The 114,173-nt window shown below is 61.8% G+C and carries 101 protein-coding genes and 2 pseudogenes (2 of these 103 running past the window's edge); 61 read left to right on the forward strand and 42 right to left on the reverse strand.

Going from position 1 to position 114,173, the window contains the following annotated elements:
- A protein-coding gene (locus CUJ84_RS02510; RefSeq protein ID WP_105005058.1) for an outer membrane protein crosses the window boundary here: on the reverse strand, positions 1–468 show its 5' portion. Its footprint begins 207 nt before the window's first position; only the first 468 of its 675 coding nucleotides appear in the window; the start codon lies at positions 466–468; its stop codon lies off the left edge, out of view.
- 120 nt (positions 469–588) lie between these two features.
- The gene (locus tag CUJ84_RS02515; RefSeq protein ID WP_105005059.1) at positions 589–1,281 is read right to left on the reverse strand and encodes a L,D-transpeptidase; all 693 of its coding nucleotides are present in this window, start codon (positions 1,279–1,281) and stop codon (positions 589–591) included.
- Positions 1,282–1,737: 456 nt separating this feature from the next.
- On the opposite strand from CUJ84_RS02515, the pseudogene CUJ84_RS02520 reads away from it, so the two are divergent.
- Positions 1,738–2,679, forward strand: a pseudogene (locus CUJ84_RS02520) (IS110 family transposase).
- A gap of 168 nt (positions 2,680–2,847) precedes the next feature.
- On the opposite strand, the gene CUJ84_RS02525 reads toward CUJ84_RS02520, so the two are convergent.
- The 4 genes and pseudogenes from CUJ84_RS02525 to CUJ84_RS02540 all read right to left on the reverse strand — a co-directional run bounded on the left by CUJ84_RS02525 (position 2,848) and on the right by CUJ84_RS02540 (position 7,643).
- Positions 2,848–5,646 carry a metal-binding protein gene (locus CUJ84_RS02525; protein WP_105005061.1) on the reverse strand — a complete coding sequence of 933 codons (2,799 nt, stop codon included), beginning with the start codon at positions 5,644–5,646 and terminating at the stop codon, positions 2,848–2,850.
- Positions 5,647–6,014: 368 nt separating this feature from the next.
- Positions 6,015–6,398 (reverse strand): annotated as a pseudogene (locus CUJ84_RS02530) (GNAT family N-acetyltransferase); the annotation flags it as partial.
- A gap of 65 nt (positions 6,399–6,463) precedes the next feature.
- Complete coding sequence (locus tag CUJ84_RS02535) at positions 6,464–6,733, reverse strand: hypothetical protein (protein ID WP_245457512.1); 270 nt, start codon at positions 6,731–6,733, stop codon at positions 6,464–6,466.
- A 160-nt stretch (positions 6,734–6,893) separates the two neighbouring features.
- Positions 6,894–7,643 carry a L,D-transpeptidase gene (locus CUJ84_RS02540; RefSeq protein ID WP_105005062.1) on the reverse strand — a complete coding sequence of 250 codons (750 nt, stop codon included), beginning with the start codon at positions 7,641–7,643 and terminating at the stop codon, positions 6,894–6,896.
- A 248-nt stretch (positions 7,644–7,891) separates the two neighbouring features.
- On the opposite strand from CUJ84_RS02540, the gene CUJ84_RS02545 reads away from it, so the two are divergent.
- The gene (locus CUJ84_RS02545; protein ID WP_105005063.1) at positions 7,892–8,521 is read left to right on the forward strand and encodes a DNA-3-methyladenine glycosylase I; all 630 of its coding nucleotides are present in this window, start codon (positions 7,892–7,894) and stop codon (positions 8,519–8,521) included.
- The gene (locus CUJ84_RS02550) at positions 8,518–9,021 is read left to right on the forward strand and encodes a hypothetical protein (protein ID WP_105005064.1); all 504 of its coding nucleotides are present in this window, start codon (positions 8,518–8,520) and stop codon (positions 9,019–9,021) included. The genes CUJ84_RS02545 and CUJ84_RS02550 overlap by 4 nt, the downstream gene beginning before the upstream one ends.
- A 21-nt stretch (positions 9,022–9,042) precedes the next feature.
- Here the strand turns inward: CUJ84_RS02550 and CUJ84_RS02555 are convergent, their stop codons facing one another.
- Complete coding sequence (locus CUJ84_RS02555; RefSeq protein WP_105005065.1) at positions 9,043–9,747, reverse strand: HAD family hydrolase; 705 nt, start codon at positions 9,745–9,747, stop codon at positions 9,043–9,045.
- A 352-nt stretch (positions 9,748–10,099) separates the two neighbouring features.
- On the opposite strand from CUJ84_RS02555, the gene CUJ84_RS02565 reads away from it, so the two are divergent.
- Positions 10,100–11,149, forward strand: coding sequence for an aldo/keto reductase (locus CUJ84_RS02565; protein WP_105005067.1), 1,050 nt, complete (start codon positions 10,100–10,102; stop codon positions 11,147–11,149).
- A 65-nt stretch (positions 11,150–11,214) separates the two neighbouring features.
- Here CUJ84_RS02565 and copM read toward each other — a convergent pair whose 3' ends face one another.
- The 3 genes from copM to CUJ84_RS02580 form a co-directional block, all read right to left on the reverse strand.
- Positions 11,215–11,574: a CopM family metallochaperone gene (gene copM, locus CUJ84_RS02570; protein ID WP_105005068.1), complete on the reverse strand. Its 360-nt coding sequence runs from the start codon at positions 11,572–11,574 to the stop codon at positions 11,215–11,217.
- A 75-nt stretch (positions 11,575–11,649) separates the two neighbouring features.
- Entirely contained in the window at positions 11,650–12,018 is a 369-nt protein-coding gene (locus CUJ84_RS02575; RefSeq protein ID WP_105005069.1) for a hypothetical protein, read from the reverse strand.
- Positions 12,019–12,075: 57 nt separating this feature from the next.
- Positions 12,076–12,837, reverse strand: a complete 762-nt coding sequence (locus tag CUJ84_RS02580) for a hypothetical protein (RefSeq protein WP_199788763.1) — start codon at positions 12,835–12,837, stop codon at positions 12,076–12,078.
- 232 nt (positions 12,838–13,069) lie between these two features.
- On the opposite strand from CUJ84_RS02580, the gene hisS reads away from it, so the two are divergent.
- The 3 genes from hisS to hisG are packed head-to-tail and all read left to right on the forward strand — an operon-like array spanning position 13,070 to position 16,449.
- Positions 13,070–14,593, forward strand: a complete 1,524-nt coding sequence (gene hisS / locus CUJ84_RS02585) for a histidine--tRNA ligase (RefSeq protein WP_105005071.1) — start codon at positions 13,070–13,072, stop codon at positions 14,591–14,593.
- A gap of 42 nt (positions 14,594–14,635) precedes the next feature.
- Entirely contained in the window at positions 14,636–15,757 is a 1,122-nt protein-coding gene (locus CUJ84_RS02590) for an ATP phosphoribosyltransferase regulatory subunit (RefSeq protein ID WP_105005072.1), read from the forward strand.
- On the forward strand, positions 15,754–16,449 hold the full coding sequence (gene hisG / locus CUJ84_RS02595) for an ATP phosphoribosyltransferase (RefSeq protein ID WP_105005073.1): 696 nt from the start codon (positions 15,754–15,756) through the stop codon (positions 16,447–16,449). The genes CUJ84_RS02590 and hisG overlap by 4 nt, the downstream gene beginning before the upstream one ends.
- Positions 16,450–16,530: 81 nt before the next feature.
- On the opposite strand, the gene CUJ84_RS02600 is transcribed toward hisG, so the two are convergent.
- The gene (locus CUJ84_RS02600) at positions 16,531–16,947 is read right to left on the reverse strand and encodes a DoxX family protein (protein WP_017993060.1); all 417 of its coding nucleotides are present in this window, start codon (positions 16,945–16,947) and stop codon (positions 16,531–16,533) included.
- A gap of 315 nt (positions 16,948–17,262) precedes the next feature.
- On the opposite strand from CUJ84_RS02600, the gene CUJ84_RS02605 reads away from it, so the two are divergent.
- The gene (locus CUJ84_RS02605) at positions 17,263–17,973 is read left to right on the forward strand and encodes a glutathione binding-like protein (protein WP_105005074.1); all 711 of its coding nucleotides are present in this window, start codon (positions 17,263–17,265) and stop codon (positions 17,971–17,973) included.
- A gap of 63 nt (positions 17,974–18,036) precedes the next feature.
- Here the strand turns inward: CUJ84_RS02605 and CUJ84_RS02610 are convergent, their stop codons facing one another.
- Positions 18,037–18,483 carry a hypothetical protein gene (locus tag CUJ84_RS02610; RefSeq protein WP_105005075.1) on the reverse strand — a complete coding sequence of 149 codons (447 nt, stop codon included), beginning with the start codon at positions 18,481–18,483 and terminating at the stop codon, positions 18,037–18,039.
- Between CUJ84_RS02610 and CUJ84_RS37830 the strand changes: the two genes are divergently transcribed.
- A complete protein-coding gene (locus tag CUJ84_RS37830) occupies positions 18,409–18,897 on the forward strand; it encodes a hypothetical protein (protein ID WP_158686897.1) in 489 nt (162 codons plus the stop codon). The two genes, CUJ84_RS02610 and CUJ84_RS37830, sit on opposite strands and share 75 nt — an antisense overlap.
- A 220-nt stretch (positions 18,898–19,117) precedes the next feature.
- Here CUJ84_RS37830 and groL read toward each other — a convergent pair whose 3' ends face one another.
- A complete protein-coding gene (groL, locus tag CUJ84_RS02615; protein ID WP_012756206.1) occupies positions 19,118–20,761 on the reverse strand; it encodes a chaperonin GroEL in 1,644 nt (547 codons plus the stop codon).
- Positions 20,762–20,833: 72 nt separating this feature from the next.
- Entirely contained in the window at positions 20,834–21,130 is a 297-nt protein-coding gene (gene groES, locus CUJ84_RS02620; protein WP_003545797.1) for a co-chaperone GroES, read from the reverse strand.
- A gap of 360 nt (positions 21,131–21,490) precedes the next feature.
- On the opposite strand from groES, the gene CUJ84_RS02625 reads away from it, so the two are divergent.
- The 4 genes from CUJ84_RS02625 (at position 21,491) to CUJ84_RS02645 (ending at position 27,277) form a co-directional block, all read left to right on the forward strand.
- Positions 21,491–22,339: a TIGR01459 family HAD-type hydrolase gene (locus CUJ84_RS02625; protein ID WP_105008064.1), complete on the forward strand. Its 849-nt coding sequence runs from the start codon at positions 21,491–21,493 to the stop codon at positions 22,337–22,339.
- 14 nt (positions 22,340–22,353) lie between these two features.
- A complete protein-coding gene (locus tag CUJ84_RS02630) occupies positions 22,354–23,337 on the forward strand; it encodes a bifunctional riboflavin kinase/FAD synthetase (RefSeq protein WP_064249260.1) in 984 nt (327 codons plus the stop codon).
- 285 nt (positions 23,338–23,622) lie between these two features.
- Positions 23,623–26,514, forward strand: a complete 2,892-nt coding sequence (gene ileS, locus CUJ84_RS02640) for an isoleucine--tRNA ligase (RefSeq protein WP_105005077.1) — start codon at positions 23,623–23,625, stop codon at positions 26,512–26,514.
- 133 nt (positions 26,515–26,647) lie between these two features.
- Positions 26,648–27,277: a hypothetical protein gene (locus CUJ84_RS02645; protein ID WP_105005078.1), complete on the forward strand. Its 630-nt coding sequence runs from the start codon at positions 26,648–26,650 to the stop codon at positions 27,275–27,277.
- Between the two features lie 49 nt (positions 27,278–27,326).
- On the opposite strand, the gene CUJ84_RS02650 is transcribed toward CUJ84_RS02645, so the two are convergent.
- On the reverse strand, positions 27,327–27,764 hold the full coding sequence (locus CUJ84_RS02650; RefSeq protein ID WP_018449379.1) for a nucleoside deaminase: 438 nt from the start codon (positions 27,762–27,764) through the stop codon (positions 27,327–27,329).
- 90 nt (positions 27,765–27,854) lie between these two features.
- On the opposite strand from CUJ84_RS02650, the gene CUJ84_RS02655 reads away from it, so the two are divergent.
- From CUJ84_RS02655 to CUJ84_RS02665, 3 genes are read left to right on the forward strand one after another with little or no spacing between them, the layout of a single operon-like run.
- A complete protein-coding gene (locus tag CUJ84_RS02655) occupies positions 27,855–29,966 on the forward strand; it encodes a pseudouridine synthase (protein WP_105005079.1) in 2,112 nt (703 codons plus the stop codon).
- Positions 29,947–30,507, forward strand: coding sequence for a 16S rRNA (guanine(966)-N(2))-methyltransferase RsmD (gene rsmD, locus CUJ84_RS02660; RefSeq protein WP_105005080.1), 561 nt, complete (start codon positions 29,947–29,949; stop codon positions 30,505–30,507). Before CUJ84_RS02655 ends, rsmD begins: the two co-directional genes overlap by 20 nt.
- Positions 30,508–30,519: 12 nt before the next feature.
- A complete protein-coding gene (locus tag CUJ84_RS02665) occupies positions 30,520–31,401 on the forward strand; it encodes a patatin-like phospholipase family protein (RefSeq protein WP_105005081.1) in 882 nt (293 codons plus the stop codon).
- Here CUJ84_RS02665 and CUJ84_RS02670 read toward each other — a convergent pair.
- The 3 genes from CUJ84_RS02670 to CUJ84_RS02680 all read right to left on the reverse strand — a co-directional run bounded on the left by CUJ84_RS02670 (position 31,390) and on the right by CUJ84_RS02680 (position 34,179).
- Positions 31,390–31,869: an EVE domain-containing protein gene (locus CUJ84_RS02670; RefSeq protein WP_105005082.1), complete on the reverse strand. Its 480-nt coding sequence runs from the start codon at positions 31,867–31,869 to the stop codon at positions 31,390–31,392. The two genes, CUJ84_RS02665 and CUJ84_RS02670, sit on opposite strands and share 12 nt — an antisense overlap.
- A gap of 3 nt (positions 31,870–31,872) precedes the next feature.
- Positions 31,873–32,244 (reverse strand): VOC family protein, encoded by a 372-nt coding sequence (locus CUJ84_RS02675; protein WP_105005083.1) that lies wholly within the window; start codon positions 32,242–32,244, stop codon positions 31,873–31,875.
- Positions 32,245–32,364: 120 nt separating this feature from the next.
- Complete coding sequence (locus tag CUJ84_RS02680) at positions 32,365–34,179, reverse strand: monovalent cation:proton antiporter-2 (CPA2) family protein (protein WP_105005084.1); 1,815 nt, start codon at positions 34,177–34,179, stop codon at positions 32,365–32,367.
- A gap of 119 nt (positions 34,180–34,298) precedes the next feature.
- On the opposite strand from CUJ84_RS02680, the gene CUJ84_RS02685 reads away from it, so the two are divergent.
- The 6 genes from CUJ84_RS02685 to lpxK all read left to right on the forward strand — a co-directional run bounded on the left by CUJ84_RS02685 (position 34,299) and on the right by lpxK (position 40,410).
- Positions 34,299–35,645, forward strand: coding sequence for a TldD/PmbA family protein (locus CUJ84_RS02685; RefSeq protein ID WP_105005085.1), 1,347 nt, complete (start codon positions 34,299–34,301; stop codon positions 35,643–35,645).
- A 76-nt stretch (positions 35,646–35,721) separates the two neighbouring features.
- Entirely contained in the window at positions 35,722–36,531 is an 810-nt protein-coding gene (locus CUJ84_RS02690; RefSeq protein ID WP_105005086.1) for a 3'(2'),5'-bisphosphate nucleotidase CysQ, read from the forward strand.
- Between the two features lie 61 nt (positions 36,532–36,592).
- The gene (locus tag CUJ84_RS02695) at positions 36,593–36,841 is read left to right on the forward strand and encodes a DUF4170 domain-containing protein (protein ID WP_105005087.1); all 249 of its coding nucleotides are present in this window, start codon (positions 36,593–36,595) and stop codon (positions 36,839–36,841) included.
- A gap of 170 nt (positions 36,842–37,011) precedes the next feature.
- The gene (gene waaA / locus CUJ84_RS02700) at positions 37,012–38,331 is read left to right on the forward strand and encodes a lipid IV(A) 3-deoxy-D-manno-octulosonic acid transferase (protein WP_105005088.1); all 1,320 of its coding nucleotides are present in this window, start codon (positions 37,012–37,014) and stop codon (positions 38,329–38,331) included.
- A 9-nt stretch (positions 38,332–38,340) separates the two neighbouring features.
- Positions 38,341–39,063 carry an HAD family hydrolase gene (locus CUJ84_RS02705; protein ID WP_105008065.1) on the forward strand — a complete coding sequence of 241 codons (723 nt, stop codon included), beginning with the start codon at positions 38,341–38,343 and terminating at the stop codon, positions 39,061–39,063.
- A gap of 282 nt (positions 39,064–39,345) precedes the next feature.
- Positions 39,346–40,410, forward strand: coding sequence for a tetraacyldisaccharide 4'-kinase (gene lpxK, locus CUJ84_RS02710; RefSeq protein WP_105005089.1), 1,065 nt, complete (start codon positions 39,346–39,348; stop codon positions 40,408–40,410).
- Positions 40,411–40,504: 94 nt separating this feature from the next.
- On the opposite strand, the gene CUJ84_RS02715 is transcribed toward lpxK, so the two are convergent.
- Positions 40,505–40,735 (reverse strand): DUF2093 domain-containing protein, encoded by a 231-nt coding sequence (locus tag CUJ84_RS02715; RefSeq protein ID WP_003545832.1) that lies wholly within the window; start codon positions 40,733–40,735, stop codon positions 40,505–40,507.
- A gap of 171 nt (positions 40,736–40,906) precedes the next feature.
- Entirely contained in the window at positions 40,907–42,709 is a 1,803-nt protein-coding gene (gene mutL / locus CUJ84_RS02720) for a DNA mismatch repair endonuclease MutL (protein WP_105005090.1), read from the reverse strand.
- A 183-nt stretch (positions 42,710–42,892) separates the two neighbouring features.
- Here mutL and CUJ84_RS02725 point away from each other — a divergent pair, with 183 nt between their 5' ends.
- Together CUJ84_RS02725 and CUJ84_RS02730 are read left to right on the forward strand one after the other, a co-directional pair.
- Entirely contained in the window at positions 42,893–44,614 is a 1,722-nt protein-coding gene (locus CUJ84_RS02725; protein WP_105005091.1) for a response regulator, read from the forward strand.
- A gap of 126 nt (positions 44,615–44,740) precedes the next feature.
- On the forward strand, positions 44,741–46,105 hold the full coding sequence (locus CUJ84_RS02730; RefSeq protein ID WP_105005092.1) for a putative bifunctional diguanylate cyclase/phosphodiesterase: 1,365 nt from the start codon (positions 44,741–44,743) through the stop codon (positions 46,103–46,105).
- 53 nt (positions 46,106–46,158) lie between these two features.
- Here CUJ84_RS02730 and CUJ84_RS02735 read toward each other — a convergent pair whose 3' ends face one another.
- From CUJ84_RS02735 to CUJ84_RS02755, 5 genes are all read right to left on the reverse strand, one after another.
- Positions 46,159–46,764, reverse strand: coding sequence for a PRC-barrel domain-containing protein (locus CUJ84_RS02735; RefSeq protein WP_105005093.1), 606 nt, complete (start codon positions 46,762–46,764; stop codon positions 46,159–46,161).
- 230 nt (positions 46,765–46,994) lie between these two features.
- Positions 46,995–47,882 carry an SMP-30/gluconolactonase/LRE family protein gene (locus tag CUJ84_RS02740; RefSeq protein WP_018495074.1) on the reverse strand — a complete coding sequence of 296 codons (888 nt, stop codon included), beginning with the start codon at positions 47,880–47,882 and terminating at the stop codon, positions 46,995–46,997.
- Positions 47,879–48,520: a 2-dehydro-3-deoxy-6-phosphogalactonate aldolase gene (locus CUJ84_RS02745; RefSeq protein WP_105005094.1), complete on the reverse strand. Its 642-nt coding sequence runs from the start codon at positions 48,518–48,520 to the stop codon at positions 47,879–47,881. Before CUJ84_RS02745 ends, CUJ84_RS02740 begins: the two co-directional genes overlap by 4 nt.
- A gap of 13 nt (positions 48,521–48,533) precedes the next feature.
- A complete protein-coding gene (locus CUJ84_RS02750; protein ID WP_105005095.1) occupies positions 48,534–49,451 on the reverse strand; it encodes a 2-dehydro-3-deoxygalactonokinase in 918 nt (305 codons plus the stop codon).
- Positions 49,451–50,218, reverse strand: coding sequence for an SDR family NAD(P)-dependent oxidoreductase (locus CUJ84_RS02755; protein ID WP_199788813.1), 768 nt, complete (start codon positions 50,216–50,218; stop codon positions 49,451–49,453). The genes CUJ84_RS02750 and CUJ84_RS02755 overlap by 1 nt, the downstream gene beginning before the upstream one ends.
- Before the next feature lie 108 nt (positions 50,219–50,326).
- Here CUJ84_RS02755 and CUJ84_RS02760 point away from each other — a divergent pair, with 108 nt between their 5' ends.
- The 11 genes from CUJ84_RS02760 to CUJ84_RS02815 all read left to right on the forward strand — a co-directional run bounded on the left by CUJ84_RS02760 (position 50,327) and on the right by CUJ84_RS02815 (position 61,768).
- Positions 50,327–51,124 (forward strand): IclR family transcriptional regulator, encoded by a 798-nt coding sequence (locus CUJ84_RS02760; RefSeq protein WP_105005096.1) that lies wholly within the window; start codon positions 50,327–50,329, stop codon positions 51,122–51,124.
- Between the two features lie 254 nt (positions 51,125–51,378).
- Positions 51,379–52,113: a helix-turn-helix transcriptional regulator gene (locus CUJ84_RS02765; protein ID WP_105005097.1), complete on the forward strand. Its 735-nt coding sequence runs from the start codon at positions 51,379–51,381 to the stop codon at positions 52,111–52,113.
- Between the two features lie 661 nt (positions 52,114–52,774).
- Positions 52,775–53,941 carry an Mrp/NBP35 family ATP-binding protein gene (locus tag CUJ84_RS02770; protein WP_027685805.1) on the forward strand — a complete coding sequence of 389 codons (1,167 nt, stop codon included), beginning with the start codon at positions 52,775–52,777 and terminating at the stop codon, positions 53,939–53,941.
- A gap of 511 nt (positions 53,942–54,452) precedes the next feature.
- On the forward strand, positions 54,453–55,430 hold the full coding sequence (locus tag CUJ84_RS02780; protein WP_018449361.1) for a magnesium transporter CorA family protein: 978 nt from the start codon (positions 54,453–54,455) through the stop codon (positions 55,428–55,430).
- Between the two features lie 18 nt (positions 55,431–55,448).
- Positions 55,449–57,347, forward strand: coding sequence for a potassium transporter Kup (locus CUJ84_RS02785; RefSeq protein ID WP_105005098.1), 1,899 nt, complete (start codon positions 55,449–55,451; stop codon positions 57,345–57,347).
- Between the two features lie 278 nt (positions 57,348–57,625).
- Positions 57,626–58,855 (forward strand): cell wall hydrolase, encoded by a 1,230-nt coding sequence (locus CUJ84_RS02790; protein WP_105005099.1) that lies wholly within the window; start codon positions 57,626–57,628, stop codon positions 58,853–58,855.
- Positions 58,856–59,126: 271 nt separating this feature from the next.
- On the forward strand, positions 59,127–59,465 hold the full coding sequence (locus CUJ84_RS02795; protein ID WP_062943422.1) for an AtpZ/AtpI family protein: 339 nt from the start codon (positions 59,127–59,129) through the stop codon (positions 59,463–59,465).
- Between the two features lie 62 nt (positions 59,466–59,527).
- Entirely contained in the window at positions 59,528–60,280 is a 753-nt protein-coding gene (locus CUJ84_RS02800) for a F0F1 ATP synthase subunit A (RefSeq protein ID WP_003556903.1), read from the forward strand.
- Between the two features lie 67 nt (positions 60,281–60,347).
- Entirely contained in the window at positions 60,348–60,575 is a 228-nt protein-coding gene (locus tag CUJ84_RS02805; RefSeq protein WP_003545854.1) for a F0F1 ATP synthase subunit C, read from the forward strand.
- 77 nt (positions 60,576–60,652) lie between these two features.
- Positions 60,653–61,276 carry a F0F1 ATP synthase subunit B gene (locus CUJ84_RS02810; RefSeq protein WP_105005100.1) on the forward strand — a complete coding sequence of 208 codons (624 nt, stop codon included), beginning with the start codon at positions 60,653–60,655 and terminating at the stop codon, positions 61,274–61,276.
- 3 nt (positions 61,277–61,279) lie between these two features.
- Complete coding sequence (locus tag CUJ84_RS02815; protein ID WP_105005101.1) at positions 61,280–61,768, forward strand: F0F1 ATP synthase subunit B; 489 nt, start codon at positions 61,280–61,282, stop codon at positions 61,766–61,768.
- 358 nt (positions 61,769–62,126) lie between these two features.
- On the opposite strand, the gene CUJ84_RS02820 is transcribed toward CUJ84_RS02815, so the two are convergent.
- Both CUJ84_RS02820 and CUJ84_RS02825 read right to left on the reverse strand, forming a co-directional pair.
- Complete coding sequence (locus CUJ84_RS02820; protein WP_105005102.1) at positions 62,127–62,816, reverse strand: ribonuclease HII; 690 nt, start codon at positions 62,814–62,816, stop codon at positions 62,127–62,129.
- A 302-nt stretch (positions 62,817–63,118) separates the two neighbouring features.
- Complete coding sequence (locus CUJ84_RS02825) at positions 63,119–64,276, reverse strand: PA0069 family radical SAM protein (RefSeq protein ID WP_105005103.1); 1,158 nt, start codon at positions 64,274–64,276, stop codon at positions 63,119–63,121.
- 139 nt (positions 64,277–64,415) lie between these two features.
- Here CUJ84_RS02825 and CUJ84_RS02830 point away from each other — a divergent pair, with 139 nt between their 5' ends.
- Both CUJ84_RS02830 and CUJ84_RS02835 read left to right on the forward strand, forming a co-directional pair.
- A complete protein-coding gene (locus CUJ84_RS02830; protein ID WP_018245012.1) occupies positions 64,416–64,934 on the forward strand; it encodes a glycosyltransferase family 2 protein in 519 nt (172 codons plus the stop codon).
- A gap of 182 nt (positions 64,935–65,116) precedes the next feature.
- Positions 65,117–65,452 (forward strand): hypothetical protein, encoded by a 336-nt coding sequence (locus CUJ84_RS02835; RefSeq protein ID WP_012756247.1) that lies wholly within the window; start codon positions 65,117–65,119, stop codon positions 65,450–65,452.
- A 34-nt stretch (positions 65,453–65,486) separates the two neighbouring features.
- On the opposite strand, the gene moaB is transcribed toward CUJ84_RS02835, so the two are convergent.
- The 4 genes from moaB to CUJ84_RS02855 form a co-directional block, all read right to left on the reverse strand.
- Positions 65,487–66,038, reverse strand: a complete 552-nt coding sequence (moaB, locus tag CUJ84_RS02840) for a molybdenum cofactor biosynthesis protein B (RefSeq protein WP_105008067.1) — start codon at positions 66,036–66,038, stop codon at positions 65,487–65,489.
- Positions 66,038–66,949 (reverse strand): 4-(cytidine 5'-diphospho)-2-C-methyl-D-erythritol kinase, encoded by a 912-nt coding sequence (locus CUJ84_RS02845; RefSeq protein ID WP_105005104.1) that lies wholly within the window; start codon positions 66,947–66,949, stop codon positions 66,038–66,040. Before CUJ84_RS02845 ends, moaB begins: the two co-directional genes overlap by 1 nt.
- Positions 66,950–67,018: 69 nt before the next feature.
- A complete protein-coding gene (locus CUJ84_RS02850; protein WP_105005105.1) occupies positions 67,019–68,851 on the reverse strand; it encodes a tetratricopeptide repeat protein in 1,833 nt (610 codons plus the stop codon).
- 134 nt (positions 68,852–68,985) lie between these two features.
- Positions 68,986–70,002, reverse strand: coding sequence for a polyprenyl synthetase family protein (locus CUJ84_RS02855; RefSeq protein WP_018245017.1), 1,017 nt, complete (start codon positions 70,000–70,002; stop codon positions 68,986–68,988).
- 108 nt (positions 70,003–70,110) lie between these two features.
- Between CUJ84_RS02855 and CUJ84_RS02860 the strand changes: the two genes are divergently transcribed.
- A complete protein-coding gene (locus tag CUJ84_RS02860) occupies positions 70,111–70,338 on the forward strand; it encodes a DUF2007 domain-containing protein (protein WP_003545870.1) in 228 nt (75 codons plus the stop codon).
- A gap of 6 nt (positions 70,339–70,344) precedes the next feature.
- Positions 70,345–71,121, forward strand: coding sequence for a tRNA1(Val) (adenine(37)-N6)-methyltransferase (locus tag CUJ84_RS02865; RefSeq protein ID WP_105005106.1), 777 nt, complete (start codon positions 70,345–70,347; stop codon positions 71,119–71,121).
- A gap of 53 nt (positions 71,122–71,174) precedes the next feature.
- Here CUJ84_RS02865 and CUJ84_RS02870 read toward each other — a convergent pair whose 3' ends face one another.
- The gene (locus CUJ84_RS02870) at positions 71,175–72,515 is read right to left on the reverse strand and encodes an Nramp family divalent metal transporter (protein WP_105005107.1); all 1,341 of its coding nucleotides are present in this window, start codon (positions 72,513–72,515) and stop codon (positions 71,175–71,177) included.
- Positions 72,516–72,698: 183 nt separating this feature from the next.
- On the opposite strand from CUJ84_RS02870, the gene CUJ84_RS02875 reads away from it, so the two are divergent.
- The 10 genes from CUJ84_RS02875 to CUJ84_RS02920 all read left to right on the forward strand — a co-directional run bounded on the left by CUJ84_RS02875 (position 72,699) and on the right by CUJ84_RS02920 (position 85,058).
- On the forward strand, positions 72,699–73,559 hold the full coding sequence (locus tag CUJ84_RS02875; protein WP_018495057.1) for a S49 family peptidase: 861 nt from the start codon (positions 72,699–72,701) through the stop codon (positions 73,557–73,559).
- A gap of 18 nt (positions 73,560–73,577) precedes the next feature.
- A complete protein-coding gene (locus CUJ84_RS02880) occupies positions 73,578–73,769 on the forward strand; it encodes a membrane protein (RefSeq protein ID WP_003556931.1) in 192 nt (63 codons plus the stop codon).
- A 325-nt stretch (positions 73,770–74,094) separates the two neighbouring features.
- On the forward strand, positions 74,095–75,051 hold the full coding sequence (locus tag CUJ84_RS02885; RefSeq protein ID WP_105005108.1) for a glycine--tRNA ligase subunit alpha: 957 nt from the start codon (positions 74,095–74,097) through the stop codon (positions 75,049–75,051).
- Positions 75,052–75,219: 168 nt separating this feature from the next.
- Positions 75,220–76,998 (forward strand): DUF2207 family protein, encoded by a 1,779-nt coding sequence (locus tag CUJ84_RS02890; RefSeq protein WP_105005109.1) that lies wholly within the window; start codon positions 75,220–75,222, stop codon positions 76,996–76,998.
- A gap of 69 nt (positions 76,999–77,067) precedes the next feature.
- A complete protein-coding gene (locus CUJ84_RS02895; protein WP_105005110.1) occupies positions 77,068–77,619 on the forward strand; it encodes a LemA family protein in 552 nt (183 codons plus the stop codon).
- An 89-nt stretch (positions 77,620–77,708) separates the two neighbouring features.
- Positions 77,709–78,971 carry a 3-phosphoshikimate 1-carboxyvinyltransferase gene (locus tag CUJ84_RS02900; protein ID WP_105005111.1) on the forward strand — a complete coding sequence of 421 codons (1,263 nt, stop codon included), beginning with the start codon at positions 77,709–77,711 and terminating at the stop codon, positions 78,969–78,971.
- Positions 78,972–79,007: 36 nt separating this feature from the next.
- Positions 79,008–80,942: a DUF2207 domain-containing protein gene (locus tag CUJ84_RS02905; RefSeq protein ID WP_105005112.1), complete on the forward strand. Its 1,935-nt coding sequence runs from the start codon at positions 79,008–79,010 to the stop codon at positions 80,940–80,942.
- Between the two features lie 65 nt (positions 80,943–81,007).
- Complete coding sequence (purD, locus tag CUJ84_RS02910; RefSeq protein ID WP_105005113.1) at positions 81,008–82,285, forward strand: phosphoribosylamine--glycine ligase; 1,278 nt, start codon at positions 81,008–81,010, stop codon at positions 82,283–82,285.
- Positions 82,286–82,384: 99 nt separating this feature from the next.
- A complete protein-coding gene (locus CUJ84_RS02915) occupies positions 82,385–82,846 on the forward strand; it encodes a plant virulence effector HPE1-like domain-containing protein (protein ID WP_027685786.1) in 462 nt (153 codons plus the stop codon).
- A gap of 388 nt (positions 82,847–83,234) precedes the next feature.
- On the forward strand, positions 83,235–85,058 hold the full coding sequence (locus tag CUJ84_RS02920; protein WP_105005114.1) for a methyl-accepting chemotaxis protein: 1,824 nt from the start codon (positions 83,235–83,237) through the stop codon (positions 85,056–85,058).
- A gap of 79 nt (positions 85,059–85,137) precedes the next feature.
- On the opposite strand, the gene CUJ84_RS02925 is transcribed toward CUJ84_RS02920, so the two are convergent.
- Positions 85,138–85,626: a DUF523 domain-containing protein gene (locus CUJ84_RS02925; RefSeq protein ID WP_105005115.1), complete on the reverse strand. Its 489-nt coding sequence runs from the start codon at positions 85,624–85,626 to the stop codon at positions 85,138–85,140.
- 57 nt (positions 85,627–85,683) lie between these two features.
- Entirely contained in the window at positions 85,684–87,798 is a 2,115-nt protein-coding gene (gene glyS / locus CUJ84_RS02930) for a glycine--tRNA ligase subunit beta (protein ID WP_105005116.1), read from the reverse strand.
- 219 nt (positions 87,799–88,017) lie between these two features.
- On the opposite strand from glyS, the gene CUJ84_RS02935 reads away from it, so the two are divergent.
- From CUJ84_RS02935 to ubiA, 5 genes are all read left to right on the forward strand, one after another.
- On the forward strand, positions 88,018–90,327 hold the full coding sequence (locus tag CUJ84_RS02935) for a Tex family protein (protein ID WP_105005117.1): 2,310 nt from the start codon (positions 88,018–88,020) through the stop codon (positions 90,325–90,327).
- Positions 90,328–90,460: 133 nt separating this feature from the next.
- Positions 90,461–91,720, forward strand: coding sequence for an SAM-dependent methyltransferase (locus CUJ84_RS02940; protein WP_105005118.1), 1,260 nt, complete (start codon positions 90,461–90,463; stop codon positions 91,718–91,720).
- Positions 91,721–91,787: 67 nt separating this feature from the next.
- Positions 91,788–92,369: a histidine phosphatase family protein gene (locus CUJ84_RS02945; protein WP_105005119.1), complete on the forward strand. Its 582-nt coding sequence runs from the start codon at positions 91,788–91,790 to the stop codon at positions 92,367–92,369.
- Between the two features lie 128 nt (positions 92,370–92,497).
- Positions 92,498–93,310, forward strand: coding sequence for a MipA/OmpV family protein (locus tag CUJ84_RS02950; protein WP_105005120.1), 813 nt, complete (start codon positions 92,498–92,500; stop codon positions 93,308–93,310).
- 159 nt (positions 93,311–93,469) lie between these two features.
- Positions 93,470–94,429, forward strand: a complete 960-nt coding sequence (gene ubiA, locus CUJ84_RS02955; protein WP_105008068.1) for a 4-hydroxybenzoate octaprenyltransferase — start codon at positions 93,470–93,472, stop codon at positions 94,427–94,429.
- A 95-nt stretch (positions 94,430–94,524) separates the two neighbouring features.
- On the opposite strand, the gene CUJ84_RS02960 is transcribed toward ubiA, so the two are convergent.
- Positions 94,525–95,091, reverse strand: coding sequence for a DUF6101 family protein (locus CUJ84_RS02960; RefSeq protein ID WP_017990459.1), 567 nt, complete (start codon positions 95,089–95,091; stop codon positions 94,525–94,527).
- Positions 95,092–95,391: 300 nt separating this feature from the next.
- On the opposite strand from CUJ84_RS02960, the gene CUJ84_RS02965 reads away from it, so the two are divergent.
- Entirely contained in the window at positions 95,392–98,727 is a 3,336-nt protein-coding gene (locus CUJ84_RS02965; RefSeq protein ID WP_105008069.1) for a DUF1217 domain-containing protein, read from the forward strand.
- A gap of 204 nt (positions 98,728–98,931) precedes the next feature.
- Here CUJ84_RS02965 and CUJ84_RS02970 read toward each other — a convergent pair whose 3' ends face one another.
- The 3 genes from CUJ84_RS02970 to CUJ84_RS02980 all read right to left on the reverse strand — a co-directional run bounded on the left by CUJ84_RS02970 (position 98,932) and on the right by CUJ84_RS02980 (position 102,096).
- Complete coding sequence (locus CUJ84_RS02970; protein WP_105005121.1) at positions 98,932–100,374, reverse strand: FAD-binding oxidoreductase; 1,443 nt, start codon at positions 100,372–100,374, stop codon at positions 98,932–98,934.
- A gap of 35 nt (positions 100,375–100,409) precedes the next feature.
- On the reverse strand, positions 100,410–101,384 hold the full coding sequence (locus CUJ84_RS02975; protein ID WP_105005122.1) for an L-threonylcarbamoyladenylate synthase: 975 nt from the start codon (positions 101,382–101,384) through the stop codon (positions 100,410–100,412).
- Between the two features lie 103 nt (positions 101,385–101,487).
- The gene (locus tag CUJ84_RS02980) at positions 101,488–102,096 is read right to left on the reverse strand and encodes a DUF6656 family protein (RefSeq protein WP_027685774.1); all 609 of its coding nucleotides are present in this window, start codon (positions 102,094–102,096) and stop codon (positions 101,488–101,490) included.
- 419 nt (positions 102,097–102,515) lie between these two features.
- Between CUJ84_RS02980 and CUJ84_RS02990 the strand changes: the two genes are divergently transcribed.
- Both CUJ84_RS02990 and CUJ84_RS02995 read left to right on the forward strand, forming a co-directional pair.
- Positions 102,516–103,760 carry an aromatic ring-hydroxylating oxygenase subunit alpha gene (locus CUJ84_RS02990; protein ID WP_027685773.1) on the forward strand — a complete coding sequence of 415 codons (1,245 nt, stop codon included), beginning with the start codon at positions 102,516–102,518 and terminating at the stop codon, positions 103,758–103,760.
- Between the two features lie 245 nt (positions 103,761–104,005).
- Positions 104,006–104,491 (forward strand): BA14K family protein, encoded by a 486-nt coding sequence (locus tag CUJ84_RS02995; RefSeq protein WP_105005123.1) that lies wholly within the window; start codon positions 104,006–104,008, stop codon positions 104,489–104,491.
- Positions 104,492–104,792: 301 nt separating this feature from the next.
- Here CUJ84_RS02995 and CUJ84_RS03000 read toward each other — a convergent pair whose 3' ends face one another.
- Positions 104,793–105,788: a transporter gene (locus tag CUJ84_RS03000; RefSeq protein WP_105005124.1), complete on the reverse strand. Its 996-nt coding sequence runs from the start codon at positions 105,786–105,788 to the stop codon at positions 104,793–104,795.
- 208 nt (positions 105,789–105,996) lie between these two features.
- On the opposite strand from CUJ84_RS03000, the gene CUJ84_RS03005 reads away from it, so the two are divergent.
- Together CUJ84_RS03005 and CUJ84_RS03010 are read left to right on the forward strand one after the other, a co-directional pair.
- Positions 105,997–107,775: an acyl-CoA dehydrogenase gene (locus CUJ84_RS03005; protein ID WP_105005125.1), complete on the forward strand. Its 1,779-nt coding sequence runs from the start codon at positions 105,997–105,999 to the stop codon at positions 107,773–107,775.
- 9 nt (positions 107,776–107,784) lie between these two features.
- Entirely contained in the window at positions 107,785–108,540 is a 756-nt protein-coding gene (locus CUJ84_RS03010; RefSeq protein WP_105005126.1) for a crotonase/enoyl-CoA hydratase family protein, read from the forward strand.
- Between the two features lie 80 nt (positions 108,541–108,620).
- On the opposite strand, the gene CUJ84_RS03015 is transcribed toward CUJ84_RS03010, so the two are convergent.
- The 3 genes from CUJ84_RS03015 to CUJ84_RS03025 are packed head-to-tail and all read right to left on the reverse strand — an operon-like array spanning position 108,621 to position 111,666.
- Complete coding sequence (locus tag CUJ84_RS03015) at positions 108,621–109,631, reverse strand: MBL fold metallo-hydrolase (RefSeq protein WP_105005127.1); 1,011 nt, start codon at positions 109,629–109,631, stop codon at positions 108,621–108,623.
- Positions 109,632–109,633: 2 nt separating this feature from the next.
- Positions 109,634–110,884: a class I SAM-dependent RNA methyltransferase gene (locus tag CUJ84_RS03020; RefSeq protein ID WP_105005128.1), complete on the reverse strand. Its 1,251-nt coding sequence runs from the start codon at positions 110,882–110,884 to the stop codon at positions 109,634–109,636.
- Positions 110,881–111,666, reverse strand: coding sequence for a TlyA family RNA methyltransferase (locus tag CUJ84_RS03025; protein WP_245457513.1), 786 nt, complete (start codon positions 111,664–111,666; stop codon positions 110,881–110,883). The genes CUJ84_RS03020 and CUJ84_RS03025 overlap by 4 nt, the downstream gene beginning before the upstream one ends.
- A gap of 93 nt (positions 111,667–111,759) precedes the next feature.
- On the opposite strand from CUJ84_RS03025, the gene CUJ84_RS03030 reads away from it, so the two are divergent.
- Together CUJ84_RS03030 and CUJ84_RS03035 are read left to right on the forward strand one after the other, a co-directional pair.
- Positions 111,760–112,755, forward strand: a complete 996-nt coding sequence (locus CUJ84_RS03030) for a DUF4424 domain-containing protein (protein WP_105005129.1) — start codon at positions 111,760–111,762, stop codon at positions 112,753–112,755.
- Positions 112,756–112,974: 219 nt separating this feature from the next.
- Positions 112,975–114,173 carry the 5' portion of a methyl-accepting chemotaxis protein gene (locus tag CUJ84_RS03035; protein ID WP_105005130.1) on the forward strand. Its footprint extends 739 nt past the window's final position, so only the first 1,199 of its 1,938 coding nucleotides appear in the window; the start codon lies at positions 112,975–112,977; the stop codon falls past the right edge of the window.

Here is a 114,173-nt window from a genome sequence, read left to right on the forward strand (position 1 = left end):
GGGGCGAATCACTTCGACATGCGGAATGTTCACGCCGATACCGGCGCCGAGATAGGGGGTCCAGCGGCGGGTCGGATCCTGGAAACGGTAGAGACCGTTCACCGTGATGAGGTTCAGGCCGTCGGTGAATTCGAAATGCGACCAGCCGGTCTTGGCCAGCGTATCGTCGTCGGCATAGACCTTGTCATGGGTATAATCGAGCGAGATACCCCAGTTCGGCTTGTTGAAGTTCTCAAGCCACCAGGTGACGCGGCCACCGTAATAAGGCGGGCTGCCGAAGGACTTGCCTTCCCAGCCAGCGGTGAAATGCGTGCCGTCGGAAAGATCGACGCCGCTGTGCGGCGCGGTCTGATAGCCGCCGTAGATGGAGAATTGCAGATCTTCCGCCGAAGCGGAAACTGCCGAACAGATTGTCAAAAACGCGATGCCCGCAAGCAGGGAAGCGGAGGAACGCAGCGCATATGTCATAGAATAGCCCCGATATAAATGTGTCGACTCTTAGGCAGGTCTGCCAGCTTTCGGCCGCAAAGTCTAAGCAAAACAAAAGGCGCGTCAAAATGCGCCTTTCATTTTTTTCGTAAGTGTTGCTCAGCCGCCGAACATCGTGCGCAGCACGTCGATGCCCCTGTCCTCGAACGCCACCTTGCCCTGCCTGTTGCCGGGGCCGATGACGATCACCTTGGTGCCGACGGGCGCGCGATCGTAGAGATGCGACACATCCTCGTTCATCATCCGGATGCAGCCGGAAGACATGTTGAGGCCGATCGTCCAGGGCTGATTGGTGCCGTGGATGCGGAAGATCGTGTCGCGGCCGCCCTGGTAGAGATACATGGCGCGGGCGCCGAGTGGATTGTCCTCGCCGCCTTCCTGGAAAGCAGGAATCATATGTCCCTTGGCGGCTTCGCGGCGGCGCATCTCGGCCGGCGGTGTCCAGCTCGGCCATTCGGCCTTGCGGCCGATCTTGACAACCCCCGACCAGCCGAAGCCGTCGCGGCCGACGCCGATGCCGTAGCGGGTGGCGCGATTGTTGCCCTCGACGAGGTAGAGATACTTGTTGTTGGTATCGATGATGACGGTGCCGGCGGCTTCCGTCGTTACCAGGCGCACTTTCTTGCGCTTGAACTGTGGCTTCACGTATTTCGGCATCTGCGCAACGCGCACGATCTGCGCCGGGCGCCGTGCATTGTCGGACGCGGAGCCCGCGGGTGCAGCAAAGGCGGATGTAGACATCAAGGACAGGACAAGTCCGGCAGCAGCCAGACCCGGCATTAGTTTGATCATGATCGATTCCCCTCAAGCAAATCCGCTCGAAGCTACATGAACTTCTGCCCGATTCAAGATCGGCGTGGCCGGATACAGCAATTTTGGAGAAGGGGAGCGGGCTGTTCTTGCGGCTCCTACTGCATAATTTATCCCCCAGAATCCAGTGCGGCCGGTCCCCCAGGGGGCGCAAGAGAGTTTCTTTCTTGCCGCAGAGTTATTCACGGCGCGGACGCGCCGTGGCTGGATTCCTATGACAAGCACAGGAATTGTCTCTCAAATCCATGCTTTAATGTTTGGGAAGCTGGGATCGAACCCCGGGATGGCCATCCCGGGGTTCGCGCGACGACGCGCCCGTACAGGTCAACAACCGACCTCATGAAGGGACTTTGCCGCTCCAGCTTCGTATCGCTTGCTGACTTGAATGGGATACCCGTGGGACACGCCCGCAGACAATTCGAAGCATGGAACTCGATTATGATGACAGAACCTGCCGAAATCCAGTGCGTCCTCGCCCTTGGACGTCTCCCGCAACACCGTCACCCTGTGCGACGGCCACAGCCGCTACACCCAGACCATCGCCAATAATGCCGATGCCCTTCGCACCGCCCTGCAGCCGTCCAAGGCACTGCCACGCTCGCCGTGTTCGGGGCCACCGGCGGCAATGAGGACATCCTGATCGGCGTGCTCTTGGAACTGGCCATTCCTGCCCACCGCGCCGATCCCGCCAAGGTCAAGGCCTATATCAAATCCTTCGGCAAGCGCGCCAAGAACGATCCGATCGATGCGCGATGGCTGTCACGTTATCGTCGCGACCGCGCCGCCACACTGCCCCGCTGGCAGCCGGTCGATCCCAACCAGCAGAAGCTCGTCTCGACCTCATCCGCCATGCGGGTGCAGGAGCAGAACCGCCTGAAGGCCCCGCGCAGCCGCCTGATCGCCGATTATATTCGCGATCATCTCGCCGAACTGGAGCGCCATATCGAAGCCCTCAATGCCGAGATCGATGCTCTGATCGGCGAAAGCAGCGATCTGGCACTGCGGGCTGAACAGCTGCGCTCGGTGCCGGGCATCGGCCCGGTCTTGGGGCCGCTGCTCCTAGCCGTCATGCCCGAACTCGGGACCCTCAACCGCCGCCAGGTGGCAAGCCTTGCCGGTGTCGCCCCGCATCCCAAAGACAGTTGGCACCGCAGCACCACCGGCGCACGGCGCCAGATCAGACCGGCGCTCTTCATCGCCGCACTTGCCGCCTGCCGCGGCGACAATCCCCTCGCTGTCGCCTACAAGGCCCTGCTCAAGGCCGCAAAAACTAAGCGCGTCGCTCTCACTGCCATCATGCGCAAGATCATCACTATCGCAAACGCCCGTGTAAGGGACGCCGTGCGACACCAAAATGAAATAATGCAGATCAACGCATAAACTGATTTGGTGAAGGAGGAGAGGTGAGCCGACCTATCCCTCCGCAACGTATCCATAGACGATCAGAACCCTAAACAACTTTCGTTGGGGCTTGCATTAACCGCAAGCCCCACCTCTGTGTTTATGTCGGTCACGACACAACTCTGCGCCGCTGGAATCCAGTCGCAGTTAGATCAATGCCTCATGCGACAGCGCAAAGGACGGCTCGAAGACGTCCTTCACGGCCAGCGTGAAATCGTGGCTGGTGACGTTGCCGGCCGCGTCATAGGCTTCGGCGGTGAAGGTCAGGCTGTGGTGGCTTTCGAAATCGATCGCCGCCTTCGTCTGGATCTTGTTGCCGACGAGCTTGAATATGCCGTCCGCATCATCCGTCAGCCGCCATTTTACCGTGCCGCCTTCCGGATCGCGTGCCGACAGAAGCCCGACCGAGGTGCCGATCGCGATATTCTCGGAGACCGAGCTGCGCGAGAAGGCGAGATTGGTCGGCGCTTTGTTGATCGGCACCTCGTTGACGTCGAGAACGTTGATCGTGATGTCCTTTTCCACGGTGACCTTGCCGTCCGAGACTGCCACCTTGATCGTGTGCGACTTGGCGGTCTCGTAGTCGAACGCCTTGGAGGTGACGATACGGTCGCCCTTCAGCCGGAAGTGATCGTTGGCGCCATCGAGCAGCGTATAGGTGAGCTTGTCACCGTCGGCGTCATGGGCGCTGAGGAGGCCGACCGTCGTCCAGATCGGGGTGTCCTCGGACAGGGCGGTTTTCGACAGCTGGATATTGGTCGGTGCGGCATTGCTGCTATCGGGCTTGAAGGCTCCCTTGGCAAAGTCATAGATGCCGTCGGCAAAGCGCGCGAATTCGACGTCTGTCAGCGTGTCCGTACCCTCCTGCGCGCTCGTCAGGATGTGATCGCCGTTGTTCAATGCGAAGGAAAAATTGGCGAAATTGCCGGAGAAGACCGCCGTGTCGGTGCCGGCGCCGCCGTTGATGGTGTCGTTTCCGGCGCCGCCGGTCAATTTGTCATTGCCGGCCTTGCCATTGATGATGTCGTTGCCGGCGCTGCCGTCGAAAATGTCGTTGCCGTCAGTGCCGGTAAATTCGTCGTTGCCGCTGCCGGTCTTGACGTCAATGCCGGAGACGTAGCCGATGATGGAAGCCCCGAGATTTCCCAGTTCGTCGGAAAGATCGAGGTGGGCGCTGTCCGTCAATGCCAGTGAGGGGTTAAAATTGTGGTCCGGATCAGTCGACCAGACGATCTTGTTAAAGCTTTCGAACTGCGCGCTCGAACCGGAAACCCAATTTCCCACCGTTTCGAGGACTTCGATGTTCTTGATCGTCAGGCCCCTTAGCTCAAGGGCTTGCAGACTATCAATCCCGGCGCCGCCATCGATTGTTCCGGCAGGCTGCGATGAGAATACCTGCAAGGCAATTGCATCGTCGCCGTCGCCCGCATTGATGTCGAAGACCTCAGGAATACGGCCGCCAGAATCACCATCGGAGATCGTATCGTTGCCCGCGCCGCCTCGGATGACGTCATTTCCGGCATTGCCGAATATGTGGTCGTTGCCATCGCCGCCATTCAGCGTGTCATTACCATCTCCGCCAACGATCTGATCGTTTCCGGCGCCGCCGTTCAGCGTGTCTGCGCCGTCACCGCCATTGATTCTGTCGTTGCCTGCGCCTGTCGTGATCGCATTGTCGCCGCTTGATCCCGTCACATTTGCGGAGACCAAACCCAGTTCGTCGGCAAGGTCTACCGTCCCTGAATCCGAGATGACCAGGGTGACCGCGACGAGAGGGTTGATTTCGGAGTCGCGGATGACATCGTAAGCTTCGAACTCGGCGCCAGTCTTGGTAATCGTGGCACCGTGCGTATCCAGGACATTCAAAGCCGGATTCGGCGGGGTTTCGATGCCAGGCGTGAAGGTTTGCGTGGCAAAACTGTAGAGACCGTCGGCAAAGCGCGCCAATTCAACGTCTGTCAGGGTGTCCGTGCCGTCCAGCGCGCTCGTCAGGATATGGTTGCCATTGCCGGTCGCGAAGGAATAGTTGGCGAAATTGCCGGAGAAGACCGCCGTGTCGATGCCGGCGCCGCCATTTATCACGTCGTTGCCGCCGCCGCCGGTCAGTCTGTCGTTGCCGGCCCTGCCATTGATGATGTCGTTGCCGCCACTGCCGTCGAAAATGTCGTTGCCGTCGCTGCCCGTAAACTCGTCGTCGCCGCCGCCGGTCTTGACGTCAACACCGGCATAGCCGGTAATGAACGCTCCGCGAATACCCAGTTCGTCTGAAAGATCCAGGTGGGCGCTGTCCGTCAACACCAATGAGGGGTTATAGTTGTAAGCCGGATTGTTCGACCAGACGATCTTGTCAAAGCTTTCGAACTGCGCGCTCGAACCGCTAACCGGATATCCCGTCGTTTCAAGGATTTCGACGTTCTTGATCGTCAGGCCACTAAGCGACAAGGCCTGCAGCGTGTCGATCCCGGCACCGCCATCGATTGTTCCGGTCACGAATGAAGCGGATACCTGCACGGTGATCGCATCGTCTCCGTCGCCCGCATCGATGTCCAAGACTTCCGGCACCCGGCCGCCGGGTCCGGGCAGAAAGCCGGAACCACCGTCGACGATTGTATCGTTGCCGGCGCCGCCGATCAATTTGTCGTTGCCGCCATTGCCATTGATGAAGTCATTGCCGGCGCCGCCATTCAGCGTGTCTACCCCGTCACCACCCAATAGCGTGTCGTTGCCTGCGCCCGTCGTGATCGTGCTGCCGCTGCTCGAGCCCGTCACCCTTGCGGAAACCGAGCCCAGTTCGTCGGCCAGGTCTGCCACGCCGGAATCCGAGACGGCGAGGGTGACGGCGGCGAGGGGAGTGGCGGCAGAGTGGCGGATGATGTCGTAAGCTTCGAACTCAGCGCCGGTCTTGGTGATCGTTGCGCCGTTCGTGTTCAGAATATTCAAGGCCATATTAAACTTTCCAAAAAGATGCGTTGTATTCTATGAAAATGAGAAATCCTCAGTAGAACTGTTCTTGCAGCTTCAACGGACGACAACCCCCTGGGGATCTATGCCAATCCCCGAATAAGTTTTCAATGCAAAATTGTGTCGTTTCATCGCTTTTTTAATGAAAAACTAAGGATTAAATACTAGGGAAACGAATTTAATTTGAGAACTCAAAGCCACACTCTGGTGTCGTAAATAGTATTATCTTTCATTTTCGGGTGACATTATCTCGCAAAAATTGTGTTTTAAGCGGGTTCTTCCGTAGTCTGCGCCGCGCGACCATTTGCGTCACTATCGCAGGTTGGTGTTGGCTTCGACTTGTTCGGACCTCGCACGAGCTTGATGAGGCCCGCCTCCGTCGGGGCAAATCCGCAGGCGTGGCAGAAGCCGGTCAGGTGCGGCTCGAAATCGACATGCAGCCATTCGGCGCCGCGCTCCCGCGCAACCCGCGTTGCTTCCTTGACCAGACGCGTTGCGATCCCCTGCCGCTACATGTCGGGATGGACCGATGTATCGAGGATGAAGGCGTGGATGCCGCCATCCCAGGCGACGTTGACGAAGCCGACGATCCGGTCGACCTGATGGGCGCCGATGTGGGCGAGGCTGCGGGACAGGATGGGGGTGAAATCCCGGCCTTGCCTGCTGTCCCAGGCGGCGAAAAAGAGCGCGTTCAGGTCCGCGGCGGAGGGGAAGGGGTCGATGCGCAGTTCCAGCATGGGCGGTTCCCATCCTTCAGCGGGCATGGAGGTCTTCCGGATCAACGGTGGGCGACGTTGCAGGCTCATTCCGTCACGGCGACGAGCCGGCCGTCGCTTCGCTCGAAGATCCTGTCGGAGAGAAAGTCGGCGCCGCGGTGCTTCGCGATGTCGATCAGCTGCCGGCCGTGATTAGCGCGGATGCCGCTTTTCGGTCGATCACGGCGACCTCGTCGCGCTGAAGCAGGGAGCAATGCGCCATCCGGGACATTCGGGCCCACCATCGCCCAGAATTCATCCGTCAGCACGATGGCCAGCGTCAGCGGCGGGTTATCGCCGATGCGGTAGGCGTTCATGTGATCGTCGACCCGTTCTTCCTTTTTCCCGCGGAATTTTCCCCTGCGCGGCCCGGCGGATGGAATCGACTTAAGGAAAAATTATGCAGCAATTTAAAGGATTACAGCGCCCTTTGCGGCTCTCGAAAAGACGCGCGGGGCTGAAAGTATTGCGCCGCCGTTAGATGACGATGACGCGGGTTCCCACATTGACGCGGTCGTAAAGGTCGACGACGTCTTCGTTACGCAGGCGGATGCAGCCGGAGGAGACGGCGCTGCCGATCGACCAGGGGGCGTTGGTGCCGTGAATGCGGTAAAGCGTCGAGCCGAGATACATGGCACGGGCGCCAAGTGGGTTTTCCGCCCCGCCGTCCATGCGTGCCGGCAGGTAATGGCCCTTGGCGGCTTCGCGGCTGATCATCTCGGAAGGCGGCGTCCAATCCGGCCATTCGGTCTTGCGGGTGATCTTGTGGGCGCCTGCCCATTCGAAGCCCGGCTTGCCGACGCCGACGCCGTAGCGGCGCGCCTTGCCGCCTTGCATGACCAGATAGAGGAAGCGGTTGTTGGTATCGATGACGATCGTGCCGGGCTTTTCCTGCGTGTCGTAGTCGACCATCTGTGGCAGGTATTGCGGTTCGATCGGATGACGGATCGACGGGATGCCGGGATTGATCGCCGAAACGGTCTGCGGTGACACCTGCGGCGCCCGGCGGATGATACGGCGCTGGAAAAGGCCGCGCTGCTGCGGCTGGATGACCGTCCGCTGGTAGACGACGGGACGAACCGTGCCACCGCCCAACTGGTTGATCCAGGGTGCGGTCAGATCGGGGCTGAGAACGACCGGCGGGCGGGTGGCGTAGCGGTCGTCTGCAAGGGCGGCCGTGGAGAAAATGCCGAAAAGGGCTGCGGCAAGAACAAGCTGTTTCATCATCGGACGAACTCTCTACAAATGACCGAAAATGCGCTGGCGGGACATGTCCGCCCGGGCGGAGATGTTCCGCCCGGGAAAGACGCTGCCACCCAATCCGCCAGCGAATGGTAAAGATCGATTCACGAAAAGCCGACCGATCGGATAAACTTTTCGTCAGGGTTACCGTTCGGTTTGGAAAGACGGTTTGCAAATGGTAAAGCCGGAATCATGAGCAGAGAACGAAGCGGATCCCCGCAGAATGAAGGATCATGAGCGCGACAGGCATCATCATCGGCGAGGACGGCAGGAGCCGCTGCCACTGGCACGCCAATCTGCCCGATTATCTCCGCTATCATGACGAGGAATGGGGCCGCCCTGTCACCGATGATATCCGCCTCTTCGAGAAGATCTGCCTCGAAGGCTTCCAGTCCGGCCTTTCCTGGCTGACCATCCTGCGCAAACGCCAGAATTTCCGCGCCGCCTTTTCCGGTTTCGATTTCGAAAAGGTCGCCCTCTTCGGCGAAGGGGATGTCGCTCGCTGCCTTGGCGATGCCGGCATCATCCGCCATCGCGGCAAGATCGTCTCGACCATCAACAATGCCATGCGCGCGATCGAACTCCGGGACGAATTCGGCTCGCTCGCTCATTATTTCTGGCGCTACGAGCCCGGCCATAACGAGAGACCGGTGGTGGTCGACCGCGAGCATATCGTCGCCAATCCGACGACGCCGACATCGGTGGTCATTTCGAAGGATCTGAAGAAACGCGGCTGGACCTTTGTCGGCCCGACTACAGTTTATGCTTTCATGCAGGCGATGGGTCTCGTCAACGATCATCTGGAAGGCTGCTTCTGCCGGCCCGAGGTCGAGGCGATGCGCACCGCTCTGGTTCGCCCATGAAAGATCATCCCGTGAGAACACTGATCGCCGCCGCGGCCCTTTTCCTCCTGACCGTCTCCGCCATGGCGCAGACGCCGCAGCTCGATCCCGGTGAGAAGCTGGAGAAGCTGCAATTCCCGGCCGTCACCATGCAGTTGAAGGGCTGGACGAAGTTCGGCAATGGCCATGTCTACACGTTGCCGGTGCGCGCCGGCCAGCACCTGAAAGTCAGCTTTTCGACGAAAAGCAAATTTGCCTTCCTGGCGATTTTCGACCTGTCGAAACCCGATGACGAGGCCTTCTTCGGCACCGACGAAGACGGCATGAGCTTCGAGACGACGATCAAGGAAAACGCCACCTGGCTGCTGCGCCCCTATTATTCCAAGGTCTCGCCGCGCCGCGGCCTCGGCGCTCCGTTCAGCATCCTGATCGAGCCGCTGGCGGCTGCCCCGCAGCAGCCGAAACCGGCCGCCGAGCCGGAGCGCCCGTCGCTGTTTCCGAAGGCGCCTGCCAAGCAATGAGGTAAGAGCTGCAAGCGCAGCTTATGAGAGGCGGTCGATCAGGTCGCGCAATTCGCCAAGGTGGTCGATCTTGCGGAAACGCGGCGCCTCTTTCGGCTCGTCCACATGTTCCAGCACCCAGGTGAGTTCATGCGGTACGAAGACGCCGTAGCTGCCGGCGGCGATCGCCGGCACGATGTCCGATTTCAGCGAATTACCGACCATCATCGCCCGCTCCGGCCCGTCGCCGACCTTGGCGAAGATGCGGCGATAGGTGACGGCCGTCTTGTCGGAGACGATCTCGACGGCATCGAAGAAGTCGCCGAGCCCGGATTGGGCAAGCTTGCGCTCCTGATCGAAGAGATCGCCCTTGGTGATCATCACAAGCAGGTATTTGCCGGCAAGCGCCTCCAGCGTGTCGCGCACATGCGGCATGGTTTCGACGGGATGAGAGAGGAGCTCGCGGCCGGTATCGAGGATCTTGGCGATCACGCCAGCCGGAATCTTGCCCTCGGTGATTTCGATCGCCGTCTCGATCATCGACAGCGTGAAACCCTTGATGCCGAAGCCGTAGTGGCGAAGGTTGCGCTTCTCGGCTTCCAGCAGCCGTTCGGAAATCTTCGGTCCTTCGGCGAAATCGGCAAGAAGCCCGGTGAAATGCGCTTCCGTCAGTCGGTAATATTGTTCGTTCTGCCAGAGTGTATCATCGGCATCGAAGCCGATCGTGGTCAATGGTCGCGTCGCCATATGCGCACCTCGAGAGCATGATGCCGAAAAGTGTGAGCGGTTTTCGGACGACATCATGCTCTTGCTAATAAAATTAGAACAGGATTCAGATTTTGGGCCGACCCGGCCTAAAATCATCCTGTTCTGGAAATATGGCCGGCAATCTATCGGATGCCTGTGTCGAGACAAGGGCATTCCGGCTTTACAGCGCTGCGCGTCGGCGTTGAAAAGCGCCGCCGCCGCACTACATGAAAATCGCCTCACCTTGCAGCCAGCCACGGCTGTGCCTGTCATATGCGGGCCAATAATCAAAAAATGAAGTTCAGCAGTTCGCAAGTCCCTCTTGCGGCAGACACAAAGGAATTTTTCCACCATGCGTTACAATCAACTCGGAAATACGGGACTTTTCGTCTCGGAAATCTGCCTGGGCACGATGACCTTCGGCGAAGCCAAACAGGGCAGTATGTGGGGCGCCATCGCCGACGTCGATCAGAATGCCGCCGACCGGATCGTCGAGCGCTCGCTTGCATCAGGCGTCAATTTCATCGACACGGCCGACGTCTATTCATCCGGCGAGTCCGAAAGGTTGCTCGGCCAGGCGCTGAAGAACCTCGACATCAAGCGCAAGGACGTCGTCATTGCCACCAAGGTCTACGGCGTCATGGGCGACAAGCCGAACGACCGCGGCGCCTCGCGCGGTCACATCATGGATTCGGTCGAGGCGAGCCTCGAGCGCCTGCAGACCGATCATATCGACCTCTATCAGATCCACGCGACCGATACGGTGACGCCGATCGAGGAGACGCTGCGCGCCTTCGACGATCTCGTTTCTCGTGGTCTCGTGCGCTATATCGGCGTCTCCAACTGGCAGGCTTGGCGCATTTCCAAGGCGCTCGGCCTCTCCGAACGCCGCGGCTTTGCCCGTTTTGAAACCGTGCAGGCCTATTACTCCATCGCCGGCCGCGATCTCGAACGTGACATCGTGCCGATGATGCAGGAAGAAAAGCTCGGCCTGATGGTCTGGTCGCCGCTCGCCGGCGGTCTGCTCTCGGGCAAGTATGGTCCAGGCGCCCCCGGCAACGGCGAAGGCCGCCGCGCTAGTTTCGATTTCCCGCCCGTCGACAAGGACAAGGCCTGGGCCTGCGTCGCCGTCATGCGCGAAGTCGCCGAAAAGCACGGCGTCAGCGTCGCCACCGTGGCGCTCGCCTATATCCTCGCCAAGCCCTTCGTCACCACAGTCATCATCGGCGCCAAGCGGGTCGATCAGCTCGACCAGAACCTTGCCGCCGTCAAGCTGAAGCTCGATGAAGACGATATGAGGAAGCTCGACGAGGTGAGCGCGCTTGCTCCGGAATATCCGGGCTGGATGCTGGCGCGACAGGGCGCCGGCCGCCGCCCGACCGATTTCGAGCCGAAGGACTGACCTCGCCAACATAGTCTTGGGGAACGCCTGACATTTCCGGCGTTCCCCTTTTCATCAACGATCGATTATTTGCCGTGGGCCTTGAGCCAGGCGTTCATCTCGGCGATCTCGGCTTCCTGCGCCTTGATGACGGCTTCGGCGAGCTTGCGGATATCGGGATCTTTTCCATATTGAAGCTCGATCCTGGCCATATCGATCGCGCCCTGATGGTGCGGGATCATGCCGCGGACGAAATCCGCATCGGCATTGCCGCTATACTCGATCATCATATCCTTGTGCATCTTGGCATTCGCCTCGCTGAAGGCGTGGCTTGCCGCATCGTGGTTGCCCATCGGCTTGCTCATATCCATCGGCTTGTCTTCGGCAAGGACCGGAGCGGCAATGATGGCGAGCATTGCGGTGAGGGCGATGATTTTCAGAGACATGAGAGTTCCTTCCTCTGTCTGACAATAGGTTTGCCGGGCGGCTGGGCCTCCCGATTGGCGTGGATAGTAGTGGTGTCAGAACAGTCGGGGAGGCGGCGGCTGCGGTGTCGGCTTGTCGTCATCGAGGGCGCGGGCAAGCGCCGGGGCGGGATAGCCGAAGATGGACTTTCCGCCGCCCATGACCGTCACCGCCGGTGGCAACAGAAGACAGGCGGCGCAAAGCGGCATATGCGCGGAATTACCGGTGGCGCACGGGTCTTTCAACGGATCGGCCTTATCAGCCGCCCCAGGCATATTCATGCCTGATATCTCATGGTGCATGCTGCCGGTTTCGACAGCGACGGGCGTATTCATCGACGCGCATGTCGGACAGCCTGCCCATGCGGACATGGCGCTGTAGACCAGCCAGCCGAGCAACATCGTGATGAGAGCGAGCGTGCGCATGCTGTTTTATAGGCGAAGGCCGGATAGAAGCCAAGCCGAACGACGGTCACATCCTGATCACCAGGCGGCAATGACCTTGTGCTCGATCCTATAATCCTTGCTCTCTTCGCCGAGCGGCGCCACCGGCCACGTCCAGGTAGCTTTTGCCGGCGGCGGCAAAACGCCATGCAGCAGGTCGGCCTCCTCATGCGTCCTCTCGTTGCGGTCGATGAGGGCATAGGCGATGTCGGTCACCAGGCAGCTGCGGCAGGAGAGCCCGGAAAGCCCGGTCAGATGTGCCGCGATCAACCTTTCCACCGTGTCTTCGGGCATTCGCCCGGCGTCAGCTTCATGGCGCCGTTTCACACCGCGACCGATCTGTGACAAGAGGTTGGCGGAAACCACCAGATCGAGATAGGGCACAGAACGCAGGAAGCCGAGCGGTTCGGGCTCGCGGCCGGCGGCGAGATCGTCGTAGCCGGAGAGATCGCGCTCGATCAGCCGGACATTGCGATAGCCTTTGGCCGACAGCCACAGGCGCACCGAGGCGAGATGAACGAGATCGACCAGAACGACGGTGTCGAAATCTCGCGCCAGCGCCCCGATCGGCACATCGCGCAACAGGCCGGAACCGAGCACGACGGCGGTCCGCTTCTGCCTGAGATCGGCGGCCGCGGCCAGGATCGCCTTCCGGCTCATCTCCTCATGTTCGGCCCAATCCCCGGCGCAGCGCCTGGCCCGCGACCAGAGATTGACGGAATAGCGGATGAACTTTCGATGCGGCTTGCCGGTCAGCGGCAAGGTCGCGGCATAGAGAAGCGCCTCGGTGATCATGAGCATATCCGCATTTCTGATGGCTGCCTCTTCGTTCAATCGATTCCGGTCTAAAGCAATTCCAGCAAAAGTGCGCAGCGGTTTTGCGTCCGGAATTCCGTGAAAACAGAGAGATAGAGCATTTCCGTGACCCGGAGAAAAACGGAAATGCTTTTGAGATCAAGACCCTTCGCCCTTGCCGCTCCCCGCCCAATCCGCTAGGAAACCGCCACTGTCACAGTCAGCGGAATTCCCGGAAATGAACGACAAGCAGAAGAAACCGCAAAAGCTCAAGGCCCGCCTGCCGCGCGGCTTCGTCGACCGGACGGCCGGCGATATCCGCGCCGTCAACGAGATGACGGCAAAGATCCGGGAAGTCTATGAGCATTATGGTTTCGATCCGCTCGAAACGCCGCTGTTCGAATATACCGATGCGCTCGGCAAGTTCCTGCCTGACAGCGACCGGCCGAACGAGGGCGTCTTCTCGCTGCAGGACGACGACGAGCAGTGGATGTCGCTGCGCTACGACCTGACGGCGCCGCTCGCCCGTCATGTCGCCGAGAATTTCAACGAGATCCAGCTGCCCTATCGCACCTATCGCGCCGGTTACGTCTTCCGCAACGAGAAGCCGGGCCCCGGCCGCTTCCGCCAGTTCATGCAGTTCGATGCCGATACCGTCGGTGCGCCGGGCGTGCAGGCCGATGCCGAAATGTGCATGATGATGGCCGATACGCTGGAAGCCCTCGGCATCAAGCGCGGCGACTATGTCATCCGCGTCAACAACCGCAAGGTCCTTGACGGCGTGCTCGAGGCAATCGGTCTCGGCGGCGACGACAAGGCCGGCCAGCGGCTGAACGTGCTGCGCGCCATCGACAAGCTCGACAAGTTCGGCCCGGAGGGCGTGGCATTGCTGCTCGGCTCCGGCCGCAAGGATGAATCCGGCGACTTCACCAAGGGCGCCGGGCTTAACCAGGAGCAGATCGACAAGGTGCTATTCTTCGTCGGCATCAAGGATTATGCCGAAAGCGCTCAACGCCTCGCCGAGCTGGTTGCGGGAACCTCCAGGGGTGGCGAGGGCGTCGAGGAGCTGAATTTCATCGCAGCACTCGTCACCAGCGCCGGCTATGGCCCTGACCGCATCAAGATCGATCCCTCCGTTGTCCGTGGTCTCGAATATTATACCGGGCCGGTCTATGAGGCCGAACTCACCTTTGACGTCACCAATGAAAAGGGCGAAAAAGTCGTCTTCGGTTCGGTCGGCGGCGGCGGTCGGTATGATGGCCTCGTCTCCCGCTTCATGGGCCAGCCGGTTCCGGCAACGGGCTTTTCGATCGGCGTCTCCAGGCTGATGGCGGCGCTGAAGAACCTCGGCAAGCTCGGCGCGAGTGAGGTCATCGAGCCGGTGCTGGTGACCGTCATGGACGGCGATGTCGAGGCGATGGGCCGTTATCAAAGGATGACCCAGGAGCTGCGTGCCGCCGGCATCCGCGCCGAAATGTTCCAGGGCAATTGGAAGAAGTTCGGCAACCAGCTGAAATATGCCGATCGCCGCGGCTGCCCCGTCGCCATCATCCAGGGCGGCGACGAGCGCGCCGAAGGCGTCGTGCAGATCAAGGATCTGATCGAAGGCAAGCGGCTCTCCGGCGAGATCGAAGACAATGCCAGCTGGCGCGAAGCGCGCGTGGCGCAGGAGACTGCGCCGGAAGCCGACCTCGTCGCCAAGGTGAAGGAAATCCTTGCCGCGCAGGCCGAGGATCGGAAAAGGGCAGGCGGCAATGTCTGAGGCATTTCCGATACGCTCTTTGCCTATCGTTCGGAGGCCCGAATGCCTCTGATCAACCTCCCCGAATTTGCCAACGACCTGCTTGCCGAATTCGACGCGCGCAACGCCGAGCGCATCGATACGCCTGTCATTCAGCCGGCCGAACCTTTCCTGGATATCGCCGGCGAAGATCTGCGCCGCCGCATCTTTATGACGGAGAGCGAAACCGGCGCCAGCCTCTGCCTGCGTCCCGAATTCACCATCCCCGTCTGTCTGCGCCACATCGAGACGGCGACCGGCACGCCGAAGCGTTATGCCTATCTCGGCGAGGTTTTCCGCCAGCGCCGCGACGGCGCCAACGAATTCTATCAGGCAGGCATCGAGGATCTCGGCGATATCGACCTGTCGAATGCCGACGCCCGCGCCATCGGCGATGCCACCGGCATTCTCGCCCGCCTGCTGCCGGGCCGGCGCTTAGCCGTGACATTGGGCGACCAGGCGGTGTTCGAGGCTGTCGTCCAGGCGCTCGGCCTGCCGCTCGGCTGGCAGAAGCGCCTGATCCACGCCTTCGGCAATATGACGCAGCTGGAAGCACTGCTTGCCAGCCTCGTCAGCCCGCAATTCGTCACCGGGCTGGACGACGATATTGCCAGGCTTGTCGCATCGGGCGACGAGCAGGCGCTGGTCGCCCATCTCGAGCGGGAGATGCAGAAGACCGGCTATTCGACGAATGCCGGCCGCTCGGCCCTGGAGATCGCCCGAAGGCTCAAGGAAAAGCTCATCCTGTCCGAAACGCGCCTCGACGATGCGGCCTTCCATGTGCTGGAAGAGTTCCTGTCGCTCGACGTGCCGCTTATCAATGCGTCCGCGGCCCTTTCCGGTTTCGCCGATGCTGCCGGCCTGAAACTCGGCAACGCGCTTGCCCGCTTCAATGGCCGCGTTGCAGCACTTTCCAATGCCGGCGTCGATCTTTCCTGCCTCGACTACCGCGCCGCCTTTGGGCGGCCGCTCGATTATTACACCGGCCTCGTCTTCGAGGTGACGGTGGAAGGCTCGACCGCGGTGCTCGCCGGCGGCGGCCGCTTCGACCGGCTCCTGACCTTCCTCGGTGCGACGGACCGCATCCCGGCCGTCGGCTTCTCCTTCTGGCTCGACCGCATCGAAACCGAAAGGGTAGCCGCATGACCATCACCATCGCGCTTCCCTCCAAGGGCCGGATGAAGGAGGACGCTTCGGCGATCTTCGAACGTGCCGGCATGACGATCTCGGCTGTTGGTAACGATCGCTCCTATCGCGGCCGCGTCGAAGGCTGGGATGATGTGGAAGTTGCCTTCCTTTCGGCTTCCGAAATCTCCCGTGAAATCGGCAACGGCACCGTCGATTTCGGTGTCACCGGCGAAGATCTGATGCGGGAAGGTTTTGCCGAAGTCGACAAGCGCGTCGAATTCTGCGCCCGCCTCGGCTTCGGCCATGCCGATGTCGTCGTTGCCGTGCCGGAGATCTGGCTCGATGTCGACACCATGGCTGATCTCGTCGATGTCGCCGCTGATTTCCGCGCCCGCCACTCCAGGCGCCTTGCCATCGCCACCAAATACTGGCGGCTGACCCAGCAGTTCTTTTCGAGCCAGCACGGCATCCAGCTTTATCGCATCGTCGAAAGCCTGGGCGCCACCGAGGGCGCTCCCGCGTCCGGCTCGGCCGATATCATCGTCGATATCACCTCCACCGGCTCGACGCTGCGCGCCAACCATCTGAAGGTGCTCCAGGACGGCGTCATCCTGCATTCTCAGGCCTGCCTCGTGCGCGCCCGCAAGGAAAGCCATGCCGGCGAACCCGCTGTGCAGGCCATCATCGAGGCGGTGCGCGCCGCCCTCTGATATCCCGGCCGCCAAGGCATAAGAAAACCCGCCGTCGGATGACGGCGGGTTTTTCTGTTTCTGGGAGGATGTCTGCTGGTGTCAGGCAGTTGCGTAAGCGCCGCGGCGGGCGTCGAGCGAGTAGGCGCCGGCACCGACGGTGGCGAGCAGTATGTACGCGCCGGCCAGCGTGATATTCTTCATGACCATGATCTGGTTGAGAATGTTCACGAGTTCCGTGCCACTCGCGTAGGGCAGGTGGAAGGCAATGCCCGTGAAGACACAGAAGGCGGCGAGCAGCCAGCCGGCAATGCGGACCTGGAAGCCTGTGAGAACCGCAAGGCCGGCCAGCAGTTCGAAAAGACCTGCGACATAGGCCAGCAGGGTTGCTGCCGGCAGGCCGGCACCGGCGATCATGCCCGCAGTACCGGCAGGATCGGTGAGCTTCATGAAGCCGGAAAGGATGAACATGAAAGACAGAAGAATACGGGCAATCAGGATGATGACGTTGTTCGACATGGACGTTGTCTCCGTTTCAAGGACTTAGGAGATCTTGGTGCCCCGGCACCGGTTCGACCTCGGATGCCTCTATGTCGCTCTTTTCTTGCGTTGTGGAAAGATAAACGAAAGGGGACACTTCGTTCACTAATATGGAACGATCTCCAAAGCGCGTCGCCTTCGACCGGATTCATGCGACGCGGTTGGATCTTTTGTTGTCATGCATGTCGTTGTCCCAAAACCGCTGCGCACTTTTGGGCGACATGCATTGGCCGTCCCCCGCTTGCCTTTGTGAAGCCTCGTCTCCTATGGTCGGCTGATAACATGGAGAATCCGATGGCAGATCTTTCCGCATTTCCGATCACGACGCGCTGGCCGGCTAGAAATTCCGATATCATCCAGCTCTATTCCCTGCAAACGCCGAATGGGGTGAAAGTCTCCGTCGCCCTCGAAGAGCTCGCTCTCGCCTATGAGCCGCATTATATTTCCTTCGCCGCCAACGAGCAGAAATCGCCGGAATTCGAATCTCTCAATCCGAACGGCCGCATTCCGGCGATCATCGATCCGAACGGTCCGGACGGGAAGCCGATCGGCCTTTTCGAATCCGGCGCCATCCTGCTCTATCTCGCCGAAAAAACCGGCAAGCTCATCCCTGCCGATGCCGCCGGCCGCTACGAAACCATCCAATGGGTGTTTTTCCAGATGGCGGGTATCGGCCCGATGTTCGGCCAGTTCGGGCATTTCCACAAATTCGCCGCCGACAAGGTCGCCAACAACACCTACCCGGTGGAACGTTATCGCGATGAATCCAAACGGCTGCTCGGCGTGCTCGATGACCGGCTGAAAGGTCGTCAGTGGATCATGGGCGATCAATACACGATCGCCGACATCACCACCTTCACCTGGGTTCGCGGCGCCGATATCTTTTATGGCGGCCGCGAGGTACTCGAATATGCGAAATTCCCTGCCGTCTCGGATTGGCTGGAGCGCTGCATCGCCCGTCCGGCAAGTGCCAGGGGCCTCAACATACCGGTCAAGCCGGAGTAACGGACGGATCGCTGGAAAGTAGAAAGGCCGCCCTCGAGGCGGCCTTTTATCTTGATGTCCGGCTTATCGCCGGCTTGATATCTGCTTTGTGCCTTCCAGCTTGAAGCGCGGAAAGACGAAGACGCCGACCATGCTGCCGCTGTATTTCTGCTCAAGCCCGTTCGACTCGCCCATGCAGAACAGCGGCTGGCGAAAGCCGTTCGGCATGACGATCGTCGTCGAAAAACAGAAGGAGGAGCAGAGCGTCGCCGCCTGCTCAAACAGCTCCAATATGTGGCTGCGCTCCTTGGCGTCGTAGCAGCGGATCAGGCTTAAGAGCCCGCATTCCTGTGCGGCAAGGCCGTGCAGCATCGCGCTCCATTCGCCGAGACGGAGCATCCCGCTCGAAAAATCTCCAGTCCAAGCTTCGGAAACGGAAAACTGCGCCAACATCTCATGATTTTGATTGGCGTCATCAAACGAGCCGGGCGTCAAAGGTACGGCTGCATTGGCTCTGGCGATCTTAAACAAGGCGTTCCCCCGTTCGGATGCGGCTCCCGCCGCACGCTCGGCAAACACAAAGAAACAGGATCACGCGGCAGCGGGCATGATGCTCGCGCTTCATCTGGCGATGATTGCCACAGCTATCTGGCCTCCGTAACCGGAGCCCTTCGAAGCCGAACGTTCACGCATCGCCTTCCGCGCTCCGGCCTCGTCTATTGGCGAAAAATTATCGCCGGGCGCGCTTTAATTGCAGCGCGGATTTATAGGGGCTTTTGGACAAACGGCAACGGCTTTTTAAGGGGTATTCGGATCGGCTTCATTTCCGGGGGTGCCTGCATCTTCGACCTATTTCGCCAGAATTGGCATGGGAGGATCATCTTTGCGAGCTTTGCAAACGTTTTCACTCTGCGTCAGGTCGGAAATCGTGCCGCAACGCCGTGATCTCTCGCATGTCGGTGGGCTGAGAAAGAGGCAGGCAGCGTAAGCCTGGGGCAAGCTTCGCGCCCGGGGCCTGCAATAGGGAACTGGGCGCACGTGTCATCGGCTATACCAATCACGCCCGCCGCGCATCGAATCACATTGGCCAAAAGAAAAGGGCGACCCGAGAGCCGCCCTTCCTGTTCCGGATGCCGGAATGGTAGTCAGTGATGGCTTTCGCCGATCACATCATGTCCATACCGCCCATTCCGCCCATTCCGCCCGGCATGCCGCCGCCAGCCGATTCTTTCTTCGGCAGTTCGGCGATCATGGCTTCGGTGGTGATCAGCAGCGATGCGACAGAAGCAGCGTTCTGCAGCGCCGTGCGAACGACCTTGAGCGGGTCGACGATACCCATGGCGATCATGTCGCCATATTCGGATGTCTGGGCGTTGTAGCCGTAGTTGTCTTCGTTCTTGTCGAGGACCTTGCCGACAACGATCGAGGCTTCGTCGCCTGCGTTTTCAGCGATCTGACGAACGAGCGACTGCAGGGCGCGGCGAACGATGTTGATGCCGGCTTCCTGGTCGTCGTTTGCACCCTTGACGGTGATCTTCGTGGAGGAGCGGAGCAGAGCGATACCGCCGCCGGGGACGATGCCTTCCTGAACGGCAGCGCGGGTCGCGTTGAGCGCGTCGTCGATGCGGTCCTTCTTTTCCTTCACTTCGACTTCCGTCGAGCCGCCGACGCGGATGACGGCAACGCCGCCAGCGAGCTTGGCAAGGCGTTCCTGCAGCTTCTCGCGGTCGTAGTCGGAGGTGGTTTCTTCGATCTGGGCCTTGATCTGGGCAACACGGCCTTCGATGTCGGTCTTGGCACCCGAACCGTCGACGATCGTGGTGTTTTCCTTGGAGATCGAAACCTTCTTGGCACGGCCGAGCATGTCGAGCGTGACGGATTCGAGCTTGATGCCGAGATCTTCAGAGATGACAGTGCCGCCGGTCAGGATGGCGATGTCTTCGAGCATGGCCTTGCGGCGGTCGCCGAAGCCGGGAGCCTTGACGGCAGCGATCTTCAGGCCGCCGCGCAGCTTGTTGACGACGAGCGTAGCGAGGGCTTCGCCTTCGACGTCTTCAGCGACGATGAGGAGCGGCTTGCCGGTCTGAACGACAGCTTCGAGAACCGGGAGCATCGACTGCAGGTTCGAGAGCTTCTTCTCGTGAAGGAGAATGAAGACGTCTTCGAGGTCTGCGATCATCTTTTCCGGGTTGGTCACGAAGTAGGGGCTGAGGTAGCCGCGGTCGAACTGCATGCCTTCGACGACTTCGAGTTCGGTTTCGGCGGTCTTGGCTTCTTCAACCGTGATGACGCCTTCGTTGCCGACCTTCTGCATGGCTTCAGCAATGTCGAGACCGACCTGCTTGTCGCCATTGGCCGAAATCGTGCCGACCTGTGCAACTTCTTCCGAGGTGGAGATCTTCTTGGCCTTGGCCTGGAGATCCTTCACGACGTCAGCAACAGCAAGATCGATGCCGCGCTTCAGGTCCATCGGGTTCATGCCGGCGGCAACGGCCTTGTTGCCTTCGCGAACGATCGCCTGGGCAAGAACGGTTGCAGTCGTGGTGCCGTCGCCGGCGATGTCGTTGGTCTTCGAAGCAACTTCGCGGACCATCTGGGCGCCCATGTTTTCGAACTTGTCTTCGAGTTCGATTTCCTTGGCGACCGAAACGCCGTCCTTGGTGATGCGCGGAGCGCCGAAGGACTTGTCGATGATGACGTTACGGCCCTTCGGACCGAGCGTTACCTTCACTGCATCGGCGAGAATGTCGACGCCACGCAGCATCTTTTCGCGCGCGGTGCGGCCAAACTTAATTTCTTTAGATGCCATATTCTTAACTCCTGAATTCGAGTTGTTCGGGCAAAGAGCCCGTCAGCCATTTCGGGAAAGCAGGTCGGCCGATCAGCCGATGATGCCCATAATGTCGGCTTCCTTCATGATCAGAAGGTCTTCGCCGTCGATCTTGACTTCGGTGCCGGACCACTTGCCGAACAGGATGCGGTCGCCAGCCTTGACGTCGAGTGCGACAACCTTGCCGGACTCATCGCGCGCGCCGGAGCCGACGGCGACGATTTCGCCTTCCTGCGGCTTTTCCTTGGCGGTATCGGGAATGATGATGCCACCCTTGGTCTTGGCTTCGGACTCAACGCGGCGAACAACGACGCGGTCGTGAAGGGGGCGGAAGTTGGTGCTTGCCATTGTCTAATCCCTCGATCGAATGACATTCGCGGACCGGAGTGGCCCACATGGATAGGTGTTAGCACTCCCTTGCGGTGAGTGCTAGCGACGAGCATTTAGGGATGGCTCCGAAAGGAGTCAATGAGAGCAATCACGAATTTTTGCGCCGGAATTGTGAAGAGGCTGGAGAATAGTCCAAGATTGCGGCCGAAACCCGGCGCAGCCGAACTCGTCCGCCTCGGGATGGGATCGTCAAGCTTTGCCTATCCACTTCGATCGCCGGTCGAAATCTTCGCATTGGCCGGCAGCAAAGAAAATGCCTTGCCATCGCCTTGCGCCTTTGCAATGTCACCGGTGGCTGAAGCAAATCGGGAAATCGGAATGGCGAAGCGGATAGAAAACTTCTCGGAGATAACAAGTCACTATGATGTGGTGCTCTGTGATGTCTGGGGCGTCGTTCACAACGGCGTCGATCCGTTCCCGAAGGCGGCAGCCGCCCTTGAAGCGGCACGTGAGAGTGGCGTCGCCGTCGTCCTCATCACCAATTCGCCGCGCCTTTCCTGGCAGGTGATCGAGCAGTTGCGCCAGATCGGCGTTCCCGACAGCGCCTATGACAGGATCGTCACCTCTGGCGACGTCACGCGCGGGTTGATCGCCGAAGGGCCGAAGACCGTCTTTCTGCTCGGCCCCGAGCGCGACAAGGCGCTTCTCGAAGGCATTGGCGTCGAGCGCCGGCCGGCGGGCGAAGCGCAATCGCTGGTCTGCACCGGCTTTTTCGACGACGAGACCGAGAAGCCGGAGGATTACACCGACATGCTTCTCGATTTCAAAGCCCGCAACGTGCCGATGATCTGCGCCAATCCCGACCTCGTCGTCGAGCGCGGCCATCGCATCATCCCCTGCGCCGGCGCCATGGCCGCCTATTACGAACAGCTTGGCGGCAAAACCCGCATCGCCGGCAAGCCACACCGGCCGATCTACGAGGCGACGCTTTCGGCTGCCCGCGAGCTTCGCGGCGATTTCCCCGTCGAGCGCGTGCTGGCGATCGGCGACGGCATGCCGACCGATGTGCGCGGCGCCTTGAATTATGGCCTCGACCTTCTTTACATCAGCGGCGGTATCCACGCCAAGGAATACACCCTCAACGGCGAAACCGACGAGGCGATCCTGAACGCCTATCTCGAACGGGAAAAAGCCGCGCCGAAGTGGTGGATGCCACGCCTTGCATGAAGAGAAGCCAGCCGATGACCGTCTTCCACCGCAATGAAACCCGGGAACCCCTACCCGCCCATCTGAAGGGCGGCGTCATTGCCATCGGCAATTTCGACGGCGTGCACCGTGGCCATCAATCGGTGCTGAGCCGCGCGCTCGAAATCTCCGAGGCGCGCGGTATCCCCGCTTTGGTGCTGACCTTCGAGCCGCATCCGCGTACGGTCTTTCGGCCGCAGGCGCCGGTCTTCCGGCTGACACCCGCGCCGCTGAAGGCCCGCATCCTGGAAACGCTGGGTTTCAGCGCCGTCATCGAGTATCCCTTCGACTACGAATTCTCGCAGCGCTCGGCTGATGATTTCATCCATTCGATCCTGAAGGATTGGCTCGGCGCCTCCGAAGTCGTCACCGGCTTCGATTTCCATTTCGGCCGCGGCCGCGAGGGCGGACCCGCCTTCCTGATGAATGCCGGCCATACCTACGGCTTCGGCGTTACCTTGATCGATGCCTTCCGCGACGAAAACGCCGATGTCGTCTCTTCAAGCCATATCCGCGCGCTCCTGAAGGAGGGCAGCGTCAGCGAAGTTGCCGGCATGCTGGGCTACCGCTACACGGTGGAAGCCGAGGTGATCGACGGCGAAAAGCTCGGCCGGCAGCTCGGTTTTCCCACAGCCAACATGCGCCTGCCGCCGGAGGTCGATCTTGCCGCCGGCATCTACGCCGTCCGCTTCCGCCGCCAGGACGGCACGCTCCACGATGCCGTTGCAAGCTACGGCCGCCGCCCGACGGTGACGGAAAACGGCGCACCGCTGCTCGAAACCTATCTTTTCGATTTCAGCGGCGATCTCTACGGCCAGCTCTGCTCAGTCTCCTTCTTCGGCTATATTAGACCCGAGCTGAAATTCGACGGTCTCGATCCGCTCGTCGCCCAGATCAAACGCGATGAGGAAGAGGCGAGGGCGCTGCTTGCCGGCGTTAAACCGCTCAGTGCGCTTGATGGGAAACTGTGCTTTTCCTGAGGTCGCCTTGAGTGCGGCTGTCGCTGGGACACCGGCGATTCCAGCCGATGATGCCGATCGCGGGCAGCGAATTCTTCTCTTCCTTTTCCCGGCAAAAACGCCTATGAACCGGCGCGATGACGAAATATCGGCTGGCAATGATGATGCGAATTATCGGCCCGGCCTTCCGCGCGCGCTAAGCGGCCGGAAGGTCCGGGTTTTTGGCGCTTGGAAACGAGCGCTTCCGCCACCAGCTCTTTCACGCCCGTTGCGCCCTTTCCGGGCCGCCAGAAACGATTGCCAGACATGACCGACACAGCCGAAAAGATCGACTATTCGAAGACCCTCTATTTGCCCGAGACTGATTTCCCGATGCGCGCCGGCCTGCCGCAGAAGGAGCCGGAACTCGTCAAGCGCTGGCAGGAGATGGGTCTCTACAAGAAACTGCGCGCTTCCGCCGCCGGCCGCGAGAAATTCGTCCTTCACGACGGCCCGCCCTATGCCAACGGCAACATCCATATCGGCCATGCGCTGAACAAGATCCTCAAGGACGTCATCAACCGTTCGTTCCAGATGCGCGGCTACGACGCCAATTACGTGCCCGGATGGGATTGCCACGGCCTGCCGATCGAATGGAAGATCGAAGAGAAGTACCGCGAGAAGGGCAAGAACAAGGACGAGGTCCCGGTCAACGAATTCCGCCGGGAATGCCGTGAATTTGCCGCCGGCTGGATCAAGGTCCAGGCAGAAGAGTTCAAGCGTCTCGGCATCGAGGGCGACTTCGACAATCCTTATACGACGATGAACTTCCACGCGGAGTCGCGCATCGCCGGCGAACTCTTGAAGATCGCCGCAAGCGGTCAGCTTTATCGCGGCTCCAAGCCGATCATGTGGTCGGTCGTCGAGCGCACCGCGCTGGCCGAAGCAGAAGTCGAATACCAGGACTATGAGAGCGACACGATCTGGGTGAAATTCCCCGTCGTCGAAGGTCCGGCTGCGCTCAAGGATGCGTTCGTAGTCATCTGGACGACCACGCCCTGGACGATCCCCGGCAACCGCGCGGTTTCTTTTTCTGCGCGTGTTTCCTACGGCCTCTATGAGGTGACGGCCGCCGAGAACGATTTTGGTCCGCGTCCTGGTGAAAAGTTGATCTTTGCCGATAAGCTGGCTGAGGAATCCTTCGCCAAAGCCAAGCTGCAGTACAAGCGCTTGAGCGATGTCTCTTCGGCTGACTTCGCAGCGATGACCTGTGCCCATCCCTTCAAGGGTCTCGACGGCGGCTATGAATTCCTTGTGCCGCTGCTCGATGGCGATCACGTCACCGATGATGCCGGTACCGGTTTCGTGCACACGGCTCCGAGCCACGGTCGCGAAGACTTTGATGCCTGGATGTCGGCTGTCCGCACGCTTGAGGCCCGCGGCATCGAGACCAAGATCCCGTTCCCGGTTGACGATGGCGGCTTCTACACATCAGACGCCCCCGGCTTCGAAGGCGCCCGCGTCATCGACGACAACGGTAAGAAGGGTGATGCCAACGACCGCGTCATCAGGGAACTGATCGCCCGCGGCGCACTCTTTGCCCGTGGTCGGCTGAAGCACCAATATCCGCATTCCTGGCGCTCGAAGAAGCCGGTCATCTTCCGCAACACGCCGCAATGGTTCGTCTATATGGACAAGACCCTTGCCGACGGTACGACGCTGCGTTCACGCGCGCTCAGTGCAATCGACGACACCCGCTTCGTGCCCGCCGCCGGCCAGAACCGCCTGCGCGCCATGATCGAAGGTCGCCCGGACTGGGTGCTCTCGCGCCAGCGCGCCTGGGGCGTGCCGATCGCCGTCTTTGCCGACGAGCAAGGCGAAGTCCTGGTCGATGAAGCCGTCAACGCCCGCATCCTCGAAGCCTTCGAACATGAGGGCGCCGACGCCTGGTTTGCCGAAGGCGCCAAGGAGCGCTTCCTCGGCAATGACCATGACCATTCCCGCTGGACGCAGGTCATGGATATTCTCGACGTCTGGTTCGACTCTGGCTCGACGCACACCTTCACGCTCGAAGACCGTCCGGATCTGAAGTGGCCGGCCGATCTTTATCTCGAGGGTTCCGACCAGCATCGCGGCTGGTTCCATTCGTCGCTGCTGGAATCGGCTGCCACCCGCGGCCGTGCGCCTTACGACGCCGTCCTCACCCATGGCTTCACCATGGACGAGAAGGGCGAGAAGATGTCCAAGTCGAAGGGCAACGTCACAGCGCCGCAGGAAGTGATGAAGGATGCCGGCGCCGATATCCTGCGCCTCTGGGTGATGACCTCGGATTATGCCGACGACCTGCGCGTCGGCAAGACGATCATCCAGACCAATGTCGACGCTTATCGCAAGCTGCGCAACACCATCCGCTGGATGCTCGGCACGCTCGCCCACGACAAGGGCGAGGAGATCGCGCTTGCCGACCTGCCAGAGCTGGAGCAGCTGATGCTGCACCGGCTTGCCGAGCTCGACGAACTGGTGCGCGAGAACTACGATGCCTTCGACTTCAAGAAGATCGCCCGCGCACTGATCGATTTCGCTAATGTCGAGCTTTCGGCCTTCTATTTCGATGTTCGCAAGGATGCGCTTTATTGCGATGCGCCGTCGAGCCTGCGCCGGCGCGCCAGCCTGCACGTCATCCGTCAGATCTTCGATTGCATGGTGACGTGGCTCGCCCCGATGCTGCCCTTCACCACCGAGGAGGCCTGGCTGTCGCGCAACCCGTCCGCCGTGTCCGTGCATCTTGAGCAGTTTGCTCCGGTTGCAAAGGAATGGCGCAACGATGCCTTGGCCGAGAAGTGGAAGAAGATCCGCGCCGTGCGTTCGGTTGTGACCGGCGCCCTGGAAATCGAGCGCAAGGACAAGCGCATCGGCTCCTCGCTGGAAGCGGCTCCCGTTGTTCATATCGCCGATCCGGAGTTGCTGAACGCGCTGGAAGGCCAGGATTTCACCGAGGTCTGCATCACCTCGGCAATCGAGATCAAGGCCGGCGAAGGACCGGCGGATGCTTTCCGCCTTGCCGAGGTGCCTCAGGTCAGCGTCGTGCCGAAGCTTGCAGAGGGTGAGAAATGCGCCCGCTCATGGCGCATCACCAGGGATGTCGGCTCCGATCCCGAACATCCCGATGTTTCGGCCCGCGACGCGGCTGCCCTTCGCGAGCTTGCCGCGCTCAAGTGAAGAATATTGCCGGATGAATTGCGCTTTCGCGGTTCATCCGGTAAAAGCTGCCTGAAAATGGCCGGATTTTTGCGTCAGGGGGACGGTTGTCCGGTTGGGCGAGGATTGCACCGGCAGGGCTGGAAGGGTTTTCATGTTAACAACGCATTGGTTCCGTATGGGCGCCTGCCTGTCTGTTGTAATGGCGGGATGCTCCCTGGTGTCCAGTTGCGCCAGCAGCCCGACCTACGGCACGGACAAGACCGCCATGGAACAGTTGACCGACGATCTCGGCCAGTCCGTGTCGTTGACCGGACCGGACCCGAAGAACAAGGGCGTCAAGTACACGCCGCGACCGACGCTGGTGCTGCCGGCACAGGCGCAGAAAGAGACCCTCGTCCCGCCGCAGCAGACGGTCGCCAACAAGGACAATCCGCAATGGCTTGAATCGCCGGAGGAGACCCGCGCCCGTCTCGTTTCGGAAGCCGACGAGAATTCGGACAATCCGAATTACCGCTCGCCGCTCGCAAGCTCTGCGATCGAAGGCGGCCGACGCACGACGGAAGCCCAGACCAAGGCTTATCGCGAAGCCCGTGCCCTGCAGAAGGGCTCCTATGTCGATCAGCGCCGCTATATATCTGATCCGCCGCCCGGCTACCGCACCGTCGACGATCCGGCAAAGCTCGATGATGTCGGCGAGCCCGAGCTCAAGAAGCAGAAGAAGCGTAAGAAGGATGCAGCTGTCGCCAACACCGGCAAGCAGTGGTGGAACCTCCTGCAATAGCTTTTTCGGCGCCGACAAGGATGACGGCGCCGCGCACCGGCGCTGGGGATTACGGCGCCTCTCTCCTTTGCGAAAAGAACTTTCGCAGCATATCGGCCGATTGGACCTCGTTGAAGCCGGAATAGACCTCCGGGGCGTGGTGGCAGGTCGACTGCCCATAGAATCGCACGCCATTGTCGACGGCGCCGCCCTTCGGGTCCTCGGCGCCGTAATAGAGCCTGCGGATACGCGCAAACGAGATGGCTGCTGCGCACATGGTGCAAGGCTCCAGCGTCACGTAGAGATCGGCGCCGGTAAGACGTTCCTGTCCGAGCGCTTCGCACGCAAGCCGGATCGCGGCGATTTCGGCGTGCGCGGTGACGTCTTTGAGCTCGCGCGTACGGTTTCCCGAGCGTGAAACGGCAATATCGTCGATAACGACGACGGCGCCGATCGGCACCTCACCGCGTTCTCCGGCCGCGCGCGCTTCTTCAAGCGCCATCTCCATGAAACGATTTGTCTTCACGATCGCAAGAATTTCCACTTAACCGCAGATGCGTGACCTGATAGACAGGCCCAAAAGGCAGGCAAACAACAAATGACACCCAAAGACAAGCCAAAACGCCCGGGCGCAAAGCCCCTTTCACGGGATATCAGGTCGAAAGGCGGCCCGAAGGCGGACGGCGAGAAGCCGGCAAAGCCTGCGGCCGCACGCGCGATCGCCGCCGAGACCGATGGCGAGGCCAAGGCCGAACGCATTTCCAAGGTGATGGCGCGCGCCGGCGTTGCCTCCCGCCGCGACATCGAACGTATGATCATGGAAGGTCGTGTGACGCTGAACGGCAGGGTGCTCGAAACCCCCGTCGTTAATGTCACGCTCGCCGATCGCATCGAAGTCGACGGCGTGCCGATCCGCGGCATCGAGCGCACCAGGCTGTGGCTCTATCACAAGCCCGCCGGCCTCGTGACCACCAATGCCGATCCGGAAGGCCGCTCGACCGTGTTCGACAACCTGCCGGAAGAGCTGCCGCGCGTCATGTCGATCGGCCGCCTCGACATCAACACCGAAGGCCTGCTGCTGCTGACCAATGACGGCGGTCTCGCCCGGGCGCTCGAGCTGCCGGCGACCGGCTGGCTGCGGCGCTACCGCGTCCGCGCCCATGGCGAGATCGATCAGGATGCGCTCGACAAGCTGAAGGACGGCATCGCCGTCGATGGTGTGCTCTATGGCTCGATCGAGGCGACGCTTGACCGCACGCAAGGCTCGAACGTCTGGATCACCATGGGCCTTCGCGAAGGCAAGAACCGCGAAATCAAGAACGTGCTCGGCGCGCTCGGCCTCGACGTCAATCGCCTGATCCGCATTTCCTATGGCCCGTTCCAGCTCGGCGACCTGCCGGAGGGCCATGTGATCGAAGTGCGCGGCCGGACACTGCGCGACCAGCTCGGCCCGCGCCTCATCGAGGAAGCCAAGGCGAATTTCGACGCGCCGATCTACAATGCGCCGGCCGTCGCTGCCGAGGAAGAGGCAGAGCCCGCAGCACCGGAAAAGCGCGAGCGTCCGCGCCGCGACGAGGACAAGCGCGAACGGGCGCTGAGCCGCCTCGACACCAAGCGCGACGACCGCCACGGTGGCGCGCGCAAAGAGGACGACCGCCGCGATGGCGGGCGCCGGGACGACGAAAGGCCAAAGCGCGCCCAGCCGCTCGGCCAGCGCCGCAGCGCCAATGTCTGGATGGCGCCGGGCGCCCGGCCACTCGGCGAAAAGGCTGCGGCGAAAGCCGCCAAGAATGCGCAGACCGCGCGCCGGCGCGGCGAGCAGGTGCCTGCAAAGAATGATCGCATCGAGGACCGCCCGCGCACACAGGTGAACCGCGTGCGCGAAGAGGATGGCGAGTGGATCCGCTCGAGCGAGCAGCCCCGTCACAAGGATGAGGGCGAGGGCTTCGGCCGCAAGCGCGGCTTTGGCGATCGCCCCGCCCGCGAAGATCGCGGTTTTGGCGACCGCCCGGCGCGCGGCGACCGGCCGTTCAGTGATCGTCCCTCACGTGGGGATCGGCCCTTCGGCGACAAACCGCGCGGTGATCGCAAGCCGCGTGCGGACGGTGACGAGCGTCCTCGTGCCGCCAGAACCTCCGCCGGTGAGGGCCGTTCGGAGCGTCCGCGCGGCGACCGGCCGTTCGGTGATCGTCCCCCGCGTGGGGATCGGCCCTTCGGCGACAAGCCGCGCGGTGATCGCAAACCGCGTACGGACGGTGACGAGCGTCCTCGTGCCGCCAGAGCCTCCGCCGGTGAGGGCCGTTCGGAGCGTCCGCGCGGCGACCGCCCCTTCGGTGATCGTCCTTCGCGTGGCGACCGGCCCTTCGGTGACAAGCCGCGTGGCGATCGCAGGCCGCGCGAGGACGGTGATGAGCGTCCGCGGGCAGCCAGAAGCTTTGCCGGCGAGGGGCGCTCCGAGCGTCCCCGCGGTGAAAGATCGTTCGGCGACAAGCCTGCGGGTGACAGGCCTTCTGGTGACAGGCCGCGTGGCAAGGGCTTTGCGGCCAAGCCCGGTGGGGCCAAGCCTGGTGGGGCCAAGAGTTTTTCCGGCAAGCCGAAAGGCGCCAAACCCGGCGGTGACAGGCCGGGCGGCGACAGGCCTGCGGGCGGGCCGTCCAGAGGTGGTGCTAAAGGAAAAGGAATGACGCGCGGTGCGGATCGTCGGCGGTGAGTTTCGCGGACGGCCTCTCGCCGTGCCAAAATCCAACGAGATCCGGCCGACTGCCGACCGGACGCGCGAGAGCCTGTTCAATATATTGAGTCATGCCTATCCGGAATGTGTCGATGGCACCCGGATCCTCGACCTTTTTGCCGGCACCGGCGCCGTCGGCCTCGAAGCCGTTTCACGCGGTTGTCGCCATGCGCTCTTCGTCGAAAACAGTGTCGAGGGCAGGGCGCTGCTCTGGGAGAACATCGATGCGCTCGGCCTGCATGGCCGCACGCGCATCCTGCGCCGGGATGCGACCGATCTCGGCAGCGTCGGCAATCTCGAACCCTTCGACATGCTCTTTGCCGACCCGCCCTATGGCAAGGGGCTCGGCGAGAAGGCGATGGCGGCGGCGGCCGAAGGCGGCTGGCTGCGGCCAGGCGCGATCGCGGTGCTCGAAGAACGCGCCGATGTTGTCGTTTCGGTCCATCCTTCCTATGTTTTCCTCGAAAGCCGCATCTTTGGCGATACGAGGGTGCATTTCTTCCGATATCAGCCGCAATAAGCGGGGGCGGGCGTGCAGCAGGCAGAGATCATCAGCCCGGAATTGCCTGCGATCAGCGATGTGCCAACGGTCGCGGTCGCTTTTGGCGGCGGCGGCGCGCGCGGGCTTTCCCATATCCATGTCATCGAGACGCTTGATGAACTCGGCATCCGCCCGGTGGCGGTATCAGGCTCGTCGATCGGTGCGATCATGGCGGCCGGCATGGCGGCCGGCATGTCCGGCGCCGAAATCCGCGAACATGCGCTGACGACCGTCGGCAACAAGACGGCGGTCGTCGCGCGCATCTGGGGGTTGAGGCCGGCGACGGTGCGCGATGCGGTGGCCAAGGGTATCCGCATCGGCCAGTTCAATCTGGAGCGGATCCTCAAGGCTTTCCTGCCGTCCGAACTGCCGGCCCGCTTCGAGGACCTGCTGGTCCCAATGAAGGTCATCACCACCGATTATTACGGGCAGTGCGAAGTCATCATTGAGCAGGGCGAACTGTTTCCCGCACTCGCCGCCTCGTCCGCTATTCCCGCCGTCTTCATGCCGGTGCGCCTGCGCGACCGCGTGATGATCGACGGCGGCATCAGCAATCCGGTGCCTTATGAATGCCTGATGGATCTTGCCGACATCGTCATCGGCATCGATGTCGTCGGCGCGCCGGAAGGCGACGGCACCCATATTCCGAACCGCATGGAAAGCATTTTCGGCTCCGGCCAGCTGATGATGCAGACGGCGATCTCGCTGAAGCTGAAGCTTCGCCCGCCGCATATCTTCCTGCGCCCGACGGTCGGCCGCACCGGCGTCATGGATTTCCTCAAGGCCCGTGAAGTGCTGGCCATGTCGGTCGGTGTCAAGGACGACCTGAAATTCGCCCTCGACCGCGAGATCGAAGCGCGGCTAAAGCGCTAAAGTGCATTGCACGGGAACCGTCGCATACTTCCGGGCGACATCCATGAGCGGTTCACTGAGCATCGCTTCGGCTATGAGCTCGGCATCATCATTGTCGATTTCGAAGAGACCAAAGCGCAATCGATAGCCCCAGCCTCCCCGATCGCTTGTGAAAGACAGCCGGCTGAGCAGCGGCCGGATCGGCGTTTCCACGGCCCGCCACCAGGTGACATCGCGCCTCCAGGGGTGGAAACCGGGGTGAACTTCCACCTGATATGCCGCCTTTTCCTCGACCACGCCAATTGCCGTGAACGCCTGCAGGCGATCCTTGCCGCCAAATGTTTCGGTTGGCGAATAATAGATCACCCGGTCACCAGGCGCGCTTCGCTTAAGCGGAGCGGCCTTGCCATGACAGACCTGCATGAACCCAGCTTCGCGTCCGATGCGGACATGGTTTGCTGATGCGACAGCGATCCAGCTGCGGGACATGTTTCAGTCCTCCGCAACGTTGTAGACACGCAGGCGATGCCCGTCGGAATCGACTGCAACAAAGGTACGGCCGAAATCGAGGTTGGTCGGCGGCAAGAGGATGGTCGCGCCCTTGAGTTGCCATTCGGCGTGAAGCGTATCGACCATATCAGCTGTCGCGACCTTGAAACCGACGTCGCAGCCGCCGCCCGTCGCAGCCGGCGCCGGCTCCACGCCCGCATTGCCCCAGAGTCCAAGGGCCAGACCCGAGGGCAGGATGAACATGGCGAAGGTCGGGCTGAACTCAACCGGATCCTGCCCGAGCAGTTGGCCATAAAAGCCGGCGCTTTTGGGCACGTCGGCTACGAAAAGTAGAATGCTGTTGCTGTCGATCATGGTGAGCCTCCTGTTTGGGGTCAGAAGGATCGTCTACAGAGACATGCTGACAGATTCTGGCAGTAGCCTTTGCCTCTGCCGCCGTTCAATCCGCCCAAGTTTGCCACTTTCGGAGTTGATTTATGCTTCCGCCGTCGCATCCGCGGTTCCGGCCAGCGGATCGTCCTCGAAGGGATCGGCAGCACGTTTCGGCTTGACCAGCGGTTCTGGGCGGACAGGGTGGGAAAACAGCATGTCGCGCCCGGCCTGCAGCCCTTCGGACACCTGCAGGACTAGGCGTGCCTCGTCGCGCTTGCGGATATCCTCGCCGATTTCATAGGCGTCGACCTCGGAAACGCCAAGCGCCTCCAGTGTTCGCCGTCCGAAGAGCAGGCCCGATTCCAGCGTTTCACGCAGCTCGTAGTCGACGCCCTTGTTGCGCAGTTCGATTGAATGGATGCGGTCGTAGGAACGCACGTAGAGCCGCGTCTGCGGATAGTCGGCCTGCACCAGCTCCACCACCTTGTCGGTGATCTCCTTCTTCTGCGTGCAGACGAGCACGATCTTCGCCCGGTCGATGCCGGCCGAGCGCAGCACGTCCTTGCGGGCGCCGTCGCCGAAATAGATGCGGAAGCCGAAGGAGGAGGCCTGGCGGATGCGGTCGGCCGAAAAATCGATGACGGTGACGCTGCGCCCGCCGGCAAGCAGGATCTGGGCGGCGATCTGGCCGAAACGCGAGAAACCGACCATCAGCACGTCGGCGCCTGCCCCCTCGAAATCCTCGTCCAGTTCCTCCTGCTCGTCGCCGCGCAGCAGCCGCTTCGAAAGGGCCGACCCGATCGGCGTCAGCGCCATGGACAGCGTGACGACCGCGACCAGCAGCGAGGCCGTGCTCGTCGACATCAGCCCCGCTGCACCCGCCGTGGTGAACAGCACGAAGCCGAATTCGCCGCCCTGCGGCAGCAGGAAGGCGATGCGGATTGCATCGTCATGCGGAGAGCCCGAGATCCGGCAGAGGCCATAGATGATGATCGCCTTGACGGCCATGACGATCGGCACGGCGACGATGACGAAGAGCGCGTTGTCGGCGAGAACGTCGAGTTCGAGCGACAGGCCGACGGCGATGAAGAAGATAGCGAGCAACACGCCGCGGAAGGGCTCGATATCCGCCTCCAGCTCGTGCCGGTAGGAGGATTCGGCAAGCATCACGCCGGATAGGAAGGCGCCCATCGCCATAGAAAGCCCGGCAAGTTGCATCAGGCTCGCCGATCCCATGACGACGAAGAGGGCAGCCGCGATCATTGCCTCGCGCGCGCCGGTCCGGGCGATGATCTGGAAGAGCGGCGTCAGCAGGTAGCGTCCCATGACGATCATCGCCGCAACCGCACCGACGGCCACAGTGAAATCCAACAGCGGCGCGTTGCTGCCCTTGTCGCCGCCGTCGAGGATGGTGATCAGCGCCAGCAGCGGCACGATCGCCAGGTCCTGGAACAGCAGCATCGAGAAGGAGCGTTGCCCGTATCTGGTGTTGACGTCGCCGTCGCCCTCGAGAATCTGCATGGCAAAGGCAGTCGAAGACAGCGCCAGGCCAAATCCGGCAACTATGCTGCCGCGCCAGTCGAGAGCCTGGGAAAACCAGGCAAGTCCGGTCAGCGCCAGCCCCGTCAGCACCACCTGCGCCGTGCCGAGGCCGAAGATGTCGCGCCGCATCTGCCAGAGGCGGGTGGGCTTCAGCTCCAGTCCGATGATGAAGAGCAGGAAGACGACGCCGAGCTCCGCGACGGCGAGGATCTGTTCACCATCGGTGATGCCGTGGAAGACCGGGCCGATAACGATGCCGGCGGCGAGGTAGCCGAGCACCGTGCCGAGCCCGAGTTTCTTGAAGATCGGAGCGGCGACCACGGCCCCGCCAAGCAGCAGGATCGTTTCGGAAAAAAGGGCATTGGGCGCTGACATGCTGACAATTTCTTTCAACGGCAGGGAGCAGGCAGGCAGCCCTGATAAAGAATCGGCGGCGGCGGCCTTGATGCTTGGGAGAGTGCACAATAAATGGAAGCCGAAGGAAAGGCCAAATCATGTCCTCTGAAATTGATTCCTCGACACTTCTTTCCCGCGCAAGTCAATTGATCGATCTGGCAAGGAAGGCAGGGGCTGATGCCGCCGATGCCGTCGTCGTCCGGTCGCGCTCGCAATCGGTCAGCGTGCGCCTCGGCAAGGTCGAGGGCACGGAATCCTCCGAAAGCGACGATTTTTCCCTGCGCGTCTTCATCGGCCAGCGCGTCGCCAGCGTTTCGGCCAATCCGGGCTTCGATCTCCAGGCGCTTGCCGAACGCGCCGTCGCCATGGCCAAGGTTTCCCCGGAAGACCCCTTCGCCTGCCTGGCGGACGAGGCGAACCTTTCGAGATCCTATCCCGACCTGCAATTGCTCGATACCACGGAGGTCTCCTCCGAGATGCTGCGCGAGGCGGGTCTTGCCGCTGAAGCGGCCGCGCTTGCGGTCAAGGGGGTTACCAATTCCTCCGGCGCCGGCGCCTCCGCCGGCATGGGCGGCCTCGTTCTTGCCACCTCGCACGGGTTCGAAGGCAGTTACATGGCCTCGCGTTTCGGCCATTCCGTCAGCGTCATCGCCGGCGAAGGCACCGGCATGGAGCGCGATTATGATTTCGACAGCCGCCTCTATTATGCCGAGCTCGACGACCCTTCTGAAATCGGCCGTCGCGCCGGCGAACGGGTGATCAAGCGCGTCAATCCGCGCCAGGTGCCGACCGGCAAGGACGTCACGGTGATCTTCGACCCGCGCGTCGCCCGCGGCTTCGTCGGCCATATCGCCGGTGCGATCAATGGTGCTTCCGTTGCCCGCAAGTCCAGTTTCCTGCGCGACAGAATGGGTCAGCAGGTGCTGAAGTCAGGCCTGTCGATCACCGACGATCCGCTGATCGTGCGCGGCCCTTCCTCGCGGCCCTTCGATGGCGAAGGCGTGTCCGGCGAGCGGCTGGTGATGATCGAGGATGGTATCTTGAAGCACTGGTTCCTCTCGACCTCGACCGCGCGCGAGTTGGGTCTGGAGACCAACGGCCGCGGCGTGCGCGGCGGCACCGCCGTCTCGCCTTCCTCCACCAACCTTGCCCTGGAACCCGGCGACATCTCGCCGGAGGATTTGATCCGCAGCGTCGGCAACGGTTTTTATGTCACCGAATTGATCGGCCACGGCGTCAACATGATCACCGGCGAATACAGCCGCGGCGCCACCGGCTTCTGGATCGAGAACGGCGAACTCACCTTCCCGGTCTCCGAGGTGACGATCGCCTCGAACCTCAAGGAGATGTTCATGCGCCTGACGCCGGCAAACGACATCGATCGCAAGTTCGGCGTCGCGGCCCCCACCTTCGCCATCGAAGGCATGACGCTCGCAGGGCGCTAGAGCATGTCCCGCAAAACTGTGCGCGGTTTTCGGACGACATCATGCTCTAGCGATAGTTCAGAAACGGATTGACGGGATGAGCGACAAGGAAAAGGCCGGCTGGCAGAGCGATCTCACGCTAATCGCCGATGCTGCGAGAGAGGCGGGCGCCGTCGCTTTCGGCTTCTTCAACCAGTCTCCCGAGGTCTGGTGGAAGAACGGGGACCGGTCTCCCGTCAGCGCTGCCGATTTCGCTGCAAACAAGACGCTCGAGACCATCCTGCGCAAGGCTCGGCCGGATTATGGCTGGCTGTCGGAGGAAACCGACGACGATGCCGACCGTCTCTCACGCGAGACACTGTTCATCATCGATCCGATCGACGGCACACGCGCCTTCCTCGGCGGGCAGAAGGTCTGGTGCGTCAGCGTCGCGGTGGTTCATCGCGGCCGGCCGGTGGCCGGCGTGCTCTATGCCCCGGCGCTCGAGGAGCTCTATGAGGCGGTTGAGGGCGGCGTGGCGCTGAAGAACGGCGTGCCCTTCACCGTTTCGGCCGCCGGACCGGAAGAGATGAGCCGCCTTGCGATCGGCGACGACCTGCTGAAGACCTTTCCGACGGAGTTCCGCGACCGGGTGACGCGCGAGACATACATTCCCTCGCTCGCCTATCGCATCACCATGGTGGCGGATGGTCGTCTCGAAGGCACCTTCGTCAAGGGCAATTCACATGATTGGGACCTTGCTGCCGCCGATCTGATCCTTGTCTGTGCCGGCGGCGGCCTCGTCGACATCGAAGGCCAGCCGATAGTCTACAACCGTGCCGAAGTCACCCACAAGGTCCTCTGCGCGGCCCCAACACCTCGCCTCGGCGAATTCCTCGCGGCCTTTGCGGGGCGACGAGACAGTTGACGTTTCCGTCAAAATCCCGCAGATGGGTGGCGGAGGAGAATAGGCAGAAAGAGAACAAAAAATGACTGAATCCGGTGACAAGAAGCAACTTTTGCATCTCGTTTTTGGCGGCGAACTGGAAAGCCTCGATGACGTCCAGTTCCGTGATCTGCAGGGTCTCGATATCGTCGGCATTTTCCCGGATTATGCCACGGCGCTGACGGCCTGGAAGGCGAAGGCGCAGCAGACGGTCGACAATGCGCACATGCGCTACTTCATCGTCCACATGCATCGTTTGCTCGATCCGCAGGAAAAGGCCACGGGCAACTGACCTGGCAAGTGTCGCCGGCCGGCCGCTCGTCGAGCGGGGCTTTGGTGCATCGGGCGCCCGTCGATCCGGATTGTTGGACGCATTCTGAACAAATTAATCGGCCATTGCGGCCGCAACGATAATTAGGGAATGGGTTTGATGTCGATCGGTTTTGATCGGAGGCTGGCGCAATGAGCTCCCGGATGGCGCGCTTCGGTCTGAACGCATACCGTCTGGCGGGAACCGTGGCCTCTCCTGTGGTCGGCCTCTATATCACCTACCGCACGGCCAAGGGCAAGGAAGACCGGGCCCGCCGCCTGGAACGTTTTGGCTATCCGAGCGCCAACCGGCCGCAGGGCCCGCTCCTCTGGTTTCATGCCGCAAGCGTCGGTGAAACCAATGCCGTCATTCCGTTGATCCGCGAAATCCGCCGCCGCGATATTCATGTCATCCTGACGACCGGCACCATCACCTCCGCCAAGCTCGCCGCCGAGCGCCTCGGCCAGGAAGCGATCCATCAATATGTGCCGCTCGACCTGAAGCCCTCCGTCAGCCGTTTCCTCGATTATTGGCAGCCCGATTGCGCCATCATCGCCGAATCCGAGATCTGGCCGGCAACGGTGTTGGAACTCGGCCACCGCCGTATTCCGCAGATCCTGATCAATGCCCGCATGTCGGACCGCTCCTTTGCCCGCTGGCGCCGCCGCCCGGCGATCGCCGAAGCCTTGTTCGAGAATCTTGCCCTCGTCATCGCCCAGTCGGATGTCGACGCCGAACGTTTCCGCGATCTCGGCGCTGTCCCTGTGATCACCTCGGGCAACCTGAAGGTCGATACCGACGCACCGCCTTATGACAGCGCTGTCTTCGCCCGCTATAAGAAACAGATCGGCGAGCGCAAGACCTGGGCGGCGATCTCGACCTTCGACGGCGAGGAGAATGCTGCCGCCATCGTTCACCGGGCGCTCAGGGAGCGCGATCGTCAATTGACGATCATCGTGCCGCGCCACCCCGAGCGCAGCGACGAGATCGAGGCGGCCCTGGTCAAGCAAGGGCTGAAGGTCGCGCGCCGCACCCGCGACGATATCTTGTCCGCCGACGTCGATATCTTCCTCGGCGATACGATCGGCGAAATGGGCCTCTATTTGAGACTGACGGAAATCGCCTTCGTCGGCCGCTCGCTCTTTGCCGAAGGCGGCCAGAATCCGCTGGAGCCCGCCATGCTCGGCTGCGCCATTCTGTCCGGCGGCCATGTGCAGAATTTCCGCGATGCCTATCAGAAGCTTGCCCGCAGCGGCAGCGCTCGCATGGTGCGCGATACCGAAATGCTGGCCAAGGGCGTGCATTACCTGCTGACCAACGACGAGGCCCGCCGCAATATGATCGAGGCCGGCATCACCGCCGTGCACGAAATGCGCGGCGCGCTGACTGCGACAGTGAAGGGGCTGGAACCCTATATCAATCCGCTGACGGTGAAGGCGCGGCTGCTGCCCAAGGCCGTGGCCCAGGTCTGAGGAGATATGATGTCGGTTGCAGCGCCTATCAAAGGCATTCTCTTCGACAAGGACGGCACGCTTCTCGACTATGACGAGAGCTGGCTGCCGGTCAACCGCGAGCTTGCCCGCATCGCAGCCCAGGGGGATGAGCTTCTCGCCAACCGGCTGCTTTCCGCCTGCGGCATGGATCCGGCGACCGGCCATATCGTTCCCGACAGCCTGCTTGCCGCCGGCAACACCCGCCAGATCGCCGAGGGTCTCGTTGCCGCGGGCTCGATGGTCGATGTCAGCGAACTGACGGTCCGCCTCGACGAGCTCTTTTCCAGCGCCGCCGAATTTTCCGTGCCGGTGACCGACCTTGCCGGTTTCTTCGCCCGGCTGCATCGGCGCGGCTTCAAGCTCGGTGTCGCCTCCAGTGACAATGAACGATCGATCCGCCAGACGGCGGAACGCTTCGGTTTTGCCAGCTACATCGATTACATCGCCGGCTACGACAGCGGTTTCGGCGTCAAGCCGGAGCCCGGCATGGTGCTCGGCTTCTGCGCCGCGACCGGTCTTTCGCCAGCCGAGGTCGCCATGGTCGGCGACAACAACCACGATCTGCATATGGGTCTGAATGCCGGGACGGGGCTGCGGATCGCGGTGCTGACCGGCACCGGTTCACGGGAGACGCTTGCCGCCGCAGCCGATCACGTGCTCGACGATATCACCGCCATCGAGACCCTGCTGCCGGACCTGCAGCCGGCCTGACCCCCGGCACTTAACCCCGAAAATCGGAATCGATTTTCGGGGTTAAGTGCCGGTTCAAAGTCATAGAGCGTCCTTGACGCGTCCCATCGGAGGCGCGGTGCTGTAAGGGCTTGCATTTTTTCAGGTTTTGGCTTCTCAATCCGGCCGGTCGAAAAGCAGGGGACTGGCTGTGGCTAAAGCAATTCCAGCAAAAGTGCACAGCGGTTTTGCCGGGAAAAGCGCGCAGCGACTTTCCCAAGGGATTGCGTGAGAACAAGCCGGGCAGGGGAGCGGGACGGCAAGATGATATCTGAAGCGCCACCGTTCTGGTGGAGGAAAGCCGATTGGCGGGCCTGGCTGCTGCTGCCGCTTTCTTTTCTCTATGGCCGTATCGCCGGCCACCGTATGGCCTATGCCCGCCGCGCCTCTGTTCCGGTTCCGGTCATCTGTGTCGGCAATTTCACCGTTGGTGGCGCCGGCAAGACGCCGACGGCGCTGACGATCGCCCGTGCCGCCAAGGCGAAGGGGCTGAAACCCGGCTTTCTCAGCAGGGGTTACGGCGGCTCGCTGGATGTGACGACGGTGGTCGACCCCGATCATCACCGGGCGGGCGCCGTCGGCGACGAGCCGTTGCTGCTTGCCCAGGAAGCGCTGACGGTGATTTCCCGCCGGCGCGTCGAGGGTGCCGCGCGTCTGGTGGCGGAGGGTGCCGATCTCATCATCATGGATGACGGTTTTCAAAGCGCCAGGCTGGCGATCGACTATGCCCTGCTCGTCATCGACGCGACCCGCGGCCTCGGCAACGGCCACATCGTGCCGGGCGGGCCGGTCCGCGCGCCGATCCGCCAGCAGCTGCGTTCTGCGACCGCCTTGCTCAAGGTCGGCGGCGGCAATGCCGCCGACAAGATCGTCCGCATGGCGGCGCGCGCGGCAAAGCCCTATTTCACCGCATCGCTGAAAGTGCGCGGCGACAATACGCTGGCCGGCACGAAGGTGCTCGCCTTCGCCGGCATCGCCGATCCCGCCAAATTCTTCCGCACGGTCGAATCCCGCGGCGCCGAAATCACCGTCGCCAAGTCCTTCGGCGATCACGAGCATCTGACCGAGGAGGAGATCGACGACATCCTGACGACTGCCGAGCGTCAAGGTCTCTTGATCGTTACCACCTCCAAGGATTTCGTCCGCCTCTCCGGCCATCCCGGCAAGGCGGCGCAGCTCGCCGAAAAGAGCCGGGTGATCGAGGTCGACATGGTATTCGAGGATCACCTCGCCCCCAGCCTCATCATCGACCGGGCGATCGTCGCCTGCCGCGAGCGGCGCCTGCGGGAGATCAAAACTGCGGCTAAGGCAGTTCCAGGAAAAGTGTGAAAAGGGTTTTCCCAGGCAAAGCGCGAAGCGGTTTTGCCGGGAATTGCGTAAAAAGCCAGAGCAGTTCTGCAATTCCACGAAAAGCTGAAAGGCTCTAGCGCCGCTGGTTCGGCAGCACGCCGGCGCGTTTGTCGGCATCGATGGCCGAGATCACGTCGGCATAGGGCTCCTGCCGGGCGACGCTCCAGTAGCGCAATTCGTCGAGCGGGATCTGTTTCCCCGTCATCGCGCAGACGACATAGGAGCCGGGCGAGAGAATCTGGAAATCGCCATCGAGATACCGGATCTTCGCTTCGCGGTTTCCGTGCCCTTCGAACAAATTCATGCGCTCCGTTCCCTGCCGTCTGTCATTAGAGCATGTCGCGCAAAAGTGTGCCGCGGTTTTGCGATCACGACATGCGGAACACCAAAGCCCTAAAGCGTGGCAAGCGAATCTGAAAGATCGCGACACGCTTTAGTCTGCCATACTCCCGCAAGGGCCGCTTTTCCAGCTTTTTTAGCTTCTGCCGAAAAGCCGCTCGATATCGCTGAGCTTCAATTCGATATAGGTCGGCCGGCCGTGATTGCACTGGCCGGAGCCGGGCGTCACTTCCATTTCTCTCAGCAGCGCGTTCATTTCCTCCGGTCGCAGCCGCCGTCCGGAGCGCACCGATCCGTGGCAGGCCATGGTCGCCGCCACATATTCGAGCTTGGCCGATAGGCCCGACGCCGTGTCCCATTCGGCAATCTCGTCGGCAAGCTGGCGGATCAGCCCATGCGCATCGACCTCGCCGAGCATTGCCGGCGTCTCGCGCACGGCGATCGCGCCGGGGCCGAAACGCTCGATCGCCAGGCCGAGTTCGGAAAGCTCGGCCGCATGCTGCATTAGCCGGTCGCAATCCTCTTCCGGAATATCGACGATCTCGGGGATGAGCAGCACCTGCGAGGCCAGCCGCTTGGAATGCAGCGCCTTGCGCATCGCTTCGAAGACCAGCCGCTCATGCGCGGCATGCTGGTCGACGATGACGAGCCCGTCCTCGGTCTGGGCGACGATATAGTTTGCGTGGATCTGCGCCCGCGCCGCGCCGAGCGGATACCGTGCGTTTGGTTCGGGTGCTGCCGGCTGCGGCGAAAACTGCGGCTCGGCCCGCGCCGTCGGCATCGAAAGTCCGTCGAAGGACGCCTGTGGCCGCTCGCCGAAACCCGTTGTCGGCTGATAGGGCCGGGAGGGCGACGTTTCGGCCGACCATCCGCCCTGCGGCCGCTGGCTATTCGGCTGGAAGCCGGGGCGGAAGGAGCGCAGCATGTCGCTCGCCCCGGTCGTTGCCGCCCTGCTGCCGTCGCGCGCCAAGGCCTCGCGGATGGCGCCGACGATCAGGCCGCGCACCAGGCCAGGATCGCGGAACCGCACGTCGGACTTTGCCGGATGCACGTTGACGTCGACGAGAGCGGGATCGAGCGTGATCGACAGCACCGCCACCGGATAGCGTCCGGATGGGATCGTCTCGGCATAGGCGCCGCGGATCGCCGAGAGGATCAGCTTGTCCTGCACCGGCCGGCCGTTGACGAAGGCGTATTGATGGGCGGAGTTGCCGCGATTGAAGGTCGGCACGCCTGCAAAGCCGGTCAGCGAGATCTCTTCGCGCTCGGCGTCGAGCGCAATGGCGTTGTCGCGGAATTCCTTGCCAAGCACCTGCGCCATGCGCGCCAGATGGTCGTCGCCGGTTGCCGGAAATTCCAGTGTCGTGCGGTCCGAGCCCGACAGCACGAAGCGTACCGCCGGAAAGGCGATCGCCATGCGCTTGACGATCTCGGTGATGGCGCCGGCCTCGGCCTTCTCCGTCTTCAGGAATTTGAGCCGGGCCGGTGTGGCAAAGAACAGGTCGCGCACTTCGACGATCGTCCCGGGATTGGCGGCAGCCGGGCGCATATGCGCGATCTTGCCGCCGGTCACGGCGATCTCGTGGCCGCCGGCGCTGTCGCGCCTGCGGCTTGCAATGCTGAGCCTTGCGACCGAGCCGATCGAGGGCAGCGCCTCACCACGGAAGCCGAGCGTGCGGATATCCTCGAGCGTCTCCGATATCTTCGAGGTGCAGTGGCGCCTGACCGCCAGTTCCAGATCGGCCGCGTCCATGCCCGAGCCGTTGTCGCTGACGCGCAGCAGCGCCTTGCCGCCGCCAGCCGTGGCGATTTCGATGCGCGTCGCGCCCGCGTCGAGTGCGTTTTCGATCAGTTCCTTGGCAGCGCTCGCCGGTCGTTCGATGACTTCGCCGGCGGCGATCTGGTTGATGAGCGTTTCGGAAAGCTGTCTGATGGCCATGGGCTATTTTCGGGGATTCGCGGGCCGGAGGGAAGGGGTTTCGATGCGCTTTCCCAAAGCGTGATCACGGCCGTCCGCGAATTTGGTGGTGCCTAGTGTTAAGCCGGTTTTAACATAAAAATGGCATTTCTAATCACATACTTCCGGAAGCTGTGAAATCGAACAGATGTGGGACGCAATGGAATGAGTGCCGGCTTCGAAAAGGCGGACACATCATCAGAAATCGATGGGTCTCCCGCCGAGGCCGATCTGCAGACGGCGCTTTTCGATGTGGTGTGCGACAGCCTTTCCGCAGCTTTCATCATCTACGACAAGAACGATCATCTGATCTTCGCAAGCCGCCAGACGCTCGAATTCTTTCCGCTGCCCGCCGAAATGCTGAAGCCGGGCACGCGGCTTCGCGATTTCCTCGGTGCGATGTACGACACCGGCATTCGCCAGCAGTATGATGTCAGGCAGGGCGGCTCGCTGAGCCGCGAGGACTGGCTGTCGCAGAAAATCGCCTCGCATTGGCGCGAGCGCTTCGACGCCGTCGAGCGCCACGGCGCCGACAGCTGGGTCCGCTTCGTCAAGCGCAGGCTGCCGGGTGGTTACGGCGTCACCATCATCTCCGACATTTCCGAAAACAAGAAGCGCGAAGAGCAATGGCGCTCGGATCTGGAGCGCGTGCAGCTGACCGAGGACATTCTCGACAATCTGCCGTTCCCGCTCTTCGTCAAGGACCGCAACCTCACCTATGTCGCGGTCAATCTCGCCTTCTGCGAGAAATATCAGACGAGCGCCGACGAGGTGCTCGGGCGCAAGAGCGGTGATCTTTTTTCAGAGGAGATCGCCAAGCGTTTCGAGGAGAGCGATCGCCACGTGCTGGAGACCGGCGAGATGTCCGTCTCCCGCCAGCGTCAGATCTCCCGCGACGGCACCGAGCGCGACATCGTCAGCCGCAAGCACCGCATCGGCAAGCCCGGCCGCTATTTCCTGGTATCGACCATGCAGGACCTGCCGCGCGACGGCGCCGATCTCGACGAGTTCGGCCAAGCGTCCGCGATCACCGCCTCCAGCAATCAAAGCTACCGCCGGGCCTATGTGCCGGTACCAACCGGCGTCGAGCGGCGCGAACCGGCGGCGATGGAAGCGATCGTTCCGGAGAATTTCTCCGGCCGCAAGGTCCTTGTCGTCACTGCCGACCTCGCAGCCGAGACCGCCGCGCTGCGGACGCTGACGAAATACGGCTTCGAATCCTGCTCGGTCCGCGGCGAGGACGAAGAGGAGCGGTTCCTGGAAATCGCCACCTCCTCCGGCATCTCGCTCGATCTCTTGATCATCGATAATCAGATGGGCATGCGCTGCCTCGAGCTTGCCGAGCAATACGGCATCCCGGCGCTCGTCATGGACGGTTTCCAGATCGCCAACGAGCTCACATTCCAGATCGCCCGGCATTTCAATCGCAACAGCCGCAGCGCCGCCGGTTCGGATACGGATTGGGAAATCAGCATTTCCGACGATGTGGTCGGCCTGCAGATTCTCGTGGCCGAAGACAACGATATCAACCAGATCGTCTTCTCGCAGATCCTGGAAGGCCTTGGCTACCGCCATATGTTGGCAGCGACTGGCGACGAGGCAGTGCGCCTCTGGGCCGAGCACCGGCCGCAGATCGTGTTGATGGATATTTCCCTGCCGGGTTTCAACGGCTTCGAGGCCGCCCGCCTCATCCGGCAGATGGAGGAAAACGGCGACGGCACCCGCACCCCGATCATCGGCGTGCTCACCCAGGCCTTCGAGCGCGACCGCGCCGAATGTGTCAAATCAGGCATGGACGACGTCATCATGAAACCCGTCAGCCCCGACATGCTTGAGACGGTGTTTCAGAAGTACCTAATGGACGAACCTATGCGGGCGCGAAACTAGCCGGCGATACCCGTCAACTCCCTAGATTTTGGGCGTTTCAGGCGGCAGAGGCCGCTGATTTCCTATCGAATTGTTAAGACATGCCGGTCATTCTTTTGCATGGCTGCGGGGGAAGCTCGGGTTTGCATGATGAAATCGGCGGAAATAGCTTTCTTGACCGTGGGTCAGAATGAGCTTCAGGCGATGGCCTATACCGATCCGCTGACCGGATTGGGCAACCGCAATCGCATGCGGGACAAGGTCTTGCAGATCTCTTCCGAGCGCGCCAGCGATCCGGCCCCCTTCACCATCGGCATCGTCAACCTCGACAGCTTCAAGCCGATCAACGATCTGTTCGGCTCGACGGCCGGCGATGAAATCCTCTGCCAGGTCGCCCATCGTCTCAGGGCCTGTATTCCTGATGGCGCGCTTGTGACCCGCCATGATGGCGACGAATTCGCCTTCGTGCTGCCGTTGATCTTCGAGCGGGCGAGTGCCGAGAAATTCGGCCAGATGATCCGCGAGGTGCTATCGGCTCCCTATGACCTCGGTGACCGCAACGTCCGTCTCTCCGCTTCCCTCGGCTTCTCCATCTATCCGTTCGCCGGAGAGGATTGCGAGGAACTGCTGAAGAGCGCCGAGACCGCCCTCTACCGTTCCAAGCGCCGCGGCCGCGGCCAGATCACCGTCTATTCGCGCGAGATCGCGCAGGAAATGAAGCGCGCCACGCAGCTGGAGCAGGCGCTCAGAAACGCCATCATCTCGGATGCGATCGACGTGCATTTCCAGCCGATCGTCTCGCTGTCCAACAATCAGGTCGTCGGCTTCGAGGCGCTCGCCCGCTGGAACGACCCCGATCTCGGCTTCGTCTCGCCCGGTGTCTTCGTGCCGCTCGCCGAAGAGCGCGGCTTCATCGATGCGCTGTCGGAGGCGTTGCTGCGTAAAGCCGCCGAAGCAGCACTTTCCTGGCCACGCGAACTCTTTCTGTCGTTCAATCTTTCCTCGGCCCAGCTGATGGATCCGGGCACGAGCAGCAGCGTCCTGTCGATCCTCGGCCGCGTCGGCTTCGATCCGCATCGCTTGGAACTGGAGATCACCGAGACCGCGGTGATGAGTTCGGCCGATACCGCTCATCGCATCATCGCCGATCTGCGCGCCGCCGGTGTACGCATCTCGCTCGACGATTTCGGCACCGGTCAGTCGAGCCTCGGGCGGCTACGCGACTTCATCTTCGACAAGATCAAGATCGACCGTGCCTTCGTCTCGCGCATCAATTCCGATCGCGCCTCCGAACACATCATCAAGGCGATCCTTACCATGTGCGAGGGCCTGGAGCTGGAAGTCGTAGCGGAAGGCATCGAGGATTATGCCGAGGCAGTGAAGTTGCGCACGCTCGGCTGCGGCATGGGCCAGGGCTATCATTTCGGCCGTCCGGCGGACGGTATCGCCACGCTGCGCTTCCTGCACGAGAACTATTACGATCCGACCGTGATGGAGCGTGTCAGCGCATAAAGCGATGGCGCCCCTGGGAGCGCCATCGCCTACGCTATACTACCGCGCACGGATTACTTAGGCGTGGTCGAGCCGGTCGCCGTGGTATCGGTACCGGTCGCAGCCGGAGCCTTTTCGGCCGCCAGCATTGCCAGCGTCTTGAACTCAGGTGCGGCCTTCAGCGATTCAGACGTTTCGCTGGTCGTCAGCTTGACGCTGCCGTCCTGGGTGTTCTGGGCGACGGTGATCTTTTCCATCGGCACGGCGACGTTCTTTTCGCCGATACCCAGGAAGCCGCCGACACCGATGATTGCAGCAACGAAGCCGCCGTCCTTCTTCAGGATCAGGTCGTTGACGCTGCCGATGCTTTCATTGTTGCCGTTATAGACCGACTGTCCGATATAGGTGTTGGCGCTGACCTGATCCGGAGACTGCTCCGTCAGATAGCCGGCCTGAGCCGTATCTGCCGTCGGTGCTGCGGCCGGAGCCTGTGCGGCATCGCCCGCGGGCTTGGTGACGTCAGGCGTCATCGGCTTCGGTGCTGCCGGATCGGCGGGAGCCGCCTGGGTCGGAGCGGCGGGGTCCGCAGGCTGCGGAGCCGTCTGCGAGAATGCTGCCGGTGCGAAAGCCGTGGCAAACAGGGCGCCAGCGGCAACGGTCGTCAAGAGTTTGCGTGTCATTTCGAACCTACCTTCTTTTTTTTCTAGTGATCGCTGACCCGGTAACACCTGTGTCTCAGGTCTCTTTACCGAGCCAGTTCGAAGGGAAAATGACTGGTGGAGTGATTGGTTCCGGTTGAAAACACGGAAAATTTCTCGATTTTCACGGAACATTTATCGATGAGTGGCCACCAAAACGAGAAAAAGCGCCCCGGTGAGGAGCGCCTTTGATCATCGCTGGCAAGCAAAAATCAGATCACATAGACGGGATCGAACACGCCTTTGACGTCGATGCCGAGTTCCAGCAGAGCGCCGGCACTGGGCTGCGCCGAACGGGCATTCTCATCCAGCCCTTCCCAGGCGGTCGTTACCGCCAGGCGGTCGGCATTGACGCCGATGAAGGCAGGGCAGGAGGGCTGGACGGCAGGAACCTTGTAGCGCGAGATGCGCAGGCCGTCCGGACTGTAGCGGTCGACGACGCCGGCGCCCCAGCGCGCATTCCACAGATAGCCGTCGGCATCGACCACCGAGCCGTCGATGTCGCCGGGGTCGTTCATGCTGTCGACGAGCACGATCGGTTCGCCCGAGGGCAAGCCGGTCAGCGGATCGACCATGACGCGCATCAGCCGGTTGATCCGGGAATCCGTATAATAGCCGATCGTGCCGTCAGGCGAGAAGCAGATCGAATTCGGGATGCTGATGCCGTTGAAGATCTTCGTCACCTTGCCGCTAGCGACGTGATAGATGGCGCCGGCCTGGTTTTCCGCCCGCTTGCTCATCGTGCCGATCCAGAGCGCACCGGACGGATGCGTGCGGCCGTCGTTCGAACGGTTTTCCGGCCTGTCGTTTTCGAGCGCGGCGTAGAAGGTGAGGTTGCCGCTTGCGACGTCGCGCACGAAAAGCCCTTCTTCGGTCGCGATCAGCTGCCGCCCGGCGTCGATGCGGGCAAGCACGCTCGCCATCACAGGCAGCGGATGCACCTTTTTTGCGCCCGTCGAAAGATTGAGTTCATGCAGTTCCTTGCCGAGGATGTTGAACCACCAGACGGTATTGCTGTCCGGATCATAGGTCGGGCCTTCACCGAGAACGGAATTGGTATTGCAAAGTGTTTTGCCTTCGAACTCATAAATATCAGTCATACGTTCACGCTCCCAATGGCTGCATCATAGGCGTAAATGGTCGCCTTGGCGCGCTCGGCAACCTCTGACACGGTCATTCCGGGTTTGTAGATGCTGGTGCCGAGGCCGAAAGCGAAGATGCCGGCCTTGGTATAATCGCCGAAATTCTTATCCGACACACCGCCGACGGCGGCAATCATCAGCTCCGGCGGCAGGATTGCCCGGATCGCCGTGATGCCGGAAGGGCCGAGCACGCTGGCCGGAAAAAATTTGAGACCGGTGGCCCCGGCCCGCGCCGCCGCCAGCGCCTCGGTCGGCGTGAAGACGCCCGGCATCGTCACCATGCCGTAGTCGCGCGCCCGGATGATCACCTCGGGCTCGACATTCGGGGTGACGAGCAGCTTGCCGCCGGCCGCATGCAGGCTGTCGACCGCCTCGACGGTCAGCACCGTGCCGGCGCCGATCAGCACTTCGACCGGCGCCATCTTCGCGGCGATCTCGATGGATTTGAACGGTTCCGGCGAGTTGAGCGGGATCTCGATCGCCGTCAGGCCATTTTCGATCAGAGCACCGACGACGCTTTCGGTCTCGTCAGGCCGGATGCCGCGAAGGATGGCGATCAGCGGGCGCTTCATGTCGGGGAAGGGGATACGGTTCATCGTGTCAGCTTTCTCAATTCGGCCAGATGGCTTCGGCGGCAGCCGAAAGCCCGCGGCGCACGGCGGCGTCGGCGTCGATGGCGGTGAAGGCAAGGGAGAGGGTTTTGAAGGCCTGTTCATAGAGCGCCTGCAGGCGCCCTGAGGCGACGAGGGTGATGTCGGTGCCGTTTGCCGCATCTTGCAGCGCGCCGGCGATTTCGAGGCCGATCAGCGTGCCGGAAAGCCGGGCTTGCGCCGCTGCGGCAGAAATCCCGTGCAGGAGCTGGCCCGAGCGGGCGGTAAACAGCAGGTTGGAGGCAAGGGCCGGGCGTGCGAAAGCGGCCGAGACGGCGGCCTCGAAGGCTGCCGCATCCGCCGGCTGCTCTTCCGCACCGGCAACGGCATGCGAAAGGATCGTGTGTTTGCTGATGACGTCGAAAAGCTCGCCGGTCATGAAGGTCGAAAAGCCGGAGACGTTGGCGTCCGTCACATGCACCCATTTCGAATGCGTGCCGGGCATGCAGACCGCCTGCGCCCCGGAGCTTGCGCGGCCGAGCGCGCCGAGAAGCTGGGTTTCTTCGCCGCGCATGACGTCCGGCGTCGCCATGTCCCGCTGGGCAAGGCCCGGCAGGATGCGGATGTCGCGGCTTTCGCCGGGCACGGAGACCGCCGCGGTCAGGATCGAGGCAAGCGGCGTCGGCACGTCGATATAACCGGCCTCGACCCAGCCCTGCCGTGCGCCGGCCATGCCGCAGATGATCACCGGCAGGTTTTCCGGCGCCTCGATGGCTGTGAGATGGCCGGCAAGCACGGCGGAAAAGCCGGTTTTTGCCGCGCTCGTCATGCCTTCGCCGCTACGGCGTTCGGCAAGGACGGTGCCGTCCCTGCCCATCAGCCACAGCCGAAAGCTGCTGGCGCCCCAGTCCACCGCGACATAAGCGGGATTTGCCATTACAGAACGCCTCCATCGACAATCAGGGACTGGGCGGTCATCGCCGCCGCACAGTCGGATGCAAGAAACAGGCAGGGACCGACGATCGCATCGGGTTTGAGCGCGACCTTCAGGCACTGGTCCTCGACCGAGCGCGCAATGCTCTCCTCGGTAAGCCAGTGCTGCATCTGCCGCTCGGTGACGACCATGCCGGGCAGGATGCAGTTGACCCGGATGTTCTCCGGCCCAAGCCTGCCCGCCAGGCTCTTCGTCAGCCCGACGACCGCTGCCTTGGCCGCCGCATAGGCGGGAAAGCCGCCCATGTTCAGCTTGAAGGCGATCGACGACATATTGATGATCGCCCCGCCGCCGGCCGTCCGCATCGACGGCACGACTGCCTGCGAGGTGAAGAACACATGCTTGAGGTTGACCGCCTGGTTGTTGTCCCAATAGGCCTCGGTCACCGCGTCGAATTCATGGCGGTCGTCCCAGGCGGCATTATTGACCAGCACGCGGATCGGCCCTGAGCTGGCAATGACGCTATCGACCGTAAGCCGGATCGCCTCGATGTCGCGCAGGTCGGCATGGTGAAAGGAGACCGGATGCAAGGTCTCCTGCGACAGCCTTTCGGCGAGCTCGCGGCCGGCGGCCTCGGCGATATCGATAAACGAGACCTTGGCGCCTTGGCGCGCGAAACTTTCGACGATCGCAGCACCGATGCCCGATCCGCCGCCGGTCACGAGCACGGCTCGGTCTTTGAACTCGGGAAATTGTGCTGCTGGCATCATGGTCACCGTCGCCTCCCGACCGTATCATTGTTCCATTATTTGGAACTTAATTTGACTATATGGAATTATCGAATTACAGTGCCCTTTCTGTCAAGGGTGGATGATGCAATGGATTCAAACGGCGGCGGCGCAGCACAGGCACGTGAGACCGGCACGCTCGGCAAACTGATGGTTCTGCTCGATCTTGTCACTCATGCGGATGCGCCGCTGCGTTTCACCGATATCCTGGCCCTTGCCGGCCAGCCGCGCGGCACACTGCATCGCCAGCTGAGCCATCTGGTGGAGGAGGGGTTGCTGGAGCTCGATGGCGACGGCCGCTATGCGCCCGGCCTGCGCCTGCTCGATTTTGCCGCGCGCAGCTGGGCGCGCAACGAATTCCGCCTGATCGCCGAGCCGCACCTCGCCGATCTGCAGCGGGCAACCGGCGAGACGGTGCATCTCGGCGTTCTCAGGGGCCAGTCGATCATCTATCTCGATAAGGTCGAAGGCCGCCAGCCGGTGCGCATGTATTCGCAGATCGGCAATGCTTCGCCTTGCTACTGCACCGGCGTCGGCAAGGCGGCCCTTTCGCTGCTGCCGGCCGAAAGCCTCGTCGATCTCGTCGCCAGCCTGAGCTTCACCAGCTTTACCGCCTCGACCCATATCTCGGCCGAAACGCTGCTTGCCGAAATCCGCGAGATTGCCGATCAGGGCTATGCCTTCGACCGCGAGGAGCATGAGGCCGGCATCTGCTGCGTCGCCGCACCCGTCTGGTCGGAGGATCGGACCTTTATGGGGGGCATTTCGATTACCGGTCCGGCCTATCGGTTGTCGATGGAACTTCTGCACCAATGGGCCGTTCCGGTTCAGCTGGCGGCTGGGAGGATCATGGAAGGCATGCGCGTCCGTCTCGGTCCGCGCCGCTGAGAGAAAAATTGCAATCGGCCCGCTGCTGGACGCGATCGCAGAGCATGCTTATGATGAGCGCGATATTGAGATTTGCCGACGAATCACCACAACTAGAACGGTCCGCGAAATCTACAACCAGTCACCGGCCGAACGCTCAACGCTGAAGCCGATTCCAACCAGCGATCGTCGTTCCCCGATGCAATCGAAACACCCATAGCGGGCAGGTTTCGCAAATGGTTTGCCGGCCGCTGTGCCGAAGATGAAGAAATGTGATGGCACCCTTGTCGCAAACATCCACGGAAGAAGACGATTATATCAAGGAAATAGCGGGCCTGAAGACCCAGTTCGATATTTTCCGTTTTATGAAACGGGTGACGGAAGCCTATCGCAGCCGGGCCTTCATGGTCCTCAACCTGCCGCCGATCACCTCCTTCGATCTTCAGGGCAGCACCGTCATTACCAGCTGGCCGGCCGAGCTTCTGGCTCTCTACGACCAGGAAGGCCTGATGGTGAACAGTCCGGTCCTCAGGCGCCTCAGAACATCCGCGCGGCCCTTCTTCTACGACATGACACGACAGAACTTGTCGCGGGACGACGGCAAATCCATTCTCGTTGCCTCCCTGTTCGAACGTTTCAAGATGATGCGCTGCGCCTATTTCCCGACGCATGAGCCCTCCGGCCTGCGCGGCGCCGTCTCTTTCGCCGGCGACCGCGAGCCCTTCAGCCCGGCAGAGATGCGGGAGCTGTGCTACATCGCCATCCACGTCTTCGACAGGCTCGCCGAGATCCGCAACCTCGATACGCGCATGACGGATACGCTGACCGACCGCGAGATCGATTGCCTCAATTGGACGGCGGCCGGCAAGACCAGTGCCGAAATCGCCGAAATCCTCACCCTGTCCGAGCACACGGTCAATCACTACCTCAACCGCGCTACCAAGAAGCTCGACACGGTCAACCGCACCCAGGCCGTCGCCAAGGCGCTACGCATTGGCTTGATCAAATAAGTTGCAAAAAACAACCGAATGCTTGGAGAGCCGCCCAGCGCATAGGCAAATCCCTCACGGTGGAGGGCTGTCACAAGCGCTTTTGCGCTGTTTTTCCTGATTTTCCATCTGGCACGCTTTCTGCATCTCTTCTGCGAGAGGTCCAGAGGGGACTTTGAGACCAGCGCCAGGAAATGGCGCGGCCGACACACCGCTGCCCGACGCCGATGCCGCTTTCTCCCGGCTCTTCGGTGTCGGCGGCGGTTGTTGCGTTTTGGCACCGCTTCTTTCGCAGCTGTTTGCGATTTCGTCTTCCCCGTTCATTTTTCGCTGGCCTTTTGCTCGGCTTGCTCTAGTTCGCCCCGGATTGCGCCGGTTCTCGGGGAGACCGTTGCGGCCATCAGGGCGAAAGCCCGGCGGACTTGATGGCCGCAACGGATTGCCAATTTTCCCGGCGCTCTTTTGGCCAGCGCTCTTCCTAGCAAGCCGGCAATCGATTTTCCTTCCGATGATTTTGTTTGGCGAAGGCTTCCGTCTCCACTATCTCTACTGCATGATTTCAGCCTTGATCGGAATCGATCAGGGCTGAAATCATGCAGCAATTCAAAGTGCTACAGCGTCCTTTGCGCGTCTTGAAAGACGCGCGGCGCCGTAGTCTGCAAGAAGAAGCAGTGAGGGTGGAATGACCGACGTCACCAAGGAACAGGTTCTCGAAACGCTGAAGACCGTGCGTGGACCAGATCTCGAGCACGATATCGTCGAGCTCGGCATGGTCTCCGACGTCTTCATCTCCGACGGCAAGGTTTATTTCTCCATCACCGTCCCGGCCGACCGCGCCAAGGAGCTGGAGCCGATGCGGCTCGCCGCCGAGCGCGTCATCAAGGAAATGCCGGGCGTCAAAGGCGCCCTCGTCACACTGACGGCGGACAAGAAGGCGGCCGCCGCCGCGCCGGCTGCCCGCCCTGCGCCGAACCCGCCGCACGGCCATGCCGGCCACGATCATGGGAGCCATGCCCACGCCCCTCAACAGCCGCCGCGCGCCGGCAAGATCGGTGTGCCCGGCATCGGCGCCATCATCGCCGTCGCCTCGGGCAAGGGTGGGGTTGGCAAGTCGACCACCGCCGTCAATCTCGCACTCGGCCTGCTCGCCAACGGTCTTCGTGTCGGCATTCTTGATGCCGATATCTATGGCCCCTCGATGCCGCGGTTGCTGAAGATATCCGGCCGCCCGACGCAGATCGATGGCCGCATCATCAATCCGATGGAGAATTATGGCCTCAAGGTCATGTCGATGGGCTTCCTTGTCGACGAAGAGACGGCGATGATCTGGCGCGGGCCGATGGTCCAGTCGGCGCTGCTGCAGATGCTGCGCGAAGTCGCCTGGGGCGAACTCGATGTGCTCGTCGTCGACATGCCGCCCGGCACTGGCGACGCGCAATTGACCATGGCCCAACAGGTGCCGCTTGCCGGCGCCGTCATCGTCTCGACGCCGCAGGATCTCGCTCTGATCGATGCCCGCAAGGGCCTCAACATGTTCCGCAAGGTCGAGGTGCCGGTGCTCGGCATCGTCGAGAACATGAGCTATTTCATCGCTCCTGATACCGGCACCCGCTACGACATCTTCGGCCATGGCGGCGCCCGCAGGGAGGCCGAGCGCATCGGCGTGCCCTTCCTCGGCGAAGTGCCGCTGACGATGAACATCCGCGAAACCTCCGACGCCGGCACGCCGCTCGTCGCCTCCGAGCCGAACGGCGTCGTCGCCGGCATCTATCGCGGCATCGCCGCCAAGGTCTGGGAGCAGGTCGCCGGCCAGTCCCAGCGCCCGGCACCGACGATCGTCTTCGAATAATGCATGTCGCCCGGAAGTGTGCAGCGGTTTCGGGATAACGGCCTGCATAAACAAAATGCATGTCGCCCGGAAGTGTGCAGCGGTTCCGGGATAACGGCCTGCATAAAACAAAATGCATGTCGCCCGGAAGTGTGCAGCGGTGCCGGGATAACGGCATGTATAAAACAAAATGAATGTCGCCCGGAAGCGTGCAGCGGTTAAAGCGCGTCGAGACGAGGTGCTTTAGCGAGCCGAATCGCCGCGGCGGATACCCCAAATTGTGGGGGAAACGTGGTGAAAAGCCGCGCTTCACGGAAGATGTCTTGATTATTTCACGGCTTTGCTTCATATGCCGCGGCGCCATGATGGCGTTTTGCTGCAGATGCTCAATGACGGTCGTCTTCGTTTCGAAGAGGCCGCCCGCCTGCAAGTTCGGAGTTGTCTTGTCGATCGAAGGATTGGGAACTGCGATGCGGTTGAGCACAGTGCGCATGCCGGCCTTTGAGGTTGGATGCAGCCGGAGAGACTACCGGTGATTACCGCCTACTGTTCCAATTGCAAGTCGGTCGAGATTCGCGATCTGTCGCATGCCGCATCCTTTCCCGAGGATGTCGTCTGGATCGACATGATCGAGCCGACCCGCGATGAGGAGCTCTATGTCGAGAAGATTCTCGGCATCGAGGTCCCGACTCGCGACGATCTCAAGGATATCGAGCCTTCCGCCCGCCTCTATGTCGAAAACGATGCCGTCTTCATGACCGCCTCGCTGCTCTGGAAGGCTGACACCGACGTGCCGACGCTGACCGATGTCGCCTTCATACTGGCCGGAAACCGCCTGGTCACCATTCGCTACGCCCATCCGAAATCCTTTGCGCTGTTCATTGCCGCCCTCCACCGGCTGCCGGAAAACTGGCGCAGTGGTGCCGCCCTTCTCGCCAAGCTCTTGGAGACGATCGTCGATCGCACCGCCGAGATCCTCGAAATCTCCGTCTCGCGCCTCGACATCTTGTCGACGCATGTCTTCGGCGATCGGGCAAGGAAGGTGCGCAAGCCCTCGAACTATCTCGAGGAGAAGCTGCGCGATATTGCCGGCCATCACAGGATGATCAGCAAGGTGCGCGACAGTCTCGGTTCGCTTGCCCGCCTGCTGACGTTCTTTCACACGATCCCGGCGATCCAGCAGGACCGCGAGGCGAAGGAGCTCTGCCGCACCGTCTCGCGCGATATCCAGTCGCTGTCGGAGCATGCTTCCTTCGTTGCCGCCAACATCACCTTCCTGCTCGATGCTTCGCTCGGCCTGATCAACATCGAGCAGAACTCGATCATCAAGATTTTCTCGATTGCCTCGGTGGTGTTCTTGCCGCCGACATTGGTCGCCTCCATCTATGGTATGAACTTTCAGATCATGCCGGAGCTGACCTGGGTCGCGGGTTATCCCTATTCGCTGGCCCTGATGGTGATATCCGCCGTCATCCCCTTCTTCTTTTTCCGCTGGAAAGGCTGGCTCTAAGGAGCCTGTTGCAACTTCATGTCCGAAGAGAGCCATCCGAACGAAAGCCATATGACGCCGCGAAAGCTGTTCTATCTCGCGCTGGGTTCCGTCGGTGTCGTCTACGGCGATATCGGTACCAGCCCGCTCTATGCCTTTCGCGAGGCGCTGAAGCCGGTGGCCCATGACGGCGTCACCCGTTTTGAAGTCATCAGCCTGATCTCGCTGATGATCTGGGCGCTGACGATCATCGTCACCATCAAATATGTGCTCTTCCTGCTGCGCGCCGACAACGACGGCGAGGGCGGCACGCTGTCGCTGCTTGCCCTGCTGATGAAGACCGCCAACGGCCATACCGCCATCCTGATGCTGCTCGGCCTGATGGGTGCGGCTCTCTTCCTCGGCGATGCGATGATCACGCCGGCTCTATCAGTGCTGTCGGCCGTCGAGGGCCTGAAGCTCGTCACACCCAGCCTCGCGGAATATATCGTGCCGATCTCGGTGGTGATCCTGGCGCTGCTCTTCGTCGTGCAATCGCGCGGCACCGGCGCCGTCGCGAAGTTCTTCGGCCCGATCACCGCCGTCTGGTTCCTCGTCATGGCCGCCGCCGGCATTTCCCATATCTCGGATGATTACGGCATCCTGGCCGCCTTCAACCCCTATTATGCCGTCAGCTTCCTGCTGCATGAAGGCTTCTACGGCGTCGTCGTGCTCGGCGCCGTCTTCCTGACGGTGACCGGCGCCGAGGCGCTCTACGCCGATCTCGGCCATTTCGGCCGCCGCCCGATCCAGTGGGCCTGGTTCCTGCTGGTTTTCCCGGCGCTGACGCTGAACTATCTCGGGCAGGGCGCCCTCGTTCTCGGCAATCCGGCGACGATGTCCGATCCCTTCTATCTAATGTATCCGAAATGGGCGCTGCTGCCGGTCGTCATCCTGGCGACCGCCGCGACGATCATCGCCAGCCAGGCTGTGATCACCGGCGCCTTCTCGATGGTGCGCCAGGGCATCAACCTCGGCTTCCTGCCGCGCATGGAAATCCTCTTTACTTCGGAAACCAATACCGGGCAGATCTTCGTGCCTTCGGTCAATGCCGTGCTATTTATCGGCGTCATCTTCCTGGTCTTGAGTTTCAAGACTTCGGACGCGCTGGCGACCGCCTATGGCATCTCCGTCACCGGCGCCATGGTCGTCACCTCGATCATGGCCTTCGAATTCGTCCGCGCCCGCTGGAACTGGTCGCTTCCCGTCGCGGTGATCGCGCTTGCACCGCTGGTCGTGCTCGAAATGATCTTCCTCGGCGCCAACCTTTTGAAGATCCACGACGGCGGCTATATCCCGATCATGATCGCCACCGCCTTTACCGTCGTCATGTGGACCTGGCGTCGCGGCACAGCGATCCTGATGGAAAAGACCCGCCACACCGATATTCCGCTCGCCTCCTTCGTCAGCTCGATCGAGCGCAAGAGCGAACATTCGCCGGCCCAGGTCCCGGGCACGGCGATCTTCCTGACCAGCGACCCGGAATCCGCCCCTGCCGCCTTGCTGCACAATCTCAAGCACAACCATGTGCTTCACGACCGCAACGTCATCCTGACGATCCGCACGATCAACAAGCCGCGCGTCCCAAGCCACGACCGCTACAGGGTCGAGCAGATTTCCGAGCGTTTCTCCCGCGTCGAGCTGCTGTTCGGCTTCATGGAATCGCAGAACGTCTCGCAGGCCCTGGCGACGTTGCGCAAGACAGGACTGAAGTTCGACATCATGTCGACCTCCTTCTATCTTGGCCGCCGCAAGCTGGTGCCGGACGCCAAGTCCGGCATGCCCTATTGGCAGGACCGGCTCTACATCGCCCTCGCCAACGCCGCCGCCAACCCCTCGGATTACTTCCGCCTGCCGGCCAACCGCGTGGTGGAACTGGGCTCGCACGTTATTATTTGATGAGAGGGGCAAAGACCCCGCCCCAAACCCCTCCCCACAAGGGGGAGGGGCTTAACCTGTTGCGCCGTCTGCCAGCTTTTCGACATTTCAGAATAAGCGAGGCGGTGCCGCGCTGAGCCCCTCCCCCTTGTGGGGAGGGTTGGGGAGGGGCCTTTCACAAGGCTGCGACACACCTCATCCCACGAAATTATCCACCACATTAGAATATCCAAGAATTCTCACGGTCACATTCCGGCACGGCCTGTTAACCGGACGTCAAGGTTAATGCGAGATTTTCAATGGAATGTTCCCGCGTTCCATGCCCGGAGTCCGTGTTGCGTCGAAAGAGCCCTTCCCGTAGCAAGCTGCGTCTCATTCCCGAGAATTGGGTGTCGCCCGTAATCTTCGGTCTTGCCGGCTGGCTGATTTTCCCGAGCGTCGCATCTCATGCCGATCTGGCCGCCATGCTCGCCGGCCTCGATCATGAGGGTGAGAACTGGCGCATGGTGCTGACCAATTCGCCGGCCGGCTCTATCCACCAGGCCGAACTCGCCTTCGCCGAGCCGATGGTGACGGGTTCGATCTCCGCCGGTGCCGGCATGGTGCTGCCCGATGGCCGCAAGGTCGCTTTTACCGCCAAGGACAAGGGCACTGCCAAGGATAGGGGCCACGAGGACACGCCGGACGAGGATCGCGTCAATCGCAGCACCAAGAAGGGCCGCGTCGTCGCCGTCGAGAAGATGCAGCCGCCGAAGGACTTTTCCGCCGGCTCGATCCTCGAGCGCACCAAGATGCTCTTCACCCCGAGCTTCGATCTCAAGGACAGGTCGGCCTTCGTCAAGCCGAAGATCCAGGGCAAGGAAATCCAGATCGCCACATCTTTCTATAAGACGCAGCCTGTTGTGACCGATAATGGCGTGCCGGCAATGCTCGCAAGCCTCGTCACCAGCAACAAGGCCGATGTGCTGGCCACGGCCTATGCACCGGCAGCACCTGACTATGCCCGCCAATCGCCCTTCGATTCGATCCTGGCCGAACAGGACAGCGGCCGCTTCGTTCCGCAGATCGGCCCGCGCGATCATGCCTGGGCCGCGAGTGTGCTGGCGCCGAGCGTCTTTTCCGCCCGCGAACAGCAGTGCCTTGCCTCCGGCATCTATTTCGAGGCGCGGGGAGAATCGGTGAAGGGCCAGGCGGCCGTCGCCCAGGTCATCCTCAACCGCGTCCGCAATCCTTCCTATCCCAAGACCATCTGCGGCGTCGTCTACCAGAACGAGGATTGGCGCAACCGCTGCCAGTTTTCCTTCGCCTGCGACAGCATCAAGGACAGAGTGAACTCGGAATATCACTGGCGAGTCGCCCGCGATGTGGCGATGGCCGTGACATCAGGCAAGATCTGGCTGCCGCAGGTGGGCTCGGCGACGCATTACCATGCCGTCTATGTCAGACCGAAATGGGCAAAGACCATGGAAAAGGTCGGCCGCATTGGTCTTCATGTCTTCTATCGCACCTATGGCGGCGGCTGGAGTTGAGATAAATCGCTGGGGCAAGCCGATTTCCGGCCCGGAAAAGCGGATTCTTTCCGTCGAATTTGCGCGATCGACCCAGAGTCGATTTATCTCTTTGATTTGATGGAATTATTTTCTCGCTGGACAGAAGCTGTCTACGCCTTGACTATGCTAATCCCTAAAACTATGTTGCGCGCGACTTCAGAACGGGCCGGAAGGGTCTCAACCTTCGCGTCCGGGGTCCGAATGACCGGGGTAGCGGGAGTGCGGGCGACGGACAGGCGAGGAGAGATCCATGGCGGACGACCGCGAGGAAAGTCTTGAAAAGCGCCGTGCGCAATTGGGAGCGAAACTCGCGACCAAGCGCGTCGAGACGGGAGAGGACGAGGCTAGGGAAGCCCGCGCCGAGGTAAGCCGCAAAGGTTATGCCCAGGCGATGAAGCTTTCCAGCGAGTTCATTTCCGCAATCGTCGTCGGTGCTCTGCTTGGCTATGTCCTCGACCGTTTTGTTGGCACGGCGCCTTGGGGTTTGATTGTTCTTCTGCTTCTCGGATTTTGTGCCGGCGTTCTGAACGTGTTGCGTTCTGCGGGGGTGGTGGCCCATCCCCTGGACGACAAGGACGACAAGAAATAAGGACCGGTTCCGGTCCAGTGCAATGACCCCGCGTCCTGCGGGCCAAAGAGAGAGAACAAGCGGTGTCTAACGATCCGACTCATCAGTTCCTGATCCAGAAGATTGTGCCGATCGAAATCGGCGGAATTGATTTTTCGTTCACCAATGCATCGCTTTTCATGGCCGCTTCGGCTGCCGTTGCCGTAGGCTTCCTCTATTTCGCGACCTCGAACCGCGCCATCGTGCCGGGCCGTTCGCAGTCGGTCGCGGAAATGTCCTATGAATTCATCGCCAACATGCTGAAGGAAGGCGCGGGCAAGCAGGGAATGAAGTTCTTCCCGCTGGTCTTTTCGCTCTTCACCTTCGTTCTGACGGCGAACCTGCTCGGTATGTTCCCGTATTTCTTCACCGTCACCAGCCAGATCATCGTCACTTTCGCGCTCGCGCTCTTGGTTATCGGCACGGTTCTCGTCTACGGTTTCTACAAGCACGGTTTCCACTTCCTGAAGGTCTTCGTGCCCTCGGGGGTGCCTGGCGCTCTGCTGCCGCTGGTCGTCTTGATCGAAATGATCTCCTTCCTCTCTCGTCCGATTTCACTCTCTGTTCGTCTTTTTGCGAACATGCTCGCCGGTCACATCACGCTGAAGGTGTTCGCAGGCTTCGTCGCCTCGCTCGGAGCCCTCGGTGCTGTCGGTGTCGGTGGCGCCGTTCTTCCCCTCATCATGACCGTCGCCCTGACCGGTCTCGAGTTCCTCGTCGCCTTCCTTCAGGCTTATGTCTTTGCGGTACTGACTTGCATGTACCTCAACGACGCAATCCATCCGGGCGGGCACTAAGGATAACGACATCGACGTCAAAGGGCGTCAGTCATTCGCCGCAACAACCATTTCAAAGGAGTTCAACATGGAAGCGGAAGCAGCAAAGTACATCGGTGCAGGCCTGGCTTGCTTTGGTATGGCCGGTACGGCTCTCGGCCTCGGCAATATTTTCGGCAGCTACCTCTCCGGCGCACTGCGCAATCCGTCTGCCGCTGACAGCCAGTTCGGCCGTCTGGTATTCGGCTTCGCCGTTACGGAAGCTCTGGGCATCTTCTCGCTGCTCGTCGCTCTCCTCCTCCTCTTCGCCGTCTGATATCGGCGAATAGATGGATCACGGCCTGCGACCGCAAGCCGTGATCCTTTGCATTTGCAGTCCACCTGGAGGTGAGCATGTTTTTTGTGACCCCGGCTTACGCTGAGGAAGCACCGGCGGCAGCGACGGGTACGGATGCGCACGCCGCTCCGGCCGCAGGCGAGGTCCATACCGAGACTGGTGTTGCCGAAGGCGAACACGCCCGCGGCCCTTTCCCGCCTTTCGATTCGACGACCTTCGCGTCCCAGCTGCTCTGGCTGGTGATCACGTTCGGCGTCTTCTATTTGCTCATGCAAAAGGTCATCGCGCCGCGCATCGGGGCCATCCTCGATCAGCGTCACACGCGCATCTCCCAGGATCTGGAAGAAGCAGGCCGCCTGAAGGCGGAAGCCGACGCCGCCGTCCAGACCTATGAAGGTGAACTGGCCGCTGCCCGCGCCAAATCCAACGCGATCGGCTCCGCCGCACGCGACGCCGCCAAGGCCAAGGCCGAAGAGGATCGTCGCGCTGTCGAGGCAAGCCTGTCGGAAAAGATCAAGGCTGCCGAGCTTCGCATCGGCGAGATCAAGGCCAAGGCCTTCGCCGACGTCGGCACCATTGCCGAGGAAACGGCGGCTGCCGTGGTCGATCAGCTGATCGGCGGCACCGTCGCCAAGGCCGATGTCGCCGCCGCCGTCGCGGCTGCCAAGAAGGAGGCTTGATCGATGGAATTCTTTGACGCGACTTTCTTCGCCTTTGTCGGCCTCGTCCTCTTCCTGGCGCTGGTCGTTTACCTGAAGGTTCCGGGCATGATGGCACGGTCGCTCGACGACCGCGCCGACCAGATCCGCAACGAATTGGCCGAAGCCAAGCGCCTGCGCGAAGAGGCCCAGCACCTGCTCGCCGAATACCAGCGCAAGCGCAAGGAAGCGGAAGCCGAAGCGGCCCACATCGTTGCCGCCGCCGAACGCGAAGCTGAAATGTTGACTGCCGAAGCGAAGAAGAAGACGGAAGAATTCGTCGCCAACCGCACGGCGCTCTCCGAGCAGAAGATCAAGCAGGCCGAGGTCGAGGCGATGAAGGCGGTGCGTTCCGCCGCTGTCGATCTCGCAATCGCGGCCGCTGAAACCGTGCTTGCCAAGCAGGCCGACGCCAAGGTCCAGTCCGAGCTCTTCGGCAATGCCGTCGGCCAGGTCAAGACGCGGCTGAACTGAGCGGTTTCGAAAAAGATTGAGAGGAAAGGCCGGGCATGTCCCGGCCTTTTCTTTTGTTGATTGCCCGGTCTCGTACCGAGGATCTGCTGCAGATAAACCGACTGCAGATATTCGGGCAAACCCACTGCGGTCCGGTGCTCTCACCCGGCGCCAGCCCCTCATCCGGCTGCCGCCACCTTCTCCCGGCAGGCGGGGAGAAGGGATATGCCGCGGGGCTTCTCGGTCCCCGGCCTACCTCTCGCAGGGCACGTCCCCTCGCCCCGTTTACGGGGAGAGGGTTAGGGCGAGGGGCTGCTTTCGGGGTGAAACCGGACAGCATTGGGACAAGCTCGGGCATATCCCGGACTTTTTGAATAATCTATTCGGAAAGCAGCTCGTCCGTCTCAGGACCATCCTCGGTCTTTCGCAACGGTCTGAAGCTCATCCGGTGCAGGGAACAGGGGCCGTGCCTCTCGATGCCGGCGCGGTGCTGCGCCGTGCCATAGCCCACATGTGCGGCAAAGCCGTAATCCGGAAATACATTATGCGCCCGTGCCATCATCCGGTCGCGCGTCACCTTGGCGACGATCGAGGCGGCGGCGATCGAGACCGAGCGGGCATCACCCTTGACCACCGCCTGTCCGGGGCAATCGAGGCCGGGCGGCACGTCGAGCCCGTCGGTCAGCACATAGCTTGCCGGAATGGCGAGGCTGCAGATTGCCCGGCGCATGGCGTCGAGGCTCGCCTTGCGAATGTCAGTCTCGTCGATGCGCGTCGAGCTGGAGGAGGCGATGGAGACGGTCGCAGTCGCCAGAATCTGCACGAACAATTCCTCGCGCCGTTGCGCCGAAAGCTGCTTGGAATCGTTGAGACCCTCAGGGATGCGCCGGGGATCGAGGATGACGGCAGCAGCAACGACGGGTCCCGCCAGCGGCCCGCGGCCCGCCTCGTCGGCGCCGGCGACCGGCCAGTGACCGGCCTTGCGGGCTTTGAGTTCCAGTCGAAAATCCGGCACGAGCGGAACCGTGTCGAAAAGCAGGGGAGAATCGGGTGGCGTGCGAGGTTTCATGCGGCTGAACCTCGCACGCCAACCCGATTTCCCGCAAGTCCCCGGATCAGGGCGGCGGCCGGGGACGCTCCGGCGGATGGTGGCGGTCAGGGCCATCCGCGGGAATTGCGCTCGGGACTCGAAAACAGGGCGGTTTTGTCGAGAAGCCGATGCGCAAGCTAGAAGCAATTCCAGGAAAAGTGTGGCGCGGTATTCCGTCCGGAATTGCGTAACAGGTTAGAGCTAGTTCCAGGAAAAGTGTGGCGCGGTTTTCCCCAGGCAAAGCGCGAAGCGATTTTGCTGGAATTGCGTAAAAACAAATATTAGAGCAGCGACAGCTGCACGCCGCTGCCATCGGGCGGCACGAACAGATCGTCGCGCAGCGGCATGCTGCGTCGCGTCAGGCCGAAACGCCGGGCTGCCATTTCAAAGCGCCGGGCGATCTGCCAGGCATAGGGACCGGCGCCCTTCATGCGCTTGCCGAATTCGGCATCATAATCCTTGCCGCCGCGCATCGAACGCACCAGCGACATCACATGCCGGTAACGATCAGGGTAATGCTGCAGCAGCCAGTCGCGAAACAGCGGGCTGACCTCGAGCGGCAGCCTGAGGATGACATAGCTCGCCTCGACGGCGCCAGCAGCCTTTGCCGATTCGAGGATGCGCTCCAGCTCGTGGTCGTTCAGCGCCGGGATGAGCGGAGCGGCCATCACAGCCGTCTGGATGCCCGCTTCAGCCAGGGTGTGGATCGTCTCCAGCCGCCGCGGCGGCGTGGCGGCACGCGGCTCCATCGTCCGGGCAAGCTTGCGATCCAGCGTGGTCACCGAGATGCCGACGCGCACCAGGTTCTTAGCTGCCATCTCCTGCAGAATGTCGAGATCACGCAGGATCATCGCCGACTTGGTGACGATCGATACCGGATGGTTCGCCTTGTTCAACACCTCGAGAATGCCGCGCATGATGCGCCATTCCTTCTCGATCGGCTGATAGGGATCGGTATTGGTGCCGATCGCGATCACCCGCACCTTGTAGCCGGGCTTGGCGAGTTCCCGCTCCAGGAGTTTTGCTGCATGGGGCTTGGCAAAAAGCTTCGTCTCGAAATCGAGCCCTGCAGAAAGCCCCATATAGGCGTGTGTCGGCCGGGCGAAACAATAGATGCAGCCGTGCTCGCAACCGCGATAGGGATTGATCGAGCGGTCGAAGGGAATGTCCGGCGATTCGTTGCGGGTGATTGCCGTGCGCGGCTTCTCGACCTGCACTTCGGTCTTGAAGGGCGGCAGCTCTTCCCACGTCTGCCAGCCATCGTCGACGGTCTCCCGCTGCAACGCCTCGAACCGACCTGTCGGGTTCAGTCCCGCCCCACGTCCACGCCGCCGATCGACCTCGACTCTCAGACCGGAGGAAACGATCATCGCATCGGCAATATCTGCCGTATTGGCAGGCGCGAATGCGGCCTGCCCTGCCAGGGACTGCTCTCTCATCGGATTCTCCCGTGGCGGAAAGCCATCGCTTCCGCCCGTTTTGCTGATTAAATTCCTATCCGCAAAACGAGAACAATGCAAGAACAAAATGAGGAAAACGGTGCTGGCAAAAATTTGTGCGGCGCATTATAAATGGTCAATGTTGACGGTTGTTCTCGAATGTCAGGATCAGGAATCTGAGCTGGCGCAGACCTTATCGGTATTGGTGGCAGGCGCGGTGGAGGGGCTGGTGAGCGATGTGGTCGTGCTCGATCACGGCTCGCGCGATGGCACCTCGCGGGTGGCCGATGCCGCCGGCTGCCGCTTCCATTCGCAATGGGATATCAAGGACATCGTCCGCTCCGCCCGCGGCGAATGGCTGCTCTTCGTCGAGCCGGGCGCGAGACCTCAGGCGGGCTGGATCGATGAGATTGCCGAATATGTGGCGCTGAACAAGCTGCCGGCGCGCTTCACCGCTTCGCGTGGCTATAGGCGCCCGTTCTTCCAGCGTGTCGGCCGAGCTGTGCCGCCGCTGGAACTTGGCTTTCTCCTGCCGAAGAAGCAGGCGCTCGCCATCGCCAAAAGCGGCATGCGGCTTACCGAATTCGTCAAGGGCCAGAAGCCGCGCAAGCTCGCGAGCGAACTCATTCCGTCCTGGGTTGCCCGCGCTGCGCGATAGGTATCGCAACCCTCTCCATGAGCAAAAGATGGCGCCCAATAGGATTTCGCGCTATAATTCAAACATGGCGCCGTCGAAGCGCCTCGCTTCGCAACGGAATGGCCATGGAATGCCGGTGAACGGCAGAACAGGTCAGCGAAAATCTCCTCTTCTGCCGGGTTCCCGGCGAAAGGAGGTGCGTCATGGCACGCGGTAGGATCTACGGCGTACGCAGTATGATCTACGGCCTCATAGCCGTCATATTGCCGACATTGGTGATCGCGCATCCGCATTCGGCAGCATCGCAGATGATGCGCAGTTGCGCAGGCCGACCCGAAATCGTCAATTTCCTGGACAAAAACTTCGCCGAAAAGCTCACGGCAGTCGGACTGATCAACGAGAACGCCATTCTTGAGGTCTATGCCGCCGAAAGCGGCACCTGGACCCTCATCGTCACAGATGTTCACGGCATAAGCTGCGTTCTGCTGTCGGGTGATAGCTGGGACACCATGCCCGTCCTGCCGGGCCTGGCCACATAGTGAATGCCCCTGGTGCGCCAGGGGCAACCATGCCCTACTTCGTTGCGCCGCGTTTCAGGTGCTCGTCCAGACGCGGCATGATCTCGACGAAATTGCACGGCGCGCTGCGATAGTCGAGCTGTCCTTTCAGAATGCCGTCCCAGGCATCCCGGCAGGCGCCGGGCGAGCCCGGCAGCACGAAGATGAAGGTGGAGTTGGCAACGCCCGCCGTGGCGCGCGACTGGATCGTCGCCGTGCCGATCTTCTCGTAGGAGATCCGGTGGAAGATGGCGGAAAAGCCGTCCATCCGCTTTTCGAACAAGGGCTCCAGCGCCTCGGGCGTCACATCGCGGCCGGTAAAGCCGGTGCCGCCGGTGGTGATGACGACGTCTATGTCTTTATTGTCAGTCCAGGCCTTTACCCGCGCGGCAATCTCCGCGCGATCATCGGGCACGATCCCCCGGTCGACCAGCCTGTGGCCCGCCTCAGTGATCCGCGCCGCCAGCGTGTCACCTGACTTGTCCGTCTCCGGCGTGCGCGTATCCGAGATCGTCAGAACCGCAATGCCGACCGCGATGAAGGGCCGCTTTTCGTCCAGACCTGCCATCATACGCCTCCCGAAACGGTTTCCGTCGCCTGGAAATACCAGTCGGGCCGCGCGCCGTGAAGAGCTGCCGCCGCATCTTCAGCGTCAGTCATGGTCGCAAAGATGCCGAAACAGGTGGCGCCGGAACCGGACATGCGGGTCAAAAGCGCGCCGTGAACCTGCAGCATCGCCGAGATCGCCGCAATCTCCGGCACGAGTTCGCGCGCCGGCGGCTCCAGGTCGTTGCGGGCAGCAGCAATCGCGGCCAGCCAGTCGACAGTCTGAGGCGGGCTCGGAGCCAGGCTGAGGGCCGGATTGTTCTTTGTCGCCAGCCGGCGGAAAACCTCGGGCGTCGAGACGCCCTTCAGCGGATTGGCGAGCACCATGGCAAAGGCCGGCAGCTCCGGCACGGGTTCGATCTTTTCGCCGATGCCGCGGGCAATCAGCGGCCGGCTCGCAAGGCACATCGGCACGTCGGCACCGAGCTTCAGGGCGAGAGCTGCGAGCGCCTCCTCGGGCAAGCTCGTGCCCCAGAGCCGCATCAGCCCACGCAGCGTCGCGGCCGCATCGGCCGAGCCGCCGCCGATGCCGGAGGCAACGGGCAGGTTCTTTTCCAAGTGGATGCGGACGGGGAAGGCGAGGGCGCCGATCGCCTCGCGCAGCAGATCGCGCGACTTCAGCACCAGGTTGGTGCCGGCATCGCCGGCAAGGACCTCGCCGAAACGGCCAGACAGGCTGAATACGTCGGTCGGCGACCGCATGAAGTCCAGCCGGTCGCCATGATCTGCGAAGGTCACCAGCATATCGAGTAGATGATAGCCATCCGGCCGCTGGCCCGTCACATGCAGGGCCAGGTTGATTTTCGCGCGAGCTTCCTCGGTGATGCTGGAGCACGATGCCGAAAAGTCTGAGCGGTTCTCGGACGACATCATGCTCTATTTCTTTGATCTCGAACCGGCCAAGCCCCCTTCAGGGCCCTCTTCAGGCAAACGTCCCGCCCGTCAGGATTTCTTGTCGACCGGCGGCGGGATAACGGGTGCCGGATCCGGCTGTTTCTTGTCGGCCGCCTTGGCATCGTCGCTGGCGGGAGGCAGGCCGTTGGCGACCTTGTCCTTGATCCTCGGAATTTCGGCGGCTTCAGGCTCGGAGCTGAGCGCGCGGTTCCACTGGTAGACGGCCTCGAGCTTGCGCCCGACGCGCCAGTAGGCATCGCCGAGATGGTCGTTGATCGTTGCGTCGCCGGCCTTGATCTGTGCGGCCCGCTCCAACTCGTCGACGGCATCGTCGAAGCGGTTGAGGCGGAAATAAGCCCAGCCGAGCGAATCGATGATGTAGCCGTCGTCAGGGCGAAGATCGACGGCCTTCTTGATCATGCCGAGACCTTCGTCGAGGTTCCGGTTCATGTCGATCCAGGAATAACCGAGATAGTTCAGCACCTGCGGCTGGTCGGGATTGAGCTCCAGCGCCTTGCGGAAGTTCGGTTCCGCCTGGTCCCACTTCTTCAGCCGCTCATAGGCGATGCCGCGCTGGAAGAAGACGCTCCAGTTGGCGCGGCCGGGAATGGGGCCGATCGCTTCGACGGCCTTGTCGTAATTGGCGGCCATCGCCTCGTAGTCCTTGGCGTCGGAGAGCACGCTGCCATAGGCGAGGTAACTGCGGATGTCCTTCGGGTCGGAGGCGATCAGCGCCTGCAGGTGCTTGCGCGCCTCATCCACCTTGCCGCCCTGGGCAAGGGCAAGGCCGAGCTGCAGCTCGGAGATGCGCCGCATCGGCGAATTCTCCGGCACCTTCTTGTAGAGCGCGATGGCGCGGTCCATCTGGTTCTGTTTCTCGGCAATGCCGCCGAGCAGCACCAAAGTATCGGCGCTGTTCGGATCGAGCGCATTGGCCGTCTGCAGGTAAAGCGAGACGATATCCTCGGCGCCGTCGCGGTTCAGCGCGCCGCCGACGGAGAAGAGCACACCGGCAGCGCCTTCTTCGGCCGTCTTGACCTGCTGTTCCTGCTTCTCGTTCTTTTCGACGCTGTCGCGCAGCGCGTTCAACGGCGCATAGTTCGGCAGCAGGTTGTCGCCGACGGAAACGGCGTCGAGCGCCTTCTGCTTGTTGCCCTGTGTTGCTTCGAGGCGAGCAAGCGCCATCACGGCGCGCATGAAGGTATCGGGCGCCGTCGCTCCGCCTTCCTTGTCGAGCACGGCATCGTTCAGATGCTGGCGGGCGGATTTCACGTCGCCGATGGCGATGGCGATCGCGCCGGCATTGTAATTCTGGAAGATGCGGAACCAGTCCGGCCCCTTCATCTTCTCGACCATGGTGAGCGCTTCCTTGCCGCGGCCGGCGCCGACGCGGGCCCAGGCGAGCAGCAGGTCGTTCATCATCCGGTCGAGATCGTTCGGCCCCTTATATTTCAGGATGGACTCGGCGGTCTTGTAGTCGTCACGGCGCACGGCATCCATGCCGCGCACGATCGTGGTGATGCGCTCGACGGAAGGATCGCCCTTGAGGTCGTTGGCGTATTTGACGCCGTCCTTGATGTCGCCATTGAGCAGCAGCGAGATCATCAGCCGCTGGCGAATCTCGGGATTGCCGGGCTCGATCTGCAGCGCCTTCTTGTAGAGCTCGATCGCCGTTTCGTAGTCATGATCGACATCGGCGGTGCGCGCCGCGAGGAAGGCGCCGGAGAAAGTGGTCACGCTATCGGCATCAAAGTGAGCGGCCGTGCCGGCATCGTCTGCCTTGGCCGCATCCTCGGCGTTCACGCCGCCGACACCGCCCAGCGAAAGGACAGCTGCAAGCGCTGCGCTCGTAAGAAGACGGATGGCAAGTCTCTGCCGCATTAGGAAACCTTTCTTCGACAGCGTCCCGGACAATGGTGCCGGTCGCAAAACAAGTTGCGATCACTGATTCATAACAGGATGGCTTTTTTGAAGCGGTGCTGCAAGAAAATCAGCCTGCGATCAAGGACGTTTGATCAATTGACGCGCTCGATGCAGAAGTCGATCACTTCCATCAAGGCGGATTTCCAGACCGTATCCGGAAGGGGCGCAAGCGCGTCCCGTGCGATCGTCCCGTAATGGATCGCGCGGCCGATCGTGTCGCTGAGCGTGCCATATTTGGTGATCAGCCCCAGCGCTTTTTCGAGGTTTGCGTCGGTGCTGTTGCCGGCTTCGATCGCATCGCGCCAGAAGGCGCGCTCGTCCTCGGTGCCGCGGCGATAGGCGAGAATGACCGGCAGGGTGATCTTGCCTTCGCGGAAATCATCACCGACATTCTTGCCGAGATCGGCCGCCTTGCCGCCATAGTCGAGCGCGTCGTCGACGAGCTGGAAGGCCAGCCCCAGATTCATGCCGTAGGATTTCAGCGCATTGCGGCCGGAGCGGCCGGCCTCTGCGACGATCGGCCCGACTTCGGCGGCAGCGGCAAAGAGAGCCGCGGTCTTGGCGCGGATGACGGAGAGATAATCGTCCTCGGTCGTCTCCATGTTCTTGGCGACCGAAAGCTGCAGCACTTCGCCTTCGGCGATCACGCAGGCGGCGGAAGACAAGACGTCGAGCGCATCGAGCGAACCGACATCGACCATCATGCGGAAGGCCTGGCCGAGCAGGAAGTCGCCGACCAGCACGCTTGCCTGGTTGCCCCAGATCATCCGCGCCGTCGGCTTGCTGCGGCGCAGATCGCTTTCGTCGACGACGTCGTCATGCAGCAGCGTCGCCGTGTGCATGAACTCGACCGATGTGGCGAGCTTGACGTGGTTTTCGCCCCTGTAGTCGAACAGTGAGGCGGAAGCCAGCGTCAGCATCGGCCGCAGCCGCTTGCCGCCGGACGAGATCAAATGGTTCGCCACTTCGGGGATCATCTGCACATCGGAGCCGGCCTTGGACAGAATGAGCTGGTTTACTCGCTCCATGTCCGCCCTGGTGAGATCGACCAATGGCTTGATGGATGCCAGTTTGTTTTTGCTTTCTTCAAGCGGTATGACCACGCCCAACGACCCGGACTCCTGTTCATTCTTTGCACCTGACAATAGAAAGGGGCGATGGACGCGGCAAGGGGTGAATTGTCGCGCTGAGCGAAATTGGAAGGAAAACGACGGCAAATGCATGAGCTTATCCGCGCCAACGACCCCGTTCTGCTCTCTTATGCCGAGAGTTTGATGAAGGATGCGGGAATTCACTGCTTCATCGCCGACCAGGGCATGAGCGTGCTGGAAGGCTCGCTCGGCATGCTGTCGCGCCGCTTGCTGGTGGATGAGGAGATGGCCGATCAGGCGCGCCGCATCCTCACCGATGCCGGTCTCGGCGGCGAGTTGCGCGAGCGGAAGTGAGCTCCGATGACCGGGGAACCCATTGACACCATCGATGCCTTTCATCGCGGCGCCTTCCATGTGGTGCAGCCGAAGGGCAGGGGCCATCGCTCCGGCATGGATGCGATGCTGCTTGCGGCTCTGGTTGCCGACGATCGCCCGGTCAGGGTTGCCGATCTCGGCGCCGGCGCCGGTGCTGCCGGCCTTGCCGTCGCCTCGCGGCTTGCCGATACGCAGGTTGTGCTCTTCGAGCGCTCGGCCGAGATGGCCGATTATGCCCGCCGCAGCATCCTCTTGCCCGACAATGCCCATGTCGCGGGCCGCGTCAGCGTCGTCGAGGCCGATGTGACGCTGACCGCCAAGGCGCGCAACGATGCCGGGCTCACCGATGAAAGCTTCCACCACGTCATCATGAACCCGCCCTTTAACGACGCCGGCGACCGGCGCACGCCGGATGCGCTGAAGGCCGAAGCCCATGCGATGACCGACGGCCTGTTCGAAAGCTGGATCCGCACCGCCGGCGCCATCATGATCCCAGGCGGGCAATTGTCGCTGATCGCCAGGCCCCAGTCGATCGCCGAGATCGTTGCCGCATGTGGCCGGCGCTTCGGCGGCATCGAGATCACCGCTATCCACCCGCGTCCGGGTGAAAACGCCGTCCGTATCCTGGTGACTACTATCAAGGGATCGCGGGCGCGGCTGTCGCTGCGCGCCCCTCTGATCATGCACGAAGAGGGGAGCCACAAGTTCTCCCCTCTCGTCGATGACTTCAACAATGGCCGGGCGGCCTATATGAGGCTTTAGGGTCTCCCGCAATTCCGGACGGAAAACCGCTTCACACTTTTCCTGGAATTGCTTCAGCCGGTGACGAAGTCGAAGAGCAGCTTGACGTTCAGCCCGGCGATGACGACCGCGATCAGATAGGCGATGCCGCTCAGCCAGCGGGGCGCCACCAGTTCGCCCATCTTGGCCTTGCTGGCAGTGAACATGACAAGCGGGAAGACGGCGAAGGAAAGCTGCAGGCTGAGCACCACCTGTGTCAGGATCAGCAGCTGCGCCGTGCCCTGATCGCCGTACCAGATGGTGACGATCGCCGCAGGCACGATGGCGATGGCGCGGGTGATCAGCCGGCGTACCCACGGCTTCAGCCGGATCTTCAGGAAGCCTTCCATGACGATCTGGCCGGCAAGCGTTGCCGTCACCGTCGAGTTGAGGCCGCAGCAGAGAAGCGCGATGCCGAAGAGCGTCGGCGCGATGGCCAGGCCGAGCAGCGGCGATAGCAGTGAATGGGCCTCGCCGAGTTCGACGACGTCGGTCTTGCCATGCGCATTGAAAGCGGCCGCCGCAAGGATCAGGATCGAGGCGTTGATCAGAAGCGCGAAACACAGCGCGACCGTGGAATCGATCGTCGCAAAGGTCAGCGCCTCCTTCTTCTCGGGAATGGTATGGCCGTAGGCCCGCGTCTGCACGATGCCGGAGTGAAGGTAGAGATTGTGCGGCATGACGGTCGCGCCGAGAATGCCGAGCGCCAGATAGAGCATCTCGGGATTGGTGACGATCTCGGTGGTCGGGAAGAAGCCGGTGAGGACGGCGCCCCATTGCGGGTCGGCAAGCAGGATCTGCACGCCGAAGCAGACAGCGATGACGCCGAGCAGCGCGATGATGAAGGCTTCCACCCAGCGGAAACCGAGCTTCTGCAGGAAGAGGATCACGAAGACGTCGAGCGCGGTGATCAGCACGCCGAGTTCGAGCGGGATGCCCATCAACAGGTTGAGGCCGATCGCCGTGCCGATCACCTCGGCGATATCGGTGGCGATGATGGCGATTTCCGCAAGGGCCCAGAGCGGCACCGAGACATATCTCGGAAAAGCGTCGCGGCAGGCCTGCGCAAGATCGCGCCCGGAAGCGATCGCCAGACGCGCACAGAGCGCTTGCAGCACGATCGCCATCAGGTTGGAAAGCAGCGCGACGGTGAGCAGCGCATAGCCGAATTTCGAGCCGCCGGCGAGCGATGTCGCCCAGTTGCCCGGGTCCATGTAACCGACGGCGACCATGTAGCCCGGCCCGGCGAAAGCTGCTGCCCTTCGCCATGTCGAGCTGTGACGCCCGGTTCCGACGGTGCGGTAGACATCGGAGAGCGATCCCTCTCCGCGTTCATGCCGCCAGCCGCTCTTTGCATTCGGATTGAGGACGTCCATGCGATTTCCACCTGTTTTATCGTCAGGGCACTATGACGAATTAGAATGATAATGCAAGTCATTCGCAACAACAAAATCAAACCTGATGTTTTCAGGACCGCGGCCATTGCGTTTGCCGTTCCAGCGCATACATGGATGCCGATCGCAAACTGCGATCCTGCGACCCGAAGCGAAGGATGGGAAATGGCTGGATTCTTGAGAAAACTGATGCCGAAACGGTTCCGCAAGGACGGCATCACCATCCCGGTCGTCCGGCTGCAGGGGGCGATCATCAGCGGCGGCGGCCAGTTCCGGCCGACCCTCAATCTCGCCAATGTCTCTCCGGTTCTGGAAAAGGCCTTCGCCATGAAGGACGCGCCGGCGGTCGCCATCTCCATCAATTCGCCGGGCGGCTCGCCCGTCCAGTCGCGCCTGATCTTCACCCGCATTCGCGAGCTCGCCCGCGAGAAGCAGAAAAAGGTTCTGGTCTTCGTCGAGGACGTCGCCGCCTCCGGCGGTTACATGATCGCGCTTGCCGGCGACGAGATCATTGCCGATGCCACCTCCATCGTCGGCTCGATCGGCGTCGTCTCCGGCGGTTTCGGCTTTCCCGAACTCTTGAAGAAGATCGGCGTCGAACGCCGCGTCTATACGGCGGGCGAAAACAAGGTGATCCTCGATCCTTTCCAGCCGGAAAAGGAAAAGGATATCGAGTATCTGAAGAGCCTGCAGCTCGAAATCCACCAGGTCTTCATCTCAATGGTGCGCGAGCGTCGCGCCGGCAAGCTGAGGGATGATGCGACGGTCTTTTCCGGCCTGTTCTGGAGCGGCACGCGCGGCCTGGAGCTCGGCCTCATCGATGGCCTCGGCGACATGCGCCAAGAACTGAAAAGGCGCTACGGCCAGAAGACCAAGCTGGAGCTTGTCACCGCCGGCCGTGGCCTGTTCGGCCGCCGTATTCCCGGTGTGTCGCCGGTCTCGCTCGAAGGTGCTGCATCCGGTCTCGCAACGGGGCTTGTCGAAGCGGCGGAAGAGAGAGCATTGTGGAGTCGTTTCGGGCTTTGAAGGGAGCAAGAGAGGGGCATGCCGCAGTTAATTACCATTCTGATCCTGGTCTTCTCAGCCTGGTGGCTTTACCGACGCTTCGTCTCCGATGCCCGCAAGCTCGCCGAAAAGTCGCGCCGCGCTGAAAAAGAGCGCCAGACCGGCGCGATCGGCACGCTGGTCAAGGACCCGGCGACGGGCGAATACCGGCTGAAGCGCGAGGGCGAATAAGAGGCGTCGCCATCGCCTCTCACTCAGCGCTTGTCCCTCATCCGGCTGCCGCCATCGACCGGGGTCGAGCCACGGGTCTCGACCCGTCCTTCGGACTCCCGCCTGCGGGGCGAAGGGGATATGCCGCGACCTCTCCCTTCCCACTCACCTCTCGCATGGCACGTCCCCTAGCCCCGTTTACGGGGAGAGGGTTAGGGTGAGGGGCTGCGGAATTCCTCTTCCATATCGGCATTCGACGCCTCTTCGCCGCCGCAAAAGTCTTGACCCCCGCCGCCCTCCATGGCACCTGTCGCGCCGATAAATCCCAAGCAATCGGTGCCGTTCGATGTCAGCTATCCCAGACCATATGAACCCGAAGCGCTCCTTCCAGGCGCTGATCCTGAACCTGCATAACTACTGGGCGGACAAGGGTTGCGCGGTGCTGCAGCCTTACGACATGGAAGTCGGCGCCGGCACCTTCCATCCGGCCACCACGCTGCGCGCCCTCGGCCCCAAGCCGTGGAAGGCGGCTTACGTCCAGCCGTCGCGTCGCCCGTCCGACGGCCGCTATGGCGAGAACCCGAACCGGCTGCAGCATTATTACCAATACCAGGTCATCCTCAAGCCGAACCCGCCGAACCTGCAGGAGCTTTATCTCGGCTCGCTGGCGGCGATCGGCCTCGATCCGCTGCTGCATGATATCCGTTTCGTCGAGGACGACTGGGAAAGCCCGACACTCGGCGCCTGGGGCCTCGGCTGGGAATGCTGGTGCGATGGCATGGAAGTCTCGCAGTTCACCTATTTTCAGCAGGTCTGCGGCATCGAATGCTCGCCCGTCGCCGGCGAACTCACCTATGGTCTCGAACGCCTCGCCATGTATGTCCAGGGCGTCGACAATGTGTACGATCTGAACTTCAACGGCCGCGACGGCGACGAGAAGATCAGCTATGGCGATGTCTTCCTGCAGGCCGAGCAGGAATATTCGCGCCATAATTTCGAATTCGCCAATACCGAGATGCTGCATCGCCATTTCGTCGATGCTGAAAAGGAATGCCGGGCGCTGCTCGATGCCGGCGCGCCCGGCGACAACGCCAACCAGCGCCTGCACAAATGCGTCTTCCCGGCCTACGACCAGTGCATCAAGGCAAGCCATGTCTTCAACCTGCTCGACGCCCGCGGCGTCATCTCGGTCACCGAGCGCCAGAGCTATATCCTGCGCGTGCGCACGCTCGCAAAGGCCTGTGGCGAAGCCTTCCTGCTGACCGATGCCGGCGGCGTCAACCTGGCCAAAGAGGCGGCGTAAAAGCCGTCTCGAAAAATTCCGTCGCTTCTGGAGCTAGGCTTCTTTTGTATTGCGTGAACCGCCCCCACATTGTCTTATTGGGTGTTGCGGTCAGGTATAGCTTCGGTATCTCTTTTGAAGAGCGATATTCTTTATTTTAAAATCTCATTTGAAAATTGCGCAGGCAGGATGCCGCGAATTTTCTCATGGCTGTTGTCATGTGCAATTCTTGTCTTGCTGACCTCGTGCAGCGATTTTGACAAGGAGTTCGCCGTTCAGTCGGCAAAAACTACGATCGAAATTTCTACCGACGGCACTGCTTTGGTGTCGGAAAGTTTTGATATCCTGGTCAAGAAGGCGGAAAACTACGGCGGCGTTTACGTTGATATCCCTCAACGTTTCAAGGATGCGTCAGGCGGGGTTCACTGGCGAGATTTCGGTCTGGTCGCAGCCCGGCGTGACGGATCCGACGAATATTATTTCAAAGAAAACAACGTGCCGGGCTATTCGATCTATATCGGCAAGGAGCACTGCAAACGCTGCCCTGCTGATCTGTTCACCGGCGTCACAAAGATCCAGATCGCTTACCGGCTCGGCCGTCTGGTCCGTCAGGAAGGCGATCACCAGGTTCTTTTCCTGCCGGCCTATATGGGCCGTGTCCATGACCAGGGCGCCAGAAAAACGCTTACTCTAAGGGTGCCGCCCGGCGGTGCGGTGCGCCCTTCGCGCGATGATCCGGCGACCTATGAGACCATACAGAGGGCACCGGATGAGTTTGTGGTGTCTATCGCGGCAGGCAAGGGGGATCGGGTTCTGCCGGATATCGAGATCGAATATCCCGGAGGAACTTTTCTGGGCGGAACGAGCGATAGGCGGATGCGGTGGTGGCTTTCGGATCACTTTCTCCCATTCCTAAGCATTTTAGGGCCGCTGATCGTCGGTCTGGTTGTTATCCTCAAATTTCGACCTTCGTGGCTTTTGCCTGCACCATTGATAGTTGTCGACATCAAAATGACGGAGAGCATATCCCCGGCTCTGGCTGCCTATCTGTTCCTGAACTGGAAGGCAGACGCGGCAAAAGCGGCCTTCATGGCGTCTGTCTGCCATCTCGCAGTGAAGCGAACGCTTCGCGTTTCCAGCCTGGATGAAAATGCGGAGGCCTCGGACTTATTGGCAAAGCACGAGCGCAGGAAGGGCAAGGCGGGTCGCGCCAAATGGTATGGCCTTCCGGCTGCGACGCGTTTGGTGTTCGGGCGAATTGGGAAGGAGCGGCCTGTCGGTGATCGGCGCAGAGTTAAAAATGCCCGGCCTGATGTGAGAGATGAACTACACAGAACAGTTACTGAGGAATATCAGAAGGTCAGAGGCACAGATCGGTGGAGCTTGGCGGCTGTAGTCTCAATTCTGGCTCTTGGTGTTGCCGTCGCTTTTTTCTCGGGCCTCCTGCTCTTTTCGGCCTCCATCTGCGGTATCTTATTGATATCTCTTATTTTCGCGATAGCGTTTCTGCATCCAGAACGGCTGTCTGTCCACACCAACTTTAGGCAGACGGTCAGTCTTTATGTGACGCTCCCGGCGCTAATGATTCTCGCGCTTTGCTATATTGGTATGACTAAGGTTATCAGCGAACAGCAGCCATATCTGGCGGCGATTTTGTTGGACATTATCGGCATTGTCATTGTTCTGGCAATGCTGCGCATGCCAACGCCGAAGCAGCGGCAGATTCACAGTAACATGCTCATCTTGAACCGTTATTTCCGCGGTGAGATCGATGGCCCGGCAATGTCGGTCGAATGCTACGAGCATTATCTCCCTTTCGCAGTCGCGCTTGACGTCGAACAACGCTGGACCGAACGCTTCAATCTCTGGCGAGCGAGCGAAAAGATGGATGCCTATGCTCCTGATTGGCTGATAGTCTCTCAGACGGACGGTATTATCAAAGTCTCATCGAAATCGGCCGAAGAATGACTGCGCCAAGATGACTTTGTTATGCCGAACCACTAACGTGCGATCATCAAATCGGGGGAGCTCATCTGCATGTATGTGATACTCGCTATTATCGTTGTCATCGCGCTCTATCTCATCTTCGTCTACAACGGCCTGGTTCGCGCGCGTCAGATGGCGGAAGAGGCCTGGTCGGGCATCGACGTCCAGCTCAAGCGCCGCGCCGACCTGATCCCGAACCTGATCGAGACGGTCAAGGGTTATGCCGCTCATGAAAAGTCGACGCTGGAAGAGGTGGTTGAGCTCCGCAACAAGGCGCAGGCCGTGCCATCAGGCGATGTGGCCGGCAGGGCGCAGGCGGAAGGTCTGCTCGGCCAGGCGCTCGGCCGCGTCATCGCGCTTGCCGAGGCCTATCCGGATCTCAAGGCCAATCAGAACTTTGCCGAGCTGCAGGCCTCGCTGGAAACGATGGAAGGCGAACTGCAGATGGCGCGGCGTTATTACAACGGTGCGGCCCGCGACCTGAACGTCAAGGTCGAAAGCTTCCCGTCCAATCTCGTCGCCGGCCAGTTCGGCTTTGCCAAGCGGGAATATTTCGAAATCACCAACGAAGCCGACCGCGCCGTCCCCACCGTGAAATTCTGACGATCCGGCATTTTGCCTTTGCCAGAAAGCGATTAAGAGCAAGGGCAGATTGCGGCCGGTAATGGTCGCCTTATGGACGGAAGAACAGCATGACACGCACAGCCAAACTCACGATCATCCCGCCGGGCAAGCCGCTTTCGGGCCGCGCCATGCCGCCGGGCTCCAAGTCGATCACCAATCGCGCCCTGCTGCTCGCGGGCCTTGCGAAGGGCACCAGCCGACTGACCGGGGCGCTGAAGAGCGACGATACGCGGTATATGGCCGAAGCGCTGCGTGCCATGGGGGTTTCGATCGACGAGCCTGACGATACCACCTTCGTCGTTACCGGCAGCGGCAGGCTGCTGCCGCCGAAGGCACCACTCTTTCTCGGCAATGCCGGCACGGCGACACGCTTCCTCACGGCGGCTGCGGCTCTGGTCGACGGCACCGTCATCGTCGATGGCGACGAACATATGCGCAAGCGCCCGATCGGCCCGTTGGTCGAGGCGATGCGCACGCTCGGCATCGACGTGAGTGCCGAGACCGGTTGCCCGCCGGTCACCGTCAAGGGCACCGGCCGCTTCCAGGCCGACCGCATCCGCATCGATGGCGGCCTGTCCAGCCAGTATGTCTCCGCGCTGCTGATGATGGCGGCCGGCGGCGACCGGCCGGTCGACATCGAACTCGTCGGTGAGGATATCGGCGCGCTCGGCTATATCGATCTGACCACGGCGGCGATGAAGGCTTTCGGCGCCAAGGTCGAGAAGACCAGCCCGGTCACCTGGCGCGTCGAGCCGACCGGCTACCGCGCTGCCGACTTCATCGTCGAGCCCGATGCTTCGGCTGCGACCTATCTCTGGGCCGCCGAGGTCCTCACCGGCGGCACGATCGATCTCGGTGTTCCCTCCGATACCTTCTCGCAGCCGGATGCGCGCGCCTATGACATCATCGCCAAATTCCCGCATCTGCCGGCAGAGATCGACGGCTCGCAGATGCAGGATGCCGTTCCGACCCTTGCCGTGCTTGCCGCCTTCAACCAGACGCCGGTTCGCTTCGTCGGCATCGCCAATCTGCGCGTCAAGGAATGCGATCGCATCCGGGCGCTCTCGACCGGCCTCAACCGCATTGTTTCAGGCCTTGCCCGCGAAGAAGGCGACGATCTGATCGTGCAGTCCGATCCCGCACTTGCGGGCAGGCATCTGCCGGCGGAGATCGACAGCTTCGCCGATCATCGCATCGCCATGAGTTTCGCGCTCGCCGGGCTGAAGATCGACGGCATCACCATTCTCGATCCCGATTGCGTCGGCAAGACCTTCCCCGCCTATTGGCGGACGCTGGCAGCACTCGGCGTGACCTATCAGGACAACGATTGACGAAACGCAGCCGAGGCTGCCGGCGGGGAGACAGGGATGGGGCGTCGGTTTTTCGGATTTTGCTTTGCACTGCTGTTGATGCTCGCCGCCCCGGTGGCCTTTGCCGCCGAGGTGATCGACAGTTTCGCCTCCGACATTACGCTCGAAAAAACCGGTGCGATGGCGGTGACGGAAACGATCACCGTCAATGCCGAAGGCAATCAGATCAACCACGGCATCTTCCGTGATTTCCCGCTCTATTTCACCGATGCCGCGGGCCGCCGCCGCAGCGTCGATTTCGATATGGTGTCGGTCCAGCGCGATGGCGATAACGAGCCCTGGCACACCGAATCGATATCAGGCGGCATCCGCATCTATGCCGGTTCTGCCGATGTGACCGTGACGCCGGGCCGTCATCGATACGTCTTCACCTACAGGACCAATCGCCAGATCCGCTATTTCGACGATCACGACGAACTCTATTGGAACGTCACCGGCAATGGCTGGATCTTCCCGATCCGCTCGGCCACCGCAACGGTGAAGCTGCCGCCCGGCGTCGGCGCGACGGAGACGGCCTTCTTCACCGGCCCTCAGGGCGCGACGGAAAAGAATGCCCGCGTCAGCGAGAGCGGCGCTGGCCTGGTCTTTTCCACCATTGCGCCGCTCGATGCCCACGAGGGCCTCACCTTCGCGATCCGCATGCCGAAGGGTTCGATCGATCCGCCGAGCGCGGATATGGAAAGCGCCTGGTGGCTGAAGGACAACCGCAATTATTTCATCGGCTTCGGCGGCCTGATCCTCGTTTTCGCCTATTACACGCGCTCCTGGCTGAAGGTCGGCCGCGATCCCGCCCGTGGCGTCGTCGTGCCACGCTGGGACGCGCCTGATGGTATCTCGCCGGCGCTGGTCAACTATATCGACAATAAGGGCTTCTCCGGAGAGGGCTGGACGGCGCTGTCTGCCACTGCGCTCAATCTTGCCGTCCGCGGCTACGTCAAGCTCGAAGACCTGAAGAATTCGATCGTCATCCAAGGCACCGGCAAGCCGCTCGGCAAGGAGAAATTCCAGGCCGGCGAAATCGAACTGCTGAAGGTTGCCGGCGGTGCCGGCTCGACGCTTACGATCGACAAGGCCAATGGCGAGCGGGTGAAGTCCGTCGGCCAGGCCTTCCGCTCGGCGATCGAGAAGGAGCATCGCGGCAAATATTACAATTCCAACCTGGCCTATACCGTAGGCGGCATCGCGCTCAGCGCAGCCGCCCTGGTGATCCTGTTCGTTTTCGGTTCGCTGGCGCCCGATACCATCGCGCTGATGCTGATCCCGATCGCCATCTCGGTCTTCGTTGCAGTGTTCGCCGCCGGCCTCGTCAGGTCGCTACATCGCGGCAAATCACTGTTCGGCAAGATCATCGCCATCATCGCCGCCGCCGTCGGCGTCTTCGTCGGCATCGGCATTCTGGCGACCATGGTCCTGGCGCTTGCCTCCTCGCTAGTGGAACTGCACGAAACGCCGATGCTCTTTGCCGTCGGCGGCATCGCGCTTTTGAACATCCTCTATTTCTTCATCATGGGCGCGCCGACCCCGCTCGGCGCCAAGATGATGGATGGCATAGACGGTCTGCGCCAGTATCTGACGCTTGCCGAGAAGGACCGGATGAACACGGCAGGCGCGCCGGAAATGTCGCCGCGGCATTTCGAGACGCTGCTGCCCTATGCGGTGGCGCTCGGCGTCGAAAAGCCTTGGTCGCGCACTTTCGAAACCTGGCTTGCGGCCGCCGCCGCCGGCGCGGCTGCTGCCTATGCGCCCGCCTGGTATGCCGGCAATTTCAACAGCGGCAGCTTTTCCGATCGTATCGGCGGCTTTTCCTCGTCCATGGCCTCGACCATCGCGTCGACGATTCCCGCGCCGCCGCCGTCGAGCTCATCCTCTGGTTTTTCCGGCGGCGGCTCGTCGGGCGGCGGTGGCGGAGGCGGGGGAGGCGGGGGCTGGTAAGCTTTCCCGCTTGACCTTTCGGCCCTTGGCCCTTAACCGCCAGACAGAAAAGGAAAGGGTCGCGCATGAAGGTTCTGTTGATCGGATCGGGCGGACGCGAGCATGCGCTCGCCTGGAAGCTGGCGCAATCGCCGTTGATGACGGAATTCTACGCCGCACCCGGCAATCCCGGCATTGCCGAACACGCCGTCCTCGTGCCGGTTGATATCGAGGATCACGAAGCGGTCGCGGCCTTCTGCAAGGACAAGGCGATCGATTTCGTCGTCGTCGGCCCGGAGGCGCCGCTGGTTGCCGGCCTCGCTGACCGGCTGCGCGCCGATGGCCTGGCGGTCTTCGGTCCCTCCGCTGCCGCAGCCCAGCTCGAGGGCTCCAAAGGCTTCACCAAGGATATTTGCGCCCGCTACGACATCCCGACAGGCGCCTACCAGCGCTTCAACAATGGACCGAAGGCCAAAGCCTATATCCGCGCCGAGGGTGTGCCGATCGTCGTCAAGGCCGATGGTCTTGCCGCCGGCAAGGGCGTGACGGTTGCGATGACGCTGGACGAGGCGCTGGCGGCGGTCGACGACTGCTTCGAAGGCGCCTTTGGCGCTGCCGGCGCCGAAGTCGTCGTCGAAGCCTATCTCGATGGCGAGGAAGCGAGCTTCTTCTGCCTCTGCGATGGCAAACATGCGCTGCCGCTCGCAACCGCCCAGGATCACAAGCGGGTGGGCGAGGGCGATACCGGCGTCAATACCGGTGGCATGGGCGCCTATTCGCCGGCGCCTGTCATGACCGCCGAAATGGTCGAGCGGACGATGAAGGAGATCATCGAACCGACGATGCGCGGCATGGCCGAAAGCGGTCATCCCTTCTCTGGCGTCTTTTTCGCCGGGCTGATGATCACCAAGAAGGGGCCGGAGCTGATCGAATACAATGTCCGTTTCGGCGACCCCGAATGCCAGGTGATGATGATGCGGTTGAAGAGCGATCTGCTGCCGCTGCTGCTCGCCACCGCCAACGGCACGCTCGATCAGGTCAAGGCCGAATGGAACGACGATCCGGCGCTGACGGTGGTCATGGCCTCCAAGGGTTATCCCGGTGCCTACGAGAAGAATACGCCGATCCTCTCCCTGCCTGATGCAGGCGAGGGCGAGAAGGTGTTTCATGCCGGCACGGCTCTGAAGGACGGCACACTGGTTGCGACTGGCGGCCGCGTGCTGAACGTCACCGCGTCAGGCGGCACGGTCGCCGAGGCCAAGAACCGCGCCTACGCGCTGCTCGACAGGGTGAGATGGGAAAACGGCTTCTGCCGGCGCGACATCGGCTGGCGGGCGATCGAGCGCGAAACCGGCTCGGAATGAGTATAAACCCGCCCGTTCTTTAAATTTTTACCCTTTCCCCTGACGGGATGGAAACAAAGCTGCGCTATACCGCTCCCAAGATGAGACGGAGTGGCATTGATGCGTCAGATTTTCCTCGGTGCGGCAATCCTGTTAATGGCAGGCTCTGCGATGGCGTCCTCGATAGAGGTGGTCGGCAAAACTGCGCCGCGCACTGAAGGCAGCATCGTCACCGAAACCTGCGCCGATTGCCCGCCGCTCCAGGCCGAACTGACCAAGAAGGACTATACGGTGCCGGAGCTGAAGCCCGGCGTCCTCCAGGCGAGTGAAATCCGCGATGTCGGCGGCGAAAAGAAGATTTACCGCACCGAAGGCTGGATGGGCGGCTCGCCGGTCGTCTTCGTCAGCAAGGCGACGCCTGAATCCATGATTGCCGCCGCGCCGCCGGCAGCGCCGGTAGACGGTATCGACATGAATGCAACCACCGCGGCCGTCATTGGCGGCGACGCCAGGCCCGTTGCGGCAGGTATGGCGGAACAACCGGCAGCAATTAACGTTTCCGAATTCAAGCTGCGTTTCTAAAACATAAAGTTCCCTGCCCCTGGCCTGATCAAGGTTTCGATCGCTTGGGGTTCCACCACCGGTGGACTGAATGCACCCTCGATGAGCAGCGGGGGTGCATTCCTGTTTTGATGCGCCGGGCACGCTGAGAATTCGAAAAGAAATGATATTCGACCGCCGGATGAAAATCCGGCGGTTTTGCTTTGTAAGCACCCCCGGATTTTTAGGGAAATGCGCGTCGCGAATGATAAAATTAAAGCTTTTTTATAGGATGGGCATCAATTGTTGCTTACCCGGTCGCAGCATGTTTATTTTAGCAGCGGTAGACGCGTCGTCTTGTTTGGCGCGCTCGCACAGGCGGTAGAAAACCGCACCGGAATGCAGCTACCCATTCCCGTTGCGAGGCGTCATGAAAAATTTGAAGATATCAAAGCAGCTCATATTGCTGGTCGTCGGCCTGATGATCGCCTTTGCGATCGCCACTTCCCTGCAGATCCGCTCCTCGGTCGATGCGATCTACAAGGAGCGCTATGACATGCTCCGCGCCGAGGTTCAGTCGGCGGTCTCGGTTCTCAAAATCTACCAGGCAAAGGTGACTGCCGGCGAAATGACGCTGGAAGACGCCCAGAAGCAGGCCTACGCCACGGTCAATGCGATGAAATACGACCCCGATGGCTATTTCTTCGGCTATAGCTACGACATCCAGATGATGTTCCATTATGATGCCGCGAAAGTCGGTCAGGTCAACAAGGGCCAGCCGGACAGCAAAGGCAAGCTCTATCGCGAAGAGCTGGTCAAGCTCGGGCAGCAGGGCGGCGGTCTCGTCGAATATTATTCCACAGCCAAACCGGGCCAGCCCGCTGGCGATTTTCGTAAGACGGCCTATGCACAGGCCTTCGATCCCTGGAAGGTCGTCGTCGTCACCGGCGTCTACATGGACGATCTCGATGCTCAGATAAACAGCACGATCCTGACCGCGCTCTCCGGCAGCATCGTCCTGTTCTTCCTTGCCATGACAGCCGCCTACGTCGTCATCCGCGGCATATCGGGACCTCTCAACAACGTCCATGCCGCCCTGCAGTCGGTCGCCGAAGAGGATGTTTCGATCACCATTCCGCATACCGGCATGAACAACGAAGTCGGCATGATGGCGAAGGCGACGCAGTCACTGCAGGAAAAGATCAGGGAGCGTCATGCGATGTCGGATCGCGAGGCGGCCCAGCAGCTGGCGCTGGAAAGCGAGCGCGAAAACAATCTGCGCCAGCAGCAGGATGAGGCAACGCTGCAGGCGCGCGTGGTGACGACCATCGGCCAGGCGCTGGAGATGATTGCCCGCGGCGACCTCACCGTGCGCTGCGCCGATCTCGGCCAGAAGTATGCCGCCCTTCGCGACAACTTCAACGATGCGCTGTCGCATCTCGAAGCCGCCATGGCCAAGGTCAGCGCCAAGGGCACCGATATCGGCACCAGCAAGGAAGAGATCCGCCGCGCTTCCAACGAGCTGTCGCAGCGCACCGAACGCCAGGCCGCCAGCCTCGAAGAAACCTCGGCGGCGCTCGATGAACTCACCGTCGCCGTCCGTCAGACGGCCGATGGCGCCCATGAGGCGAGCAAACGTGTCCACGCGGTTAGCACCGAGGCAACCCACAGCGATGCGATCGTCACCCAGGCAATCGAGGCGATGAGCGGCATCGAGAAATCGTCGTCGGAGATTACCAAGATCATCGGCGTCATCGACGAGATCGCCTTCCAGACCAACCTCTTGGCGCTGAATGCCGGCGTCGAGGCAGCCCGTGCCGGTGAATCCGGCAAGGGGTTTGCGGTCGTTGCCCAGGAAGTCCGTGAACTTGCCCAGCGTTCCGCCGCTGCGGCCAAGGAGATTAAGGACCAGATCGCCCGCTCCTCCAGCCAGGTGGATCATGGCGTCCGTCTGGTCGGCGAGGCTGGCGAGGCGCTGAAGCGCATCTCCGACCAGATCAAGGCCGCCAACGAGATCGTCGCCAAGATCGCCCACAGCGCCTCTGAGCAGGATACGACGCTGCGTTCGATCTCCTCGTCGATGAACCAGCTCGACGCCGCCACCCAGCAGAACGCTGCCATGGCCGAAGAGACCACGGCATCGGCCGAGACGCTCGCCACCGATACCGACGAACTGATCGACCTCATTCGCGGCTTCCGAGTCAGTGGCGAAAGCGCTGCCCCGGCCATGCATCAAGGTCGCCGTGCCGCCTAAACGGCGCGGGGACAATAAGAAATTTTATCACGAAATTCTTAGCGGCCGTCGGTTCTCCGGCGGCCGTGCCTTTTTAGGCTCATTGCGCGATACGGTCGATCAGCCGCTCGATCTCGTGATCGGAAAACACTTCGACACCGGCCGCTTTCAGCGCCGCCGCCGTCACGCCGGCGCCGGCCTGCTTGCGGCCGGAAAAGGTGCCGTCATAGATGAAACCGGATCCGCAGGACGGGCTGCCGTCGATGAGCAGCGCATAGCGGCAGTCGGCCCGCCTTGCGAGCGCCACGGCATTTTCTGCCGCCAGCAGGAACTCTTCCGTTAGGTCGGCGCCCGTCAGCTCGACAACCCGCGCCGTGCCGGCCAGCACATCCTCGCCGGTCGCAGCATTTCCAATCTCGGCCGGAGGGCGCGGCACCTTCATGCCCGCCGACATCTCCGGACAGATCGTCACCAGCCTACCCTCGGCCCGCCATGTCTCGATCACAGGATGAAGCAACGGCTTCGCCCGCCCGTCATAGCGGACGGCGTGCCCCATGAGACAGGCGCTGACGAGAATCTTGCTCTGCATGTCTCTTGAATAACGCCACGGCGGCGGCAATGCCAGACCGCCGATGGCGGTCGAATATCACCCCGAAATCTTCGAGAAATCCGCAACCGTCCCCGTCGCCTCGCGGATCAGCCGCAGCAGGGCGAGACGGTTGGCGCGGATGGCGGCGTCCTCGTCGTTGACGAGCACGTCTTCGAAGAAGCGGTCGACCGGGCCGCGCAGCTTGGAGAGCGCTTCCATTGCCGAGCGGAAGTCTTCCCCGGCGACGGCGTTCGACGCATCCTTCGAGGCACTGGAGATTGCGGCGAACAATTCCTTCTCGGCATCGAGCTTCAGAAGCGCTTGCGAAACGCTGTCGGCGATCACGGTGCCCTTCTTTTCCTCGGCGGCGAGCAGCTGTGTCGCCCGCTTGGTGCCGGCGAGCAGGTTCTTGCCGTCCTCCGAGGTGATGAAGGCCGTCAGCGCTTCGACGCGGCGCGCCACCATCAACAGGTCGTCGGCATCTGAAGTCAGCACGGCGTCGATGAGATCGTGGCGGGCGCCCTGGTCGCGCAGATAGACCTTGAGGCGGTCGTGGAAGAAGGAGAGCAGGTCGCTATCCCTGGTCGTTGCCAGCAGCGGCAGGCGGATCCTTCGCTCCAAGAGGATCCTGACGACACCGAGCGCTGCCCGCCGCAGCGCAAACGGATCCTTCGACCCTGTCGGCTTTTCATCGATCGCCCAGAAGCCGATCAACGTATCGAGCTTGTCGGCAAGGGCGATGGTGATCGCCACTTTGTCCTCCGGCACGCGGTCCGACGGACCCTGCGGCTTGTAGTGATCCTCGATCGCTGCGGCAACGGAGGCGTCCTCACCCTGCAGCACCGCATATTTGCGGCCCATCAAGCCCTGCAGCTCCGGGAATTCGCCGACGGCTTCGGTGCGCAGATCGGCCTTGGCGAGTACGGCGGCGCGATCGACGAGGGCCGCATCCGCACCAGTTATCTTCGCCAATTCCTTGGCCAGTGCGCGGATGCGGGCGACGCGCGCGCCCTGTGTGCCGAGTTTGGCATGGAAGGTCACGTCAAGCGCATCGAGCTTGGCCATGCGCTGGTCGAGCGGCTTCTTGATGTCGAGGCCGAACTTTGCCGCCGACGCCGTCAGCGTCTCGAGATCCGGCAGATTGCCCTGGTCGCGCTTCCAGAAATGCAGCGCATCCGAAAGCCGGGCCCGCACCACCTTGCCGTTGCCGTGGACGATTTCCTTGCCGCCGTCTTTCGCCTGGATATTGGAGACGAGGATGAACTTGTTCGACAGCGTTTCGCCACCCTGCGGCCGCGTCACGAAACACTTTTGGTTGGTCTTGATCGTCAGCCGGATGATTTCGGAGGGGATCGAGAGATAATCCTCCTCGAAACTGCCCATCAGCACCTGCGGCCATTCGACAAGGCCGGAGACTTCCTCCAGCAGGCCTTCGTCTTCCACCAGCTCCAGCCCGTTGGCAAAGGCGATGTCGCGGGCGTCGTGCAGGATGATGTCCTTGCGCCGCTCGGCATCGAGGATGACCTTCGCCTTTTCCAAGTTCGCCGCATAATCGTCGAAGCGCCGCACGGTGATCGCCTCCGGCGCATGGAAGCGGTGGCCATAGGTGATGTTGGACGCGGTGATGCCGTCGATCTCGAAGGGGATGACGGTTGTCTCTTCATGCTCCGGGCCGAAAGTGCAGACGATCGACTGCAACGGCCGCACCCAGCGCAGCGCACCGGGCTTGGACGAGGCCTTGCCCCAGCGCATCGATTTCGGCCAGGGAAAATCGCGGATGATGCCGGGCATGATATCGCTGACGATCTCTTCCGTCGCGCGGCCGGGCTTGGAGATGACCGCGACGTAGAAATCGCCCTTCTTCGGATCGCTCACCACCTGCGCCTCGGAGATCGAGGACAATCCTGCGCCGCGCAGAAAACCTTCGATCGCCTTCTCGTTGGCGTCGGTGCGCGGTCCCTTGCGTTCCTCGCGCACATCGGCCGAGCGCGCCGTCAGGCCGTGGATGTCGAGCGCAAGCCGCCGCGGCGTCCAGTATTCGCGCGCGCCCTCGTAGGACAGGCCCGCTTCGACAAGCGCATCGGTGACGAGCTTCTTCAGGTCGCCGGCAGCCTTACGCTGCATGCGGGCCGGAATCTCTTCGGAGCGGAGTTCGAGAAGAAGGTTTGGCATGTCGAATTTCCTTGCCTCCCGCGACAGGGGAGGGATGGCATGGGCGCCGGGTCAAAACGTTGCTTCTGCTAGCAAAGAATGGCGCATCTGCACAACCGCAAAATCGCCGCCTTTCCGGCATGCTTATCCTGTGGATCGGCGCTCGGCCGTAAACTCCAACATTGCCTTGCCGCTTTTCGCCGCTATGGTCCCGCCACCTCTGACGAAACAGGAAATCCCATGGCCGCAGACCTCCGTTTTCTCGCAGCCCGCATCTCCGCCGAAATCAACGCCCGGCCCGAACAGGCCAAAGCCGCCATCGAGCTGCTCGACGAGGGCGCCACCGTGCCCTTCATCGCCCGCTACCGCAAGGAAGTGACGGGCGGGCTGGATGATACGCAGCTGCGCAATCTCGCCGAGCGGCTGGTCTATCTGCGCGAGCTCGAAGCCCGGCGCGACGCGATCGTCGAATCGATTACCGGCCAGGGCAAGATGACCGACGAGCTGATGACCAAGGTCGCCGGCGCCGAAACCAAGGCCGAGCTTGAAGATCTCTATCTGCCCTACAAGCCGAAGCGCCGCACGCGGGCCGAAATCGCCCGTGAACGCGGCCTCGGTCCGCTCGCCGAGACGATCCTTGCCGACCGCGCCAGGGAACCGGCGGTCTTGGCCGAAGGCTTCCTCACAGCTGATGTGCCCGATGTGAAGACGGCGCTCGAAGGCGCGCGCGACATCATCGCCGAAGGCATTGCCGAAAATGCCGACCTGCTCGGCAAGTTGCGCGCCCATATGCGCCAGGCCTCGCTGCTGAAGGCGAAAGTCGTCGACGGCAAGCAGGCGACCGGCGAGAAGTTTTCGGATTATTTCGACCATTCCGAACGCTGGGCGACCGCCCCCGGCCACCGCGCGCTCGCCATGCTGCGCGGCTGGAACGAGGAGGTGCTGACGCTGACGATCGAGGCCGACGCCGAGACGACCTCTCCGAACAAGCCGGTCGAACGCATGATCGTGGCGGCTTACGAGATCGGTACGAGCCGTCCCGGCGACCGCTGGCTGACGGAGGTCGCAAGCTGGACCTGGCGCGTCAAGCTTTCCATGTCGCTCTCGCTCGACCTGATGCGGGAACTACGCGAAAGGGCCGAAGAAGAAGCGATCCATGTCTTCGCCCGCAATCTCAAGGACCTGCTTTTGGCCGCACCCGCCGGCTCGCGCGCGACGATGGGTCTCGATCCCGGCATCCGCACCGGCGTCAAGGTCGCCGTCGTCGACGGCACCGGCAAGGTGGTGGCGACATCGACCGTCTATCCCTTCCAGCCGAGGAATGACGTGCGCGGCGCCCAGGTCGAGCTCGCATCGCTGGTCCGCAAGCATAATGTCGAGCTGATCTCGATCGGCAATGGCACCGGCAGCCGCGAAACCGAAAAGCTGGTGGCCGACATGCTGGCCGAGCTGCCGGCGCCGAAGCCGACCAAGGTCATCGTGTCGGAAGCCGGCGCCTCGGTCTATTCCGCCTCGGCGACCGCAGCGGCAGAATTCCCTGATCTCGACGTGTCGCTGCGCGGCGCCGTCTCCATCGCGCGGCGCCTGCAGGATCCACTCGCCGAACTCGTCAAGATCGAGCCGAAGTCGATCGGCGTCGGCCAGTATCAGCACGACGTCGACCAGCAGAAGCTGTCGCGTTCGCTCGATGCGGTGGTGGAAGATGCGGTGAATGCCGTCGGTGTCGATCTCAACACCGCGTCTGCGCCGCTGCTGTCGCGCGTCTCCGGCCTCGGCCCGTCGATCGCCGACGCCATCGTCCGCCACCGCGACAGCGAAGGCCGTTTCGAGACGCGAAAGGATCTGCTGAAGGTCGCCCGCCTCGGCGGCCGCACTTTCGAGCAATGCGCCGGCTTCCTGCGCATTCCCAACGGCAAGGAGCCGCTCGATTCCTCCTCGGTGCATCCGGAGGCTTACGGCGTTGCCAAGAAGATCGTCGCCGCCTGTGGCCGCGATCTGCGCGCGCTGATGGGCGACAGCGCGGTGTTGAAATCGGTTGATCCGCGCCAGTTCATCGACGAGAAATTCGGTCTGCCGACGGTCAAAGACATCATCGCGGAGCTGGAAAAGCCCGGCCGCGACCCGCGTCCGAGCTTCAAGACCGCGACCTTTGCCGAGGGCGTCAACGAAATTTCCGACCTCAAGCCCGGTATGGTGCTGGAAGGCACGGTGACCAATGTCGCCGCCTTCGGCGCCTTCGTCGATATCGGCGTGCACCAGGATGGTCTGGTGCATGTCTCCCAGCTTGCCGATCGCTTCGTCAAGGATCCCCACGAGGTCGTCAAGGCGGGCGATGTCGTCAAGGTGCGGGTTGTCGAAGTCGATGCCAAGCGCAAGCGCATCGGTCTTTCCATGCGACGCGATGACGGCTCATCAGCGCCGCCGCCGCGTGGTGATTCTCGCCCAAGCCAAGGGTCGCGGCCGCAGAACGAGCGCCGGCCCGCGGCTCAGAAACCGGAAAGCCAAGGCGCATTCGGCGCGGCACTTGCCGAAGCCATGAAGCGAAAATAAGGGTTTAGCTGGCGTTTCGGCAAAAATGCAACAGTTTGGCAGCGTTCTGTAAAGAGTGCTAAATCCAGCGCTTGTATGGCGAAAGAGAGCCACTAAGTTGATGTGACCATCCTGTCACATTTGCGAGGCGTCCATGGCGTCGGCATTCTTATCGATCGTCCAGCAAATCGTCCGCAAGGGTTCGTTGAAACTTACCCTTGCCAATGGCGAAACCCATACTATCGGCGACGGCACGGGTGAAACCGTTGTCGCCCGCCTTGCCGATCAGGAGGCCGAGGACGCCATCCGGCGCGACCCGACCATGAAGCTCGGCGAAATGTACATGCAAGGCCGGTTCATTCTCGAACAGGGCAACATTTACGATTTCCTGTCGCTGGTGAAACAGAACACCACCAACGAAATCTTCGATTTCAAGATGGCGGCACTGCTCCTCGGCCGCATTGCCTGGCAACAGCTGAAGAGCCGCGTGCCGGTCAATCGCAACAAGCACAATGTCGCCCATCATTACGACCTGTCTGCCAAGCTCTTCGATCTTTTCCTCGACGAGGACTGGCAATATTCCTGCGCCTATTTCGAGCCGCCGGGAATTGGTCTCGACGAGGCGCAGCTCGCCAAGAAGCGCCATATCGCCGCCAAGCTTCTGCTCGAGCCGAACCAGCGTATCCTGGAGATCGGCTCCGGCTGGGGCGGCATGGGCATGTACCTGACGGAGGCGACCGACGGGGCCGATTTCACCGGCATCACGCTGAGCGAGGAACAGCTCAAGGTCTCGCGTGCGCGCGCCGAAAAGCGCGGCCTTGCCGACCGTGTGCGTTTCGAACTGCAGGACTACCGCACCATGACGGGCAGGAAGTTCGACCGCATCGTCTCGGTCGGCATGTTCGAACATGTCGGTATCGGCAATTACGGCAATTTCTTCCGCAAGGTATCGGACCTGCTCGATGACGACGGCGTCATGGTGCTGCATTCGATCGGCCGTCCGAAGCCGAGCTTCGGCACCAATGCCTTCATCGAGAAGTACATCTTCCCGGGCGGCTACATCCCTTCCGTCGGCGAGGTCGTGCCGCCGCTTGAGAAGGCCGGGCTGCTGGTCAAGGATATCGAAATCCTGCCGATGCATTATGCCTATACGCTGCGCCATTGGCGCGAGCGTTTCGTGGCGCGCAAGGCCGAAGCGGTGGCGCTTTACGACGAGCAATTCTTCCGCATGTGGGAATTTTATCTGGCCGGTTCCGAGGTGGGCTTCCGCTGGGACGAACTCTTCATCTTGCAGATCCAGGTCGCCAAGAACCAGTTCGCCGTTCCCGACAATCGCAATTACATCGCCCGCAACGAAGCCAAGCTGAAGGAATTCGAGGCGAGGCGCGCACCGTTGGAAAAGGTGACGTTCTGATCCCGCGGAAGTGCCGCTTCCGCTCGCGGTTTTGCCGAGGAGCCGGTTCTCATGAAAGGACGTGCCGATGAGCAATGCGTTTCCCGAGATCTACCTGGTCCGCCACGGTGAAACCGAATGGAGCCTGTCCGGGCGCCATACCGGACGCAGCGATATTCCCTTGACGGCGAATGGCGAGGCCGCCGCCCGCCAACTCGCCGACCGGCTGGCGGGACTTACCTTCTCCGCCGTCTGGTCGAGCCCGTCCGAGCGCGCCCGCAAGACCTGCGCGCTTGCCGGATTCGGATCGGGCGCGGTGATCAAGGACGATCTCGCCGAATGGGACTATGGCGCTTATGAAGGCATCACCACCAAGGCGATCCTTGCGGACCGCCCCGGTTGGCAGCTCTTTCGCGATGGTTGCCCGAATGGCGAGTTCGCCGCCGATGTCGGCGCCCGCGCAGACGCCGTCATCCATGCGCTTCGCGAAACGGCCGGCACCATTCTGATCTTCTCGAGTTCGCATTTCCTGCGCGTCCTCGCCGCCCGCTGGCTCGGCCTGCCGGCGGAAGACGGCTCCCGTTTCGTGCTCGATACGGCCAGCATCAGCGTGCTCGGCTACGAGCACGATCTGACCGAACCGGTCATCCGCCGCTGGAACCAGCGTTAGCGCGGGCATCCGTCATTTTTGCCTGTGTCATCTCGCTGCCGTGGTTAACATTGGGGTAACGAGATCAGGATAAATGTAGCAAACGCCGCCCTCCGCGGCTTTGTTTTTGCGTTTTCTGGAGTGCGGACGTGTCTCATCGATCAGTCGTATCGATCTCTTTGGCTATTGCCCTTTTATCTGCTGGCTCAGTGGCCGCCCAGGAAAGCGGCCAGCACTTCTGGTCCGGCGACTGGTATCTGAGCGTCGGCGTTGCCGGCTTTTCCGCCCCGAAATTCGAGGGCTCGTCGCATAATGAATTCAAGTTCAGCCCGCTGATCTCGGTCGGCCGCCAAGGCGCCGGGCCGCGTTTTTCCTCGCGCAACGACAATCCCTCCTTCGCTCTCATCGACAAGGGCGCCTTCCGGGCCGGCATCGTCGGCAAATTCGTGCCGTCGCGCGATGACGGCGACAGCAGCGATCTGAAGGGCTTGAAGAAGGTCAAATGGGGGGCGGAAGCCGGCGCTTTCCTAGAAGTCTACCCCACAGATTTCCTTCGCGCCCGCGCCGAAGTCCGCCAGGGCCTCCGCTCGCATGACGGTATCGTCGCCGATCTCGCGGTCGATGCCTTCACCGATATCGCGCCCGACCTGCAACTGTCGGGCGGCCCGCGCGCGACATTCGCCACCAGCGGCTACTACGACGCCTATTACGGCGTTAACGCCAAGCAGGCGGCGGCAAGCGGCCTTGATCCCTATAAGCCCGCATCGGGCATCCAGTCCTATGGCGCCGGCACGGCGCTGACCTGGAAGGCGACGGAAAACCTCTCGGCCAGTTCCTTCCTCGAATATAAGCGGCTGGCAGGCCCTGCCGCCGACAGCAGCCTCGTGCGCGACCGCGGCTCGAAGAACCAGGTCCTGATCGGTGTCTCGGCGACCTATAAGTTCAATTTCTCGCTGCAGTGATTGACCGCGCCGCGGGTCCTTTCAGACGAGTGGCGCTGTAACCATATGAATTGCAAAATAATTTCATCCCTGGATCGATTCTGATCTAAGGAATGATGCAAGTGGCAGTGCAATGATCGCTTCTTGACCGGATCGGCGGCCCGCCGCTAGATGAGCTTCATGCACGATACTGGCGATTTCAACGAGCGCGTCTCCGACGCACCTTCCGACAACTGGGTCTACCGGATCCTGCCGCCATGGCTTTGGCCCTATGCGCAGCTCGCGCGCTGGGATCGCCCGATTGGCTGGCAGCTCTTGATGTGGCCGTGCTTCTGGTCGGCGACCCTTGCCGCCAATGCGGCGATCGGTGAGGGGATCTATTCCGGCAGCCTGCTGGTATCTCACCTGTTCCTCTATTTCGTCGGCGCGGTCGCCATGCGCGGCGCCGGCTGCACCTATAACGATCTCGTCGACCACGAGATCGATATGGAAGTGGCGCGCACGCGGTCGCGTCCGCTCCCCTCCGGCCGCGTCACCCGCCGTCGGGCAAAAATCTTCATCGGCTTGCAGGCGTTGGTCGGGCTCTTCGTGCTGCTGCAGTTCAACTGGCTCAACGTTTTCCTCGGCGTGCTCTCACTCGGGATCGTGGCGTTTTATCCCTTTGCCAAACGTTTCACCGACTGGCCGCAATTCTACCTGGGGCTTGCCTTTTCCTGGGGCGCGCTGATGGGTTGGGCCGGCATTTTCGGCGGCCTCTCCTTTGCAGCCATCCTGCTCTACGCCGCCTCCGTCGCCTGGACGATCGGTTACGACACGATCTATGCGCATCAGGATAAGGAGGATGACGAGCTGATCGGCGTCCGCTCCACTGCGCGCCTGTTCGGCGACAGGACGCGGCAATGGCTGATCGGCCTTTATGGGCTGACGCTGGTGCTGATGTTTATTGCTTTCGCTCTGGCCGGCGCCAATCTCATCGCGTTTCTGGGTCTGCTCGGTGCGGCCGGCATGTTCGCCTGGCAGATCGTCCGGCTCGATATCAACGATGCCGACCAGTGCCTGGCGCTCTTCAAATCGAACAACCGCGTCGGCCTGATCATCTTCTTCGGCCTCTTCATCTCGCTGCTGTTTGCCATTCCCTGATTGGGACGACGAATGAAACGATAAACCCGGCGCGGGCGCCGGGTTTCAAAATGGTTCCGAAGCGACGTCGCCGAATGGAACTGTCGCGTTTTTGTTCAGTTGCGGGCGATGATTTCCTTACCTTCGATCTTCATCGCAACGCCCAGCCGGCCGGTGGTACGGCGCACGAGGAAGCGCGGACGGCGATTGGCGAAGTAGGAATGACGGCGGCGAGGCTTGAGATCGCTGGTGCGCAAGGCGCCAATATGGTCTTCGAGCGGCCGGGCGACGCCGTCGGCCTCGACCATCAGCATCGGAATGCGGAAGGCTTCGGACCAGCTGCGCCAGTCGGCGGCGATGTCGCTGAGATCATGGGCGACGAGCAGCGGAATGCAGAGCTCCGGATCGGCGTGATGGAGTTCGAGGGTTACGGTGACATCGCCGTCGCCATGGTCGATGGCGCGGGCGGCGACGCCCTTGAAAACGCGCTTCGGCAGCGCAATCGAGAGCGGCAGGCCGCTGGAGGGGAGGACCTTGCGCAGGACCGCACCGCGTTCGTCTATGGTGATATTGACGTCATCCGAACAATCGTGGATGGCGTAGCTGACCTGCTGGGGAAAGCGGGACGGATCGAGGCGTAACGTCGTGCCAGCCCAAGCGGGCTTCATAACGGGATTGTTCATTTCATTCTACCCTTGTCTTACCTGAGAGCCGATTTCCGGTCTTCTCCTTGGGACTTTTCGTCCTCTATGGCCGACAATAGGCAGCCGCCGTTCCGTACAGCTTAAAAATTGCGGTTAAGAAAACTTTGCCTCCTCTGATGGTTATCAAAACCGAATCCGGCAGGGTTTCCGGAAGGTGAACGGTGTGGTGTGCTGAAGTGATGCATCCGGAGGTAAGCCTCAGGTAAGCTTTCCATGGCAAAATGTGCTCACCAGCATTTCGTCGTTCTTTTAGAGATTTTGCCGAAAAGGGCGCTTTTCATGATCACGGCTTCCCTCGCTTACACGATCCTGTCGCGAGATATGACGTCCAGCCTCAACAAGGTTGCGTCGCAGGCGACGGTCAAGAAGGATGCCCAGTACTACGCCGACCATATCAACAAGGTCACATCGGTCGACGACTTCCTCGGCGACTACAAGCTCTACAGCTATGCGATGAAGGCCTATGGCCTCGAAGACATGACCTACGCCAAGGCCTTCATGAAGAAGGTGCTCGAGAGCGATCTCACCGATCCCAACAGCTACGCCAACAAGCTGTCCGATACGCGCTACCGCGAGTTCGCCTCCGCCTTCAATTTCAACGAGCCGGCCAAGGACGTGCAGACGGACGCGCAGGAGGACGACCTTATCGGCCTCTACAAGCAGTCCTTCATCGATGCCGACAAGGCCGCGACTGCCGAGAGCACCTATTACAGCAACAATATCGATAGCGTGCAGACCGTCGACGATCTGGTCAACAACACCCGGCTGCGTACCTATGTGCTGAAGACCTTCAAGATCGATCCGACCTATGCGTCGAAGGATTTTCTGCGGCAGGTGCTGACGAGCGATCTCAGCGACCCCACGAGCGTCGTCAACACGCAGGGCGGCGACAAGTACAAGGCGCTTGCCGCCCAGTTCAGCTTCAACGCGGATGGCACGGTCACCGGCACGGCGCAGACCGCAGCGCAGAAGGCCTCGGTCATCGAGTCCTACACCCTGAATTCCCAGTCCGTCATCATCGACAATTCGGTCGGTTCGGATGTCTACTACGTCGGCCAGACGGCGGCGGACTACAACAAGGCCTATTACACTGCGAAGATCGGCACGATCACCAATGTCGACGATCTGGTCGCCGACAAGCGCCTGGTCTCCTACATCACGACGGCCTACAGCATGGGCGCCGACTTCACCGCGGCAGCGCTGCGCGCGGTGCTGACCGATCCCGGTTATGCCCAGCTGATGGGCTTTACCAATGTCTACAATGCTTTCAACTTCAAGGCTGACGGGTCGACCTCCAGCACGGCGCGCGTCCAGTCGGTCGACCAGGCAAACAGCCTGCAGGCGGCGGCATCGAGCACGAACAACTACTATACCGTCACCTCGCAATCGAGCAGCATCACCAATGTCGACGACCTGCTCGCCGACAACGTGCTGGCGCGCTACATCAAGGATGCCTACGGTCTCGGCACGAGCTTCAGCAATGCCGACCTGAAGAACATCCTGACGGATTCGGCCTATGCCGCGGCCCAGGGCCACGCCGATCTCAACGCTGACTTCAACTTCCAGGCTGACGGCTCGATCAACGGTTCCGCGATCCAGACTGCGGCGCAGCGGAAATCGACCACCGACAAGTCGGCGGCGAATGCAGCGCATTTCAACAGCATGATCGGCAATGTCACCAATGTCGATGACATCATGTCGGATGCTGTTGCGGTCAGCTATATCAGAAACAGCATGCAGATTTCCGACAGCGTCTCCGATGCGACGTTGAGGACTTTCCTCGTCGACCGCACGGCTGCCAGCGCCCAGGGCTACAGCGACGTTCACGATCTCTTCAATTTCAAATCGGATGGTTCGGTCGCGACCCTTTACGCCTCGCAGACGGCCACACAAAGTGCCAGCACTGCCAGCAAGGCCGACAATGCGGCAGTCTACTACCAGTCGACCATCGCGGGCATCTCCAACGTCGATCAGTTGCTGACGGACCAGAAGCTGAACAATTTCGTGCGCAACGCCTACGGCATCCCGTCGACGGTCAGCGACGTCGCTCTTCGCAGTATCCTGACCGATCAGAGCGGCACCGGCACCTATGCCGACGTTGCCGCCGCCTTCAACTTCAAGGCGGACGGCACGCTTGAGGACGGTATGGCGGCGCAGACGGCCAGCCAGATCAGCAGCACGAAATTTGCCGCCACGGCGCGCACAGACGATTATTCCGCCCGGATGGCGGCGATCGGCAATGTCGATGATCTGCTTGCCGATGACACCATCACCAATTTCCTGAAGAGCACCTACAATCTGCCGTTCGACATCTCGAATGCCGATCTGAAAAGCATCCTGACCGATGCGACGGCCGCTGCCGCAGCCGGCCACGCCGATCTCAATGCCGACTTCAACTTCGCCGCCGACGGATCGCTTCCAGTGGTGAGCTCGGTCCAGACGGCCGATCAGGCACAGACCACCAACGACAATTATGCGGCGCGTTATGACGACGAACGCGACGAGGCGATCGACGAGGTCGCATCCAACTACCAGAAGCTTATGGCCGACAGCAGCAGCCTGCTGAATTTCTCCGACGTCAAGAGCGTCAATGATTTCCTGCGCAGCAATTCGGCCGCCGATTTCAGCAAGGGCAATGACAATCTGCCGGATCTCTACCATGTGGCGCTGCAGGCCTTCGGTCTGACCGACCAGGACGTCCCGCGCTCGATGATGCGCAAGATCCTGACGAGCGATGCCTATGATCCGGATGGCTATATTGCCTCGCTCAAGGATGAACGCATCACCAACCTTGCCCGCGCCTTCAACTTCGGCCCCGACGGCAAGGCGGCATCACCCTTCCAGGCGCTTCCCGACGCGACCCTAGCCAAATACGCCACCGACTATAAGTCGCATATCACCATGCTGATGAAGGACGGTCCGGTGAAGGACAAGGCATCGAAGGATGCGACGGCTGAGGTCGATTACTTCGCCAAGGGCATGGCAAAGGTGAAGTCGCTCGACGATTTCCTGGATGACAGCCGCCTGACCGACCTGGTGCTGAAGGCGAACAACCTTGACCCGAAGGATTACGACAAGGCGACGCTGAAGAAGATCTTCACCTCCGATCCCGACGACAAGAAGAGCTACCTCAACACCAAGGCCGATGCGCGTTTCCAGGATATCGTTGCCGCCTTCAACTTCGACAAGGACGGCAATCTGACCCGCGCCAAGATCGGCACGATCCAGAACAAGGCGGCCGAGGACCACACCCAGGAGCTTTACGTCCAACAGACGATGGAAGCCCAGCAAGGCGAAAGCAACGACGGCGTCCGCCTGGCGCTCTATTTCGCCCGCAAAGCCCCGAGCATCACCTCGATCTATTCGATCCTCGGCGACAAGGCGCTCTATCAGGTCATCACCACAGCCTACAACCTGCCGTCGCAGATATCGGGCATGGACGTCACCAAGCAGCGCGATCTCCTCAGCCGCTTCGTCAAGCTCGAGGATCTCCAGGATCCGAAGAAGGTCGACAAGCTGCTGCGCCGGTTCACCGCGATGTACGACGTCCAGAACGCTACCCAGCAGTCACCGGCGCTGATGATCCTGACCGGCGGCGGCACGCAGCAGTCCTAAGGCAATTCCAGCAAAGCGCGCAGCGGTTGGCGCGGGTGGCTGCCCCTCACCCTAACCCTCTCCCCGTAAACGGGGCGAGGGGACGTGCCCTGCGAGAGGTGTACGGGGAACGGAGACGTTGCGGCATGGTCCCTTCGCCCCGTTTACGGGGAGAAGGTGGCGGCAGCCGGATGAGGGGCAAACGTCGGCGATCTCCCTGATCGCTCAGCCTCCAGGATCGAGGCTGACAACCTTTCCCGGATTCATGATATTGGCGGGATCGAAGGCGCGCTTGATGCGGCGCATCAGCTCGATTTCGATGGTTGGGCGGATCGCCGCGAGTTCATCGCGCTTCAGCTGGCCGATGCCGTGCTCGGCCGAGATCGAGCCGCCATGCGCCAGCACCAGCCCATGCACGATGTGGTTCATTTCGCGCCAGCGAGCGATGAAGGCGGCCTTGTCGGCACCGACCGGCTGGGAAATATTGTAGTGAATATTGCCGTCGCCCATATGGCCGAAGGCGCAGATGCGGGCGCCCGGCATCGCCGCCATGACAGCTTCTTCGGCCTCGGCCATGAAATGCGGGATCTTCGATACCGGCACGGAAACATCGTGTTTGATCGACCCGCCTTCCGGCTTCTGCGCATCCGACATGCTCTCGCGCATATGCCAGATCGCCTTCTGCTGTGCCACGGATGCGGCGATCGCGGCATCAAGCACCAGCCCGGCCTCGAAGCCCTGTTCCAGCACGCCATTCATCATCCGCACCGCCGTCTCGGCCGAATCCGAGGTCGAAATGTCGATCAGCACATACCAGGGATAGGCCGCGTCCAGCGGATCGCGCACGCCGTCGATGTGGCGGGTGGTGATTTCGACACCGAAACGCGGCATCAGCTCGAAACCGGTGAGCGAGGCGCCGCAGAGGCTGGAGGCGAGGTTGAAGAGGGCAAGGGCATCCGTCACCGAACTCAGGCCGGCAAAGGCCACCTGATGGCCGAGCGGCTGGGGAAAGAGTTTCAGCACCGCGCCGGTGATGATGCCGAGCGTGCCCTCCGCGCCGATGAAGAGATCGCGCAGGTCATAGCCGGTATTGTCCTTCTTCAGGCGGCGTAAGCCGTCCCAGATCTCGCCGGTCGGCAGCACCACTTCGAGGCCGAGGCAGAGCTGGCGCATATTGCCATAGGCAAGCACCGCCGTGCCGCCGGCATTGGTGGAAAGATTGCCGCCGATGCGGCAGGAGCCCTCCGAGCCGAGCGACAGCGGAAACAGCCGCCCATGCGCCTCGGCCGCCTTCTGCACCTCGGCCAGGATCGCGCCGCCATCGGCCACCAGCACGTTCGCCACCGGATCGACATCACGGATCTTGTTCATCCGCTCGAGCGACAGGATGATATCGGACTTGCCCTGACGCGGCGTCTGGCCGCCGACGAGACCGGTATTGCCGGTCTGCGGCACGATCGCCGTTCCGGTCTCCGTCGCAAGCTTCATGATATCAGAGACTTCTTCGACCGAGCCGGGTTTCAAGAGGAGAGGGGAGTTGCCGTGATAGAGCCCGCGGTTTTCGATCAGATGCGGCGCAAGCTCGGCCTCGCTGCGCAGCGCGTACCTGTCGCCGACGATCGCCGTAAAGCGGTTGAGGAGCTCTGTTGAAATGCTGGAATTGCTCATTCGGGCTCGGTCCTCCATGGTCATGCGCGGTCTTTTCAGTCGCGGGGTGCAGCTGCCCGCTGCAGCCGGTCGTTGATCGCCTCGCCCAGCCCCTCCTCGGGAATCGGCGAAAAGGCGATGCTCTGGGCGCCGCTGGCATCGGCCCGCTTCATGTAGTCGAAAAGATTGGCCGCCGCCTCTGCCAGATCGCCGCGCGGGCTGAGATCAAGCACGATCCGCGCACTGTTTGCGCCGGCGACCGCAGCGCTGCCGAAGGCGATCAGCGCCTCACCGGGTTCTACCGCCGTCGCATTGAGGCGCACGGAAGCACCCGGCGCATAATGCGAGACGAGCATGCCTGGCGCCTCGATTGCTGCCGATGCCGTTTTCGCCCGCAGCAGCGGCTGGCCTGCGACACGCTCGATCTCGCGCGCCGCCAGTCCACCCGGCCGAAGCAGCCGCAGCCGGCCGCCCTCGGCCTTGACGATCGTCGATTCGACGCCGACGGCGCTGGGGCCTGCATCGAGGATCAACGGGATCCTGGCCCCGAAATCGGCTTCGACATGGGCGGCACTCGTGGCGCTTACCCCGCCTGACGTATTGGCGCTGGGGGCTGCAAGCGGCCGTCCGAAGGCACCGATCAACGCGCCTGCGAAACCCTTCGGCACACGGATGCCGACGCTGTCGAGCCCGGCGGTCGCCAGCGAATGGATCGAGCTCTGAGGCTTCAGCGGCAGCACGAGGGTCAGCGGGCCGGGCCAGAAGGCTCTGGCGAGCGCCCGTGAGACCGGGTCGAATTCGGCATGCTCTTCGGCCATTGCGAGGTCGGCCATATGGCAGATCAGCGGGTTGAAGCGCGGCCGTCCCTTTGTCTCGTAGATGCGGGTGATGGCTGCAGGATTGGTGGCGTCGGCTGCCAGGCCGTAGACGGTCTCGGTCGGGATGGCGATGGCAAAGCCGTCGGCAAGAGCGGCTGAGGCCGCCTCCAGCGCTGCCTGCCTGTCTGCCGTGATATCGATCGTGCGTGCCATATCCTGCCCGGTATTTGCTACTCGCCCTTTGAGCGTCTGAAAAGACGCGCGGCGCTGTAATCCCGGCAGTCATTAGGCTTTCCGCCGCCCGCGATCAATCTCTTTAGAGTTGGCGGATGATTTCGCGCAGCTGTTCGTTGCGGGCGCCGAGCAAGAGGATGTTGCGGATCGCAGCCTGCGGATCATGGGTGCGGAAGAGCAGGCCGTTGCCGCGCACCGACCGGTCGATGGTCATCTTTTCGGCGGAGTTCTCGCCGGGTTTAATCGCGACGGCGAAATACATGCGGGAATAACCGACATCGATGCGCTCGAAGAAATTATCGTTCTCGCCGATGTCGGAATAGAAATTGGAGATATAGAAGGCCCAGCTGACCTCTTCGTAGTGGGCGAATTTCGTCCGCGCGGCGGTGACGTGGCAATAGCCGAGATGCGGGCTGTCCTCCAGCGTCCGGTGGAAGATCATCTTCGGAAACTGGATCGAGTGGTGAAAGCCGTTGATGTGCTGATGCGTCTTTTCGCCGGCGACCTGCAGCTTGCGGCCGGTCTTTGCCGCAACCTCATCATGGCTGAAATAGCGTTTTTCCTCGGCCAGCCAGTGCCGCCGCTCGCGGGGGATGCGACCAGTGCGCAAAAATTCGGAATGCGCGGCAATCAGCTGCGGCTCTTGCAGTTTACTTGCTTCTTTCGCGTCGAAATAACGGAGTTTGGCCATGGTTCGCGTTCTTCGGTCGGTCTGAATCAGCAGCAGGATAGGACCGTATGCTTAAGGCGATGTTAAAAAATCGCCATGGCAGCCCGGCCGGCTGAAAGGCAAACACCGACAGATGTCGCAAACGCGACTGACATCGATGTCAGGCAGCCGACGTCTTTGCGCAACGGGTCTTTACGCCATGTCGCAATTGACGATAATTGCCGGGAGAGTCGGGTGATGTCATCGACCGGGATGGGCCGCTTGTGGCTTGCCGCATCCTGTCGTCAATTTCGAAGCCGATGTCGCATTACAACCAAGCGGCAGCCATGCTCGGTGATTAAATGGCGCCATGAACAATTCTCCCGAAGGAGAAGGAAGCGGGCGCGCTTCCGCCGGCCTTCCCACGCGAGGGTGGCAACCGGGTGCACGAGGACATGAAGATGGATATTCGCAGCAACGTTTTGCGTCAGCTCAAGAGCCGCCGTGAGGGCTTCAGCCTCGAACAGCCGTTCTATATCGACGAGGATTATTTCCAGCTCGACATGGAGATGATCTATTATCGCGACTGGCTGTTCATCGGCCATGATTGCGAGCTGCCGAAGCCGGGTGCCTATTTCACCGTCCAGATCGGCAGCTATCCCGTCGTCATCGTCCGCGGCCGCGACAATGTCATCCGCGCCTTCCACAACAGCTGCCGCCATCGCGGCTCGCGCGTCTGCACCAAGGAGCACGGCTCCTCCGTGCGTCTCGTCTGTCCCTATCATCAGTGGACCTATGATCTCGAAGGCAAGCTCGCTTTTGCCCGCCACATGGGCGATGATTTCGATAAGACCGGCTTCAACCTGAAGCCCGTCCATTGCGAGGTCGTCGCAGGCTATGTGTTCATCTGCCTTGCCAACACCGCCCCGGATTTCCAGCCGGTGCGCGACAAGATCGAACCCTATGTCGCGCCGCACCGGATCAGCGAGAGCAAGGTCGCCTTCCAGAGCACGATCATCGAGAAGGGCAACTGGAAGCTTGTCTGGGAAAACAACCGCGAGTGCTATCACTGCGCCGCCAATCACCCCGAGCTCTGCCGCACCTATCCCGAAGCCCCGAGCGTCACCGGCACGGATGGCGGCGCCGACGATCCCGAGATCGCCGGCCATTGGGCGCGCTGCGAGGCTGCCGGCCTGCCGAGCAAGTTCCAGATTTCGCCGGACGGTCAGTTCCGCACTGCCCGCATGCCGCTGATCGAGGATGCCGAGAGCTACACCATGTCGGGCAAACGCGCCGTCACGCGCCAGCTCTCCGACGATATTTCGATCAGCCATATCGGCGCCATGCTGCTCTTCCACTACCCGACGACGTGGAACCATCTGCTCGGTGACCACGCCATCTCCTTCCGCGTGCTGCCGCTCAGCGCCAATGAGACGGCGGTGACGACCAAGTGGCTCGTCCACAAGGATGCCGTCGAAGGCGTGGATTACAATCTCGAGGAACTGACCCACGTCTGGACCGAGACCAACGATCAGGATCGCCGCATCGTCGAGGAAAACGCCTTCGGCATTCACTCGCCCGCCTATGAGCCCGGCCCCTATTCCGCCTTGCACGAGGGCGGTGTCATGCAGTTCCTCGAATGGTATTCGAACTTCATGGTGAACCGTCTGCAGGGTGACCAGGCGAAGTTCTCGGTCGTTGCCTGATCTCGCTAAAGCATGTCGCGCAAAAGTGTGCAGCGGTTTTGCGACAACGACATGCGGGAAACTAGGACCTAAAGCGTGGCAGCGAATCTGAAAGATCGCGACGCGCTTTAGCCGCACCGGTTAATGTCCGGTTCAGTTCAGCTGATCTAAAAGGGAGAGCAGCCGGCCCCTGCTGCTTTCGGAACCATTCAGGCGCGAAAGCGTTGCTGGGCAGGCGGTGATCGCTGTTGAATGGGAGAGAAGCAATGATCGGGCTGAGAAACAAGATCGCGACCGCAGTGCTGGCTGCTGCCGTGGTGCTGACGGGCTTTGTGCCGTTGCAGGCAATGCAGATGCCTACCGGCCCTCAGGTGGAAAAGTCCTCCGCAGTCGAGAACGTCCAGTACCGCCGCTATTATCGCCCCGGCTATCGTCCGGGCGCCTATTACCGGCCTGGCTATCGTCCCGGCGCCTACTACCGGCCCGGCTATTACGGCGGCTATCGCGGATATTCCTATTACCGCCCGGGCTATCGCCGTTATAACGGCTACTGGTATCCGCTCGCCGCCTTCGGCGCCGGTGCGATCATCGGCGGCGCCATTGTCGCGCAGCCGCGTTACGTCGAGCCTGCGCCCCGCATGGGTTCGAGCCACGTCGCCTGGTGCGCCAACCGCTACCGGTCCTATCGCGCCTACGACAACACCTTCCAGCCCTATAACGGCCCACGCCAGCAGTGCTATTCGCCGTATTGATGAGGCATAGGAAGCGCGACGCGTTTCCTATCGGTCTGTGTCAATGCTGTGTAATGCGGTAGGCGCAACGCCGCGCCATCCGCTGCGTGGGCAGCGAATTGGCTGGAACGTTACCCCACCCTCCGTCATCCTCGGCCTTGAGCCGAGGATCCATGCCCGTTGCTGATGGAGGCCACGTGGATCCTCGGGTCAGGCCCGAGGATGACGAAGGGTGGGGCAAACTCTGTGGCAAGTACCGCGACGTTTGATGGATAGGAGCGAACCTAAGCCTACCCCCCGACAGTCACGTCGAACCTTGCCCTCAAAGAATATCCACGCGCCTCAACAGCCACCAGGCAAAGGCGATGGAGGCGACGATGAGGGCGACGGCGTATTCGGTGCCGTAGTCGCCGACGGCGAAGGGCAGGTTTGCCGTGTTCATGCCGAAGAAGCCCGTCACCAGCGTCGGCGGCAGCAGGAAGGCCGTCATGATCGACAGCAGATAGAGGTGGCGGTTGGTTTCGGAGGATTGTTTCGAATCGATTTCTTCGTGCAGCAGCCGTGCCCGGTCCTGCAGCGCATAGATATCGTGGTCGACCGTTTCCAGCCGGCTCGTCAGCCGCCGCGCCACATCGTCGAAGCCGAAGGGCATCTCGTCGTCGTCGGCCGCCGCCGCCCGGCGCATCAGCGCCAGCACGGTGCGCAGGTGCCGATGCAGCCTGACCACGGTGCGCCGGACCGGCGCCAGGCGCCGGCGCTCGTCGCGCTGCGCGCTGTCGTAGACGATATCCTCGATCTGGTTCAGTTCTTCGGTGAGTTCGATGACGATCGCGATCAGCGTGCGCTGGAACTCGATCACCAGCAGTTCGAAGAGATCGACCGGCCGGGAGAATTTGCCCGGGTTTTTCTCGATCAGCGCCCGCGCCCGTTCGACGCTGCGCAGCGGCTGCAGCCTCGTGGTGATGAGGAAGCGGTCGGACATGGCGAAATGCAGCCAGCCGAGATTGTTGGTATCCTGGGCAAAATCGCGCTGGCAATCGACGAGCGTCCCATAGAGCATCTGCTCGTCGACGATGATGGCCGCATGCGTGTCGCGCGTCGTCAGCGCCGATTTCGCGTCCTCCGTCAGCCCGTCCAGCGTATCGAGCAAGGCCGGCACGCGGGCGTCGACAAGATTGAGGTGCAGCCAGTAAAAACAGTTGTCGGCGGTCAGTTCCGCCACCGTCGCACTATTGTTCAGTCGCACCGCGGTCTTTTCTTCGGGCGAGAAACGATAGGCCCAGACGAAACCGGGTATGTTGACGGGCAATGTATCCATTGTTCGCCGGTCCTTTGCGAAGGCGATGTCTTCCCTTAGAGATTGTTCATGACGTCCATTTGTCCAAAGGTGCAAGAGCAAAGCACCATGTCAGGCGATTTATCGCATGGCGGCTGAGGAAATCGAAATTGACGTTTACGTAAAAATCAATTAGCCCTTGCCTCGGAGGGGCTTGCCCAAGTGCAGGCCGGTCTGCGGAGGAAAAACCATGTACAAGGCGCCCGTCGAGGAAATCGCGTTCACGTTGAAGCACGTAGCGGGCATGGGCGAGGCGATTTCAAACGGGCTGCTCGGCGATCTCGGCGAAGATCTGGTCGATGCGATCCTCGCCGAAGCGGGACGTTTTGCCACAGAGGAAGTGGCGCCTCTCGCCGAAATCGGCGACCGCCAGGGCGCCCGGCTGATCGATGGCGAGGTTAGGCTGCCGGATGGCTGGCGCGATCTCTATCGCCATTGGATCGCCGGCGGCTGGAACGGCCTGACGGCGCCGGAGGCCTTCGGCGGCCAGGCCTTGCCGCATATGCTGAATGTCGCAGCACTCGAAATGTGGAATTCCGGTTCCATGGCCTTCGCGCTGGCTCCGACGCTGACGATGGGGGCCATCGAGGCGGTCAGCACGCATGGCAGTGCTGCGCTGAAAGACAAATATCTGGAAAAGATGGTCTCCGGCGAATGGACCGGCACCATGAACCTGACGGAGCCGCATGCCGGCTCCGATCTCGGCGTGCTCAAGGCCCGCGCCGAACGCCGCGACGATGGCAGCTACCGCCTCTTCGGCCAGAAGATCTTCATCACCTGGGGCGAGCATGACGCGGCCGACAATATCATCCATCTCGTGCTTGCCCGCCTGCCGGATGCGCCGGCCGGCACCCGCGGCATCTCGCTGTTTCTGGTGCCGAAATTCCTGGTGAACGACGACGGATCGCTTGGGCCCCGCAACGATCTCTTCTGCCACTCGCTGGAGCACAAGCTCGGCATCCATGGCTCGCCGACCTGCACGATGATCTACGGTGACGGCAGGTTTGGCGACGAAAAGGGCGCTGTGGGATGGCTGGTCGGGGAGGAGAACAAAGGGCTTTCCTGCATGTTCACGATGATGAACAATGCCCGCCTTGCCGTCGGCATGCAGGGCGTGGCGATCGCGGAGGCCGCCACCCAGAAGGCTGTCGCCTATGCCAGGGAACGCACCCAAGGCAGGGCGCCGGGCGCAAGCGGCGCCGGCATGAGCCCGATCGTCGAACATCCCGACGTCGCCCGCATGCTCATCACCATGAAGGCGCTGACCCAAGGCGCGCGCGCCATCTCCTATGCCTGCGCCCACGCGATCGACATGTCGCACCGGGCAGGTGACACCAGTCGCCACTGGCAGGAGCGCGCCGCTTTGCTGACGCCGATCGCCAAATCCTTTTCGACCGATGCCGGCGTCGACGTCGCCTCGCTCGGCATTCAGGTGCATGGCGGCATGGGCTTCATCGAGGAGACGGGTGCGGCGCGTTATCTCCGCGATGCCCGCATCGCCCCGATTTATGAGGGCACCAATGGTATCCAGGCGATCGACCTCGTCACCCGCAAGCTGCCGCTCTCCGGCGGTGATCAGGTGAAGGGTTTCATTGCCGAGCTCAGAGAGATCGCCGATGGCGTCCGCCGCTCCAATCTCGATGGTTTCGGCGAAACCGCTGTCAGGCTGGACGCTGCGATCGCCGATCTCGAGCAGGCGACCGCCTGGCTGATCAAGGTGCTTGCCGAGAACAGGACCGCCGAGGCGCTCTCGGGTGCGACGCCCTATCAGCGCCTGTTCGGCCTCGTGCTCACCGGCTGTTACCTTGCCAAGGGTGGTCTCGCCGAGAGCAGCGATGGCGCGGCTGAAAACCGTATCGCGCTCTGCCGCTTCACCGCTGAAAACCTGCTCGCCGAAACCGCAGCCCTTCGCGACCGGGTCGTCAATGGCGCGGCAAGCCTTGCCGCCGCCCGCATCCTGCTTGCCTGAGGAGACCTTATGACCGATCACATCATCGTCGAGCAGCCTTCCGCCTATCCCGGCGTCCAGTCGATTCGCTTCAACCGACCGGAAAAGAAGAACGCCATCACCCGCGCCATGTACCGGACGATGGCCGATGCGCTGAATGCGGCCAACACAAGCCCCGACATCCGCGCCACCGCTTTCCTCGGCACCGAGGGCTGCTTCTCGGCCGGCAACGACCTGAACGATTTTCTGGCTGCCGCAATGGGCGGCCGTGGCCTGGAGCAGGAGATCCTCGATTTCCTCTATGCGCTGGTGAATGCCGAAAAACCCGTCGTCTCCGGCGTCGACGGTCTGGCGGTCGGCATCGGCACGACGATCCATCTCCATTGCGATCTGACCATCGCCTCCAGCCGCAGCCAGTTCCGCACACCCTTCGTCGATCTGGCGCTGGTGCCGGAGGCAGGTTCCAGCCTCGTCGCACCGCGGCTGATGGGACATCAGCGCGCCTTCGCCATGCTGGCCGCCGGCGAAGCATTTTCGGCCGAGGAGGCAAGGGAAGCCGGCCTGGTCTGGAAGGTCGTCGAGCCAGGCGAGGTCGATTCACTGACGCTTGGCCTCGCCGCAAAGCTCGCTGCCAAGCCGCCGGAGGCGCTGCGCATCGCCCGCGACCTCATTCGTGGCGATCGTAGTGAGATCATCGCCCGCATCGACGAGGAGGCCCGCTATTTTTCCGCGCGGCTGAAAAGCGCCGAGGCCCGGGCCGCCTTCGAAGCCTTCATGCGCCGCTGAGTGCCGATCTCGGGCGTTTCCGAAGTATCTTTGGCAAGCAGGCGAACACCAACACCAGTCCGGGAGCAAGCGGATGCCGATCAGGCCGCCGGCACATTGAATACCTCGCCCGCCCGGAGCGGCCGGAACCGTTCCGGGGGAATACCATGCTCGCTCATGGCGTCTTGCAACGCTCTTGCCGGCGCGTCGACCGCTTCATTTGTCAGTTGGAACGTGGCGAAGTGATGCCCGGCCACATAGGCCGCATTTGCCAACTTCATCCCCATCACCGCCTCCTGCGGATTCTGGTGCTGCCCCTTCATGAACCAGCGCGGCTCATATGCGCCGAAGGGTAAAATGGCCAAACGAAAGCCGCCATGCTTCTGCTGTGCCGCTTTGTAATTGATGCCGTCGTGAAAGCCCGTATCTCCGACGTGATAAATTTTTCCGGCTGGAGTCGACAAAACGAACGACGCCCAGAGTGCCATCCGGCGATCGGCGGTTCCGCGAGCGGACCAGTGGTGTGCAGGCTCCGTATCAATGCTTATTCCGGCGTGCGAAATGCGCTCGCCCCAGTCCATCGATGTCGTCTGCAAATCGGGCGCGGCACGGCGAATGATCGTGTCATTGCCGAGTGGCGTCACGACAAGCGGCCGATGCTTCGCACCCAACCGCCTGAGCGTTGCGATATCGAGATGATCATAATGATTGTGCGACACCAGCACGAGATCAATCGGCGGCAAATCATCGAACGCGATGCCCGGTTGGACGACGCGCTTGGGTCCAGCAAAAGCGAAGGGGCTCACGCGTTCCGACCAGACCGGGTCGGTGAGGATATTGAGCCCAGCGACCTGCACGAGCATTGTTGCATGACCAACCATGGTCACCCTTAGATCCTCGCCGTCTACGCGTGGGTCCGGCTTGGCCGCCGGGTATGGACTTGGGACCGACTGCGGCCAGCGCTCACGGCCACCGCCGAATTGCCACCGCAGCAGATCGCGGAAACCAAGGGGCTCAATACCTTCGGGATTGAAGAAATGCGTGCCGTCGAAGTGATCGGACACTGGGCCGTTATAGTAGGGGTTGCGCCTTTTGGTCTTTCCGACAGGCACGCCTATTTCTCCAGCGTCGCCACCACCTCGACATGCGAGGTCCAGAGGAACTGGTCGATCGGCGTCACTTGCGTGATCCGGTAGCCGCCCTCGACGAGGATCGCGAGATCCCGCGCCAGCGTCAGCGGATTGCAGCTGACGGCCACGATCTTCTTGACCGCCGAACGGGCAAGCTCCTGGCACTGGAACTCGGCACCGGCGCGCGGCGGATCGAAGACGACGACGTCATAGGGCTTGAACTCCTGCGTCATCAGGGGACGGCGAAAGAGATCGCGCTTTTCGACGGTGACCGGCTTCAGCCCTTGCGTGTTGCGGGCGGCATGATCGAGTGCGGCGAGCGCCTTTGCTTCGGCTTCGACGGCGTGCACGCGGCCGATCCGCGCCAGCCGCAGTGAAAACGTGCCGGAGCCGGCAAAGAGATCGGCGATCCGTTTCGCCTTGCCTGCATGGGCAATGACCAGTTCCGCCATCGCCTCTTCCGCCGGCTTGGTCGCCTGGGTGAAACCGCCCGGCGGCGGTGAAACCTGGATGCCGCCGAATTCGACCATCGGCTTCGACGGCTCGACGAGGATTTCGCCGTTCAGCGAAACACGGGCGATGCCGCGCAGGCCAAGCGCGGTCTCGATTGCCTTGCGCCGCTGCGGGTCGGAGAGTTTCTTCACGTCGTCGACGGAGACGTCGAGGCCGGAAAGCGTTTCGAGCACCGCGACGCGGAAAGGTTCGGCGCTGGTCGCGAGCGAAGCCGCAATCGCCCTGATCGCCGGCAGCCGGGCGATGATCCCTGCCGACGAGATCGGACATTCCTCGATGGCGACGATATGGTGGCTTTCGGCCTGGTTGAATCCAACAAGCATGTCCTTCTCGGTCTTGCGTGCCGCAAACACCACGCGCCGCCGTTCGCCCGGCCGGGCCTGAACGATCTCGCCGACCTCTGGTGTCAGTCCCTTGGATTTCAGCGCGTCGATGACCAGCTGGCGCTTGAAGGCGCCGTAGGGTGCATCTACCATATGCTGCAGCGTGCAGCCGCCGCAGGTGCCGTTGACGCCATCCGGGCCGAAATGCCGGCAGGGCGGCTCCTGCCGGTCGGGCGAGGGCGTCGTGATCGACATGATCGTGCCCTGGCTCTTGACCCGGGCAATCGCCACGGTTTCGCCGGGCAGGGAAAAGGGTACATAAACAGGTCCGCCGGCGCTGCTGGCGATGCCGTCGCCCTGGGCGCCGAGCTTCTCGATCGTGACGGTTTCGGTGCTCACGGTTTCAATCCTGCCAGAAGGAATTCCTGATTGCCGTCGCCGCCGGAAATCGGGGAGGGGATGAGGCCGAGGCTTTTCCAGCCCATGTCCTCGACGAACCAGCGCTTGAGTTCCGCAGCGACGGCGGGAGCGGACGAGGGATCCTTCAGCATCCCGCCCTTGCCGATCGCCTCGCGCCCGGCCTCGAACTGCGGCTTGACCAGCAGCACGGCGACGGCGCCCGGTTCGGCGATCTCAAGAGCCGGCGCGAGCGCCAGCTTCAGCGTGATGAAGGAGACGTCGGAAACGATGAAGGTCGCGGGATGGCCGATATCCTCTGCCGTCAGGTTGCGGGCGTTGAGGCCTTCTTTGTTCGTCACCCTCGGATCGCCTGATATGCGCGGATGCATCTGCCCATGGCCGACATCGATCGCGGTGACATGCGCAGCACCGCGCTGCAGCAGCACCTCAGTGAAGCCGCCGGTGGAGGCACCGACATCGAGACAGTGATGGCCGGCAGGATCGAGCCGGAAATGGTCGAGGGCAGCGGCGAGCTTCAGTGCGGCGCGCGAGACATAGTCCTGCGCCGGATCGTCGATCTCGATTGCCGCGTCGGCGCCGAACAACGCGCCGGCCTTCGTGACCACCTGGCCGCCGATCCTGACGGTGCCGCGCTGCACGGCGTCGCGGGCGCGTGAACGGCTGGCAAAGAGGCCGAGAGAGACGAGAAGCTGGTCGAGGCGTTGGGTGTTTTGATCTGACATCGGCTGTGCATGACCGGCAAAGCCGCCGGTTGCAAGCATTTTGTTCCCAAGACCGTCATTGACCCTCAAAAGCTTTCGGCGATAATCCTGCCGCGGCGATCGCGGGGCGGGCCGCAGACACGGGGGTGTTCCATGCTGAAGCTCTTCACTCTGATTGTCGCGGCAGTCATCGCATCGCCCGCGCTCGCGAACGACACAATGGCCGAAGTCAAGACCGGCGGGCTGATCTTTGCCCAATCCGATGATGTCAGCATGGCGGAAGAGGATCTCTTCATCTCCGCTTCGGAAGTGCGTGTCGACTACATCTTCGAGAATAGCTCCGACAAGGATGTCGAAAGCCTGGTCGCCTTTCCGATGCCTGACATCACTGGTCAGGTCGACAACAATTCCGCCATCTCCGATTATGACAGCGACAATTTCCTGCATTTCTCCACCGTGCAGGATGGCAGGCCGATCACCGCCAAGCTGCAGCAACGCGTCGTCTCGCTCGGCATCGACGTGACCGAGGAGTTTGCCAAGCTGGGCATTCCCGTCCTGCCTTATAGCCAGAAGACGACCGAGGCGCTTGCCAAGCTTCCCGAAACCGTCCGCAAGGACTGGATCGCCCGTGGCCTCGTCTATCCCATGGCTGCCGGCGATGCCAAGGTCGATCTCGTGCCGCTCTGGACGCTGCGCTCGACCTATTGGTGGCGCACCACCTTTCCGGCGAAGAAGAAGATCAGCGTCGAGCATCGCTACAAGCCCGCCGTCGGCGGCACCGTCGCCATCAGCTTTCTCGAAGGTGGCGAGCCGAAGGGGGAGCGTTTCGAGGAATATTCCCGCAAATATTGCCTCGACGGAGATTTCGTCAGGGTTGCCCAGCAGCGTGCTCGGGAAGCCGAGGCGGGAGGCGCCAACTATACCGAAAGCTGGATCTCCTATGTGCTGTCGACCGGCGCCAACTGGGCGGGGCCGATCAAGCGCTTCCAGCTGACGATCGACAAGGGCAAGCCCGGCAGCCTCATCAGCTTCTGCGGCAGCAACGTTCAGAAGATCGGTCCGACGACCTTCCGGATGACATCGGAGGATTTCGATCCCACTAAGGATTTCGACATCCTGATCCTCAATCCTCCGGAAACGGCACAATAATCCGCAGGCTCGGCCGCTGTTGCGGTGCACAAATTTAAACAAATTTAAAGCCTGCCCATATAGGTTCAGCGTGATTGCAGCGGTTCATCTGAACTGCTCGGCGCCATGAAGGCGCAAGCGTTTCCACGCCGATCATGTTCTCAGGTTCAAACATCCCGGCGGTTGCGTCTCGTGCGACCTGCCTCTCGCCGCGTCGACTGTCGTCAGGAGAAATCACCGATGTCCGCCAAAAACATATCCTTGAACGGTAAACTTGCGGCCACGTTCGCAGCCCTCATTCTCATTTTCGTCGCCATTTCCGCTTTTGTTTATTCCAAGGCGACGGCGTCCGCGGCTGCTTCTGCCGAGCAGGAAAAGTCCGAGCTGCTCGTCAACCAGATCGACGATGCGCTGCAGGCGATGCTCGAGCAGGCGGTCAACCTGCGTGGCTTCATCCTCTTCCGCAGCGACAGCACCTATGGCGATGTCTTCGCCAACCGCGAGCGCATGCTGAAGGCGATTGCCGCCGCCAGGCAGACGGCAGCGGGCGAGCCGCAGCTGGTCGAGATGATCGACGGCATGCAGAAAGCCGCCGACCTCTATTTCCATGAACTTGCCGAGCCGCAGACCAAGGCGCGCAAGGAAACCGACATGCCGATCGAAGAGGTCGTCAAGATCGGCGTCAACGCTACCAAGGGCCAGCTCGACGGGTTCCGCCAGGCCTCGGCCAAGATCAAGGCCACCGCGCGTGAAAAGTCGAACGCGCTTGCCGAGATCCGCGCCGATGCCAACAGCGATCTGAAGACGACGCTGCTTGCCGGCGGCATCCTCGCCTCGCTTGCCGCTGCCGTTCTCGCCTGGCTGATGTCGCGCACCATCGTCCGTCCGGTCGTCGGCATGACTGCGGCCATGGATCGCCTTGCCGGCGGTCAGAACGACATCGAAGTCCCGGCTGTCGAGCGCGGCGACGAAATCGGCCGCATGGCCCAGTCGGTCCTGGTCTTCAAGCAGGCGGCAATCGAGAAGCTGCGCCTTGCCGGCGAGACCGACCGCATGCGCGACGACGCCGAGCGCCAGCGCCGGGCAGGCGACGAGCAGAAGGCGCGCGAGGAAGGCGAGATCCGCTATGCCATCGATGCCTTGGCGGGCGGCCTTGCCGAGCTTGCCAATGGCGATATGGCCGGTCGTATCCAGACGCCGTTCGCCGCCCAATATGACAGCCTGCGCAATGACTTCAACCATGCCGTCGAAAAGCTGCAGGCGGCACTGCAATCGGTCGGCCGCAACGCCTCGGCGATCAATGCCGGCGCCGGCGAAATCCGCTCGGCCGCCGACGATCTTGCCCACCGCACCGAGCAGCAGGCTGCCGCCGTCGAAGAGACGGCCGCAGCGCTCGAAGAAGTGACGACGACCGTCCGCGACAGCGCCAAGCGCGCCGA

This window comes from Rhizobium leguminosarum (genome assembly GCF_002953715.1).
GTDB classification, from domain to species: domain Bacteria; phylum Pseudomonadota; class Alphaproteobacteria; order Rhizobiales; family Rhizobiaceae; genus Rhizobium; species Rhizobium leguminosarum_V.

Excerpts from the sequence above, each read along its gene's own strand:
- CUJ84_RS02765 (WP_105005097.1), top strand. The coding sequence starts at position 51,379 with ATGGCACCCTTGTCGCAAACATCCACGGAAGAAGACGATTATATCAAG.
- CUJ84_RS03000 (WP_105005124.1), bottom strand. The coding sequence starts at position 105,788 with ATGGATACATTGCCCGTCAACATACCCGGTTTCGTCTGGGCCTATCGT.
- CUJ84_RS02880 (WP_003556931.1), top strand. The coding sequence starts at position 73,578 with ATGCCGCAGTTAATTACCATTCTGATCCTGGTCTTCTCAGCCTGGTGG.
- CUJ84_RS02945 (WP_105005119.1), top strand. The coding sequence starts at position 91,788 with ATGAGCAATGCGTTTCCCGAGATCTACCTGGTCCGCCACGGTGAAACC.
- CUJ84_RS02900 (WP_105005111.1), top strand. The coding sequence starts at position 77,709 with ATGACACGCACAGCCAAACTCACGATCATCCCGCCGGGCAAGCCGCTT.
- CUJ84_RS03005 (WP_105005125.1), top strand. The coding sequence starts at position 105,997 with ATGTACAAGGCGCCCGTCGAGGAAATCGCGTTCACGTTGAAGCACGTA.
- CUJ84_RS02875 (WP_018495057.1), top strand. The coding sequence starts at position 72,699 with ATGGCTGGATTCTTGAGAAAACTGATGCCGAAACGGTTCCGCAAGGAC.
- CUJ84_RS02695 (WP_105005087.1), top strand. The coding sequence starts at position 36,593 with ATGACTGAATCCGGTGACAAGAAGCAACTTTTGCATCTCGTTTTTGGC.
- CUJ84_RS02995 (WP_105005123.1), top strand. The coding sequence starts at position 104,006 with ATGATCGGGCTGAGAAACAAGATCGCGACCGCAGTGCTGGCTGCTGCC.
- CUJ84_RS02870 (WP_105005107.1), bottom strand. The coding sequence starts at position 72,515 with ATGGACGTCCTCAATCCGAATGCAAAGAGCGGCTGGCGGCATGAACGC.
- CUJ84_RS02890 (WP_105005109.1), top strand. The coding sequence starts at position 75,220 with ATGCCGCGAATTTTCTCATGGCTGTTGTCATGTGCAATTCTTGTCTTG.
- CUJ84_RS02990 (WP_027685773.1), top strand. The coding sequence starts at position 102,516 with ATGGATATTCGCAGCAACGTTTTGCGTCAGCTCAAGAGCCGCCGTGAG.
- CUJ84_RS02835 (WP_012756247.1), top strand. The coding sequence starts at position 65,117 with ATGGCACGCGGTAGGATCTACGGCGTACGCAGTATGATCTACGGCCTC.
- CUJ84_RS02845 (WP_105005104.1), bottom strand. The coding sequence starts at position 66,949 with ATGATGTCGTCCGAGAACCGCTCAGACTTTTCGGCATCGTGCTCCAGC.
- CUJ84_RS02745 (WP_105005094.1), bottom strand. The coding sequence starts at position 48,520 with ATGAACCGTATCCCCTTCCCCGACATGAAGCGCCCGCTGATCGCCATC.
- copM (WP_105005068.1), bottom strand. The coding sequence starts at position 11,574 with ATGTCTCTGAAAATCATCGCCCTCACCGCAATGCTCGCCATCATTGCC.
- CUJ84_RS02850 (WP_105005105.1), bottom strand. The coding sequence starts at position 68,851 with ATGCGGCAGAGACTTGCCATCCGTCTTCTTACGAGCGCAGCGCTTGCA.
- CUJ84_RS02940 (WP_105005118.1), top strand. The coding sequence starts at position 90,461 with ATGGCGTCGGCATTCTTATCGATCGTCCAGCAAATCGTCCGCAAGGGT.
- CUJ84_RS02735 (WP_105005093.1), bottom strand. The coding sequence starts at position 46,764 with ATGACACGCAAACTCTTGACGACCGTTGCCGCTGGCGCCCTGTTTGCC.
- CUJ84_RS02865 (WP_105005106.1), top strand. The coding sequence starts at position 70,345 with ATGACCGGGGAACCCATTGACACCATCGATGCCTTTCATCGCGGCGCC.
- CUJ84_RS02650 (WP_018449379.1), bottom strand. The coding sequence starts at position 27,764 with ATGGAGATGGCGCTTGAAGAAGCGCGCGCGGCCGGAGAACGCGGTGAG.
- CUJ84_RS02630 (WP_064249260.1), top strand. The coding sequence starts at position 22,354 with ATGACCGTCTTCCACCGCAATGAAACCCGGGAACCCCTACCCGCCCAT.
- CUJ84_RS02815 (WP_105005101.1), top strand. The coding sequence starts at position 61,280 with ATGGAATTCTTTGACGCGACTTTCTTCGCCTTTGTCGGCCTCGTCCTC.
- CUJ84_RS02860 (WP_003545870.1), top strand. The coding sequence starts at position 70,111 with ATGCATGAGCTTATCCGCGCCAACGACCCCGTTCTGCTCTCTTATGCC.
- groES (WP_003545797.1), bottom strand. The coding sequence starts at position 21,130 with ATGGCAAGCACCAACTTCCGCCCCCTTCACGACCGCGTCGTTGTTCGC.
- purD (WP_105005113.1), top strand. The coding sequence starts at position 81,008 with ATGAAGGTTCTGTTGATCGGATCGGGCGGACGCGAGCATGCGCTCGCC.
- CUJ84_RS02915 (WP_027685786.1), top strand. The coding sequence starts at position 82,385 with ATGCGTCAGATTTTCCTCGGTGCGGCAATCCTGTTAATGGCAGGCTCT.
- CUJ84_RS02675 (WP_105005083.1), bottom strand. The coding sequence starts at position 32,244 with ATGATCGACAGCAACAGCATTCTACTTTTCGTAGCCGACGTGCCCAAA.
- CUJ84_RS02725 (WP_105005091.1), top strand. The coding sequence starts at position 42,893 with ATGAGTGCCGGCTTCGAAAAGGCGGACACATCATCAGAAATCGATGGG.
- CUJ84_RS02755 (WP_199788813.1), bottom strand. The coding sequence starts at position 50,218 with ATGATGCCAGCAGCACAATTTCCCGAGTTCAAAGACCGAGCCGTGCTC.
- CUJ84_RS02600 (WP_017993060.1), bottom strand. The coding sequence starts at position 16,947 with ATGTCGAACAACGTCATCATCCTGATTGCCCGTATTCTTCTGTCTTTC.
- CUJ84_RS02785 (WP_105005098.1), top strand. The coding sequence starts at position 55,449 with ATGTCCGAAGAGAGCCATCCGAACGAAAGCCATATGACGCCGCGAAAG.
- CUJ84_RS02685 (WP_105005085.1), top strand. The coding sequence starts at position 34,299 with ATGTCCTCTGAAATTGATTCCTCGACACTTCTTTCCCGCGCAAGTCAA.
- CUJ84_RS02605 (WP_105005074.1), top strand. The coding sequence starts at position 17,263 with ATGGCAGATCTTTCCGCATTTCCGATCACGACGCGCTGGCCGGCTAGA.
- hisG (WP_105005073.1), top strand. The coding sequence starts at position 15,754 with ATGACCATCACCATCGCGCTTCCCTCCAAGGGCCGGATGAAGGAGGAC.
- CUJ84_RS02715 (WP_003545832.1), bottom strand. The coding sequence starts at position 40,735 with ATGAATTTGTTCGAAGGGCACGGAAACCGCGAAGCGAAGATCCGGTAT.
- CUJ84_RS02535 (WP_245457512.1), bottom strand. The coding sequence starts at position 6,733 with ATGAACGCCTACCGCATCGGCGATAACCCGCCGCTGACGCTGGCCATC.
- ileS (WP_105005077.1), top strand. The coding sequence starts at position 23,623 with ATGACCGACACAGCCGAAAAGATCGACTATTCGAAGACCCTCTATTTG.
- CUJ84_RS02965 (WP_105008069.1), top strand. The coding sequence starts at position 95,392 with ATGATCACGGCTTCCCTCGCTTACACGATCCTGTCGCGAGATATGACG.
- CUJ84_RS02590 (WP_105005072.1), top strand. The coding sequence starts at position 14,636 with ATGCCTCTGATCAACCTCCCCGAATTTGCCAACGACCTGCTTGCCGAA.
- groL (WP_012756206.1), bottom strand. The coding sequence starts at position 20,761 with ATGGCATCTAAAGAAATTAAGTTTGGCCGCACCGCGCGCGAAAAGATG.
- CUJ84_RS02550 (WP_105005064.1), top strand. The coding sequence starts at position 8,518 with ATGAAAGATCATCCCGTGAGAACACTGATCGCCGCCGCGGCCCTTTTC.
- mutL (WP_105005090.1), bottom strand. The coding sequence starts at position 42,709 with ATGGCCATCAGACAGCTTTCCGAAACGCTCATCAACCAGATCGCCGCC.
- CUJ84_RS02580 (WP_199788763.1), bottom strand. The coding sequence starts at position 12,837 with ATGCTCATGATCACCGAGGCGCTTCTCTATGCCGCGACCTTGCCGCTG.
- hisS (WP_105005071.1), top strand. The coding sequence starts at position 13,070 with ATGAACGACAAGCAGAAGAAACCGCAAAAGCTCAAGGCCCGCCTGCCG.
- CUJ84_RS03025 (WP_245457513.1), bottom strand. The coding sequence starts at position 111,666 with ATGCTTGCAACCGGCGGCTTTGCCGGTCATGCACAGCCGATGTCAGAT.
- CUJ84_RS02795 (WP_062943422.1), top strand. The coding sequence starts at position 59,127 with ATGGCGGACGACCGCGAGGAAAGTCTTGAAAAGCGCCGTGCGCAATTG.
- moaB (WP_105008067.1), bottom strand. The coding sequence starts at position 66,038 with ATGGCAGGTCTGGACGAAAAGCGGCCCTTCATCGCGGTCGGCATTGCG.
- CUJ84_RS02690 (WP_105005086.1), top strand. The coding sequence starts at position 35,722 with ATGAGCGACAAGGAAAAGGCCGGCTGGCAGAGCGATCTCACGCTAATC.
- CUJ84_RS02825 (WP_105005103.1), bottom strand. The coding sequence starts at position 64,276 with ATGAGAGAGCAGTCCCTGGCAGGGCAGGCCGCATTCGCGCCTGCCAAT.
- CUJ84_RS02790 (WP_105005099.1), top strand. The coding sequence starts at position 57,626 with ATGGAATGTTCCCGCGTTCCATGCCCGGAGTCCGTGTTGCGTCGAAAG.
- CUJ84_RS02970 (WP_105005121.1), bottom strand. The coding sequence starts at position 100,374 with ATGAGCAATTCCAGCATTTCAACAGAGCTCCTCAACCGCTTTACGGCG.
- CUJ84_RS02680 (WP_105005084.1), bottom strand. The coding sequence starts at position 34,179 with ATGTCAGCGCCCAATGCCCTTTTTTCCGAAACGATCCTGCTGCTTGGC.
- CUJ84_RS02740 (WP_018495074.1), bottom strand. The coding sequence starts at position 47,882 with ATGACTGATATTTATGAGTTCGAAGGCAAAACACTTTGCAATACCAAT.
- CUJ84_RS02625 (WP_105008064.1), top strand. The coding sequence starts at position 21,491 with ATGGCGAAGCGGATAGAAAACTTCTCGGAGATAACAAGTCACTATGAT.
- CUJ84_RS03030 (WP_105005129.1), top strand. The coding sequence starts at position 111,760 with ATGCTGAAGCTCTTCACTCTGATTGTCGCGGCAGTCATCGCATCGCCC.
- CUJ84_RS02980 (WP_027685774.1), bottom strand. The coding sequence starts at position 102,096 with ATGGCCAAACTCCGTTATTTCGACGCGAAAGAAGCAAGTAAACTGCAA.
- lpxK (WP_105005089.1), top strand. The coding sequence starts at position 39,346 with ATGATATCTGAAGCGCCACCGTTCTGGTGGAGGAAAGCCGATTGGCGG.
- CUJ84_RS02960 (WP_017990459.1), bottom strand. The coding sequence starts at position 95,091 with ATGAACAATCCCGTTATGAAGCCCGCTTGGGCTGGCACGACGTTACGC.
- CUJ84_RS02515 (WP_105005059.1), bottom strand. The coding sequence starts at position 1,281 with ATGATCAAACTAATGCCGGGTCTGGCTGCTGCCGGACTTGTCCTGTCC.
- CUJ84_RS02830 (WP_018245012.1), top strand. The coding sequence starts at position 64,416 with ATGTTGACGGTTGTTCTCGAATGTCAGGATCAGGAATCTGAGCTGGCG.
- CUJ84_RS02540 (WP_105005062.1), bottom strand. The coding sequence starts at position 7,643 with ATGATGAAACAGCTTGTTCTTGCCGCAGCCCTTTTCGGCATTTTCTCC.
- CUJ84_RS03010 (WP_105005126.1), top strand. The coding sequence starts at position 107,785 with ATGACCGATCACATCATCGTCGAGCAGCCTTCCGCCTATCCCGGCGTC.
- CUJ84_RS02645 (WP_105005078.1), top strand. The coding sequence starts at position 26,648 with ATGTTAACAACGCATTGGTTCCGTATGGGCGCCTGCCTGTCTGTTGTA.
- CUJ84_RS02885 (WP_105005108.1), top strand. The coding sequence starts at position 74,095 with ATGTCAGCTATCCCAGACCATATGAACCCGAAGCGCTCCTTCCAGGCG.
- CUJ84_RS02920 (WP_105005114.1), top strand. The coding sequence starts at position 83,235 with ATGAAAAATTTGAAGATATCAAAGCAGCTCATATTGCTGGTCGTCGGC.
- CUJ84_RS02705 (WP_105008065.1), top strand. The coding sequence starts at position 38,341 with ATGTCGGTTGCAGCGCCTATCAAAGGCATTCTCTTCGACAAGGACGGC.
- glyS (WP_105005116.1), bottom strand. The coding sequence starts at position 87,798 with ATGCCAAACCTTCTTCTCGAACTCCGCTCCGAAGAGATTCCGGCCCGC.
- CUJ84_RS02935 (WP_105005117.1), top strand. The coding sequence starts at position 88,018 with ATGGCCGCAGACCTCCGTTTTCTCGCAGCCCGCATCTCCGCCGAAATC.
- ubiA (WP_105008068.1), top strand. The coding sequence starts at position 93,470 with ATGCACGATACTGGCGATTTCAACGAGCGCGTCTCCGACGCACCTTCC.
- CUJ84_RS02750 (WP_105005095.1), bottom strand. The coding sequence starts at position 49,451 with ATGGCAAATCCCGCTTATGTCGCGGTGGACTGGGGCGCCAGCAGCTTT.
- CUJ84_RS02655 (WP_105005079.1), top strand. The coding sequence starts at position 27,855 with ATGACACCCAAAGACAAGCCAAAACGCCCGGGCGCAAAGCCCCTTTCA.
- CUJ84_RS02805 (WP_003545854.1), top strand. The coding sequence starts at position 60,348 with ATGGAAGCGGAAGCAGCAAAGTACATCGGTGCAGGCCTGGCTTGCTTT.
- CUJ84_RS02905 (WP_105005112.1), top strand. The coding sequence starts at position 79,008 with ATGGGGCGTCGGTTTTTCGGATTTTGCTTTGCACTGCTGTTGATGCTC.
- CUJ84_RS02925 (WP_105005115.1), bottom strand. The coding sequence starts at position 85,626 with ATGCAGAGCAAGATTCTCGTCAGCGCCTGTCTCATGGGGCACGCCGTC.
- CUJ84_RS02810 (WP_105005100.1), top strand. The coding sequence starts at position 60,653 with ATGTTTTTTGTGACCCCGGCTTACGCTGAGGAAGCACCGGCGGCAGCG.
- CUJ84_RS02670 (WP_105005082.1), bottom strand. The coding sequence starts at position 31,869 with ATGTCCCGCAGCTGGATCGCTGTCGCATCAGCAAACCATGTCCGCATC.
- CUJ84_RS02575 (WP_105005069.1), bottom strand. The coding sequence starts at position 12,018 with ATGCGCACGCTCGCTCTCATCACGATGTTGCTCGGCTGGCTGGTCTAC.
- CUJ84_RS37830 (WP_158686897.1), top strand. The coding sequence starts at position 18,409 with ATGATTTTGATTGGCGTCATCAAACGAGCCGGGCGTCAAAGGTACGGC.
- CUJ84_RS02760 (WP_105005096.1), top strand. The coding sequence starts at position 50,327 with ATGGATTCAAACGGCGGCGGCGCAGCACAGGCACGTGAGACCGGCACG.
- CUJ84_RS02555 (WP_105005065.1), bottom strand. The coding sequence starts at position 9,747 with ATGGCGACGCGACCATTGACCACGATCGGCTTCGATGCCGATGATACA.
- CUJ84_RS02730 (WP_105005092.1), top strand. The coding sequence starts at position 44,741 with ATGATGAAATCGGCGGAAATAGCTTTCTTGACCGTGGGTCAGAATGAG.
- waaA (WP_105005088.1), top strand. The coding sequence starts at position 37,012 with ATGAGCTCCCGGATGGCGCGCTTCGGTCTGAACGCATACCGTCTGGCG.
- CUJ84_RS02770 (WP_027685805.1), top strand. The coding sequence starts at position 52,775 with ATGACCGACGTCACCAAGGAACAGGTTCTCGAAACGCTGAAGACCGTG.
- CUJ84_RS02895 (WP_105005110.1), top strand. The coding sequence starts at position 77,068 with ATGTATGTGATACTCGCTATTATCGTTGTCATCGCGCTCTATCTCATC.
- CUJ84_RS02565 (WP_105005067.1), top strand. The coding sequence starts at position 10,100 with ATGCGTTACAATCAACTCGGAAATACGGGACTTTTCGTCTCGGAAATC.
- CUJ84_RS02820 (WP_105005102.1), bottom strand. The coding sequence starts at position 62,816 with ATGAAACCTCGCACGCCACCCGATTCTCCCCTGCTTTTCGACACGGTT.
- CUJ84_RS02525 (WP_105005061.1), bottom strand. The coding sequence starts at position 5,646 with ATGGCCTTGAATATTCTGAACACGAACGGCGCAACGATCACCAAGACC.
- CUJ84_RS02545 (WP_105005063.1), top strand. The coding sequence starts at position 7,892 with ATGAGCGCGACAGGCATCATCATCGGCGAGGACGGCAGGAGCCGCTGC.
- CUJ84_RS02975 (WP_105005122.1), bottom strand. The coding sequence starts at position 101,384 with ATGGCACGCACGATCGATATCACGGCAGACAGGCAGGCAGCGCTGGAG.